The sequence below is a fragment of the Curtobacterium sp. VKM Ac-2852 genome (genome assembly GCF_013205045.1).
GTDB classification, from domain to species: Bacteria; Actinomycetota; Actinomycetes; order Actinomycetales; family Microbacteriaceae; genus Curtobacterium; species Curtobacterium flaccumfaciens.
In genome coordinates, this window is sequence record NZ_JABMLI010000001.1 from 1 (window position 1) to 82,537 (window position 82,537).

General features: G+C 71.9%; 83 protein-coding genes and 1 tRNA gene. 40 read left to right on the top strand and 44 right to left on the bottom strand.

What is annotated here, in order from left to right:
* Positions 1-302 precede the first annotated feature (302 nt).
* Positions 303-2,726 carry an excinuclease ABC subunit UvrA gene (locus HQQ79_RS00010; protein WP_173032074.1) on the top strand — a complete coding sequence of 808 codons (2,424 nt, stop codon included), beginning with the start codon at positions 303-305 and terminating at the stop codon, positions 2,724-2,726.
* A 54-nt stretch (positions 2,727-2,780) separates the two neighbouring features.
* Here HQQ79_RS00010 and HQQ79_RS00015 read toward each other — a convergent pair whose 3' ends face one another.
* The 3 genes from HQQ79_RS00015 to HQQ79_RS00025 all read right to left on the bottom strand — a co-directional run bounded on the left by HQQ79_RS00015 (position 2,781) and on the right by HQQ79_RS00025 (position 4,899).
* On the bottom strand, positions 2,781-2,936 hold the full coding sequence (locus HQQ79_RS00015; protein ID WP_155896774.1) for a hypothetical protein: 156 nt from the start codon (positions 2,934-2,936) through the stop codon (positions 2,781-2,783).
* A gap of 241 nt (positions 2,937-3,177) precedes the next feature.
* Positions 3,178-3,885, bottom strand: coding sequence for a 5'-methylthioadenosine/S-adenosylhomocysteine nucleosidase (mtnN, locus tag HQQ79_RS00020; protein WP_083404427.1), 708 nt, complete (start codon positions 3,883-3,885; stop codon positions 3,178-3,180).
* 57 nt (positions 3,886-3,942) lie between these two features.
* The gene (locus tag HQQ79_RS00025) at positions 3,943-4,899 is read right to left on the bottom strand and encodes a serine hydrolase domain-containing protein (protein ID WP_173032075.1); all 957 of its coding nucleotides are present in this window, start codon (positions 4,897-4,899) and stop codon (positions 3,943-3,945) included.
* Between the two features lie 65 nt (positions 4,900-4,964).
* Between HQQ79_RS00025 and HQQ79_RS00030 the strand changes: the two genes are divergently transcribed.
* From HQQ79_RS00030 to HQQ79_RS00045, 4 genes are all read left to right on the top strand, one after another.
* Entirely contained in the window at positions 4,965-5,297 is a 333-nt protein-coding gene (locus tag HQQ79_RS00030) for a hypothetical protein (protein WP_173032076.1), read from the top strand.
* A 107-nt stretch (positions 5,298-5,404) separates the two neighbouring features.
* On the top strand, positions 5,405-6,532 hold the full coding sequence (locus HQQ79_RS00035) for an NAD(P)/FAD-dependent oxidoreductase (RefSeq protein ID WP_173032077.1): 1,128 nt from the start codon (positions 5,405-5,407) through the stop codon (positions 6,530-6,532).
* Positions 6,532-7,554: an arsenic resistance protein gene (locus HQQ79_RS00040; RefSeq protein ID WP_173032078.1), complete on the top strand. Its 1,023-nt coding sequence runs from the start codon at positions 6,532-6,534 to the stop codon at positions 7,552-7,554. Before HQQ79_RS00035 ends, HQQ79_RS00040 begins: the two co-directional genes overlap by 1 nt.
* Positions 7,551-7,742, top strand: a complete 192-nt coding sequence (locus tag HQQ79_RS00045) for a hypothetical protein (protein ID WP_173032079.1) — start codon at positions 7,551-7,553, stop codon at positions 7,740-7,742. Before HQQ79_RS00040 ends, HQQ79_RS00045 begins: the two co-directional genes overlap by 4 nt.
* Before the next feature lie 120 nt (positions 7,743-7,862).
* Here HQQ79_RS00045 and HQQ79_RS00050 read toward each other — a convergent pair whose 3' ends face one another.
* Positions 7,863-8,465 carry a TetR/AcrR family transcriptional regulator gene (locus tag HQQ79_RS00050; protein WP_173032080.1) on the bottom strand — a complete coding sequence of 201 codons (603 nt, stop codon included), beginning with the start codon at positions 8,463-8,465 and terminating at the stop codon, positions 7,863-7,865.
* A gap of 154 nt (positions 8,466-8,619) precedes the next feature.
* Here HQQ79_RS00050 and HQQ79_RS00055 point away from each other — a divergent pair, with 154 nt between their 5' ends.
* From HQQ79_RS00055 to HQQ79_RS00075, 5 genes are all read left to right on the top strand, one after another.
* Entirely contained in the window at positions 8,620-9,594 is a 975-nt protein-coding gene (locus tag HQQ79_RS00055) for a chlorophyllase (RefSeq protein WP_173032081.1), read from the top strand.
* Positions 9,591-10,568: an SDR family NAD(P)-dependent oxidoreductase gene (locus HQQ79_RS00060; protein WP_173032082.1), complete on the top strand. Its 978-nt coding sequence runs from the start codon at positions 9,591-9,593 to the stop codon at positions 10,566-10,568. The genes HQQ79_RS00055 and HQQ79_RS00060 overlap by 4 nt, the downstream gene beginning before the upstream one ends.
* Positions 10,569-10,629: 61 nt before the next feature.
* Positions 10,630-11,085, top strand: a complete 456-nt coding sequence (locus HQQ79_RS00065; RefSeq protein WP_240048629.1) for a GNAT family N-acetyltransferase — start codon at positions 10,630-10,632, stop codon at positions 11,083-11,085.
* Between the two features lie 30 nt (positions 11,086-11,115).
* The gene (locus tag HQQ79_RS00070) at positions 11,116-12,582 is read left to right on the top strand and encodes an SDR family oxidoreductase (protein ID WP_173032083.1); all 1,467 of its coding nucleotides are present in this window, start codon (positions 11,116-11,118) and stop codon (positions 12,580-12,582) included.
* 98 nt (positions 12,583-12,680) lie between these two features.
* Positions 12,681-13,052 carry a hypothetical protein gene (locus HQQ79_RS00075; RefSeq protein WP_173032084.1) on the top strand — a complete coding sequence of 124 codons (372 nt, stop codon included), beginning with the start codon at positions 12,681-12,683 and terminating at the stop codon, positions 13,050-13,052.
* 242 nt (positions 13,053-13,294) lie between these two features.
* Here the strand turns inward: HQQ79_RS00075 and HQQ79_RS00080 are convergent.
* Positions 13,295-13,366: transfer RNA gene (locus tag HQQ79_RS00080), tRNA-Gln, on the bottom strand.
* A gap of 79 nt (positions 13,367-13,445) precedes the next feature.
* On the opposite strand from HQQ79_RS00080, the gene HQQ79_RS00085 reads away from it, so the two are divergent.
* A complete protein-coding gene (locus HQQ79_RS00085) occupies positions 13,446-13,940 on the top strand; it encodes a MarR family winged helix-turn-helix transcriptional regulator (RefSeq protein ID WP_027465090.1) in 495 nt (164 codons plus the stop codon).
* A gap of 47 nt (positions 13,941-13,987) precedes the next feature.
* Complete coding sequence (locus HQQ79_RS00090) at positions 13,988-14,464, top strand: VOC family protein (RefSeq protein WP_173032085.1); 477 nt, start codon at positions 13,988-13,990, stop codon at positions 14,462-14,464.
* Between the two features lie 6 nt (positions 14,465-14,470).
* On the opposite strand, the gene HQQ79_RS00095 is transcribed toward HQQ79_RS00090, so the two are convergent.
* The 7 genes from HQQ79_RS00095 to glp form a co-directional block, all read right to left on the bottom strand.
* A complete protein-coding gene (locus HQQ79_RS00095; protein WP_071248222.1) occupies positions 14,471-16,318 on the bottom strand; it encodes an ABC-F family ATP-binding cassette domain-containing protein in 1,848 nt (615 codons plus the stop codon).
* Positions 16,319-16,549: 231 nt separating this feature from the next.
* Positions 16,550-16,948, bottom strand: coding sequence for a PLDc N-terminal domain-containing protein (locus HQQ79_RS00100; protein WP_051596635.1), 399 nt, complete (start codon positions 16,946-16,948; stop codon positions 16,550-16,552).
* Positions 16,945-17,493 (bottom strand): hypothetical protein, encoded by a 549-nt coding sequence (locus HQQ79_RS00105; RefSeq protein ID WP_173032086.1) that lies wholly within the window; start codon positions 17,491-17,493, stop codon positions 16,945-16,947. The genes HQQ79_RS00100 and HQQ79_RS00105 overlap by 4 nt, the downstream gene beginning before the upstream one ends.
* A gap of 125 nt (positions 17,494-17,618) precedes the next feature.
* Positions 17,619-18,059, bottom strand: coding sequence for a molybdenum cofactor biosynthesis protein MoaE (locus HQQ79_RS00110; RefSeq protein WP_173032087.1), 441 nt, complete (start codon positions 18,057-18,059; stop codon positions 17,619-17,621).
* Complete coding sequence (locus HQQ79_RS00115; RefSeq protein WP_173032088.1) at positions 18,056-18,571, bottom strand: molybdenum cofactor biosynthesis protein B; 516 nt, start codon at positions 18,569-18,571, stop codon at positions 18,056-18,058. The genes HQQ79_RS00110 and HQQ79_RS00115 overlap by 4 nt, the downstream gene beginning before the upstream one ends.
* Complete coding sequence (gene moaC / locus HQQ79_RS00120) at positions 18,568-19,056, bottom strand: cyclic pyranopterin monophosphate synthase MoaC (RefSeq protein ID WP_111056875.1); 489 nt, start codon at positions 19,054-19,056, stop codon at positions 18,568-18,570. The genes HQQ79_RS00115 and moaC overlap by 4 nt, the downstream gene beginning before the upstream one ends.
* Positions 19,053-20,285: a gephyrin-like molybdotransferase Glp gene (glp, locus tag HQQ79_RS00125; protein WP_367948016.1), complete on the bottom strand. Its 1,233-nt coding sequence runs from the start codon at positions 20,283-20,285 to the stop codon at positions 19,053-19,055. Before glp ends, moaC begins: the two co-directional genes overlap by 4 nt.
* A 106-nt stretch (positions 20,286-20,391) precedes the next feature.
* On the opposite strand from glp, the gene HQQ79_RS00130 reads away from it, so the two are divergent.
* The 6 genes from HQQ79_RS00130 (at position 20,392) to HQQ79_RS00155 (ending at position 25,193) form a co-directional block, all read left to right on the top strand.
* Positions 20,392-21,294, top strand: coding sequence for an MTAP family purine nucleoside phosphorylase (locus HQQ79_RS00130; protein ID WP_173032090.1), 903 nt, complete (start codon positions 20,392-20,394; stop codon positions 21,292-21,294).
* Positions 21,291-22,361 carry an NAD(P)-dependent oxidoreductase gene (locus HQQ79_RS00135; protein WP_173032091.1) on the top strand — a complete coding sequence of 357 codons (1,071 nt, stop codon included), beginning with the start codon at positions 21,291-21,293 and terminating at the stop codon, positions 22,359-22,361. Before HQQ79_RS00130 ends, HQQ79_RS00135 begins: the two co-directional genes overlap by 4 nt.
* Positions 22,362-22,746: 385 nt before the next feature.
* Positions 22,747-23,496 (top strand): glycosyltransferase family 2 protein, encoded by a 750-nt coding sequence (locus HQQ79_RS00140; RefSeq protein WP_027465082.1) that lies wholly within the window; start codon positions 22,747-22,749, stop codon positions 23,494-23,496.
* Complete coding sequence (locus HQQ79_RS00145; RefSeq protein ID WP_173032092.1) at positions 23,493-24,164, top strand: DUF2064 domain-containing protein; 672 nt, start codon at positions 23,493-23,495, stop codon at positions 24,162-24,164. The genes HQQ79_RS00140 and HQQ79_RS00145 overlap by 4 nt, the downstream gene beginning before the upstream one ends.
* Complete coding sequence (locus HQQ79_RS00150) at positions 24,161-24,823, top strand: bifunctional 2-polyprenyl-6-hydroxyphenol methylase/3-demethylubiquinol 3-O-methyltransferase UbiG (RefSeq protein WP_173032093.1); 663 nt, start codon at positions 24,161-24,163, stop codon at positions 24,821-24,823. The genes HQQ79_RS00145 and HQQ79_RS00150 overlap by 4 nt, the downstream gene beginning before the upstream one ends.
* 124 nt (positions 24,824-24,947) lie before the next feature.
* A complete protein-coding gene (locus HQQ79_RS00155; protein ID WP_173032094.1) occupies positions 24,948-25,193 on the top strand; it encodes a hypothetical protein in 246 nt (81 codons plus the stop codon).
* Positions 25,194-25,244: 51 nt separating this feature from the next.
* Here the strand turns inward: HQQ79_RS00155 and HQQ79_RS19020 are convergent, their stop codons facing one another.
* The 6 genes from HQQ79_RS19020 to HQQ79_RS00185 form a co-directional block, all read right to left on the bottom strand.
* Complete coding sequence (locus tag HQQ79_RS19020; protein WP_173032095.1) at positions 25,245-25,637, bottom strand: contact-dependent growth inhibition system immunity protein; 393 nt, start codon at positions 25,635-25,637, stop codon at positions 25,245-25,247.
* 30 nt (positions 25,638-25,667) lie between these two features.
* Positions 25,668-25,988, bottom strand: coding sequence for a contact-dependent growth inhibition system immunity protein (locus HQQ79_RS00165; RefSeq protein WP_173032096.1), 321 nt, complete (start codon positions 25,986-25,988; stop codon positions 25,668-25,670).
* Between the two features lie 303 nt (positions 25,989-26,291).
* A complete protein-coding gene (locus HQQ79_RS00170; RefSeq protein WP_173032097.1) occupies positions 26,292-26,630 on the bottom strand; it encodes a contact-dependent growth inhibition system immunity protein in 339 nt (112 codons plus the stop codon).
* A gap of 8 nt (positions 26,631-26,638) precedes the next feature.
* The gene (locus HQQ79_RS19025; RefSeq protein WP_173032098.1) at positions 26,639-28,390 is read right to left on the bottom strand and encodes an RNase A-like domain-containing protein; all 1,752 of its coding nucleotides are present in this window, start codon (positions 28,388-28,390) and stop codon (positions 26,639-26,641) included.
* The gene (locus HQQ79_RS00180) at positions 28,387-28,749 is read right to left on the bottom strand and encodes a DUF6507 family protein (RefSeq protein ID WP_173032099.1); all 363 of its coding nucleotides are present in this window, start codon (positions 28,747-28,749) and stop codon (positions 28,387-28,389) included. The genes HQQ79_RS19025 and HQQ79_RS00180 overlap by 4 nt, the downstream gene beginning before the upstream one ends.
* A gap of 43 nt (positions 28,750-28,792) precedes the next feature.
* Positions 28,793-29,650 carry a DUF6177 family protein gene (locus HQQ79_RS00185; protein ID WP_173032100.1) on the bottom strand — a complete coding sequence of 286 codons (858 nt, stop codon included), beginning with the start codon at positions 29,648-29,650 and terminating at the stop codon, positions 28,793-28,795.
* 79 nt (positions 29,651-29,729) lie between these two features.
* Between HQQ79_RS00185 and pgm the strand changes: the two genes are divergently transcribed.
* Together pgm and HQQ79_RS00195 are read left to right on the top strand one after the other, a co-directional pair.
* Complete coding sequence (pgm, locus tag HQQ79_RS00190) at positions 29,730-31,349, top strand: phosphoglucomutase (alpha-D-glucose-1,6-bisphosphate-dependent) (protein WP_173032101.1); 1,620 nt, start codon at positions 29,730-29,732, stop codon at positions 31,347-31,349.
* Between the two features lie 223 nt (positions 31,350-31,572).
* Entirely contained in the window at positions 31,573-34,032 is a 2,460-nt protein-coding gene (locus tag HQQ79_RS00195) for an MDR family MFS transporter (protein WP_111056866.1), read from the top strand.
* A 154-nt stretch (positions 34,033-34,186) separates the two neighbouring features.
* On the opposite strand, the gene HQQ79_RS00200 is transcribed toward HQQ79_RS00195, so the two are convergent.
* Both HQQ79_RS00200 and HQQ79_RS00205 read right to left on the bottom strand, forming a co-directional pair.
* Positions 34,187-34,693 (bottom strand): hypothetical protein, encoded by a 507-nt coding sequence (locus HQQ79_RS00200; protein WP_173032102.1) that lies wholly within the window; start codon positions 34,691-34,693, stop codon positions 34,187-34,189.
* A gap of 71 nt (positions 34,694-34,764) precedes the next feature.
* On the bottom strand, positions 34,765-35,655 hold the full coding sequence (locus HQQ79_RS00205; protein WP_173032103.1) for a site-specific DNA-methyltransferase: 891 nt from the start codon (positions 35,653-35,655) through the stop codon (positions 34,765-34,767).
* Positions 35,656-35,785: 130 nt separating this feature from the next.
* On the opposite strand from HQQ79_RS00205, the gene HQQ79_RS00210 reads away from it, so the two are divergent.
* On the top strand, positions 35,786-36,076 hold the full coding sequence (locus HQQ79_RS00210) for a GNAT family N-acetyltransferase (protein WP_111123834.1): 291 nt from the start codon (positions 35,786-35,788) through the stop codon (positions 36,074-36,076).
* Between the two features lie 37 nt (positions 36,077-36,113).
* Here HQQ79_RS00210 and HQQ79_RS00215 read toward each other — a convergent pair whose 3' ends face one another.
* The 3 genes from HQQ79_RS00215 to HQQ79_RS00225 form a co-directional block, all read right to left on the bottom strand.
* Positions 36,114-36,443, bottom strand: coding sequence for a hypothetical protein (locus HQQ79_RS00215; RefSeq protein ID WP_051596634.1), 330 nt, complete (start codon positions 36,441-36,443; stop codon positions 36,114-36,116).
* A gap of 166 nt (positions 36,444-36,609) precedes the next feature.
* Positions 36,610-37,659, bottom strand: a complete 1,050-nt coding sequence (locus HQQ79_RS00220; RefSeq protein ID WP_027465073.1) for a biotin/lipoate A/B protein ligase family protein — start codon at positions 37,657-37,659, stop codon at positions 36,610-36,612.
* A gap of 131 nt (positions 37,660-37,790) precedes the next feature.
* Complete coding sequence (locus HQQ79_RS00225; RefSeq protein WP_173032104.1) at positions 37,791-38,660, bottom strand: alpha/beta hydrolase; 870 nt, start codon at positions 38,658-38,660, stop codon at positions 37,791-37,793.
* A gap of 105 nt (positions 38,661-38,765) precedes the next feature.
* On the opposite strand from HQQ79_RS00225, the gene HQQ79_RS00230 reads away from it, so the two are divergent.
* Genes HQQ79_RS00230 through HQQ79_RS00240 form a run of 3 tightly spaced genes read left to right on the top strand, consistent with a single transcriptional unit; the run spans position 38,766 to position 41,190 of the window.
* Entirely contained in the window at positions 38,766-39,923 is a 1,158-nt protein-coding gene (locus HQQ79_RS00230; protein ID WP_027465071.1) for an inorganic phosphate transporter, read from the top strand.
* A gap of 11 nt (positions 39,924-39,934) precedes the next feature.
* Entirely contained in the window at positions 39,935-40,204 is a 270-nt protein-coding gene (locus HQQ79_RS00235) for a hypothetical protein (RefSeq protein ID WP_138802609.1), read from the top strand.
* A 41-nt stretch (positions 40,205-40,245) separates the two neighbouring features.
* The gene (locus tag HQQ79_RS00240) at positions 40,246-41,190 is read left to right on the top strand and encodes an acetamidase/formamidase family protein (protein ID WP_173032105.1); all 945 of its coding nucleotides are present in this window, start codon (positions 40,246-40,248) and stop codon (positions 41,188-41,190) included.
* A 180-nt stretch (positions 41,191-41,370) separates the two neighbouring features.
* Here the strand turns inward: HQQ79_RS00240 and HQQ79_RS00245 are convergent, their stop codons facing one another.
* Complete coding sequence (locus HQQ79_RS00245; RefSeq protein WP_027465068.1) at positions 41,371-42,123, bottom strand: SDR family NAD(P)-dependent oxidoreductase; 753 nt, start codon at positions 42,121-42,123, stop codon at positions 41,371-41,373.
* 95 nt (positions 42,124-42,218) lie between these two features.
* Between HQQ79_RS00245 and HQQ79_RS00250 the strand changes: the two genes are divergently transcribed.
* On the top strand, positions 42,219-42,629 hold the full coding sequence (locus HQQ79_RS00250; RefSeq protein ID WP_173032106.1) for a MarR family winged helix-turn-helix transcriptional regulator: 411 nt from the start codon (positions 42,219-42,221) through the stop codon (positions 42,627-42,629).
* Positions 42,630-42,634: 5 nt separating this feature from the next.
* On the top strand, positions 42,635-43,963 hold the full coding sequence (locus HQQ79_RS00255; RefSeq protein WP_348522468.1) for an MFS transporter: 1,329 nt from the start codon (positions 42,635-42,637) through the stop codon (positions 43,961-43,963).
* 196 nt (positions 43,964-44,159) lie between these two features.
* Here the strand turns inward: HQQ79_RS00255 and HQQ79_RS00260 are convergent, their stop codons facing one another.
* The gene (locus HQQ79_RS00260; RefSeq protein ID WP_173032107.1) at positions 44,160-45,053 is read right to left on the bottom strand and encodes an alpha-E domain-containing protein; all 894 of its coding nucleotides are present in this window, start codon (positions 45,051-45,053) and stop codon (positions 44,160-44,162) included.
* 132 nt (positions 45,054-45,185) lie between these two features.
* Between HQQ79_RS00260 and HQQ79_RS00265 the strand changes: the two genes are divergently transcribed.
* Both HQQ79_RS00265 and HQQ79_RS00270 read left to right on the top strand, forming a co-directional pair.
* On the top strand, positions 45,186-45,704 hold the full coding sequence (locus HQQ79_RS00265; protein WP_173032108.1) for a MarR family winged helix-turn-helix transcriptional regulator: 519 nt from the start codon (positions 45,186-45,188) through the stop codon (positions 45,702-45,704).
* Positions 45,705-45,714: 10 nt separating this feature from the next.
* Entirely contained in the window at positions 45,715-45,918 is a 204-nt protein-coding gene (locus tag HQQ79_RS00270) for a hypothetical protein (protein WP_027465064.1), read from the top strand.
* Between the two features lie 50 nt (positions 45,919-45,968).
* Here the strand turns inward: HQQ79_RS00270 and HQQ79_RS00275 are convergent, their stop codons facing one another.
* From HQQ79_RS00275 to HQQ79_RS19030, 6 genes are all read right to left on the bottom strand, one after another.
* On the bottom strand, positions 45,969-46,817 hold the full coding sequence (locus tag HQQ79_RS00275; protein ID WP_367948019.1) for an NAD(P)-dependent oxidoreductase: 849 nt from the start codon (positions 46,815-46,817) through the stop codon (positions 45,969-45,971).
* Positions 46,818-46,878: 61 nt separating this feature from the next.
* The gene (locus HQQ79_RS18350; RefSeq protein ID WP_216852134.1) at positions 46,879-47,493 is read right to left on the bottom strand and encodes a M23 family metallopeptidase; all 615 of its coding nucleotides are present in this window, start codon (positions 47,491-47,493) and stop codon (positions 46,879-46,881) included.
* Positions 47,494-47,845: 352 nt separating this feature from the next.
* The gene (locus HQQ79_RS00285) at positions 47,846-48,214 is read right to left on the bottom strand and encodes a hypothetical protein (RefSeq protein ID WP_173032110.1); all 369 of its coding nucleotides are present in this window, start codon (positions 48,212-48,214) and stop codon (positions 47,846-47,848) included.
* Between the two features lie 135 nt (positions 48,215-48,349).
* Positions 48,350-49,096: a lysophospholipid acyltransferase family protein gene (locus tag HQQ79_RS00290; RefSeq protein ID WP_173032111.1), complete on the bottom strand. Its 747-nt coding sequence runs from the start codon at positions 49,094-49,096 to the stop codon at positions 48,350-48,352.
* 87 nt (positions 49,097-49,183) lie between these two features.
* On the bottom strand, positions 49,184-51,052 hold the full coding sequence (gene recQ, locus HQQ79_RS00295; protein WP_173032112.1) for a DNA helicase RecQ: 1,869 nt from the start codon (positions 51,050-51,052) through the stop codon (positions 49,184-49,186).
* A gap of 9 nt (positions 51,053-51,061) precedes the next feature.
* Positions 51,062-52,210 carry a CPBP family intramembrane glutamic endopeptidase gene (locus HQQ79_RS19030; protein WP_173032113.1) on the bottom strand — a complete coding sequence of 383 codons (1,149 nt, stop codon included), beginning with the start codon at positions 52,208-52,210 and terminating at the stop codon, positions 51,062-51,064.
* A 36-nt stretch (positions 52,211-52,246) separates the two neighbouring features.
* Here HQQ79_RS19030 and HQQ79_RS19035 point away from each other — a divergent pair, with 36 nt between their 5' ends.
* Positions 52,247-53,170, top strand: coding sequence for an EamA family transporter (locus HQQ79_RS19035; protein ID WP_173032114.1), 924 nt, complete (start codon positions 52,247-52,249; stop codon positions 53,168-53,170).
* A 7-nt stretch (positions 53,171-53,177) separates the two neighbouring features.
* Here HQQ79_RS19035 and HQQ79_RS00310 read toward each other — a convergent pair whose 3' ends face one another.
* On the bottom strand, positions 53,178-53,642 hold the full coding sequence (locus tag HQQ79_RS00310; protein ID WP_173032115.1) for a GNAT family acetyltransferase: 465 nt from the start codon (positions 53,640-53,642) through the stop codon (positions 53,178-53,180).
* Positions 53,643-53,736: 94 nt separating this feature from the next.
* On the opposite strand from HQQ79_RS00310, the gene HQQ79_RS00315 reads away from it, so the two are divergent.
* Positions 53,737-54,546 (top strand): class E sortase, encoded by an 810-nt coding sequence (locus HQQ79_RS00315; RefSeq protein ID WP_231495642.1) that lies wholly within the window; start codon positions 53,737-53,739, stop codon positions 54,544-54,546.
* Complete coding sequence (locus tag HQQ79_RS00320) at positions 54,543-54,719, top strand: hypothetical protein (protein ID WP_155896771.1); 177 nt, start codon at positions 54,543-54,545, stop codon at positions 54,717-54,719. Before HQQ79_RS00315 ends, HQQ79_RS00320 begins: the two co-directional genes overlap by 4 nt.
* Before the next feature lie 32 nt (positions 54,720-54,751).
* On the opposite strand, the gene HQQ79_RS00325 is transcribed toward HQQ79_RS00320, so the two are convergent.
* The 4 genes from HQQ79_RS00325 to HQQ79_RS00340 form a co-directional block, all read right to left on the bottom strand.
* Positions 54,752-57,742, bottom strand: a complete 2,991-nt coding sequence (locus HQQ79_RS00325; protein WP_173032116.1) for an AAA family ATPase — start codon at positions 57,740-57,742, stop codon at positions 54,752-54,754.
* On the bottom strand, positions 57,742-58,905 hold the full coding sequence (locus HQQ79_RS00330; protein WP_173032117.1) for an exonuclease SbcCD subunit D: 1,164 nt from the start codon (positions 58,903-58,905) through the stop codon (positions 57,742-57,744). Before HQQ79_RS00330 ends, HQQ79_RS00325 begins: the two co-directional genes overlap by 1 nt.
* A 62-nt stretch (positions 58,906-58,967) precedes the next feature.
* Positions 58,968-60,164: a S24/S26 family peptidase gene (locus HQQ79_RS00335; RefSeq protein WP_173032118.1), complete on the bottom strand. Its 1,197-nt coding sequence runs from the start codon at positions 60,162-60,164 to the stop codon at positions 58,968-58,970.
* Between the two features lie 68 nt (positions 60,165-60,232).
* The gene (locus tag HQQ79_RS00340; RefSeq protein WP_173032119.1) at positions 60,233-60,820 is read right to left on the bottom strand and encodes a hypothetical protein; all 588 of its coding nucleotides are present in this window, start codon (positions 60,818-60,820) and stop codon (positions 60,233-60,235) included.
* A 208-nt stretch (positions 60,821-61,028) separates the two neighbouring features.
* Between HQQ79_RS00340 and HQQ79_RS00345 the strand changes: the two genes are divergently transcribed.
* On the top strand, positions 61,029-61,607 hold the full coding sequence (locus tag HQQ79_RS00345) for a MarR family winged helix-turn-helix transcriptional regulator (RefSeq protein WP_173032120.1): 579 nt from the start codon (positions 61,029-61,031) through the stop codon (positions 61,605-61,607).
* 36 nt (positions 61,608-61,643) lie between these two features.
* Entirely contained in the window at positions 61,644-62,153 is a 510-nt protein-coding gene (locus HQQ79_RS00350; protein WP_173032121.1) for a DinB family protein, read from the top strand.
* Between the two features lie 165 nt (positions 62,154-62,318).
* On the opposite strand, the gene HQQ79_RS19040 is transcribed toward HQQ79_RS00350, so the two are convergent.
* The 4 genes from HQQ79_RS19040 to HQQ79_RS00370 all read right to left on the bottom strand — a co-directional run bounded on the left by HQQ79_RS19040 (position 62,319) and on the right by HQQ79_RS00370 (position 69,090).
* On the bottom strand, positions 62,319-63,599 hold the full coding sequence (locus tag HQQ79_RS19040; protein WP_173032122.1) for an alpha/beta hydrolase-fold protein: 1,281 nt from the start codon (positions 63,597-63,599) through the stop codon (positions 62,319-62,321).
* Positions 63,596-65,629: a DUF2156 domain-containing protein gene (locus HQQ79_RS19045; protein ID WP_173032123.1), complete on the bottom strand. Its 2,034-nt coding sequence runs from the start codon at positions 65,627-65,629 to the stop codon at positions 63,596-63,598. Before HQQ79_RS19045 ends, HQQ79_RS19040 begins: the two co-directional genes overlap by 4 nt.
* 177 nt (positions 65,630-65,806) lie before the next feature.
* Positions 65,807-67,966, bottom strand: a complete 2,160-nt coding sequence (locus tag HQQ79_RS00365; protein WP_173032124.1) for a DEAD/DEAH box helicase — start codon at positions 67,964-67,966, stop codon at positions 65,807-65,809.
* Positions 67,967-68,235: 269 nt separating this feature from the next.
* The gene (locus HQQ79_RS00370) at positions 68,236-69,090 is read right to left on the bottom strand and encodes a polyphosphate kinase 2 family protein (protein ID WP_173032125.1); all 855 of its coding nucleotides are present in this window, start codon (positions 69,088-69,090) and stop codon (positions 68,236-68,238) included.
* 106 nt (positions 69,091-69,196) lie between these two features.
* On the opposite strand from HQQ79_RS00370, the gene HQQ79_RS00375 reads away from it, so the two are divergent.
* The gene (locus HQQ79_RS00375) at positions 69,197-70,213 is read left to right on the top strand and encodes an alpha/beta hydrolase (RefSeq protein ID WP_139179289.1); all 1,017 of its coding nucleotides are present in this window, start codon (positions 69,197-69,199) and stop codon (positions 70,211-70,213) included.
* Positions 70,214-70,356: 143 nt separating this feature from the next.
* Entirely contained in the window at positions 70,357-70,653 is a 297-nt protein-coding gene (locus HQQ79_RS00380) for a hypothetical protein (protein WP_027465048.1), read from the top strand.
* On the opposite strand, the gene HQQ79_RS00385 is transcribed toward HQQ79_RS00380, so the two are convergent.
* The 3 genes from HQQ79_RS00385 to HQQ79_RS00395 all read right to left on the bottom strand — a co-directional run bounded on the left by HQQ79_RS00385 (position 70,650) and on the right by HQQ79_RS00395 (position 76,421).
* Complete coding sequence (locus tag HQQ79_RS00385) at positions 70,650-74,033, bottom strand: efflux RND transporter permease subunit (protein WP_367948021.1); 3,384 nt, start codon at positions 74,031-74,033, stop codon at positions 70,650-70,652. The two genes, HQQ79_RS00380 and HQQ79_RS00385, sit on opposite strands and share 4 nt — an antisense overlap.
* Before the next feature lie 95 nt (positions 74,034-74,128).
* Positions 74,129-74,803: a DUF6518 family protein gene (locus HQQ79_RS00390; RefSeq protein ID WP_173032126.1), complete on the bottom strand. Its 675-nt coding sequence runs from the start codon at positions 74,801-74,803 to the stop codon at positions 74,129-74,131.
* Between the two features lie 166 nt (positions 74,804-74,969).
* Entirely contained in the window at positions 74,970-76,421 is a 1,452-nt protein-coding gene (locus HQQ79_RS00395) for a PLP-dependent aminotransferase family protein (protein ID WP_367948022.1), read from the bottom strand.
* Between the two features lie 61 nt (positions 76,422-76,482).
* On the opposite strand from HQQ79_RS00395, the gene HQQ79_RS00400 reads away from it, so the two are divergent.
* The 3 genes from HQQ79_RS00400 (at position 76,483) to HQQ79_RS00410 (ending at position 78,802) form a co-directional block, all read left to right on the top strand.
* The gene (locus HQQ79_RS00400; protein ID WP_173032127.1) at positions 76,483-77,172 is read left to right on the top strand and encodes a YitT family protein; all 690 of its coding nucleotides are present in this window, start codon (positions 76,483-76,485) and stop codon (positions 77,170-77,172) included.
* A gap of 179 nt (positions 77,173-77,351) precedes the next feature.
* Positions 77,352-78,224 carry a DUF4097 family beta strand repeat-containing protein gene (locus HQQ79_RS00405; protein WP_111056845.1) on the top strand — a complete coding sequence of 291 codons (873 nt, stop codon included), beginning with the start codon at positions 77,352-77,354 and terminating at the stop codon, positions 78,222-78,224.
* Positions 78,221-78,802 (top strand): PadR family transcriptional regulator, encoded by a 582-nt coding sequence (locus HQQ79_RS00410; RefSeq protein ID WP_027465044.1) that lies wholly within the window; start codon positions 78,221-78,223, stop codon positions 78,800-78,802. Before HQQ79_RS00405 ends, HQQ79_RS00410 begins: the two co-directional genes overlap by 4 nt.
* A gap of 99 nt (positions 78,803-78,901) precedes the next feature.
* On the opposite strand, the gene HQQ79_RS00415 is transcribed toward HQQ79_RS00410, so the two are convergent.
* Positions 78,902-79,333: a MerR family transcriptional regulator gene (locus HQQ79_RS00415; protein ID WP_173032128.1), complete on the bottom strand. Its 432-nt coding sequence runs from the start codon at positions 79,331-79,333 to the stop codon at positions 78,902-78,904.
* Between the two features lie 130 nt (positions 79,334-79,463).
* On the opposite strand from HQQ79_RS00415, the gene HQQ79_RS00420 reads away from it, so the two are divergent.
* Together HQQ79_RS00420 and HQQ79_RS00425 are read left to right on the top strand one after the other, a co-directional pair.
* A complete protein-coding gene (locus tag HQQ79_RS00420) occupies positions 79,464-81,734 on the top strand; it encodes an APC family permease (RefSeq protein ID WP_173032129.1) in 2,271 nt (756 codons plus the stop codon).
* 11 nt (positions 81,735-81,745) lie between these two features.
* Positions 81,746-82,501, top strand: coding sequence for a hypothetical protein (locus HQQ79_RS00425; protein ID WP_173032130.1), 756 nt, complete (start codon positions 81,746-81,748; stop codon positions 82,499-82,501).
* Positions 82,502-82,537 lie beyond the last annotated feature (36 nt).

The following is an 82,537-nucleotide window of genomic DNA, read 5'->3' on the forward strand; positions in this document are numbered from 1 at the left end:
AGCTGCACGGCGGCTCCCTCAAGCCCCTCCAGCTCGAGGGCGACAACGCCATCCTCACCGGCACCACCGTCCACATCAGCGAGGACGCCGCCGGCCTGCTGAACAAGACCTTCGGCACCGACGCCGTCAAGCGCGGCCTGCTCGTCGGCACCGCCACCATCACCGCCCAGATCAAGTAACACCTGCCGCAACACCGCTCGACACGAAGAGTCGCTCCGCCGATCAGGGCGGAGCGGCTCTTCGTCGTTCGCGGTTCCGCACCGGTACTGCTTCTCCCAGTGGCCGAGCCTACGATCGAGCGAATGCCCGCTCCTCGCTCGACCCCCACCGACGACCGACCCGGGCCGGACGACTTCATCCGCGTCCGAGGCGCCCGCGAGAACAACCTGCGCGACGTCGACGTGGATATCCCCCGCGACCGGATCGTCGCGTTCACCGGCGTCTCCGGCTCCGGCAAGTCCTCGCTCGCCTTCGGCACCGTCTTCGCCGAGGCCCAGCGGCGGTTCCTCGAGTCCGTCGCCCCGTACGCGCGGCGGCTGATCGCGCAGGGGTCCACCCCGCACGTCGACTCGATCACCGGACTGCCGCCCGCCGTCGCCCTGCAGCAGCGCCGCGGCGCCCCGAGCTCCCGCTCCACCGTCGGCACCATGACCACGCTGTCGAACTCGATGCGCATGCTCTACTCGCGTGCCGGCACCTACCTGTCCGGCGCCGACCGGCTCGAGTCGGACTCCTTCTCGCCGAACACCGTCGCCGGCGCCTGCCCCCGGTGCCACGGCATCGGGACCGCGCACGAGGTCACCGAGGCATCGGCCGTGCACGATCCGTCGCTGAGCATCCGCGACGGCGCGATCACCGCCTGGCCCGGTGCGTGGCAGGGCAAGAACCTGCGCGACGTCACCGCCGTGCTCGGCTACGACATCGACCGCCCGTGGCGCGAGCTGTCGCGCGAGGACCGCGACTGGCTGCTCTTCACCGAGGAACAGCCCGTCGTGCAGGTGCAGCCGAAGCGCGACCGTGTGGCGAAGCCCTACAAGGGCCGGTTCTGGAGCGCCCGCCAGTTCGTGCTGCACACCCTCGCCGACTCGCAGAGCGAGACCCAGCGCAAGAAGGTGCTGCAGTTCGTCGAGTCCGGCCCGTGCGGGCTGTGCGGCGGCACCGGCCTGACCCGAGCCGCCCTCGCCGTCACGATCGGCGGCCACTCGATCGCCGAGCTGAACGCCCTGCCGTTAACCGGCCTGGCCGACGTCCTGCGCCCGATCGCGGCGATCACCGACGCGGCAGCGGCGACGTCGCGAGCATCGTCCGGCGAGCACACCGAGGTCGCCGTGGCGATCTCCCGCGACCTGCTCACCCGCGTCGAGGTCCTGGTCGGCCTGGGCCTCGGCTACCTCGCGCTCGACCGCGCCACCCCGACGCTCTCCCCCGGCGAGAGCCAGCGGCTGCGGATCGCGACGCAGCTGCGCTCCGGCCTGTTCGGTGTCGTCTACGTGCTCGACGAACCGAGCGCCGGGCTGCACCCCGCCGATGCCGAGTCCCTCGTCGACGTCCTCGACGACCTGCGCGCCGGCGGCAACAGCGTCTTCGTCGTCGAGCACGACATGAGCATCGTGCGCCGAGCCGACTGGATCGTCGACGTCGGCCCCCGCGCGGGCACCGGTGGCGGCACCGTCCTGTACAGCGGCCCGGTCGCCGGCCTGGCCGAGGTCGAGGCCTCGGTCACCCGGCGCTTCCTGGAACCCCGGCAGCCGACCGCCGACCGCGCCGTCCGGACCCCGATCGGCACGCTCGAACTCCGCGACCTCACCCTGCACAACCTGCGGGGGCTCGACGTCGACCTGCCGCTCGGTGTGCTCACCGCGGTCACCGGGGTCAGCGGCTCCGGCAAGTCGTCGCTCGTCGGCGGCGTGCTGCCCGGCGTCGCGACGTCGCACCCGATCATCGACCGCGTCGTGCAGGTCGACCAGAAGCCGATCGGCCGGACGCCCCGCTCGAACCTCGCCACCTACACCGGCCTGTTCGACGCGGTCCGGGCCGCCTTCGCCCAGACCGACGACGCGAAAGCCCGGGGCTGGACCGCCGGACGGTTCTCGTTCAACGTCGCCGGCGGCCGGTGCGAGGTCTGCCAGGGCGAGGGGTCGGTGTCCGTCGAACTCCTCTTCCTGCCGGGCAGCTGGGCCCCGTGCCCCGAGTGCCACGGCTCCCGCTACACCGCCGAGACGCTCGAGGTCCGGTGGAACGGGGCGTCCATCGCCGACGTCCTCGGCATGACCGTCGACGAAGCGGCGCCGTTCCTGGCGTCCCTGCCCGCAGCCGCACGCGGACTCGAGACCCTCCGCGAGGTCGGCCTCGGCTACCTGCGGCTCGGCCAGCCCGCTCCGGAGCTGTCCGGCGGCGAGGCGCAGCGCATCAAGCTCGCCACGGAACTCCAGCGCGCGCGGACCGGCCACACCCTGTACCTGCTCGACGAGCCCACCACCGGCCTGCACCCGGCCGACGTCGAGCTGCTCACCGCCCAGCTCGCCCGCCTGACCGAGGCGGGCAACACGGTCGTCGTGGTGGAGCACGCCATGGACGTCGTCGCGAGCGCCGACCACGTCATCGACATGGGGCCGTCCGGCGGTGTCGAGGGTGGCCAGGTCGTCGTCTCCGGCACGCCTGCCGAGGTCGCCGCGTCGACCACCAGCCGGACCGCGCCCTACCTGCGGGACCAGCTCGGTCGCTGACGCAGAAGTGCCCGCCAGGATCGCTCCTGGCGGGCACTTCGTGGCTGCCGCTGGTTACCGCTGGACCGCTTCCGGGGCGTCGTCGCGGAAGAAGTCGCTGCCACTGTGCGTGTAGCCGACCTCACCCGTCCGACGCCACTGCTTGCGGACGCGCTTGAAGGTGGTGATGCGTGCAGGTTCGACGTTCTCGTCGCTCGTGTAGGCGCTCATGGCTGATCTCCCTGTGTGATTGGCCGTGGTTCCTTGGCCCCCCCGAAATGGACGCTAGCGAGCGCCTCGGAGCCGAGTTCGCAATCCGTCCCGGAACGTCCGTGGAACGCAATTCCGGCCGCCTGATGGCCGCGGAACGCAGGCACGGACGCGACCAGGCGGGATGGACTGGAGGCCCGGATCACCGCCGGCAGACCTGCGGCGGCGAGTCACGCCTCCAGGCCGGTGCACCGGTGCGGACTCAGGAACGCAGGCCGAGCACCAGGTCGTGGACCACGCGCGCTGCGCGCGCCGCGGCGTCGTCCAGGTGCTCGCGGAACTCGGCGCCATCCGGCGCACAGAGGTCGCTGATGCACCGGACCGAGACGAACGGCATGTCGTGCACGTGGGCGAACTGCGCGATGGCGGCCGACTCCATGTCGACCGCGGCCACGTCGGGGAACGCGACCCGGAGTGCGCGGGCACGGCCCTCGGTCACGAAGACCTCGCTCGAGCCGATCGTCGCCGATCGCAGCGGCCACGCGATGTCGGCGCCCATCGCGAGCTCGACGAGCCGGGCATCCGGCGCGTAGCCGGTCGGCATGCCGGGGACCTGGCCCAGGGCGTAGCCGAACGCGGTGGCGTCGGCGTTGAGGTTGACGTACCGGTCGCCGACCACGACGTCACCGATGGCGACACCGTGCATGAGCCCGCCGGCGGTCCCGACGCTGATCACCGGGATGCCCGGGCCGAAGTCGTGGAAGCCGTGGGCGACCGCGGCCGTGGCGTTCGTGAAGCCGATGCCGCTGCGGCGCACGACGACCGTGGCGCCGCCGATGTCGAGCAGCTGGTGCGGGTCGTGGCCACCGACGGGGCCGTCGAGGACGGGGACGCCGCCGAAGAGGTCGGCGAAGGCCGAGACCTCTTCGCTCATGGCCGCGATGATGATCGCGACGGGTTGCTGCTGCACTGATCGATCCTCCCACGCCGGGCGCGCGCGGACGTGCAGGTCGGGTCGTCGCGGTCGCTACCGGCGGGGGTCCTGGCGGGGGTCCTGCCGGGCCAGCTCGTCGGCGACGAAGGCGGCGAGCGCGTCGGCGCCGAAGTGGTCGTCGGCGGTGATCGTGACGACGGTGCCGGTGTCGTTGCTCGCCTCGGTCTCGTCGAACAGCAGCATCTGCCCGTACGCACCGTGCAGGCGCCAGAGCCGGCCGGGACCACCCCACCCCGCCAGCGCGTACCGCTCGTACCCGGGGCCGGTGCCCTCGCGCTCCACCCAGTCGGTGTGTATCGCGTCGCACCACCGCGCGCTGACGATCCGCTGTCCGTCGACGACCCCGCGGTCGCGGATCAGGTGCCCGACGCGGGCGAGTTCCTCGGTGCGGAGCGACAGCCCCTCGCCGCCGGCGACGAACCCGTTCGGGCAACGCTGCCACTCGACGTCCCGGAGGCCGAGCGGCGCGAACAGCCGCTCCGCGACGAACGCGCCGACGTCACCGACCCGGGTCTCGAGCACGCGCATCGCGGTGTAGGTGCTGGCGTTCGCGTACTGGAACACCCGGCCGCGGGACGGGCGCCGCAGGAACTCGGCCGCCAGGTCCGGCCAGTCCGTCAGCTCGGTCGCCGACCAGGGCATGTCGATCCCGCTGGTCATGGTGAGCAGGTGGCGGAGGGTGACCCGGTCGACGCCGTCGCCGAGGACGAGGCCGGCCTCCGTCCCGAGGCCGGTGCCGGCCAGGTACGTCGCGATCGGTTCGTCGAGGTCGACCAGGCCGTCGTCGGCCGCGATGCCGGTGGCCAGTACGCAGACTCCCTTGGCGGCGGAGTGGACCTCGCGCCGGACGTCGGGGGTCCAGTGGTGCTCGGCAACGTCATCGGTGCCCGGAGCCGCAGTCCGCGTGCGCACGTGGATGCCGTGTGCGGCGAACCCGGTGGTGTCGATGTGCCGGACGACGGCGTCGAGGATGGTCGCGGCGGTGTGCACACCTCATCATCTCGTGGCCGGGCGGCTGCGGGGACGGGCAGGGGCCGCCGCGTACCGTCCGGCTCGTGTCCGACGAACAGCCCCGCCGCCCAGATCCCACCCGCGTCGGCGACCAGCCCGCACTCCGGACGGCGTCGGGCTCGAACTGGCTCGTGTGGGGAGCCGTCACGGCCGTCATCGTCGCCGCGGTGATGGTGCTCATGGCGATCCGAGCGCCGGCGATCGGCTGGCCGGCGCTGGTGCTCGTCGTCGCGTTGTTCGTGGCGATGGTCGTGGTGCGGACGGCCGTCCGGCCGCAACGTGCCCGACTCGTCACCCTGGCCGTGCTCGACCTCGCCATCGTGGTCGTCGGACTGGTCGCGACCCTGGCGGTCCTGTACTCGACGCCGGCGGGCTGATGCTGCGGTAGCTTGTTGATAACGCTTCTCACTAAGATGGCGGTCAGCGACCACACGACAGTGGCCGTTCCATCGACGCAGCCACAGCTGCTGGGAAGACCGACCCCATGCCAGCACCACACCCCACCGAGACCCTCGACGCCCTCGTGGTCGGAGCCGGACCGGCCGGCATCGGCACCGGCCTGGCACTCCACGCCGTCGACGGCCTGCTGTTCGGCGTCGTCGAACGCGGCGTCGTCGGGGACACGTTCCGGCGGTGGCCCGAGCACCAGCGGTTCCTGACGCCGTCCTTCACCGGGAACGGGTTCGGGGCCACCGACCTCAACGCGGTCCACCCGCGCACCTCACCCGCCTACAGCCTGGGGACCGACTACCCCTCGGGGCCGGAGTACGCCCGGTACCTGCGCGGCGTCGTCGCGGCCTTCCACCTGCCGACCCTGCTCGACACCGAGGTCGAGCACATCGAGCCGGACGACGACCGCTTCCGCGTGACCACGAGCCGCGGCCCCGTCGTCACCCGCAACGTGGTCTGGGCCGGCGGCGAGTTCTCCGACCCGATCCTGCCCCGTTGCGCCGGCACGTCGCTCGGGGTGCACGCGTCCGCCGAGGCAGCCTGGGTGGCGCAGTCCGGACACGTGGTGGTCGTGGGTGGCTTCGAGTCCGGCATCGACCTGGCGTGCCACCACGTCGAGCAGGGGGCGACGGTGACTGTCGTCGACCCGTCCCACCCCTGGGACGCCGGCAGCGGGTCCGACCCGTCGTTCCGCCTCGCCCCGCGGACCCGTCAACGGCTCGCGGCCGCGCGGGCCAGCGGACGCCTCACCCTGGTCGACGACGGCCAGGTCACCGGCATCAAGCGGTCCGGAGACGGGTTCACCGTCGGGGTCGCCGGACGGACCGCCCTGGGCGCGGACGCGCCACCGATCCTCGCCACCGGGTACGGCCCGGGGCTCGGACCGGCCGCGAGCCTGTTCGACACCCGCGCTGACGGCTGGCCGCTGCTCACCGAGGACGACGAGTCGACCACCACGCCCGGGCTGTTCCTGGCAGGCACGGCGCTCCGGCACGGTGGGCTGCAGTTCTGCTTCGTGTACAAGTTCCGGCAGCGGTTCGCCCACGTCGCCCGCGTCATCGGCGAACGGGCCGGGCGCGACTGCGGCGACCTGCAGGAGTGGGACGACGCCGGGATGCTCACCGACGACCTGAGCTGCTGCGGTGTCGAATGCGCGTGCTGATGCCGGCACAGCGGCCCGCCCACCCCGCCGGTGCACGGCTCTGGGCCACCCCCGCGATCGTCGGCGGCGCCATCCTGGTCGGGTCGGTGATCGGCGGGGCCTCCCCCGCGAGCGGCGACGCCATGGGCTCCGTGGTGGACCCGTTGGTGATCACCCTGGTCGTCGCCCTGTTCGTCGACGTCCCGCTGCGCCGCCTCCCACGGACGACGGGCGCGTGGAAGGTCATCGGCATCGCCTGGAGCATGAACTTCCTGCTCGCCCCGCTCGTCGCGTTCCTGCTCACCCGCGTGGCCCTGCCCGGGCACCCCGCCGTCCAACTCGGCGTGATGCTGTACTTCCTGGCACCCTGCACCGACTGGTTCCTGGCGTTCACCCGCCTGAGCGACGGGGACACCGCTGTCGGGGCGACCCTGCTGCCGATCAACATGGTCACCCAGCTGCTGCTGTTCCCGGTGTGGATCACGGTCCTGGGCGGCAACGCCGGCGTCGATGCCGTGGGGACCGTCGGCACCCTGCTGCAGTGGTTCGTCCTGCCCGCCGCGATCGCCGTGGTGATCCGCCTCGGGATCTCACTGCTGCCGGACGGCGCTCGAGCCCGCGCCGCCGCCCTGCCCGGCCGCGCGGTGCCCTGGATCGTGGGCGCGATGGTCGCCGGGCTCTTCGCCTCGCACATCGCGCTGCTGCTGGCGAACCTGCCGGTGTTCGTCGCCGTGCTGGGGTGCGCGGTGGTCTTCTTCGCCGTCATGTTCATCGCAGCCGAGTGGGCGTCACGCCTCGCCGCCCTGTCGTACCCGCGGTCGGCGCTGCTCGCGATGACGACGGCGGCCCGCAACGCGCCCCTGATGATCGGGCTGACGAGCGCCGCACTCCCCCACCAGCCGCTGGTCACCACGGCGATCGTCGTCGGCATGCTCGTCGAGTTCCCGCACCTGCTCGCGGTCCGCCACCTGCTGCTGCGTCGGCGACGTGGTCAGCACGCCGAGCGACGCCTGCGCGGCACCGCAGCGTGGGGGCACCCGTGACGCACCGGGTCCGACTCGTCGTCGTGCCCACCGAGCGGCGGGTGATCGAGACCGAGCACGACGACCGGCGGACGGCGCTCCTGCTCGCGCTCGGCCAGGTGCCGCTCGGGTACACGGTCACCGACGTCGACGTGCTGCCGGAACACGAGGACACAGATGGCTGCCCGGCGGAGCCGGACGCGGTCTGAACGGGGCGCTCCGACGGCGCTGGTGCGGCCCGAGACGGTCGCGACGCCGGACGGGAAGCCCGTGACAGCCCGCACCGCGCCTCCAGTCCGGTGCAGGTCGCGACCAGTGCACGTGGCCGGCTACGCGCTGTCGGTCACCGTCGGCTGCGCCTGCCGCAGCCCGGTGACCAGGAGGGTCACGATCGTCCGGACGTCGTAGTCGGGGTCCTGGGGACTCCACGCCACCAGGTCACCCACGGCCCGGAGCAGCTGGTACGGCGCGGTCGGTGCCGCCACCTCGCCGGACGCCCGCGCGGCGTCGAGCAGCCAGCCGAGCACGGGCACGAGCTCGTCGACGAACAGCGTGTGCAGCGCCGTGAAGCCGTCGGCGTCGCCCTCCCAGACACGCGCCAGGCCGTGCTTGGTGCCGAGGAAGTCGACGAACTGGTGCACCCAGCGCAGCAGGGCGGCAAACGGCGTCGGTTCAGAGTCGAGCAGCGCCGGCCCCGCGTCGACCAGGGCCTCGATCTGGTGCCGGTAGACGGCGACGACCAGGTCCGAACGGGTCGGGAAGTGCCGGTAGAGCGTGCCCACCCCGACACCGGCGGCGGTGGCGACCTCGCGCACCGGTGCGCCGACGCCCGAGGCCGTGAAGACCGCGGCAGCGGCGTCGAGGATCGTGCGCTCGTTGCGCTCGACGTCGCGACGGCGACGCGGCACGGGGTCGGTCGACGGGGTGCTCATGCGTCGATCATCGCACGACGCAGACGGAATGCGGAACAACGCTCCGCTTCCTCTTGCAATCCGGATCGTTGTTCCGTATCGTTCCGGAACGTCGCTCCGTTTCGGACGACGATCGCTCCGACCACGGGCGACACCGCATCCCGGAAAGGCCCACATGGCACCCACAGCACCTCGACCGCAGGTCATCAGCGTGCGCCCCGTCACGCTTCCCGCACCCTCGCGCGGTCAGGACCCCGAGGTCCGGATCACCGCACCGACGACCGGCACGGACCTGCCCGTCATCGTCTTCGCCCACGGCTTCGGCCAGTCCATGACCGGCGGCGACCCCCTGGTCGACCACTGGACCGCGAACGGCTTCGTCGTCGTCCAACCGACCTTCCTCGACGCGAAGGCCTACGGGCTGACGCTCGAGGACCCGCGCTACCCGACCCTCTGGCAGACGCGCGTCGACGACCTCGAACGGGTGCTCGACGACCTCGACCAGATCATCGACGCGGTCCCCGGCCTGAGCGGGCGCGTCGACACCGCACGCCTCGCCGCGGTCGGACACTCGTGGGGCGGACAGTCCGTGGGCATGCTGCTCGGGGCCCGCGTCCTGGACGCCGACGGGCGGCCGGGCGAGGACCGCACCGACCACCGCGTGCGCGCCGGGGTCCTGCTGTCCACCACCGGGATCGCGCGCGGCGACCTCGTGCCGTTCGCGCAGGAGCACTTCGCGTTCATGAGCCCCGACTTCAGCCAGCTGCACACCCCGTCACTCGTCGTCGCCGGCGACCACGACCAGTCCCAGCTCTCGACGCGAGGCCCGGACTGGTTCACCGACGTCTACCACCTGAGCCCCGGTGCGCGGCACCTGGTGACCGTCCACGGCGGCGAGCACCTGCTCGGCGGGATCCAGGACTACGAGTCGACCGCCACCACGGACGAGAGCCCCGAGCGTGTGGACCTCGTCCGCCACACCACGACGGCGTTCCTCCGGACCGAGCTCGGGCTCGACCCCGACGCGTGGTCGGCGATCGCCGACGCCGTCGGCCCTGACACCGCCGACGCGGCCGGCCATGCTGCCGCCGTCGCGGCCGGCCCTGCTGCCGCGGTCGGCCACATCGAATCGAAGGAGCACCAGTCGTGATCACCGACCAGCACCCCCTGCCCAGCGGCTTCACCGCCGCGTCCACCGCCGCCGACGTCCTGCACGGCGTCGACCTGACCGGCCGGAACGTCGTCGTGACCGGCGGACACAGCCGCCTCGGCCGTGAGACCAGCCGCGCCCTCGCGGAGGCCGGCGCCGACGTCACCGTCGCCTCACGTGACGTCGACCGGGCATCCGCAGCCGTCGCCGACATCCCGGGCATCCACGTCGAGGCCCTCGACCTCACCGACCCGTCGTCGGTCGATGCCTTCGCCGCGCGCTGGTCGGCCTCCGGCCGCCCGCTGCACATGCTCGTGAACAGTGCCGCGATGCTCTTCACCCCGGACCGCCGGCTCGACGGCCGCGGCAACGAACTGGCGTTCTCGACGACGCACCTCGGGCACTTCCAGCTCACGCGGGCGCTCCTCCCCGCCCTCCTGGAGGCCCGTGGTGCGCGGGTCCTGACCGTCACCTCCGGCGCGGCGCGGTTCGGGCAGATCCGGTGGGACGACCTGACGTTCGCGCACGGGTACGACCCGGTCACCGCGTACGGGCAGTCGAAGCGCGCCAACGTCCTGTTCACGGTGGAGCTCGACCGGCGGTACGCCGACCAGGGCATCCGAGCCTTCGCCGCGCACCCGGGCGTCATCATCGGACCCGGCCCGCACGACCCGGCGGTACTCGCGTCGTACCGCGAGCAGGGACTGGTCGACGACCACGGGGTGACCGTCATCGACCCCGAGGTCGGCAAGAAGACCGTCGAGCAGGGCGCAGCGACGCTCGTGTTCGGTGCCGCGAGCCCGCTGCTCGACGGCGTCGGCGGGGTCTACCTGAAGGACAGCGACGTCGCCGTGATCGACGACCGGGTCCTTCCCCTCACCGCGGACCGGATCCCGTCGGACGCGAACTCGGCGATGCTCGACGCCGACGATGCCCGGCGGCTGTGGGAGGTCAGCGAGGGACTCGTGGCCTGATCACCGTCGGCCGGGGGCCTCGTCTGCCCACTGTTCTCGTCGTCCTCGCTACTGTGTGACGGTGCTGACCGTGCGGATCGAGAGCCCCCGGCAGGACGACGTCCTGCATCTGCTGCAGCAGGGTGACGACTACGGACTGAGCCTCTACGCGGCCGAGAACTACCACGCCCTCGACGTCGACGACCTGGACCAGCCCGACGTCACGTTCCTGGTGGCGCGCGAGGACGGCACCGCCCTCGGCACGGTGGCGCTCGTCGACGCTGGCGACGGTACCGGCGAGGTCAAGCGCATGTTCGTGAGCGATGCCGCGCGCGGGCTCGGAGTGGGGACGCGGCTGCTCGATGCCCTGCACGACCGGGCCCGCGCGGTCGGCATCGGGACCGTCCGGCTCGAGACCGGCCTGCCGCAGGCCGCGGCGATCGCGCTGTACCGGAAGGCCGGGTACGCGGACATCCCCCGGTTCGGCCCGTACGTCGACGACCCGACGAGCGTGTGCATGGAGCGGCAGCTCGTCTGATCGGTGCTCGGTCCCGACGTAGGATCGCGTGTGAGCTCCGAGCACCCCGAACCCAGCGGCATCGACCCCGACGACCTGACCGTCGCGCTCCGGGTGCTCGAGCAGCTGCCGTCGATCGACGAGACGCACCCGGACTTCATCCGGGTCCGCCAGGCCACCGCGAAGATGTTCAAGGCCGTCAAGCGCGCGCACCGTCTCGAGAAGCGCGGCGTCATCGCCGAGGCCGACCGCCGAGTGATCGCCGCCACCGCCACCGGGGCCGCCGACCGGATCGACGACGAGACCCGCGGCGTCCTGATCAGCGCCTCGACCGCGTCGACCACCGCGGGCACGCTGCTGAAATCACGGCCCTGCTACATGTGCAAGCAGCACTACACGGTCGTCGACGCGTTCTACCACCAGCTCTGCCCGGCGTGCGCACGCATGAGCCACGCGAAGCGCGACGCCCGGACGGACCTGACCGGCAAGCGGGCGCTGCTCACCGGCGGTCGCGCGAAGATCGGCATGTACATCGCCCTCCGGCTGCTGCGCGACGGGGCCCACACCACCATCACCACGCGGTTCCCCCGCGACGCGGTGCGCCGGTTCGCGAGCCTGCCCGACTCCGCCGACTGGATGGACCGCCTGAAGGTCGTCGGCATCGACCTGCGCGACCCCGCCCAGGTGATCGGGCTCGCCGAGGACGTCGCAGCGTCCGGCCCCCTCGACATCCTGATCAACAACGCCACGCAGACCGTGCGCCGGTCGACCGGGGCCTACCAGCCGCTGGTCGACGCGGAACTCGCGCCGCTGCCCGACGGACCACTGCCCGAACTCGTGACGTTCGGACACACGAACGACCAGCACCCGCTGGCGCTCGCCCGCTCGGTGGCCGCGCACCCGATCCTCGCGGCCGCCGCAGCCCGAGCCGACGAGCTGACCGAACAGGCGATGGCGCCGGGATCGAGCTCGCTCGAACGGCTCGCCCTGGGCACCGCGATCGACGCCGGTGGCCTGGTCCCCGACCTGCACGACGAGAACTCGTGGACCCAGCAGGTGGACGAGGTCGACCCGCTCGAGATGCTCGAGGTCCAGCTGGCCAACACCACGGCGCCGTTCATCCTCATCTCGAAGCTCCGCCCCGCCATGGCCGCGAGCAAGGGACGCCGCACCTACGTGGTGAACGTCAGCGCCATGGAAGGGGTGTTCGGCCGCGCGTACAAGGGGCCAGGGCACCCGCACACGAACATGGCGAAGGCCGCCGTGAACATGCTCACCCGCACGAGCGCGCAGGAGATGTTCGAGACCGACAACATCCTGATGACGAGCGTCGACACCGGCTGGATCACGGACGAGCGGCCGCACCCCACGAAGGTCCGGCTCGCCGAAGAGGGCTTCCACGCGCCGCTCGACCTGGTCGACGGGGCTGCCCGCGTCTACGACCCGATCGTCCGGGGCGAAGCCGGCGAGGACGTGTTCGGCGTCTTCCTGAAGGACTACGCGCCGAGTTCGTGGTGACGAGCGGCTGACCGTTGGATGCGTCACCATCCGCACAGGATCGACATCGGATCAATCCGTTCAGTCAACGTCAGCGGAGCCAACCCCGGAGTTCTGAAATGCTGGAAGTCTTCTTCCTCTCGTCCATGGACAGCAAGCGGTTCTCGTCCGTCTTCCGGTGCAGGGTGGAACGACCGATCGAGCTGCCGAACGGTCACCATGCGCTGATGGTGAGCTGCGATCCGCCGTTGAACGGTCAGGAACTCGGCCACCCGCTCGGCGTCGGAGAGTTGTTGCTCTGGAGTCGGTTCGAGGACGAAGACCTCTGGACGTTCCCGGCCTTCCCGCACTTCGTGCAGATCAGCCTGTTTGACGCCGACCTGCATGTCCATGCCATGCCCGCGAGCATCGCATGGGGCGAGATCTACAAGACCGAAGCAGACGCGCACGCCCATGAGATGAGCGCTCGCCCGCGCTCCTCGGCGGAGTGATCGAGTTACTCGGCAAGCTCCATCAGTCGCGCGAACCTCGCGGCGAGGCAGCAGGCGGCGATCCGTATCGAGGTCACGACCGTACAGCTGGACATACCCACGGCGGCCTGACCGTGCCCGCTCCGAACTGAACAGCCCCCAGTCGGTCAGTGCTGAAGGCACCACAGGAAGTCTGAGCACGTCGGCGGCGCATCGGAACGAATCGACCGAACCGATTCCGTCGATCGGCCAATCGGTCCCCGCTCCGCCTCCAGGATTCGAACCCGGACCTAACGGCACCAAAGGCCGTCGTGCTGCCATTACACCAAGGCGGAACGCACCCGGAGGTGCTCCTCCATCCTCCCACGACCGACGAGGCTGGCTGTCCGCTCCGGGTTCGGCCAAGATGGAGGGATGCCGCATGAGGACGAGGTCGATCGCATCGTCGCGGCGTGGGGTCGTGAGCGCGCCGACCTCGACTTCGGCCCGCTCGAGGTGCTGTCCCGCGTGGACCGGCTCGCCCGGCACCTAGATCGCGCCCGGCGGACGGCCTTCGACGCGAGCGACATGGAACCGTGGGAGTTCGACGTCCTGTCGGCCCTGCGGCGGGCGGGTGAGCCCTACGAGCTGAGCCCGAAGACCCTGCTGCAGCAGACCCTGGTGTCGAGCGGCACGATGACGAACCGGGTGGACCGCCTGGCGGCCCGCGGCTTCGTGGGACGACGGACCGACCCGAAGGACGGCCGCGGCATCCTCGTCTCGCTGACGGGCAAGGGCCGGGTGGCGGTGGACGCGGCGATCGCGGACCTGCTGGCCGCCGAGCGGGACATCCTGTCCGGGGTCTCCGCCGACGAGCAGGGCCAGTTGGCCGGGCTGCTCCGCCGACTCATCCTGGGCCTCGGGGACTGACCGACAGCGTGACACGGGCCGAGCGGCCCCGGCGTAGCGTGCGCCGCATGCACGCCATCACCCTCGCCGTCGCCGACGTCGCTCGATCGGCCGAGTTCTACCGCGCCCTGCTCGGCATCGAGGGCAGCGGCGTCATCGGCACCGAGTACCCGGCCACCGAGACGCAGGCCGGCGGCACCACGGCGATGTTCACCCTCGACGACGGGCTGATCATCAGCGTCTACGGCCGTGACGACATGGCGAAGGACTCCGGCGTGCAGCTGGCCACGGCGCCGAGCAGCACGATCGGGCACTTCACGGGCAGTCAGGCCGAGGCGGAGGCGTTCCTCGAGCGGGCGCAGGCAGCGGGTGCCACGATGCTCGAACCGCCCTACACACGCCCGTGGGGCATGTGGTCCGGCTTCTTCCAGGACCCGGACGGGCACCTGTGGGAGGTCGTGGCGAACCCCGGTGGTGGGGCCCCCGAGGACGCCACGCCGGCGGACAGCAGCCAGGACGCGGTCGACCCCGCGTCCGTCGAGTAGACCGGCTCAGACCCCGAGCAGCTCCGCGACCTCGAGCCAGCGCTCCTCGAGCTGCTCGACCTCGGCCTCGAGCGCACCGAGCTTCGCCTGCAGTTCGCCGAGTCCGGCGTAGTCGGACTGGTCGTGCGTCGCGAACTGGTCGAGCAGCTTCTTGCGGTCCGCGCCGACCTTCGCGATCTTCCGGTCGAGCGCCGACATCTCCTTCTCGGCCGTCCGCCGGTCCGCTCCCGACAGGGCCGACGCACCAGCGGCCTTGGACCCGGCCACGGCACCGGCCGATCCGGTCCCGCCGACGGTGTCGGGCCTCCCGGCAGACGCGGCGGCAGCCGCAGAGGCGGTCCCGCCACCGGTTCCGGCCTCGCGCAGACGCATGTACTCGTCGACGCCGCCGGGCAGGTGGCGCAGGTGCCCGCCGAGCACGGCGTACTGCTGGTCGGTGACGCGCTCGAGCAGGTACCGGTCGTGGCTGACGACCAGCAGGGTGCCGGGCCAGGTGTCGAGCAGGTCCTCCATGGCGGCGAGCATGTCGGTGTCGAGGTCGTTGGTGGGCTCGTCGAGGATGAGCACGTTCGGCTCGTCGAGCAGGATGAGCATGAGCTGCAGGCGCCGCTTCTGCCCACCGGACAGGTCCTTGACCGGCGTGGAGAGTTGCTCCGAGGTGAAGCCGAGCCGCTCGAGCAGCTGCGACGGCGTCATCTCCTTGCCGTCGGCGACGTAGCTCGTCTTCTTGCGGGCCACCACCTCGCGCACGCGGTCGTCGGCGAACTGCTGCAGGTCGGCAAGCTGCTGGTCGAGCACCGCGACCTGGACGGTCTTGCCGGTCTTCACCCGCCCGCTGGTCGGCTGCAGCCGACCCGAGACCAGGTTGAGCAGCGTGGACTTGCCGGCGCCGTTCGGGCCGAGGATGCCGGTCCGCTCCCCCGGTGCGATGCGCCACTCGATGCGGTCGAGGATCTGCGTGCCGTCGAACGAGACGCTCACGTCGAGCAGGTCGACGACGTCCTTGCCGAGGCGCGCGGTCGCCGTCCGGGACAGCGCGACGGTGTCGCGGATCGGCGGGACGTCGTCGATCAGGGCGTTCGCCGCGTCGATGCGGAACTTCGGCTTGCTCGTGCGGGCCGGGGCGCCGCGGCGGAGCCACGCGAGCTCCTTGCGGGCCAGGTTCTGGCGGCGCTGCTCGATCGTGGCGGCCTGCCGGTCACGCTCGACGCGCTGCAGGATGTACGCGGCGTAGCCACCTTCGAAGGGGTCGACGACGCCGTCGTGGACCTCCCACGTGTCGGTCGACACCGCGTCGAGGAACCACCGGTCGTGCGTCACGACGACCATGCCGCCCTGGTTCGACGACCAGCGGCGGTTGATGTGCCCGGCGAGCCACTCGATGCCCTCGACGTCCAGGTGGTTGGTCGGCTCGTCCAGGAACAGGACGTCCCAGTCGCCGACCAGCAGCCGCGCGAGTGCCACACGGCGACGCTGCCCACCGGACAACTCGTCGACGCTGACATCCCACGGGATGTCCGAGACCAGACCGCCGATGATGTCGCGGATCTTCGGGTCACCGGCCCACTCGTGCTCCTCGAGGTCGCCGACGACGGTGCTGCCGACGGTCGCGCCCTCGGGCAGGATGTCGCGCTGGTCCAGGTAGCCGATGGTCAGCCCGCGCCGGTGCGTGACGCGGCCGCCGTCCGGCTCGAGGCGCTGGGACAGCAGTGCGAGGAGGGTCGACTTGCCGTCGCCGTTCCGGCCGACGACGCCGATCCGGTCACCCTCGTCGATGCCGAGGGTGACGTTGTCGAAGACGACCTTGGTGGGGAACTCGAGATGCAGGTTCTCGGCGCCGAGGAGATGTGCCACCCGTCAAGGGTAGGTGGCACGGCGGGGTGGTGGGTGCGGGGCGGGTGGTTCGGGTGTTCGGCCAGCTCTGGTCGCACGGTGCGCGCTTGTTCGAGTGGTGCGAGGTTGCCCGCTCGGTGTGAGCCTGTTGCGGCACACGGAGCGCGCAGCCTCGCACCAGCCGACAGACCGCGCACGGTGCGACGGCGAGGTGGTGCTCCGCTCGTCGGTGCGTCGGCCTGGAGGCCCGGATCAGCTCGCGGGGGCCGCGTCACCTTCGCCCGCGGCCTCCTTGGCACGCTTCAGGCGGGCCTGCGCCTCCCAGTACTCGATCTCGCGCTCGAGCTCGGCGAGCTCCTGCTCGGTACCGGTGACACGCTTGGCGCCGTGCGCACTGCGGGCGTCGCCGAGGGTGGCGTACCGGTCCTCGTGGCGGGTGGGCTCGATGTAACGACCGTGGTTCCGTTCGCCCGGAGCCCAGTCGTGGCCGATGGCGAACCAGACGATGCTGCCGACGACGGGGACCAGGATCACGAGGATCACCCACGCGATCTTCGGCAGGCCGCGGATCTGGTCATCCGTCTTCGTCAGGATGTCGATCAGGGCGAAGACCAGCAGGATGACGGTGATCCCGGGCAGCAAGACGCTCATGTTCGCGATTCTATGGATCCGCTTGGAGTCTCACCATGCCCCGAACGAGCGTCCCGGTTGCGAAGGTGCACAGGGTGGGCGTCGAGGTACCGGCGGGCGAGCACCGCGGACCGTGCCGTCCATGCGAACTGCCCCGCGGCGGCGATGCCGCCCGCCAGGTAGACGGGCCAGAGTGTGACGCCGGAGGACGTGACCGCCGCCCACACGACGACGAGCCCCGCGGTCAGCTGGAGCCCGGCGCCGTCGGCGAGTTCGACGGCTCGAGCCCGCACGATCGCCAGCCGGTCGGCGGGGGCAGCGCGCCGCCCGGTCGCAGCCGCGGTCACCGCGCGCTGCTCGCGTTGCTGCAACGGCGCGAGCACCAGCACAGGACGAGCACCCACGCCGTTCCGTCTCCGGCGGATACCGACCTGGACGGCCTCACTGATACCAGCCACGAAGCCCACTGCCGCGACCACGGCCGAGAGTGCGAAGCGCGCATCGGAGCCGGCGGGCAGGACGCTCGCCCCGACGCCGAGCACCACCAACACCAGCACGATCGCCATGACGAACCAACGGACCTGGAGGACAGGACCGGGGGACTGCGCCGAGACGGCGCGAGCGCGTTCCTCGGACTCGGCCCACCTGAGGTCCACTCCCGTCGGTTCGGCGTTCGTCGGTTGCGCCTCCGTCACAGCGCCGCGACCCACTCGTCCGTCCCGTCGGTGAAGCGCTGGTGCTTCCAGATCGGCACGCGCTCCTTCACCAGGTCGACCAGCGCACCGCACGCGGCGAACGCCTGCGCCCGGTGCGACGACGACACCGCTGCGGCGAGCGCGACGTCCCCGATGCCGAGCGCCCCGACGCGGTGCAGCACGGCGATCCGGACGTCGTGGTGGTCCTCGGCGATGGTCCGGGCGACCTCGGTGATGACGTCGCCGGCGCTGGGGTGCCGCTCGTAGTCGAGCGCCGTGACGCCCTTGCCACCGTCGTGGTCTCGGACGATGCCGGCGAAGGTGACCACGGCGCCGTCCTGCTCGGTGGCCACCACGGCTGCGACCTCGTCGACGCTGACGTCGCGGTCGACGACGTCGGCCAGCACGACCCGTGCGGCGGCCTCGGTGCTGCTCACGAGGCGCTCCGCGGGGGGTGGCCCTCGCCGTGCACCTGGGCGACGACGTGGTCGAGCACACCGTCGAGCACGGCGAGCCCGTCGGACACCCCGCCGCGCGACCCGGGCAGGGTGACGAGCAGGCAACCGGCGTTCGTGACCCCGGCGACGCCGCGGGTGAGCAGCGCGGTGGGGCCGGCACCCGCGAGCCCGCGTCGACGGATCTCCTCGGTGATGCCGGGCAGTTCGAGGTCGATCAGCCCCGCCACCGCCTCGGGGGTCCGGTCGGTCGGGGTGACCCCGGTGCCGCCGGTGGTGATCACGACACGTGCGTTGGCCAGGAGTTCGGCGGTGACGGTCTCGGTGATCGCGCCGCCGTCGGGGACGATGATCGGGTCGCTCGTCGTGAACCCGCGGTCGCGCAGCCAGTCGACGATGACGGGTCCGGTGCGGTCGAGTGCGGGGTCGGCGGCGGCCTGCGTGGACACCACGACGACGGCGGCGGCCCGGCCCCTGGTCGGCTCGGCGGTCATCGGTTGCTCCAGTCCCCGGAGCGCCCGCCGTGCTTCTCGAGCACGCGCACGTCCGTGATCACGGCCGCTCGGTCGACGGCCTTCACCATGTCGTACACCGTCAGGGCGGCGACGCTCGCCCCGGTCAGGGCTTCCATCTCGACGCCGGTGCGCGAGGTCGTGCGGACCGACACCTCGATCAGCACGCGGTCGTCGGTACCGGTGATGTCGACCTGCACGCCGGCGATCGGCAGCGGGTGACACAGCGGGATCAGGTCGGAGGTCTTCTTCACCGCCATGATCGCGGCGATCCGGGCGGTGCCGACGACCTCGCCCTTGGGCAGCGAGCCGTCGAGGATGCGTGCGACGACGTCGGGACGGGTGACGACGGTGGCGGTGGCGGTGGCCGACCGGTCGGTGACGTCCTTCGCGGAGACGTCGACCATGTGCGCGCTGCCGTCGGCACGGACGTGCGACAGCTGGTCGGAGGCGGACGGGTCGGTCATCGGAGGCTCCAGACGGTCAGGGGGTCGCCGACCTCGACGGTGTCGACCCCCACGGGGACGTGTACCAGGTGGGTGGCGGCGGCGTAGTGCACGAGCAGGTGCGAACTCGGCCCACCGACGAAGTGCACGGCCCCGTCCTGCACCCGGCCGCGACGGACCTGGTGCTTGCCGACGGGTGAGCCGGCAGCGGACGCCGCCGGCAGGACCTGCGTGGGGCGGTCCGGCGTGAGTCCGACGGCGGCGGCGAGCAGGGGGCGCAGGAACACCTCGAACGAGACGAGCGCCGAGACCGGGTTGCCGGGGAAGGACACGACCGGTACGGCGCGACCGTCTCCGAACACGACGCTGCCGAACGCCTGCGGCCCACCGGGTTGCATCGCGACCGGCGTCACCGCGAGCCCGCGTGGTTCGAGCGCCTGTCGGACGACCTCGTACGCCCCGGCGCTGATGCCCCCGGTGGTCAGCACGAGGTCGGCCCAGTCCCCCACGGCTGCATCGAGCGCCCGGTCGAAGGCAACGACGTCGTCGGGCACCCGGACGGCCCGCGAGTCCGCACCGACCTGGGCAAGGGCGGCCCGGAGCGCGATGCCGTTGGCGTCGCCGATGGTCGCCGCGTCCGTGTCGGCGCCCTGCAGCTCCGAGCCGGTCGAGACGACGAGGACCCGCAGCGGTCGGCGCACCGACACGGTCGTCACCCCCGCAGCAGCCAGGGCCCCGAGCAGCGCCGGCGTGACCGCGGAACCGGCCGGAGCGAGCTCGGCACCGGCGGGCAGGTCGCTGCCGGTGACTCGCACGAACGTGCCGGCGGTCAGGTCAGCGGGCACGGTCACCCGGGGCAGCTCGAGCGCCGCCGGGAACGCGCCGGGCTCGGTCGCCTCGACCGGGAACACCGCGTCGGCACCGGTCGGGATCCGTGCACCGGTCATGATCGGCGCGGCCGTGCCGGGCTCGAGCGGTTCGGGCACCACGCCGGCGGGGATCGGTTCGACGACCCGGACCTGCTGCCCGGCCTCGGCGACCCGCACCGCGAACCCGTCCATCTGGCTGTTGTCGAACGGCGGCAGCGGAACGGGCGACAGGACGGCGGCCGCGAGCACGCGGTGTGCGAACCCGGCCCCGAACCCGGCACCAGCGAGCTCGTCGATGGGCAGTTCTTCTGCTCCGAGGCCCGCCACCACCGGCGCGAGCAACGCCGCCAAGTCGTCGCGGTGCTGACCGATCGTTCGCACAGGTGCCTCCGAACAGGGGTTGGTGGCGCCGTTCCCGGTTCGCCCGGTGGCGCCGTCAGTAGCGTATCCAGCGCGCAGCCCGCGCCGACGACCAACCGGAGGACCTGTGGAGAACGACGAAGCCGTGACGATCGGTGTCATCGGAGGCTCCGGCCTCTACCAGCTGTTCGAGGAGGGCACCGCCGACGAGCTCGACGTCCCGACCCCGTTCGGCCCGACGTCGAGCCCGATCAGCATCGGCACGATGGCCGGACGACGGGTCGCGTTCCTGACCCGCCACGGCCGTGAGCACTCCGTCGCCCCGCACCGCATCAACCACCGTGCGAACGTCTGGGCGCTCCGTTCGCTCGGCGTCCGCGCGATCGTGTCCTCGAGTGCCGTGGGCGGCCTGCACCCCGACTACGCCCCGGGCACCTTCGTCGTGACGGACCAGCTCATCGACCGCACCTGGGGCCGCGCCGACACGTTCTTCGAGGACGACGTGCAGCACCTGTCCTTCGCCGACCCGTTCGACCCGACGCTCCGCCGCGCGGCGATCGACGCCGTCGCCGGGCTCGACGTGCCGTTCCGTCCGACCGGCACCTGCGTCGTCATCCAGGGTCCCCGGTTCTCCACCCGCGCCGAGTCCGTCTGGCTCCGCCAGGCCGGCGGCCACACCATCAACATGACGATGACACCCGAGGTCCCACTGGCCGCCGAACTCGGCATCGCTACGGTGAACCTGTCGTTCGTCACCGACGCCGACGCAGGACTGGCCCCGACCGAGGACGAGGCCGCAGCTGCCGCCGCATCCGCAGTCGCCGCCAGCGGTCCCGACGTCGACGACGCCGGTGCCGTCGTCACCCACGCCCTCGTCATGGAACGCCTCGCCCGCGCCAACGAGGTCATCGTCCGCGCCATCGGCCAGATCGTCGCCGCCATCCCCGCCGACTTCACCCCGCGCGAACTCGTCCCGACCAGCGCGAGCGCCAGCATCATGCAGGCCCAGCCCACGGGCGCCACCGCATGACCCGCCTCCTCGTCACCGGCGGCGCCGGCTTCATCGGCTCCGCGATCGTCCGCCGCGCCCTGGCCGACGGCCACGAGGTCCGCGTCCTCGACTCCCTGCGCGACGACGTGCACGGTGACCCCGCCGAGGTCGTCCGCGCCCACCAGCAGCAGGGCATCGCGTTCGTGCACGGCGACGTCCGCGACCGGGTCGCCCTCGACGCTGCCCTCGACGGCATCGACGTCGTGTGCCACCAGGCCGCCAAGGTCGGCCTCGGCGTGGACTTCCAGGACGCCCCCGACTACGTCTCGTCGAACGACGCCGGCACCGCCCACGTCCTCGCCGGCATGGACCGGCACGACATCGGCCGGCTCGTCGTCGCCAGCTCGATGGTCGTCTACGGCGAGGGCGCGTACACCACCGCCTCCGGCGAGCCGACCCGTCCGCCGGCCCGCCGCCGCGAGGACCTCGACGCCGGCCGCTTCGACCCCATCGGCCCCGACGGTCAGCCCCTGCTGCCCGGCCTGATCGACGAGTCCGCCGCGCTCGACCCCCGCAACGTGTACGCGCAGACGAAGGTCGCGCAGGAGCACCTCGCCTCCAGTTGGGCCCGTGCCACGGGCGGCCGCGCGATCGCGCTCCGGTACCACAACGTCTACGGACCGGGCATGCCGGCGAACACCCCCTACGCCGGTGTCGCGTCCCTGTTCCGCTCGGCCCTGGCCCGCGGCGAGGCACCCCGGGTCTTCGAGGACGGCGCCCAGCGACGCGACTTCGTGCACGTCGACGACGTCGCCGGCGCGAACGCCGCCTCCATCGCGGCGACCGCCGAACTTCCGTCGGACACGTTCCGCGCGTACAACGTCGGCTCCGGCACCGTGCACACCATCGGCGACATGGCCGCCGCGATCGCCGGACCCGACGGCCCGCAGCCGGTCGTCACGGGCGAGTACCGTCTGGGCGACGTCCGCCACGTCACCGCGAGTTCGGCACGCATCGCAGCCGAGCTCGGCTGGCACGCCGAGGTCGACTTCGAGGCCGGCATGCGCGACTTCGCGACGGCACCGCTCCGCAGCGCCGTCCGCTAGCCGGAACGCGTGAGCGGGCCGGTGGGCGCGAGCGACGCCTGAGAGCACGGCCAGCCACCGGACGGGAGGCCCGTGACGGCCCCGCCCCGTGCCTCCCGTCCGCAGCACCCGCCCCCACGGCCGCGCAGGACGCCGTCGTGTCGGCACCACGCCCCCGGGTGCGCGAGACGCCGCCATATTCGGCGGCGTCTCGACGACACGACGGCGTCTTGCGACACCCACTCGCGAACCCACCCGCGCACCCTGTCCCCCGTTCTGGGGACCGGACGCGCGCCGAGCGCGCTGAACGACCAGGACCCGGCAGTTTCCTGTACCCCGCAGCGCGTCGTCGTGTTGTGTCGAGTGCATGCCAGGACAGACCCGTCGATCCGACCGACCGCACCGAATGACGGACATGACTGTCGACGTGATCCTGCCGTGCCTCGACGAGGCGGACGCCCTGCCGAAGGTCATCGCGCGTCTCCCCACGGGCTACCGGGCCATCGTCGTCGACAACGGATCGACCGACGGATCGGCCGACGTCGCCCGCGCCCACGGTGCCCTGGTGGTGACGGAACCCGTCAAGGGGTTCGGTTCGGCCTGCGCCGCCGGGGTCGCCGCGGCGACCGCCGACTTCGTCGCGTTCTGCGACGCCGATGCCTCGATGGACCCGGCCGAGCTCCCGCCCCTGGTCGACCGCGTGGCCAGTGGCCGCGTCGACCTGGCACTCGGCCGTCGCGTCCCGACCGGCCGCGGCGCGTGGGCCCCGCACGCGCGCTTCGCGAACCGCGTCCTCGCCGTCCTCATGCACCGCGCGACCGGCTACCGCCTGCGCGACCTCGGCCCGATGCGTGTGATGCGCCGCGAGGACCTCGTCTCCCTCGACCTGCGCGACCGCCGCAGCGGCTACCCGCTCGAGATGGTCCTGGCCGCGCACGCCGCCGGCTGGCGCGTCGACGAGTCCGACATCGGGTACGCGCAGCGCATCGGCGACAGCAAGGTCACCGGAACGCTCCGCGGCACGATCAACGCGGTGCGGGACATGTCCCGTCTGCTCCGTGCGTACCGCCGGGAGGCCCGTGTCCGGGTCGTCGCACCGGGGCCGCTCCGCCAGGCGGCGGAGTCCACCCCCGTGGTCGAGGAGGCCCGCTCGTGACCGCCGACCCCACCCACGTCCACGCCAGCGACGCTGCGCGCGCCGACGTGACGGTCGCCGTCGTGGCGAAGGAGTGCCTGCCCGGCAAGGTGAAGACCCGGCTGACGCCGGCGCTCTCCCCCGAGGGCGCCGCACGCGTCGCGTCCGCGAGCCTCGCCGACACCCTGGCGACCGTCCGCGCACTGCCCGCGGCCCGCCGGGTCCTGTTCTTCGACGGCGACGTCGTGCCCGCGTCGGCCGAGGGGTTCGAGGTGCTGCACCAGCCCGGTGGCGGCCTGGACGAGCGCCTCGGGTTCCTGTTCGACGCCGTCGACGGTCCGCTGTTGCTCGTCGGCATGGACACCCCGCAGGTGTCCACCGCGGACCTCGCACCGGTGTTCGACGACGCCGCCCGCGACGCCTGGTTCGGCCCGGCCGAGGACGGCGGCTTCTGGTCGCTGTACCTGCGACAGCCCACCGGCGACCTGCTGCGCGGCGTCCCGATGTCGCGCGACGACACCGGAGCCGTGCAGCTCGCACGCCTCACCGACGCCGGACTCGACGTGGGCGTGCTCGGGGAGCTGCTCGACGTCGACACGATCCCGGACGCCGAGCGGGTCGCCGACCTCGCACCCGACTCCGACTTCACCCGGGCACTCCGTGCCGAGACCGTGGGGAGCACCCGATGACCATGCACGCACCCGTCTCGTTCGGCGCCGGCGGCGGCGAACCGTACGCCCGTGCCCTGCGCACCGACGGCCACCTGCGCCTGACCGATGCCGACCGCCCCGACGCCGTCACCACGATGGACGTCGGCCGTTGGAGCGCCGCCGCCGACCGCGTCGACCGCTCGCTCCTCGACGACGTCGACGGCGGGGTCATCGACATCGGCTGTGGTCCGGGCAGGATGCTCGTCGCCGCACGGTCCCTGGGCATCCCGGCACTCGGCGTGGACGTCTCCGCCGAGGCCGTGGCCATCGCGCAGCGCGCCGGCGGCACCGCCCTGCAGGGTTCCGTGTTCGACGCCGTGCCCGACGAGGGTCACTGGGACACCGCGCTGGTGATCGACGGCAACATCGGCATCGGTGGCGACCCGACGGCCCTGCTCGCCCGCTGCCGCGAGATCGTACGAGCCGGCGGCCGGGTCATCGTCGAGACGAACCCCGAAGCCGCGGCCGACCGCGTCTACACCGCGCGGGTGGTGGACGCCGACGGCAACGAGAGCGCCGGGTTCCCGTGGGCCGAGGTCGGCCTCGACGCCCTGCACCGGCACGCGGCGGACGCCGGGATGGTCCCGCGGCAGAGCTGGACGGACGAGGGCCGGAACTTCTGCGAGCTGCTCGCCTGAGACCGACACGCGCTTGTTTTGCACCATGCAAGACAAGCGCGTAGAGTGATGGTCATCCAGCCGACGGCGTCGCGGTCGCCGGCTCGGTGACCTGCGGACCTCGGCACGACGACGAGGAGCACCCATGCAGAACCGTCAGAACCCCCTGGGCGGCGCCTACGTGACCGGCCTCGAGACCCGCGCCGAGCTCGGTGCCTTCACGGGCGACGCGACCCGCAGCCCGGTCGGCAGCTACACCGGCACCGGCATCGGCCGAGCACCCGGCCGCTTCGTCGACACGCAGTTCCGCCGTCCCGGCACCGCGACGTCCTCGACGCGCACCGTGACCGGCTCGTTCCGCACGGCGACGGGTTCGTTCCGCACCGCCTGAGGCACCTGCCTCCACAGACCGCGAGCGGTCGTCCACCCCGGGGGTCCCCCCTCAACCCGGGTGGGGCGGCCGCTCGCTTCGTGCACGACCCGCGACCTTCCTGGCGAAATCATCGTTCCGCTGTCTACCGACGCCAACGATGCGACGCAGCCAGCAGCCCCCTCGGCCGCTCATTCCTGCATCAGCGCGTGGGCCGACGCCGGTCTCACTCGCACGGATCACCTCGTCGGCCTCAGTTTCCGATCGAGTCGCGAGGAACGCTTCGATCGGCTCCACGCGGGCCCACCGCAGGTGGTGAGGCTCGTCGTCGAGAAGGTCCTCACAGACGTTTTCGACACCGTTGCAGCGCTCTCGCCAGTCTTGGTCGAAGACCGCGCCGAGGAGATCTCGGACCAGCGGGTACTCCCGCAGTTCAGTTCGATACTCCGAGACCAGCCCCTCCATCACACTCGGGTCGGACTCAGCGGCCAGCGGTCATGCATCCGCCGCGTCCGGTCCGGAGATGCGTCGGATGAGGGAGTCGACCCAACCGAGAGCGCTTACATTCGCATCGACCTCCGGTCGAAAACCACTTCCCATCGAACTCAACCGGTCGACCACGTCGGCTTCGGTGCAATTCGCCCGGATCTCGAGAAGCTCGGGCAACAGTGCATTCCTCGTTGCCGGGAAGTCATCCAGGGCTTCAGCCAGGACGTGATCGACCGAAGGCCATTCGTCCCTCCAGTCCTGGTTGAACGCACCCCCCATCAACGAGTCGAATGCGGGGTACTGAAGCGAAGGTCCCAAGTGGTTCACCACTACTCCTCGATCGGCGGGGAGGCCGCAAGCAAGCACAGCGCTGCGCTGCGCTGCGAGCCGCGCGCACGGGGTCGAGCCGCGCCACGTCCGCGCAGACCGCGACCCCAGGGACGCGAGCCTAACAACCGTTCGCGAGCGGTCGACCGTGAACCGCTCACTCGCAAGCCGTCGCTGATTGGCTTGCGGTTCTCATTCAGGAGCGCGTCCACCTGAGACTCCGTACCCCCCTCCGTCTGGTCCACTCTCGCTGGTGGAAGGTGACGCTGGTGCCGCTCGCCGACGCTCTGCAGCCACCGCCGGTCATCGAGGCCGACCTTCAATCCGGTCCATTCGCGCCTGCACGCGCGCCCGGAGAGCTTGGAGCCACTCGCTGGGCTCCTGGTTGACATCGAGCTTCGGAGAGAACCCGGAGTAATTCACGGAAATAAATTGCAGTACGTCGGCGTCAGTATGCAGGTGTTCAACAAGTACTGCAGAGTCAGCGTCAAGCTGCGATACCTGCTGCAGGGGCGCCTGATCGATTGCGGCTCGCCAAACGTCCTCGGCAGAATCCCAATCATCTTGCCAGTCTTGGTGAAAGGCTCCACTCAAGATAGAAGAGATCAGTGGCGTTCGGGCCTTCACGGCTTTGATGTCCATTTCCATCCTCAAGGAATCGGGTAGGAGGAACGAATTTTATAGTACGGGGGGCCAGAGGGATCGTATTTAATCGCTATCAGAACCGTCTTCCCGTTGTACATGCGATTCCCCGAGAGCTCGGGGTCAAAACCCCGGCCGAGGGTATTCCCACTGGGCCACTCAAAACTCTTCGGAATGTTGGCAACGCGACCGTCGCGAACGTTCTCGATCCACCGCAAAATCGCCTCGTGATTGTAATCGAGTGTTTTTGCGATGACCTCATCGACTGTGCTGCGATCCACCGTGTACGCACTGCTCGGGCGCTTCTCGTCAAAGCGGGATCGGAGCTCTTCATCGAAATCACTGCCCTCCCGGCCGGTTCTGAGGTGTCGAGACTCGACGTGCCCTCCGGCTTGATCGACTCCCTTGATCCCACCCTGATCGGTGAACCAACGCGACTCGACACCGTGCCGATCGAACTCCGGGTGCGCGAGCTGGTACGCCTCGACCTTGTCAGCCCACATCTGCTTGAAGGCAGCGTCGTCCAGAGGATTCCCACCAACTTCGTGATGACGCGACCACTCAGCGAAGCTCTCGTCGAAGCGCCGAGCGAGTTCGTCGAGATGCTCTCGAGCGACTCCGCGCGCCGACCACTCCTCGACGGACTTCGACAAGTCCCGCGCCCCGAGCTTCCCCAGCCCCGATGCGAGCTCCTCCGCACGACCCGCCCGCCCGGCCCATCCCTCGGGCCCGAGGAAGCTCGTCCCCACCGCCGATGCCGCTGCGCCTGTCGCGATCCCCGGGTTCTCCTTCGCATCCTTCCACCAGTCCTGAGCAGCGTCGCCCATCGCGCCGAGTGTCTGCCCGGACTTCCCCTCGGGGTGCAGCGCAGCATCGAGCCAGGACATCGGGTTCACCATGAGGCTGAACGCGACCGTCCCCTCGCCGACGCCCTTCCACGCTGAGCCGAGGTTGCCCCAGCTCCAGTCACCGCTGTTGTCCCATCCCCCTAGGTGCAGGGCTCCGCTCAAGGACTTCAGGATGTCGTCGGTGAAGCCCTCCTCGAACTGTTCAGCCCAGCTCTTCCCCTTTGCGGTACCGACACGCGACCACGGCAGGTCGACACCGCGCGCGTTGAGGTCGCTCTCGGACGGCGCGGTGAAAGCCTGCTTGACCGAGGCTCCCGACGCCTTCTTGATCGCGAGGGCACAGTCCGCTTGAGCAGCTTGGAGCAGCGCCACCTGCTCGTTGATGCGCTGGATCAGCTGGTCGTTCTCGTGCCGCGTCACGATGTCCTCGTACCACGGCACCGTCTTCGACTGCGGCTTGGGATCATCAGGCTGGTAGCCGTTCCACGACCCCGAGACCGGAGCCTCGGGCTTGGGCGTAAACGCGGACTCGAATCGAGGAACGCCGTTCTCGACCCGCGCGACGAAGGCTTCCGCTTCCTTTCGCAGGTCGTCCAGCTGCTTCTTCGGCCCGGCGGCCGTACTGGCGTACGTCTCCAGCGCTGCGGCGACCTTCCGGGCGATCTCGCCGATGGTGTGGACGTCGTCGGTCACCGGGTCCATCAGCGCGAACACCTGATCGGACTCCGGCGATTCGTACACCCCGGACAGCTTCTGCCACTTTGACGGCAGGTCGTCGGCCACGGTCTTCATCGAGGTGCCGCCGGTCTTGATGCTGTCGGCGCCGGTTGACACTGCAACCAGGTCCAGATCTGCACCGGGAATGCCCGCCGGGTCGACGAGACCGTGGTCGCCGTACGCGACGCCACTCACTGCCGACGCTCCGCCGTCCGGACGAAGAACGAGACATCGTGGGTGTCCGCCAGGGTCACGCCAGCACGCTGGGCGTTCGCGGCCATGTCGAGGTCGCCCGCCCGGTAGGCGTCGACGGCGTTCGTGACGCCCTGCACACCACCGATCAGGCGGTAGGTCACCTGGTCGACGTCGTCCTGCGTCTTCGTCAGGAACGCACCGAGCGCTTCGTTCACCACGTCGCCGGCACCACCGGCGACCTCAGCGACTCCGCCCTGCACCGACTGCAGCGCGCTGGCGGTGCCGTTCACGGATCCGCTGACGTCGAGCAGCACCGACTGCACGCCGGCCAAGTCGATCTTCCACGCTTGTGTACTCATCGTTCTCCCCCGTACGCGTGCCATCGTCGCCGGTTCGACGGCGTCACTGCAAGTCCCCGGGATGCATTGCATCTGCTCGGTAATCGCCGATGCGCCGACCGAGTCCGGCCGCGGCGGCCCATCGATCGCGTTCGGTTCCGTGGAACCAGATCACGAGTCCGGGTGCGTGCGCGGGGCCGACGAGGTGTCCGCCGAACTCGGATCGGCGGGCGAGCAAGCCGCTGGCGTGTGCGGCGTGCGCACCGGAGAACACCCCGAGCGGCACTGGCGGCCCCGCGATCGCCGTGTCGACGACTCCGTCGACCCGGCCGCGGCTGGTGGAGAACTGGGCCGACTGCGGGTGGCCGCCCTGCGTGACGGACTGGAGGCCCGCCTCCAGTCCGTCACGCAGCGCCCGAAATCCGTCGGTCGGGCCGAGATCGGTCGGTACCGCGACCATGCAGCGGAGCGTCTCGAAGACGGAGCGCTGACCGCGCTCCACCGTCAGCACACCGCCGACCACCGATTCCCCGCTCCCGGTGGCCACGAAGGTGGCCGTTCGCGGGGACCGGTGCTCCGCCATGGCGGTCAGCCGGGTCGGCTCGAGCGGCGGTGGCCCCTCGGCAAGGGAGTACGCGACGTCGACGTCGAGTGCCCTCGCGAGGAACCGCGCCGGAGTCGTACCGAGCACGATCCCGGGTCGGGCGGCGTGCTCGACGGTGAGGTCGACATGCAGTCGCGTCCCGACCGGGCCATGGGCAGCACAGTCCGGGCGCTCGGGCGCCCAGACGAACGCGTGCTCCGCGAGCAGGTGCAGCGCTGCCCAGGAGACCTCGGCACCGACCGCGGTGTGCAGCGTCGCTCCGTCGCCCGCTCGCACAGCGTCGAGCAGCGCCGCGTCCGCGCGGATCGTCTCCCCCATTCGCGCGAGCCTACTGCCGTTCGCCGACCTGTCGGATACGACGGGAACGTCCGAGGGACCGCGGTGCCAGGATGGACGCATGAACGACCGCGCCGGCACCCCAGCGACCGCAGACGACCTCGTCGACATCGACGAGCTCCTCGCCGCCTACCACGACCGAGTGCCCGACGTCTCGGTCCCCGAGCAGAAGGTCGTGTTCGGCACGTCCGGACACCGGGGGTCGTCGCTCGACACCGCCTTCAACGACACCCACATCGCCGCCATCACGCAGGCGATCGTGGAGTACCGCCGCGACCAGGGCACCGACGGGCCGCTCTTCATCGGCCGCGACACCCACGCGCTCTCGGCCCCCGCCGAGCAGACCGCTCTGCAGGTCCTCGCCGCCAACGGCGTGCGGGTGCTCGCCGACAGCCAGGACGGCTTCGTGCCGACGCCCGCGCTGAGCCACGCGATCATCCGCTACAACCGCGCCGGCACCCCGGACACGGCCGACGGCATCGTCATCACGCCGAGCCACAACCCGCCCCGCGACGGCGGCTTCAAGTACAACCCGCCGCACGGTGGCCCCGCCGACAGCGACGCCACGAGCTGGATCGCGAACCGGGCGAACGCGATCATCGAGGGCGGCAACGCCGAGGTGCAGCGCACCGAGGACGCCGAGCCCGAGCGCTACGACTTCCTGAACACGTACGTCGCCGACCTCGAGAACATCATCGACATCGCCGCGATCAAGCGTGCCGGCGTGAAGATCGGTGCCGACCCGCTCGGTGGCGCCTCGCTGCCGTACTGGAACGCCATCCGCGACCACTACGGACTCGACCTGACCGTCGTGAACCCCGAGGTCGACCCCACGTGGGCGTTCATGACGCTCGACTGGGACGGCAAGATCCGGATGGACCCGTCGAGCCCCTCGGCGATGGCCTCGGTGCTCGCCCGCAAGGACGACTTCGACGTGCTCACCGGCAACGACGCCGACTCCGACCGGCACGGCATCGTCACGCCCGACGGCGGACTGATGAACCCGAACCACTACCTCGCGGTCGCGATCGAGTACCTCTACGCGCACCGGCCCGAGTGGCGCGACGACGCCGCGATCGGCAAGACCCTGGTGTCGTCGAGCATCATCGACCGCGTCGCCGAGTCACTGGGCCGTCGCCTGTGGGAGGTCCCGGTCGGCTTCAAGTGGTTCGTCCCCGGCCTGATCGACGGCTCCGTGGCCTTCGGCGGCGAGGAATCCGCGGGTGCGTCGTTCCTGCGCACCGACGGCACCGCGTGGACCACCGACAAGGACGGCATCATCCTGGCGCTCCTGGCGTCCGAGATGGTCGCCGTGACCGGCAAGACCCCGTCGCAGCTCTACGCGGAGCTGACCGAACGCTTCGGTGCCCCGGTCTACCAGCGCGTCGACGCCGCGGCCTCGAAGGAGCAGAAGGCCCGCCTCGGCAAGCTCGACGGCGACGCCATCACCGCGGACACCCTGGCCGGTGACCCGATCACCGCGAAGCTGTCGAAGGCCCCGGGCAACGACGCAGCCGTCGGCGGCGTGAAGGTCGTCACCGACAAGGCGTGGTTCGCCGCGCGCCCGTCGGGCACCGAGGACGTCTACAAGATCTACGCGGAGAGCTTCGTCGGGCAGGAGCACCTCGAGCAGGTGCAGCGCGAGGCCAAGGAGATCGTCGACGCAGCCCTGGGCGCGTAGCGCCCTCGACGGACGGGCTGCGGGTGTCGGACACCGCAGCCCGTCCGCCGGAACCGAGCCGGGCCTCCAGGCCGTGTGCCACCGGGGCCCACTGGGCGTACCGTGACTGCCGATCCACTCAGGAAGCCGTCTCGGTGCGACCGAGCACTTGCGGCAGTTGTAACTTTGCAGGCAGCGCAAAAATCGTTCTGCCAGCGCATCGGTACCCCGGGAGACCCTGCTCATGACCCAGACGGCGACCGCCCCCGCGGCCCCCACCACGGCGTCCAACGTCGTGATGAACCACCGACAGATCCTGTTGGTGATCTACGGCCTGATGGCCGGCATGTTCCTCGGTGCCCTCGACCAGACGATCGTCGGCACCGCGATCCGCACCATCGGTGACGACCTGCACGGACTCGACCAGCAGGCCTGGGTCACCACCGGGTACCTCATCGCGTCGACGGTGACGACCCCGATCTACGGCAAGCTCTCCGACATCTTCGGTCGCCGGCCGCTCTTCATCACCGCGATCGGCATCTTCATCGTCGGTTCGTTCGCGGCGTCGTTCTCCGACTCGATGCTCATGCTCGCCGGGTTCCGCGCGCTGCAGGGCCTGGGTGCCGGTGGTCTGATGTCCCTGCCGCTGGCGATCATGGGCGACATGCTCGCCCCACGCGAGCGGGCGAAGTACCAGGGCTACTTCCTGGCGGTCTTCGGCATCTCGTCCGTCATCGGGCCGCTCGTCGGCGGCGTCTTCGCCGGCGCGGACCAGCTGCTGTTCATCGCCGGCTGGCGCTGGGTGTTCCTGATCAACGTGCCGATCGGCATCATCGCCCTGTTCATGGTGCTGACGTTCCTGCACCTGCCGAAGTTCGGCGACCGGGGCAAGCCCCGCATCGACTGGTGGGGTGCGACGCTCGTCATCGTCACGCTCGTGCCGCTGCTGCTCATCGCCGAGCAGGGCCGCGAGTGGGGCTGGGACTCCCCCGCCGCCTTCGCCTGCTACGCCATCGGCGCCCTCGGCCTGATCGCGTTCATCATCGTCGAGCGTGCCATGGGCGACGACGCGATCCTGCCGATGAAGCTCTTCGGATCACGGGTGTTCTCGATGTCCGCGATCCTGTCCGTGCTCGTCGGGTTCGGCATGTTCGGCGCGATGCTGACGATCCCGCTCTACCTGCAGATCGTCAAGGGCGTGACCCCGACCGAGTCCGGCTTCGCCATGCTGCCGATGGTGCTCGGCCTGATGATCTCGTCGATCGCCTCCGGCCAGATCATCTCCCGGACCGGCAACTACCAGGTCTTCCCGATCACCGGAACGGCGTTCACGGCGATCGGCTTCACGGTCCTGACGTTCCTGACCGCCGACCGGCCCCTGTGGTTCCTGATGCTCGGCATGTTCGGCATCGGGCTCGGACTCGGACAGCTCATGCAGACGCTGACCCTCGCCGCGCAGAACTCGGTGTCACCGCGGGACATCGGCGTCGCCACGAGCGCCGCGACGTTCTTCCGCCAGATCGGCGGCACGATGGGCACCGCTGTCCTGCTCTCCGTGCTGTTCACCCTGATGCCGACGAACATCAGCGCCGCGATGCAGAACGAGTCCGACCTGAAGAGCGCGCTCAACGCCGCGATGACGCCCTCGGTCGCGAACGCGTCGAAGAACCAGGGCGTGATGGACGAGATCTGGACGAAGATCGTCGACCCGGTGCAGAAGAACGTGCAGGACGGTCTCGACCAGGGCACCGCGCAGGCGAAGCAGGCCGCCGACGCCGCCGTGACCAAGCAGGTGACGGCAGCGGTGCAGCAGCAGGTCGCCGCGGGGACCGTCCCGGCCGCAGCAGCGGACACGATCATCGCCCAGCAGGTCGACGACGCCAAGCCCGCAGCCGAACAGCAGGCGCTCGAGACGGCGGCCACGAAGGCGAACGCCTCGGTCGTCGACGGCACGCTGCAGATCGACTACTCCGACAAGGGGCAGCGGGAGAACGTCGTCGACCAGGTCGCCCCGACGCTCATCAAGCAGCTCAAGAGCGGCGACTCGGCCGCGAGCTCGTCCACCGACTCGGCGACGAGCGACACGTCGTTCCTGAACGGGGCGGACCCCCGGCTCAGCCGTCCGTTCCTGGTCGGGTTCAGCGACTCGGCCGTCCGCGTCTACTACGTCGGCCTCGCGGTGATCCTGCTCGCGTTCGTGCTGACGTGGTTCTTCCGGGTGCCGCCGCTCCGCAAGACCTCGGCGCTGCAGGAGCAGGCCGATGCCGCACGCACGGCTGCCGGTGCGGGGTCGGACGGGAGCGCCGCTGCAGCCGCTGCCGCCGCCGCACCTGGAGCTGCCCCGGTGCCGACGGGGTCGTCCTCCGCCGAAGTCCCGACCTCGCCCGACGTGCCGACGTCGCCGGACGTGCAGCCCCGGTCCGCCCGGGCCACCGGGGCGTCGGACGTCTCGGTGCTGCCGCACGGGGTCGACGACACCCGCGCGCCGCTGCCGAACGCCACGACGCACGGTGCACACTCGGCGGCTGCGCCGGTCGACGAGCCCCCGACGACGACCGGTGCCATCCGGACCCGGGCTGCCCACGCCGCCCCGGTCGTGGAGCCGGACGCCCACGGGGCCGGAGCCGATGCGGCGGAGGCGAGCCGCGCCTCCCGGCCGGACGCTGACGACGCGCACGCGCACGGGCGGCACTCCGCGGAGTAGTCGGCGCGGGCGCTCGCTCGCTGATGCCGAACGACGAGGTCGCTGTCGTACGACAGCGACCTCGTCGCATCTGCGCGCGTGCAAGTGTTGCGGCCGCGCGGAGGCGACACCGTCGACGTCGTACGACATCGACATCGTCGATCCCGTGCGGAGGCTACGGGCGCTCTCGCTCGCGCATCTCGACGTAGTCCCCGGCAGCGCACGCCGAGGTACCGCTGACCGTGTCGCCCCCACCGAGGTCAGAGGACTGGAACCCGATGTTCGCCACGCCGTCCCCGCTGCCGTCGACGCCGCTGTAGGACGCGTCGGCATCGGAGAACCGCTTCGTGTCGAGTCCGCGCTCGCCCCACAGCTTCTCGAGCGTCCGGATCCCCTGCTCGACGTCGCCGCGATCAGCACGGGACTTGATGTACGTGTAGTTCACACCCTCACCGACGCCGCGCTCGTCCTCACACGTGCCGAGCCGCGGCCCTTCCTGGACCGTCCACGTCCCGCCGAGCGCATCGGTCGTGTCGTCGACGAGCTGCTGGATGCTGCGCTCCGCATCGGTCGGCTCCTGGGTCGGTCGGTTCTCCGTCTGTCCTCCAGAACAGCCGGCAGTCGTGCCGACGATCGCGATCGCGGTCACGGTGACTGCGATCCACTGCTTCAGGTCGGTCATCGGTGTCGGTTCTCCGTTGGGTCGTCGGGGCGTCGGGTCGAGGGAGCCGTTGCCGTTCTCGGTGCCGCGCCTCAGACCGCCGGCGCCGCGTCCCCCGCCGCTGACGCCGGTGCTCCAGCCACCTCGAACGACGCACCCGGCAACCGCTTCCGCATCACGTCGATCGCCGCCGGGTTGTCGTCCACCAGCACGTACCGCCGCCCCAACGCCTGTGCCACGGCGCCCGTGGTCCCGCTGCCCGCGAAGAAGTCGAGCACCCAGTCCCCCTCGCGTGAGGACGCCTGCACGATCCGCCGCAGCACCCCCTCGGGCTTCTGCGTGGGGTAGCCGGTCTTCTCTCGGCCGGTCGGCGAGACGATCGTGTGCCACCAGACGTCGGTGGGCAGCTTGCCGCGCTCGCGCTTCTCGGGGGTGACGAGACCCGGCGCCATGTACGGCTCGCGGTCGACGGCCTCGGAGTCGAACCAGTACCGCGACGGGTCCTTCACGTAGACCAGGATCGTGTCGTGCTTGGTGGGCCAGCGCGTCTTGGACTTGGCACCGAAGTCGTAGGCCCAGACGATCTCGTTCAGGAACGACTCGCGGCCGAACAGCGCGTCGAGCAGCACCTTGGCGTAGTGCGACTCGCGGTAGTCGAGGTGCAGGTACAGCGTGCCGTCGGCGGCGAGCAGCCGCCAGGCCTCGATGAGTCGGGGCTCGAGGAACGACCAGTAGTCCTCGAACCGGTCGTCGAAGCGCATCAGGTCGCCGCGCACCCGCTCGTAGGTCCGGCCGTGGAATCCCATCACGGGACCGTCGGCCTTCGGCACGGCGGACGTCGCGTGCCGGCGCTGGTACCGGCCGGTGTTGAACGGCGGGTCGAGGTACACCAGCGTGAAGGACCCGTCCGGGTAGGCGGGGACCACGTCGAGGGCGTCGCCGAGGACGACGCGGTCCGGGCCTCGGTCGTCTCCCCTGCGCACGGACCCATTGTCGCGCACCGAGCGAGCACGCTCGACGCGCACCGCACCGCACCGCACCGCACCGCACCGCACCGCACCGCACCGAGCGAACACGCACCGCACGCCCAGGCCCCGGCGTACGGTCGAGTGCATGGCAGCAGCACCCGAGGTCCGCAACGACACCGACAAGCAGCAGTACTCCCTAATCGAGGACGGCGAGGTCATCGGCCTCGCGGCGTACGAGGTCGACGGCGACGAGATCCGCTTCGTGCACACCGAGGTCGATCCCGAGCACCGCGGTGGTGGGCACGCGTCGATCCTGGTGCAGCACGCCCTCGACGACGTGCGTGCGAGTTCGTCACGCCGGGTCGTCGCGCAGTGCAGCTACGTGCACGCGTGGATCGAGCGGCACCCGGACTACCAGGAGCTCACGACGCGCTGACGCGGGCGACGCACAGACGAGCGCGGCGCCCGTCCGCTCAGTACGAGCGGTCGTGCGTCCCCACGCGGGCCTCGTGCCGCCCGGCGCTCCGCACCGTCGGCACGCGGATGAGCACGCTGCCGCTGAGCAGGTCGTGGTCGTCGTCCGCCGGTGACGGGGCCTGTTTCGGCAGGCGCGCCTGCCGTTCGTACTCGGCTTGCGTCTCGTGCCGGGTCGGTGCGAACACCTCGTCCAGCATCCCGACCATGCCTCCGGATCCACCGCTCCGCTGGGATTTGTTCGACAGGTCGATCCACCCCATGCGATCGGCGATCCACACCACGACGGCCACGGCGGCCACCGCCCCCAGGAAGATCAACCAGTTCACGGCAGCGACGCTACGTGGGCTGCGCGGCGAGCGGATCAGCCGCGCGGGGGATTCTCATCATCCACACGTCTGGTTCATGAGGTCGAGGCGCACACTCGAGGAAGCGGCGGCCGGGACGTCCCCCCTCAGCTCCGGCCGTCGCGTCCACCGTCGATCGGAACGGGGCTCACGGCACCCGCTCGAGCCACTCCTTCGTCGCGAACTTCGTCCGCACCAGCTCCTGCGCCCGCTCGCGCTCGGCCTCGGTCACGTGCCCCTCGGTCGCCCCGTACAGGCGGGTGAAGGTGCCGATCAGCCGCTCGATGATCTCGGCGCGGGACAGCCCCGTCTGCGAGCGGAGCGGGTCGACGCGCTTCGCGGCGCTGGTGGTGCCCTTGTCGCTCATCTTCTCGCGCCCGATGCGCAGCACCTGCACCATCTTCTCGCCGTCCATGTCGTAACTCATGGTGGCGTGGTGCAGCAGCGAACCGGTGCCGAGGCGCTTCTGGGCGGCACCGCCGATCTTGCCCTTGGTCGAGGTGATGTCGTTGAGCGGCTGGTAGTACGCCTCGATGCCGAGCGACTTGAGCGCCTCGATCACCCATTCGTCGAGGAACGCGTACGAGTCGGCGAACGTCATGCCCTGCACCAGGTCGGACGGCACGTAGAGCGAGTACGAGATCACGGCGCCGGCGTCCATGAACATGGCACCGCCGCCGGAGATGCGTCGGACCACCTGCACGCCGTACTTCTCGGCGCCGGCGGGGTCGACCTCGTTCTTGAGCGACTGGAACGAGCCGATCACGACGGCCGGCTGGTCCCACTCCCAGATGCGCAGCGTGGGACCGCGACGGCCTGCACCGACCTCTTCGGTCAGCACCTGGTCGAGCGCGAGGTGCTCGTTCGGGCTGATCGGCCCCTCGTGCACGATCTGCCAGTCGTGGTCGCGCCAGGTCGAGGCCCGCGACAGCGCGCGGCGCACCGCGACGCCGACGGACTCGGGCGTGAAGCCGAGCAGCACCGCATCGGTCGGCAGGGCCGCCCGCACAGCTGCGGCGATGCCCGCGGCGTCGGTGGTGGCGGGGAGCCCGTTCACGGCCGCGTCGATGAGCGGCAGCGCGTCGTCGGGTTCCAGGAAGAAGTCACCCGCCAGGCGGAACTGCTGGATCGTGCCGTCGACGACCTCGAGGTCGACGACGACCAGCTTGCCTCCGGGGACCTTGTACTCACCGTGCATGCCGCAACCCTATTCCGGACGGCCGACTGCCCGGCAGTGGGCCGGCCTGGTGACGGACGGGAGGCCCGTGGCGGCGTCGCCACGGGCCTCCAGTCCGGCACCGGTCGCGTCGCAGGACGCGGCGAGCGCCGTCAGCGCGCCGTCACCCGGTCGAGCCACGCGACCAGGTCGCCGATGACCTCTGCGCGGTTCGTCTCGTTGTAGACCTCGTGCCGCGCGCCCTCGTACACCTGCACGGTCACGTCGGACAGCCGGCCGCGTCGACGGTACGCCTGCGCCAGACGTTCGACGGAGCGCGGACCCCCGAGGGTGTCGTCGGAGCCGACCTGCAGCAGCATCGGCACGTCGTGCGGGATCCCCCGCCGCGGCACCCCGAGCAGCCGGAGGGTGTCGGCGAGTCCGAACAGCCCGATGACGTCGGCCTCGACCGCCAGGGGGTCGAGCGCCATCGCGTCGATGATCGTGCGGTCGCGGGTGAGCCACTCGTACTTGGTGGGCCCCGACCCCGCGTGCCGGGCGTTGAGGTCGCCGCTGTTCATCCAGCCGGGCAGCCGGTAGGCACTCGCGGACAGGACGACGCCGTCGTAGCGGTCCGACGAGGTGTTCACGATCCGCTGCGCCATGAGCGACCCCCACGAGTGCCCGAGCAGCACGAGCGGCAGCCCGGGTTCGTCGGCCCGCGCGACCGCGCTCATCTGCTCCACCGCGGCGATCGCCGCGCGCAGCCCGCCGGGGCCGAGCCGCCCGAGCTTGGCGTGGTCGCCGTCCCACTGGGTCAAGCCGGTGCGTCCGTGCCCGCGGTGGTCGTTCGCGTGCACGGTGTAGCCGGCGCGCACCAGGTCCTGCGCGAGCGGTTCGTACCGGAGCCCGTGCTCCCCGACCCCGTGCGCGATCTGCACAACACCCTTCGGCCGTGCCGCACGCCAGGTCGAGTAGACGATCTCGACGCCGTGGGCGTCGGTGAACGAGGCGTCGCCGCGAGCGGCGGAGAAGGTGGGCACACTCGCATCCTTTCAGACACTGCCATCCTCGCAGACGCGCTCCATCCCGGACCTGTTCACCCGGCGTTCACGCAGGGGGTTCCGGGCGGGCCTAGCGTCCTGCGCATGGACGTCATCGTCATCGTCACGCTGGTGATCGTCGTGGCCCTCGTGTTCGACTTCACGAACGGCTTCCACGACACCGCGAACGCCATGGCCACGTCGGTCGCCACGGGAGCTCTCAAGCCCCGGACCGCCGTGCTCATCTCCGCCGTGCTCAACGTGGTCGGCGCGTTCCTGTCCACCGAGGTCGCCAAGACCGTCTCACAGGGCATCATCCGCGAGGGGCAGGACGGCATCCACATCTCCCCCACGATGATCTTCGCGGGGCTCGTCGGCGCGGTGCTCTGGAACCTGGCGACCTGGTACCTCGGGCTGCCGTCGTCCTCCACGCACGCGCTCTTCGGCGGGCTCATCGGCGCCTCGATCATCGGGGCGGGTCTGAACTCGATCAGCTGGGCGACGGTGGTGTCGAAGGTCGTCCTGCCAGCGCTGCTCTCCCCGGTCATCGCCGGGGTGATCGCCCTGGTCGCGACGTACCTGGCGTACGTGCTCACGAAGAACGCGACGACGCACGGTGCGGCGACGGGGTTCCGGCACGGGCAGACGATCTCGGCGTCGCTGGTGTCGCTCGCACACGGCACGAACGACGCGCAGAAGACGATGGGCGTCATCACGCTGACCCTCATCGCCGCGAACTACCAGGCCGCCGGCACCGGTCCGGCGCTCTGGGTGATCCTGGCCTGCGGGCTCGCGATCGGCCTCGGCACGTACATGGGCGGCTGGCGGATCATGCAGACCGTCGGCAAGAAGATCTCCGACGTGCAGTCGCCGCAGGGCTTCGCCGCCGAGACGAGCTCCGCCGCGACGATCCTCATCTCGTCGCACCTGGGCTTCGCGCTCTCGACGACCCACGTGACGAGCGGCGCGGTCGTCGGTTCGGGGCTCGGCAAGAAGCTCGCCGACGTGCACTGGTCGGTCGTCGGCCGCATCGTCGTCGCGTGGGTGATCACGCTGCCCGCCGCTGCGGTGGTCGGGGCGCTCGCGACCTGGCTCGCGTCGACCTCGGCCTTCGGGCTGGTGCTCGTCGCGGTCCTCGCCCTGGCCGGCGGGCTCACCTTCTACGTCCTCGCCAAGCGCAAGCCGATCTCGCACGAGGACATCACCACCGAGTCCGGGCCGGCCGAGCAGGCCGAGCCGCAGCCGACCGGCGCGACGAACTGAGGGGAACGACGATGGACATCGACTTCACCGCGATCGGCACGGTCGCCGGCGTCGGCTTCGTGGCCGCCGTGGGCCTGGTGCTCGTGTACACGCTCGGCCTCCGGTTGCTCGGGACGGGGCAGCCGGACGACGCGGGCGGCGAGCGCACGCAGTACTCCGAGGAGACCCCGCGCTCCGGGCACACCCCGCCCGCGGCACTGGCGGGAGCCGTGGTGTGCTTCGCGCTGTGCATCGCCGCGGTGCTGGCGGGCATCTGGTTGACGATCCCCCAGTTCCACTGAGGACGTTCCTTCCCAGAACACCCGCCTGGGATGATCGACGGGTGACCACCCACCACCACCTCGACGCCACGGTGGACTCCGCCGTCGACGTCTTCACCGCCGAACGCCGGCCGGTCCTGACCGTGGAACCGGGCGACACGGTGACGGTCCGAACCCTGAGCGCCGCGGGCTACACGGAACGCCAGCCGGGCCCGGGCCTGGACGCCCCGACCCTGATCGACCCGCGCCGGGGCCACTGCCTGGTCGGGCCGATCGCCGTCGCGGGAGCACGTCCGGGGATGGTCCTGGCGGTGCACTTCGACGACCTCGTGCCCGACGACTGGGGCTACACGGCCTCGGGCGGGGTCGACTCCCCGGTGAACCGCGCACTCGGCCTGACCGATCCGGCGTCGCGCGGCCCGCTGCTCTGGGACATCGACGTGTCCGCCGGTGTCGCCGTGAACCAGCTCGGCCTCGGGGTGCGGACGGCACCGTTCCTCGGCGTCGTCGGCGTCCCACCCGAGCCCACCGGGGAGCACTCGACGATCCCGCCCCGCACGGTCGGCGGCGGCAACGTCGACTGCCGCGAGCTGATCGCCGGCTCGACCCTGTACCTGCCCGTGACGGTGCCGGACGCCCTGCTCCACGTCGGCGACGGGCACGCGGCCCAGGGCGACGGCGAGGTCTCCGGGACGGCGGTCGAGTGCGGCATGACCACGACGATGACCCTGACGCTCCTCGACCGGGCTCCGGTCGAGGGTGTGCACGCCGACACCCCCGCCGGACGCATCGCCTTCGGCTTCGACGCCGATCTCAACGTCGCGACGGCCACGGCGCTCGACCGGATGGTCGACTGGATCGCCGGGCTGCACGGGATCGGCCGCGCGGAGGCACTCGCGATGGCGAGCGTGGCGGTGAGCATGCGCATCACGCAGGTCGCGAACCGCACGTGGGGCGTGCACGCCCTGCTCCCGCACGACGCGATCCTGACGGACGCGCGGCCCTGAAGGTCGGGAGGCCCGCCCAGCGCGAGCCGACCGGCGCACGCTGGGCGGGCCTCCCGTCCGACGTTCCTTCCCATCGCACCCGCGCTGGAAAGCGGAAACGGGCGTACCTGGTCGAAAGAACCGACCAGGTACGCCCGTTTCGACCAGGCACGCCCGGAACGACCAGGTACGCCCGACCCGTCAGTGGGCGGAGTAGCCGCCGTCCACCAGGTGGTAGCTGCCCGTGATGAACGAGGCCTTGTCGCTCAGCAGGAACAGCACGAGCGCGGCGACCTCGGCGACGGTGCCGAGCCGCTTCGTGGCGTGCTCGTCCTCGAGCGCCGCGACTGCCTCGGGCGAGAGCGACTTCCGGAGCAGCGGGGTGTCGATGAACCCGGGGCCCACGGCGTTCGTGCGGACGCCCTGCGACGAGTACTCGAGCGCGGCGACCTTGGTCAGTCCGGCGAGCGCGTGCTTCGAGGTGACGTACGCAGCGTTCTGGGCCATCCCGACCACGCCGAGCACCGACGCCATGTTCACGATCGCGCCACCGCCGGCGGCCACCATCGCGGGGATCTCGTAGCGCAGCCCGTAGAAGACGCCGTCCAGGTCGACCGCACGGACGCGGTCCCAGGCGGCGATGTCGTACTCGCCGATCGGCTGCGGTGCCGCAGCGATGCCGGCGTTGTTCACGGCGAGGTGCAGCGCGCCGAACGTGTCGACCGCGAACTGCACCATGCGCTCGTTGTCCGCGGCGACCGCGGAGTTCGCCTCGAACGCGCGAGCGGTGCCACCGGCCTCCACGATCGACGCGGCGACGCGCTCGGCGCCCGCCAGGTTGATGTCGGCGACGACCACCGTGGCGCCCGCCGCGGCGAGCTCCTTCGCGACCGACTCACCGATGCCGCTGCCACCACCGGTGACGACGGCGACCTTGCCCTCGAACTCGGACATGTTCTCCTTCTCTCTCGGCAACACGTGTTGTCTACAACCACGGTACACCCGAAATGAAGTTCGTTCGCTGAACTAATGAGATAGGCTAACGACCGATGACCGACGCCACCGACCTCCGCATCGCGGTGAACCGGCTGTCCCGCACACTCCGAGCCCAGAAGGCCGACTCGAGCGTCACGGACGCGCAGTTCTCCGCCCTCGCCCGACTGCACCGCGACGGCGCCATGACCCTGGCCGACCTGAGCCGACAGGACGGCGTCACCCCGCCGTCGATGACGAAGACCGTCGCGGTGCTGGTCGAGCGGGGCCTGGTGTCCAAGTGCGGGCACGGCGACGACCGCCGCAAGGTGATGCTCGGCGCGACGCCCGCCGGAGCCGCCTTCGTCGAGGAGACCCGACGCCGCCGCGACGGCTGGCTCTCCCCGCGACTCGCAGCACTCACCGCCGACGAGCGGAGCACCCTCGCCGACGCCACCGAGATCATGAGGAGGCTGGCCCAGCAGTGACCGCCATGTTCCGCTCCCTCGCCGGACGCAACTACCGCATCTGGTTCGCCGGGGCCCTGGTGTCGAACGTCGGCACGTGGATGCAGCGCACCGCCCAGGACTGGATCGTGCTGACCCAGCTCTCCGACAACAACGCCGTCGCGGTGGGCATCACGATGGCCCTGCAGTTCGGCCCCCAGCTGCTGCTCCTGCCGCTCACCGGGCTCGCCGCCGACCGGTTCGACCGCCGGAAGATGCTCATGCTCACCCAGGGCCTGATGGGACTGCTCGGGCTGGGACTCGGCGTCATGGTCCTCACGCACACCGCCACCCTGCTCGCGCTGTACGGCTTCGCCCTGGCGCTCGGCATCGTCGCCGCGTTCGACGCCCCGATCCGGCAGGCCTTCGTCTCCGACGTCGTGCAGGGCGAGGACGTCTCGAACGCCGTCGCCCTGAACTCCGCGTCGTTCAACGCCGCACGCCTGATCGGCCCCGCGGTCGCCGGTGTGCTCATCGCGGCGATCGGCTCGGGATGGGTGTTCGTCATCAACGCCGGGTCGTTCCTGGCCGTCCTGCTCGCACTCCGCTTCGTCGACCCCGCCCAGCTCGCCGAACGGGTCCGGGCAGGCCGCGGCAAGGGGCAGATCGTCGCCGGCTTCCGGTACGTCCGCACCCGACCGGACATCGTCGTCGTGCTCTGCATGATCTTCGTCGTCGGCACGTTCGGCGTGAACTTCCCGATCTTCACCTCGACGATGGCGCGGGTCGAGTTCCACCAGGGCGCCGGCGAGTTCGGGCTGCTCAACTCCGTGATGGCGATCGGGTCGGTGCTCGGCGCACTGCTGTCCGCCCGCCGCGACAAGCCGCGGATGCGCACCCTCGTGCTCGCCGCCGGCGGGTTCGGGCTCGCGTGCACGGCCGCGGCCCTCGCTCCGACGTACTGGACCTTCGCGATCGTGCTGGTGTTCGTCGGGCTCGCGTCCCTGACCTTCATGACCACGGCGAACGCCCTGGTGCAGACCACGACGAAGCCCGCGATGCGCGGTCGCGTGATGGCGCTCTACATGGCGATCTTCGCGGGCGGCACCCCCATCGGCGCCCCGCTCGTCGGCGCCGTCGCCGACGCCTTCGGCCCGCGCTGGGCGATCGTCGTCGGCGCGGCCTCGGGCTTCGTCGCGCTCGGGATCGCGCTCGTCTGGCTCGTCCGGTACCAGCGGGTCCGGCTGCGCTACGACGCCGACTCGCGGCTGCACCTGGCGATCACGCACGCCGTGCCGGTGGTCGGCTCACGCGCGGCGCTCCGCCGTGAGCTGGAACGCGACGAGGCGCTCGCCGACCGCTCCAGCGCCGTCTGACGGACCGGCGGGTCGCCCTGCCCGTCGGCCGACGGTCCATGACGCACCGACCGTCGGACGGGAGGCCCGCACCGGCGCCGCCACGGGCCTCCCGTCCGACGCCACCCGGGGCCACGGCCGCGGTCACGACGCGCGGACCGGCCGCCTTCCGCCACACGCGCGCCGAGCCGGCGCCGAACACGGGCTCCGGGTGGGTTCAGAGGACGGGTGCGGACGACGCGAAGACGCGCTCGTCGAGGGCCGCGGCGACGCGGTCGGCAGCCACCGCCAGCCGTTGCCCGACGTCACCCGCCACCGCGAGCGCCGACTCCTCGGGGATGCCGTCGAGCAGGGCGCGGACCTCGGCGAACCCGGCGACCTCGTCCGCGACGCAGGACGGGGCGACGTCGGCCAGGCACTCGGCCGCGCGGTGCACGGTGAAGCGCAACGACCGCGGGCTGTGGGCATCCAGGAGCAGGAAGGCGGCGGCGTCCGACGGCACCGGGGGGTGGTCGCGTCCGCGCAGGAAGGCCTCGCCCGCGCCGCACGCCCGGAGCGCCGCCGTCCACGAGGTGACCGCGTCCGGCTCGAGCAGCCGAGACGCCAGCAGCCGTGCGGTGGAGGCGCAGCGGGTGAGTGATCGCCCGAGGGTGAAGAACTCCCACACCTCGTCACGGCTGGCGTCGCCCTCGACCACGCCGATGGCGAGGGCACTGCGCTCCCGCACCCAGCCGAGGAACTCGTGCGCACGGTCGGGGGCGATCTTCCGGGGCATCCGCGACCGTGTGACGTCGAGGCAGTCCCAGAGCTCGCTCGAGACGACCTCGCGGGCACGGCGTGCGTGGTCGCGGGCGACGGCGACCGCGGCGGCGATGGACGCGGGTTCGTGCCGGTCGAGCGCGAGGGCGTCGACGGTGGAGGCGCGGTCCGGGTCGTTCGCGGGGCCGGTGGTCCCGATGACGCTGCGGAGTTCGGTGGACACGAGCCGATCGTCGTCGAGGGTGCCTGGTTCGCGGCGGGCGACGTAGACGTCGAGCAACCGTGCGACGACGTCGGTGCGCTCCACCGCGCTCCCAACGTGGAAGACGTTCCCCGCGAGGCGGCTCAGCACGGCTGCTCCTGCATGTCCAGAACCTAACGAGCCGGCGTTGCCGGGGTGTTACAGAACCGCGTCACGGGTGTTGCAGGTGTCCCGTCTCCGCGCTCGCTAGACAATCTAACTAGAGCGTCTAGCATTGGGGGCATGATGTCCGAGGTGATGACCAGCACCGCGGGGTACTGGTACGAGGACTCCGCGGTCTCCGCCGTGGACGTCCTCAACGCCCTGCGGCGGTACCGAACGGCCGAGAGCGCTGCCCAGCGCCGAGCACGCGAGGCACTGGGGATCGGCGAGAACGCCCTGCTGGCGCTCCGCTTCCTGATCGACGCCGAGCACGACGGCCGCACCGTCAACGCGAAGGACCTCGCCGAGCGGCTCGAGATCACGGCGGCGTCGACGTCGGCCCTCGTCGACCGGCTCGTCCGCAGCGGCCACGTCGAACGGCACGCCGACCCGAACGACCGCCGTGGCGTGATCCTCACCGCCACCGGCACCTCGATGCGGCACGCGCTCCGCGTCATCGAGGAGCTCGATGCCCGCGCGCTCGAGGTCACCGAGCACCTGCCGAGCAACGAGATGGCCGTCGTCGTGGACTTCCTGGACGAGATGGTCCGCGTCGTGGACGAGCTCGACGGCGGGTCGGACCACCTCCGTCGCGCGTAGCCTGATCCGCATGGACCCTCGCGGCGAGCACCACCCCGAGGACGACATGCCGTTCGCCGAGCTCGACTCCCGGGCCCGTGCCGACGCCGCACTCCGACGCATCCAGGCCGGGTCCGATCCGGCTCGTGAGGCGTTCGACCTCGCCAACACCATGAACGACGAGGCCGTGGGGCGGCTCACGAAGCGCCTGCGGCGGTTGTTCCGTCGGGGCTGATCAGTCGGCGGAACCGTGCGTGTGCGGGTGCGCGTGCGCGTGCCCGTGCGTCAGAACGCGGTGCCGACCGCGGCGATGTCGTCGCCCCCGTGCCCGGCTGCGCTGGCATCGGCGTAGACGCGCCCGAGTGCCTCGAGCAGCGTGGTGGACACCCCGGCGGTCCGGGCGGCATCGGTGATGAGTCCGATGTCCTTCCGCAGCCCGTCGAGTGCGAACTGGGCGGGGAACTCGTGGGCGATCATCGCGGCACCCTTGGTGTGGGCGTAGGCGGAGTCGCTCGCGCTGCCCTCGATCGCCTGCAGGAACAGCGCGGGGTCGAGCCCGAGTGCCGCCGCCAGGGCCAGGGACTGCCCGGTCGCCGCGGTGATCGACGCGATCCAGGCGTTGGCGGCGAGCTTGAGTGCGGTGCCGTCGCCGACGTGGTCGCCGGCACGGACGGTCTTCGCGCCGATCGCGTCGAGCACGGGGTCGACACGGTCCAGCAGGTCCGCGGGGCCGGCCGCGAGCATCGTGAGCTTGCCCTGTTCCGCGGGGGCCTTCGTGCCGAGCATCATGGCCTCGACCAGGGTGATGCCGTACTTCTCGGCCAGTTGCACGACCGTCGCGGTGCCGTCGACGCCGATCGTCGAGGCCTGCACCCACACGGCGTCGATGGGGGCGTCGCCAGCGGCCTGCTCGAGGACGTCGACGACCGCATCGGTGTCGAACAGGGTGAGCAGGACGACCTCGGCGTGTTCGACGGCACTGCCCGGGTCACTCGCCACCGTTGCGCCGCGGTCACCCAGGGGTGCGGCCTTGTCGGCACTCCGGTTCCAGACCGTCACCTGGTGGCCGTCGCGGAGCAGTGATCCAGCCACGCCGGCGCCCATCGCACCCGTCCCCAACACCGTCACTCGCACGTGCGTCTCCGTCCTGGCGCGGCTCCGTGCCGCGACCGTCCCGACGCTACGCCCGCTGCAGTCAGAGGAGCCCGCGAGCCTGCAGCCAGGCGGCCGGGTCGATCGGGGTGCCGGCCACGATGACCTCGAAGTGCAGGTGTGCGCCGGTCGAGACGCCCGTGTTGCCGACGGCCCCGAGGCGCTCCCCCGCGCGGAGGACCTGGCCGGGGCGGACGTCGATCGCCGACAGGTGCCCGTACCGGGTCGCGGTGCCGTCGGCGTGCTGCAGGAGGACCTGGTTGCCGTAGCCACCGAGCACACCCGCCGAGACGACCCGGCCGGGCAGCGCGGCGACGACCGGGGTCCCGATGGCCGCGGCGAAGTCCAGCCCCTGGTGGTTCGACGAGCAGGCCGCACAGCCGACGACCCAGCGGGAGCCGAAGCCACCGGCGTCCGGGATCGCGCCGACTGCGGGGCGGACGGCTCCACCGGTCGGCCCCGAGCCGCCGGGGACCCGGAGGGCTGCCGCAGCACGACCCACCGAGAAGTCGTCGCGGCCGGCGGTCGGCCCGGTCGAACCGTCGGCGACGAAGTACTGCATGCCGGCCGGTGCCGACATGGCTTCCGGAGTGGTCGGAGCGGCGACGGCGGTCTGCGGGGAGCCGACCGCGACGAACAGGCACGTGACGGCGGTCACCGCAGCGGCGGGCAGTGTCCGTCGGGCGGGGATCCGGAAGGGCGCGAGGCGGCGGCGCGCGGGAGCGGCGGCCTGCGTGGGCCGGGTCGGCCGCGCGGCCAGCGTGGACCGGGTCGGCCGTGCGGACTGCGTGGACCGGGTCGGCCGTGCGGACTGCGTGGGCCGGGTGGAAGCCGGGGTGGCGGGAGGGGGCACCGCCACCCCGGCGGCTCGGAGGGGCCCGGGCTGTGCAGCGTGCCGTGCACGGCGCAGCGGGGGCTCGGTCGGTCGGTGGGCGGTGCGGCGCTCGGCACCGCGCGGGCGCCGGGGCAGACCGTCGTCGAGGGTCGTCATCGTGCGGTGACCGGTCCGGTCAGACGCGGACGACGCCGTCACGGGCGATCCGGTCGAGCTCGCACACGACGGCGTCGACGACCGCTCGGGTGAGCGCGTCGGCCACGGTCTCGACCAGGACGAGGTGCTCGGGACGGATCGTGACCTCGGTCACGAGGGCCGATGCCACCCGCACCGGGATCTCGTCGATCGCGGCGACGAGGGCGGCCGGCACCAGCGTCGAGTCACCGGGGCGGACGGGCGCGGAGATCGGCGAGGTCGGCACCGGGGTCACGACGGCGAGCGCCGGCGACGGGGTGGAGTGCGGGGTCAAGTTCACGGTGGAGTGTGGAGCGTCGGCCTGATCGCGACGCTGGGCGATGGAGTCGAAGAGCGGGGTGGAGGACATGCTGCGGACGGTCCGATCTGGATGTCGTGGCTGGTCGTTCTCGGGCGACCGGCGATGGCGGCGTGCCGAGCGGCACGTCCGCCATTCAACCATCGATATTTCAGATGTGCAATAGTGACCGGATAGTCGCAGCGTTCAGTCCGGGTCGACGGCGGCCGCGGTCGGGTCGTCCGGCTGCAGCGCACGACGGACCCGTTCCACGATCGTCGCGGGCGGGTTGTTGTAGGCGTTCGCCGGCTCCTGGCCGCTGAGCTCCTGGATCGCCGCCATCACCGCATCGGTCGCGTGGCGCCGAGCACGACCGGACGACGCCTCGCCGAAGGACGACAGGTCGATCGGCTGCCCGAACTCGATCGTCACGCGGGCGAGCTTCGGCAGCCGGGACCCGACCGGCTGCACGTCCTCGGTGCCGGTGAGCGCGACGGGCACGACGGGGGCGCCGCTCGTCAACGCCAGCCATGCCACTCCCGTGCGGCCCTTGTAGATCCGGCCGTCGAGCGAGCGCGTGCCCTCCGGGTAGATCGCGAACGCCTCGCCCTCCTGCAGGCGTGCCAGCCCGAGGTCGAGGGCCTGCTGGGCCGCCGCCCCCGCGCCACGCTCGACCCCGATGGCGCCGATGCCACCGAAGAACGCCCGCGAGACGGCTCCCTTGAGACCCGAACCCGTGAAGTACTCCTGCTTCGCCAGGAACGACACCTTGCGCGGCGCTATGAGCGTGATCGCGGGCGAGTCGATGAAGGATCGGTGGTTGCTCGCGAGGATCACCGGGCCACGCTTCGGGACGTTCCGACGACCGATGATCTTCGGCCGCCACAGCAACCGGGCGAGCGGGGTCACCACCGCGCGACTGAGCACGGTGGCGAACTTCGTCGAACCGGACACCGGACCTCCTCGTGGTGACGAGCTACCGAGTGTAATGAGGCGCGCGGAGGGCACATGCCCGGAACGGCATGCAGTGGTGGTCGGGCGTCAGTCGGCAGCGGCGACGACGTCGAGGACCGCTCGCCCGTACCGCTCGAGCTTCGCTGCGCCGACGCCGGAGATCTCGCCGAGCTGGTCGACGTCGGCCGGGCGGACGGCGGAGATGCCCCGGAGTGTCGCGTCGTTGAACACCACGTACGCGGGGACGCCCTGCTCGCGGGCCTCGGCAGCACGCCAGGCACGCAGGGCCTCGAACAGGCCGACGGCTTCCTGCGGCATGTCGGTGACGACCGTTCGTCGACTGCTGCGGCCGGCCCGCGGCGCCTTGACCGGGTCGCGACGCATCCGCACCTGCACCTTGCCGGTCAGGACCTCGGCGCTCGTGGGACTGAGGACGACCGTGCCGAAGCCGTCGCCCGACACCGCCGCGTAGCCCTGGGCCAGCACCTGTCGTGCGACCGCTCGCCACTCGCCCTCGGACAGGTCGGCACCGATGCCGAAGGTCGCGAGGGTGTCGTGTTGGAGTTCCTGCACGCGGGGCGACCGCTTGCCGATCAGGATGTCGACGAGGTGCGAGACGCCGTACCGCTGGCGGCGCTCACGCTCGAGCCGCACGACGGTGGACAGCAGCTTCTGCGCGGGGACGGTGCCGTCCCACGACTCCGGCGGCGCGATGCAGGTGTCGCAGTTGCCGCACGCCGTGCTCTCCTGCCCGAAGTACGCGAGCAGCCGCACCCGGCGGCACTCGATCGTCTCGCACAGGCTGAGCATGGCGTCGAGGTGGGCGCTGAGCTGCCGACGGTGTGCGGCGTCGCCCTCGGACTGGTCGATCATCCGTCGCTGCTGCACGACGTCGTTCAGGCCGTACGCGAGCCACGCGGTGGCCGGCAGCCCGTCACGACCCGCACGGCCGGTCTCCTGGTAGTACCCCTCGACCGACTTCGGCAGGTCGAGGTGCGCCACGAACCGGACGTCGGGCTTGTCGATGCCCATGCCGAACGCGATGGTCGCCACCATGACGACGCCGTCCTCGCGCAGGAACGTCGACTGGTTGCGGGCACGCACCCGGGCGTCGAGGCCCGCGTGGTACGGCAGGGCGTTGATCCCCTGATCGGCCAGGGCGGTCGCGGTGCGCTCGACGGAGTTGCGGGACAGGCAGTACACGATGCCGGCGTCGCCGCTGTGCTCCGTGCGGATGAAGGTGAGCAGCTGCTGCAGCGCGCCGGTCTTCGGTTCGATGCGGTACTGGATGTTCGGCCGGTCGAAGTCGGCGACGAAGTGCGCGGCGTCGTCGAGGCCGAGCCGGGCGGAGATCTCGCGGTGGGTCTGCGGCGTGGCGGTGGCGGTGAGGGCGATGCGCGGCACCGTCGGCCACCGCTCGTGCAGGACGCTCAGCTCGAGGTAGTCCGGGCGGAAGTCGTGCCCCCACTGGGCGACGCAGTGTGCCTCGTCGATGGCGAACAGCGAGACGCGCGCCCGGTCGAGGAGCGCACGGGTGGACTCGAGCCGGAGCCGCTCGGGCGCGAGGTAGAGCATGTCGACCTCGCCCTGCACGACCGCACGCTCGACCCGGGACCGTTCGTCAGGGCCCTGCGTGGAGTTGAGGAACGCGGCCCGGACGCCGTTCGCCGCCAGGGCGTCGACCTGGTCCTGCATGAGGGCGATGAGCGGCGACACCACGACGCCGACGCCGTCGCGGACGAGCGAGGGCACCTGGTAGCAGAGGGACTTGCCACCACCGGTGGGCATGAGCACCAGGGCGTCGCCACCGGCCACCACCTGGTCGATGATGGCCGCCTGCTCACCGCGGAAGTCGTCGTAGCCCCACACGCGGTGCAGCACGTCGAGCGCAGCGGCACGGGGTGCGGACACGGCAGCGGGAGCAGGCACGGCAGCGGGCGCGGGCGTGGTGCTCATGCCACGAGCCTACGGGCGACCGGCGACACCCACCGCACTGTCCACAGCACCGTCCGTGCCGGAGTCGGCACGGTGGTCGGAACCGGCCACGTCGTCGGCGCGGGCCGGCGTGGTCGCCCAGCCCGTGCCTCCAGGCCGGATCCAGCGGACGCCGCCCGCCCAGGCCGGGGTCACACCCCGGAACCGGGGTGCCTCGTGCCCGGCGAACCGGCGGTCCAGCCCCCGCCACCACGCCAGGAACTCGACCATGCCCCAGAACGCGAGCGACGTGACGAGGGTGACGAGGGTCCCCTGCCAGGTGCCGTTCGCGTCGGACGAGGTCAGGTCGACCTTCGACCAACCGGGCGCCTGCAGCACGAAGATCATGATGTTGTTGAAGGCGTGCTGCAGGACCGTGGCCTCGAGCCCGCCGGTCCGGAGGACGATGATCGCCGCGATCAGGCCGAACGAGCCGACGTCGAGGATGCCCCAGACGTTGTAGCCGTTCGGGATGTGCAGCACCGCGAAGACGACCGTCGAGACCGCCACGGCGATGACCGTGCCGACGCGACGCGGGATCCACGACGCGACGGTCTGCATCAGGAAGCCGCGGAAGATGTACTCCTCGGCCGCGCCCTGGAACGGGACGAGCAGGACGACGAGGGCGATCGTCAGGGTGAGGGTGCCGAGGGAGACCGTCGACTGGCCGATCGCGTCGTGGTTCCAGGCGAAGCCGCCGTCGGTCGTGATCATCCCCCCGTCCCAGAACAGGCCGGTCTGGACGACGAACATGACCGCGGCGATGACGAGCGTCGGCAGCAGGCACCACGCCGTCCAGGCCCACCGGACCCGGAACCGCGTCGACGACAGGATGCCGGCCGGTCCGATGCGCGCGATCTTCACGGCGAGCAGGACCCCCGGCAGCAGGACCACGAGCGACACCAGGGTCAGCGAGAGGGTCAACGGGTCGGTCGGGTCCAGAGCACCGCTCTGCAGGTCATCCAGCAGGCCGTAGAGCCCGGACGCACCCCCGACCGCGGCGACCGGGATGAAGTAGGCGACGGTGATCAGCACCTGCGAGACGAAGTACCACCCCGCCAGGAACGCGAGGGCGACGAGTGGCCGCCACCACCTCCAGCGCGCGTCGATCCGGGGCAGGCGCTGGTAGGGAACACTCACGCACCGCAGGGTACCGGGCCGGGCAGGATGGGAGCCGTGCTCACCGTCCTGTTCGGCCTGTCCGGCGCGATCGTCTACGGGTTCGCCGACTTCCTGGGCGGACTCGCCTCGCGCCGGGTCCGCCCGGTCGTCGTCACGGCGGTGGCCGCCGCGATCGGGATCCTGCCGCTGCTCGTCGGACTGGTGGTCCTCGGCGGCGTGTTCTCGTGGCCGGCCGCGGTCTGGGGTGCGGTCGCCGGGCTCTCCGGGGGTGTCGGGGTGCTGCTGCTCTACGCGGCACTCGCGATCGGACCGATGAGCGTGCTCTCCCCCGTCACCGCCGTCTTCGCGGCCGTCGTGCCGGTGCTCGTCGCGGTGCTCCGTGGCACGGTGCTGTCACCCGTGGCCACCGGCGCGCTCGTGGTCGCGGTCGTCGCGGTGGTCCTGGTCGCGGTGGTCCGGGACGCCTCGGGCGCACGGCTCACCGCCCGGGGCGTGGTCGCGGCCGCCGTCGCCGGGTGCGGCTTCGGCGGGATCGTGCTGGCCTACGACATGACGCCGTCCGACTCGGGCATCGCACCCCTCGTGGTCGCGCGGGTGCTGCAGGCGGTGCTGCTGGGTGCGGCGGCGCTCGTCGTCGTACTCCGGACGGGAGGCCCGGTGTCCGCCCCGACGTCCGCCCGCCCCGACGGGGCTGCCGTGACCCCCGGGCGTCGGCCGGGTCGCGGATGGGGTCCGCGGCTGCTGGTCACCGTGGCCGTGTGCGGCGTCTTCGACGCGATGGCGAACGTGTTCATCCAGGCGGGGCTGCACAGCAGCGACGATCCGGCGACCCTGCCCGTCGTGAGTGTGCTCAACGCGCTCTACCCGATCGGCACGGTGGTGCTGGCCGGGGTGGTGCTGCGGGAGCGGTTGACCGCGCAGCAGTGGATCGGCATCGTGCTGGCGTTCGTCGCGTCGGTGGCGCTGGCGTTGGCGTAGCGCGCGGTCAGGCGTCGGGGATGAGGCGCTTGCCGAGCGAGACCGTGCGGTCGTCGGTGTAGCCGAGGGACGTGTAGAACCCGAGCACCTGCTCGTTGCCCGCACGCACCTGCAGGTTGAGCTTCGGGCAACCGAGGTCGGTCAGGAGCCGCTCGAACTCGGCCATCAGGGTGCGACCGAGGCCGGAGCCCTGCAGGTCCGGGCGCACGGCGAGGTAGTTCACCCAGCCGCGGTGCCCGTCGAAGCCGGCCATGCCCGCGGCGACCACGTCGGCTTCGGCGGTGTCGGTGTCGGTGTCGTCACCGTCGGTGGCGTCCGGCTCGGCGACCAGGAAGAGCTCGGGCTGGACCGTCAGCTTGCGGGCGATGTCACGTCGGGGGTCGTTCCAGGGTCGGACGAGCCCGCAGGATTCCCACAGGGCGACGACCGCATCGGTGTCCTCGGTGCGGAAGGGGCGGATCCGGTACTCCATGCCCCCACGTTAACGGGGGTGGGGAGAACGTCGTCACCGGCCTGTCGTCGTGATCTGATAGACCTGTCCGACCACCCAGCCGATCAGGAGCCCCGTGACCGCACACGACACCATCCCGTCGCGCCGCAGCGCACGGGACGACGAAGCCGGCTCGCGGTCCCGGCGTTCCCCGCGCAGACGCCAGACGGTCGGCGGCGCGATCGTCTCGCTCATCGCCGAGTTGCTCATCATCGCGGGCGCCGGCACCGGCCTGTACGTGGTGTGGACGGCATGGTGGACCGACGTGGTCGCCGTGAACGAGCAGACGAAGCTCGTGCAGGGCCTCGACCAGGTCAAGACCCCGAAGGTCGAGGGCACCGAGCACCGCGGCACCGCACCCGTGCTGGACGAACCGCCGGCGCTGTCGGACGTGTTCGGGACGATGCAGATCCCCCGGTTCGGCAACGACTACAACCGGCCGATCGGCGAGGGCACGGATCGTGAGAAGGTCCTCAACACCATCGGGCTCGGGCACTACCAGGGCACCGCGATGCCCGGCGCCCCCGGCAACTTCGCCGTCGCCGGACACCGGGTCACCTACGGCAAGCCCCTCAACCAGATCGCGGAACTGCAGAAGGGCGACTCGGTAGTGGTCCGGGTCACCGACGCGAAGACGAAGTTCGACGTCTGGTACGTCTACAAGGTCACCGACAGCCAGATCGTCACGCCCGACAAGATCGAGACGATCGCGCCGGTGCCGAACAAGCCCGGCGTCGAACCGACCGCTCAGGACCGCTGGCTCACGCTGACCGCCTGCCACCCGATGTGGTCGGCGGCGGAGCGGTACGTGACGCACGCGAAGCTCGACTACTGGATGCCCGCGTCCGAGGGCACCCCGAAGGAACTCTCGGAGACCGCCAAGTGATCTTCCCCCTGGTCTGGCGGCTGCTGCCCGGCCCCACCGTCCTGAAGGTGCTCGAGCTGCTGGTCCTGCTCGCAGCGATCGTGTTCGTGCTGTTCCAGTGGGTGTTCCCGTGGATCGCGGCGGACATCCTGCCGCCGCCGGACGGCACGGTGGGGGCCACGCCGACCCCGTAGCGCCTGGTCTGGTCTGGTCAGGTCAGGTCTGGTCAGACCGTCGTCGTCACCCGCGACCCGCCGGTCGGGGTGCGGCGCACGGCGATCCGCTCCGGGATCCGCTGCTTGAGTTCCTCGACGTGGCTGACGATCCCGACCTGTCGCCCGCCCGCGGTCAGTCGGGACAGCTGTCCGATGACGTCGTCGAGGGTCTCGGGGTCGAGCGTGCCGAACCCCTCGTCGACGAAGAGCGTGCCGAGCGAGACCCCGCCGGCCTCGGCCTGCACGACGTCGGCCAGCCCGAGCGCCAGGCACAGTGACACGGTGAACGTCTCGCCGCCCGACAGGCTGCGGGGGTCACGGACGGTGTCGGTCGTGTGGTCGTGCACGGCGAGGGCGAGCCCCGTCCGTCGTGACCGTGACCCGGACTCCCGTTCGTCGGAGGTCTCGAGGGTGAAGCGTCCGGCGAGCATGCCGCGCAACCGGTCGTTCGCCGCCGCCACGACGTCCTCGAAGCGCCGCATGAGCACGTAAGTGCCGAGCGTGATGCCGGTCGGGTTGACCGATGCCACGCCGTTCGCGACGTCGGCGAGGCGGACGACGGCGCGGCTGCGGGCCGAGGTCTCCTGTCGCGCACGGACGGTGCGGTGGACCTCGGTCGCACACTGCTCGACGGCCTCGGCGCGGTGCGCTGCGGTCACCGCGAGCCGGGTGGCCTCGTCGAGCTCGGCCGTCGCGCGGACCCGTTCGGCCTGCGCCGCCAGCACGTCGAGCTGCTCCGGATCGTCGTCGGCGGCCTGCACCACCGCGGGGTCGTCGAGCCCTGCCCGCACGACGGCGCGCTCGGACTCGGCTGCGCTGATGCTGCTGCGGAAGCGCGCGACGGTGTCGGGGTCGAGCAGGCCGGCTCGTGCGGCAGCGACGTCGGGGAACGCCTGCTCGTCGAGGACCCGGGCGACCTCGGCGCCGCGCTCGTCGCGGGCGCGGGCCGCGGTGGCCGCGCGCTCGTCGGCCTCGGCGACGGCGCGGAGCACCGTCAGCCGCCCGTCGAGCTCGTCGACCACGGCGTGGAGCGAGACAGGCGAGCGGTCGTCGTCGCTGTCGAGCAGTGCTGCGAGCCGGTCGATCGCCTCGTGCACCGATCGCAGGTCGGCCTCGAGCCGCTCGGCATCGGAGGCCGCGGTCGACGCGAGCACCGTGCGCCGGGCGTCGAGGTCGTTCCGCTCACGCTCGAGCGCCCGGGTCGCGGTGTCGTGCGCCGTCCGCTCGCGCTCGTGCTCCAGCACCAGCGCCGCAGCCTCGTGCGCCGCTCGGACCCGCTCGTCGGCGGCCACCGTCATGGCGTCGAGGGCGACGGTGTCGACCGTGCCGACGACGGCGGTCAGCCGGAGGTGCTCCGCACGGTCGACGGCCAGGTCGGCCGCGGCGTCGGCGAGCTGCTGGTCGGCCAGACGCGTGGCGTCGCCCGCGGACTCCACCGCCTGGATCGTCGGGTGGTCGTCCTGCGGCGCGGCCACCGACGGGTGCGCCGTCGATCCGCACACCGGGCAGGGATCGCCGGGGGTCAGCGCGGCACCGAGCTCCCCGGCGAGCCCGGCGATCCGGCGCTCGCGCAGAGAGCGTTCGGCATCGAGCGCCTCGGTGGCCCGACGGCGGGCACCGGCCACGACGCGTTCGGCATCGCCGACGCGCTGCTCGGCGCGGTCGCGCGCGGCCAGGTCGGCGCGGAGCGACTGCACCCGGGCGACCTCGTGCGCGGCGGCGTCGGCGTCGGCAGCGGTCGTCGAGGCGGTCCGGGCGGCCTCGACGATCCGGGCTCGTTCCGACGGCCGGGATTCGAGCGCGGTGTCGAGGGCGGCGAGGTCGTCGGTGAGCCGCGATGCGGTCGCCGTGGCCTCGGCGATCGCGGTGCGCCTGGCATCCGCTCCGGCCTCGACCGCGACGAGGTGCCGGGCGTCGGACAGGGCGTCGGTCAGTGTGTCGCGGCGCCGGGCGATCTGCTGTGCGTCGACGGCGCGGAGCGCGTGCTGGTCGCGCAACCGGGCTGCTGCCGCGGCGGTGTCGTCGGCCCGCACGGTCGCGGCGTCGAGGCCGTCGGCCACCGCGGCGACCCGGGCGGCACGCTCGGCCGTCGCGACCGCGGTCCGTGCCTGCTCGATCGCCGGGGCGTCATCGTCGAGGACAGCCTGCCGCAGCAGCAGCGCCGCTCGTCGCTCGAGGGCGGCCGCACGGGCCGTCACGGATCGTTCGTGGTCGGTCGCCGCCGTCGCAGCGGAAACCGCAGCCGTCCGGGCTGCCTCGGCGGCGTCGGCCGTCGCGCGGAGGGACGCCACCGTGCCGGGGACGACGGACTCGTCGGCCTCGGCGAGGTCGGCCGCCTGCGCGAACCGGGCCAGGGCGTCGCGGACGCGGTCGTCGGCCCCCTCGACCTCGGCCTGCACGGCTCGGCGGCGAGCGGCGAGTTCGTCGGCGGTGCGGTCGTAGACCTGGGTGCCGAACAACGACTGCAGGAGCTTCCGGCGGTCTTCACCCGGGGAGCGGAGGAACCGTGCGAACTCGCCCTGGGGCAGCACCACGGTCTGCAGGAACTGCGCGCGGTCGAGCCCGACGATCCGGGCGATCTCGACCCCGACCTCGGGGATGCGGGACGACAGGGGTTCGCCGGCGACGTCGGTGGGCGCGGCGAGTCGGAACAGCTGCACGGACGCCTGCTGCTTCACCGTGCCGGTCCCCCGCTGCTTCGGGCGGTCGTACTGCGGGGTGCGCCGGACCCGGAACACGCCTGCGCCGGTCTCGAACACGAGCTCGACGAACGGTTCGACCGCCGGGTCGGCGTGCTGGCTGTGCAGCCGGTCGGAGCTGGCGTCGGAACCGGCGAGTCCGCCGTACAGGGCGAACACGACGGCGTCGATGATCGTCGACTTGCCGGAACCGGTCGGCCCCTCGAGCAGGAAGACCCCGGACGCGGCCAGCGCCGCGAAGTCGATCGTCACGAGGTCGGGGTACGGCCCGATGGCGCGCAGTTCGAGTCGGTGCAGGTACATCAGCGGTCCCCCTCACGCTGCAGGGCGAGCACCGCGGCCTCGTACGCCTCGGTCAGCACCGCCCGTTCGTCGTCGTCGGGCAGCCCGCCGGTGGCGAAGGCCACGAAGTCGCCGGCGACCTCGACCGGGTCGGACGTCGCGGTGACGGCCCGCGCGGCGGTGGCGGCCGGCCGGTCCGCCGGTTCGTGCGTGATCGCCAGGGCGTGCGGGAAGTGGTCCTTCACGCGGGCGTACATGCGTTCCGGGTGCACGGTGTCGGTCACCGCGACGCGCACCCAGGCGTCGGCATCGGCCAGGAACTCCCCGGACTCGATGGCGTCGATGCTGCCCCGGACGTCGACGAGCCGCCGCGGCACCGGGGTCGGCACGAGCTCGACGGTGACGGCGCCCGCCGCGTCGAGGTCGGCGACGGTCACGGACTTCCGCTGGTGCCGCTCGCCGAACGAGAACGCCAGCGGCGACCCGGCGTACCGGATCCGGTCGTCGTCGCCGACGCGCTGCGGGCCGTGCAGGTGCCCGACGGCGACGTAGTCGAACCCGTCGAACACCGACTCGGCGACACGGTCGACCCCGCCGACGCGGATGTCCTGCTCGCTGTCGCTCGGGTCGGCGCCCCCGACGAAGGCGTGCGCGACGACGACGCTCCGGGTGCCGGCCCGCGTCGCGAGGTCGGCGCGGATCCGTTCGGTGGCGGCGTGCACGACGGCGTGGTGCGAGCGGGCGAGGGGCTCGTCGGGGACCGCCGCCAGGGCGTACCGCGTGAGGTCGGGGTGCAGGTACGGGATGCCGTACACGGCCACCGGGCCGTCGTCGTCGGTGACGAGCACCGGATCGGCCACGTGTGCGGGCTCGGCGAGGATGCGAACGCGCTGCCCCATCACGCCGGCCCCGAAGCCGAGCCGCGCGGCCGAGTCGTGGTTGCCCGGCGTGAGGACCACCGTCGTGGTCTCGGCGAGGCGTTCCAGCGCGCGGGAGAGCATGCGGACGGCGTCCACCGGCGGGATCGCGCGGTCGTAGACGTCGCCGGCGATGACGACGAGGTCGACCGCGCGCTCGCGGGCGAGGTCGACGAGCCAGTCGGTGAACGCGGCCTGGTGCTCGAGCAGGTCGGCACCCAGCAGTGTGCGGCCGAGGTGCCAGTCGCCGGTGTGCAGGATGCGCATGCGGCCACGGTAACGCCGGCCGGGGACATCCACAGGGCACCTCGCGGCGCCCTGTGGAGGACTCAGGCGGTCACACAGCTGGCGGACGCCAGGCCCAGCACCGAGACGACCTTGACCTTGACCGTCGGTGTGCTCGTCGCGGTCCAGTTGTTGCCGAGGTTCGTGCGGAGGTGCAGCGTGTACGTGGTGCCGAGGTTCAGGAGCCCGGCGCCGGCGTAGGGCATCGAACGGGCACCGGCGGTGGTCGTGCTGGCCACCTGCGTCGTCCCGTTCATCAGGTCGAACGACACCGGCACGGTCGCGCCGTTGTCGTAGGTCCACGAGATCGTCACCGCGTTCGACCCGGCCGGGGCGCAGGTCAGGGTGGGGACACCGGTCGCCGTGCCCGCCGTGAAGCTCGCGGTCGGAGCGACGGTGGTCCGTGACCACGGTGCCGCGTCCGCCGCCCCGGGCAGCAGGACGCCGACGGCCGCGGCGAGCACGAGCACCGCGGTGCCCCCGCCCACGCGGCGCAGCCGCCGCACGCGACGCGCTCGTCGACGCAGCGCGCGACGGGTGAGGACGCTGGACGCAGCGGTCGGGAGGCCCGTGGCGGTGCCGTCCCGCGCCTCCAGGCCGTCGTCGGTACCGTCTGCCGGACCGGCGGCGTCATCCGGACCAGCCGCGTCGTCCGGACCACCGGCCGCACCGTCGGTGTCGTCGGCCTCGACGAGTCGCCGGAGCGACCCATCGATCGTGCAGAGCGCGAGCACCGCGGTCAGGCCGAGCGCGAGCATCGCGACCAGGCCCCACTCCCCCGCGCTGATCCACCGGATCGGTGTCCCGATGAACGGGATGCGCAGGAAGGCGACACCGTGCACGGCGGAGCGCTCGATCGGCGTGGAGTCCTGCTGGGGGTTGGCGTCGCCCTTCGTGACCATCGTGCCGCGGGGGCCGTCCTCGACGTAGCGGTGCATGCGCAGGTGGTCCGGCTGGTCCGGGTCGTCGGCGAGCAGGACCTTGCCCGTCGCGATCTCGCCCGAACCGACCGGACGCGAGACGACCACGTCACCTGGGACGATCCGCGGCTCCATCGAGCCCGTCATCACGGTGGTCGGCTGCCAGCCGATGAGCGCCGGCGCGGCCGCCCAGAGCGCGAGCCCGAGCAGCGTCGCGACCACGCCCCGGGCGAGGGTGGCGACGACGACGCGCCCCCAGTCGACGGCGTCACGGACCGCTGCGTGCGGTGCGGGACCACCGTGCACTGCGATGCTGCTCATGACTGCCTTCGACCGGGGGCGCGTTTCGGGGAGGGAACGGGCGGGGCTGGTTCGGCCCCGGTCCCGGCTCAGCTGTTCTGGGCCTCCCAGGTGAAGCCGAGGGCTGCGGTGCCGCCCTGCACGGTGTTCGGGGCGGTGCTCGAGACCGTGTAGCTGACGCGGTAGACGCGCGTCTCGGACGCGGTGCCGGTCGGGGCCCAGGTGCCGACGCCGGTCGCGTAGTTGGTCGAGGCGGCGCCGAAGCCCGCGACGGTGCCGCTGTAGAGCGAGCCGCCGGTGGCGGCCGGGGTGAAGCCGGAGCAGGAGCCGAAGCCGCCGCCGGTGCCCTGCTCGATGGTCAGGTTGACGTTCGCGGCCAGGTCCTTCGTGGTCGAGACGTTCGTGCCGTAGAGCTTGACGGCCGAGGGCAGCGAACCGGTCGAGGTCACCGCGATGCAGTTCGCACCGGCCGAGCCGGGCTTCAGGTTGTTCGCCGTGAACAGCGCGGTGTTGTTGTCGTCGTCGGACAGGGCGACACTGCCGGCCGTCCAGTTGTTCGTCGGGTTGACGGTGGTCGAGGAGAACGCCGCGTACGAGGCCGTCGAGACGACGACCCCCGAGGCGACGAGGGCGGCGGGGATGGCGAGGCGGGCAGCACGAGGCGTGACACGAGACATGGTTGGACTCCGTGAGGAAGAGATCTGATCGGTGGTTCGGACGGGCCCGCGGTGGTTGGTCGCGCTACGTGCCGAGGTGGTACGACGATCAAGCTACTTGGCGTTCGAGCAGCTCACAAGACCTGAGATGTCCCCACTGATGGGGGTATCTTGACGAGTGAGTTACTTGTTGACTGAAGTTCCCACCCTGTACCCGAGAAGAGCTCCCATGACGGACACCGACCCGGTCGTCCTCCCCCAGCACGCACCCGCCGTCCCCGCGGCGCGCGTCGCCCCCACCACGCCGCCGGCACCGATGTCGCCCGACGTCACGGCGGTGGACCCCGTCACCGCCGACACGGACCCCGACGCCGACCTGCCGCGACTGCTCACCGCCTTCCGGGTGCTCCAGATGCAGCACGCGCGCGTCCTGCACCACGAGAGCACGATCCGCGGGCTGAACGCCACGGACACCCGCTTCGTGTTCTTCCTCAGCGCCGCCGGCGGCCACGGCGTGACCCCGAAGCAGGCCGGCGAGTACCTCGAGCTCACCACCGGGGCGATGACGTCGCTGATCGACCGACTCGAGAAGCACGGCCACCTGGAACGTCGCCCGAACCCGGAGGACCGCCGGAGCGTGCTCCTGCACCTCACGCCGTCGGGCACGGCGGTCGCCCGCGAGGTCGGCGCCGTCTACTCCGACGCGTTCCGGCAGGTCGTCGCACCGTCCGACCGCGCCGTGGTCGCGGCCGCGTTCGAGGGGCTCGGTGCCGCCCTGGAGCGCCACCACCGCAGCGCCGCCGTGTGACAGCGGGTGTCACGGCCCGCGCGTAGCGTGAGCGCCATGACCCCCTCTGAACTCCTCACCGAAGCGTTCTCCCGCGTCCCCGAGACGGTCGAGCGGGCCGTCGACGGCCTCTCCGAAGACCAGCTCGCGGCACGGCCGGCCGCCGGGGCGAACACCCTCGCGTGGCTCGCGTGGCACATCGCCCGCGGCCAGGACGTGCAGATCGCCGAGCTCGCCGGCTCCGAGCAGGTCTGGACGGCGGACGGCTGGTACGACCGGTTCGGGCTGCCGTTCCCGGCCGAGGCGCTCGGGTACGGCATGTCCCGCGACGACGTCGGGCGGGTGCGGGCCTCCGCCGAGTTGCTCACCGGGTACCTGCGCGCGGTGCACGAGCGCACGGTCGCACACCTCGGCACGCTCGGCCCGGACGACCTCGACCCCGTCGTCGACGACGCGTGGGACCCGCCCGTGACGGCCGGCGCGCGACTCGTGAGCATCCTGGACGACTGCACGCAGCACGCCGGGCAGGCCGGCTTCGTGCGCGGGCTGCTGTTCTTCAACCGCTGAGCGCGCGCGGGCGCGGTCGCGCCGCCGCTTCGTGAGCAGGAATGGTCGGGTCGGACGTCGCGACCCGACCATTGGTGCTCACCATGTGACGGACGGGAGGCCCGGTACCAGCTGGTACCGGGCCTCCCGTCCGTCAGAAGGTGGGTCAGACCCCGGTGGCGCGGATCAGTGACGCCCCGCGGACAGCGCGTCGGCCAGGTGCGGGAGCTCGGTGCGGAACGACCACTGCACGGTGTTCCAGTCGTGTCCGCTCCCCGGGGCGGACGCGACGCTGGTGTCCGCGCCCGCTGCCCGAGCAGCGTCGGCGAGGACGCGAGCGTTGCGGCTGAACGCCCCGTCTGCCGACCCCGCGGTGAACCAGAAGGCGTGCCCGTGCAGGTCGTCCGCCCGCATCTGCGCGATCGGACCGGCGGCCTTCCACGCGGTGATCGATCCGCCGAAGGCCCGGTCGGCGCTGTGCTGCGGGTTCTGGTCGATGGGCTGCAGCTCGCTGGACACCGCGAGCACGGCCCCGAACCGGTCGGGGTGCGCGGTGGCGAACTGCATCGCGCAGGTCGCCCCCTGCGAGAAGCCGGTGAGGCCCCACGCACGGCGGTCCGGGGTCACCGGGAGGTGCGCCGTCAGCCAGCGGGGCACGTCCTCGGTGACGTAGGTCGCTGCGTTGCCGAGGTCCGAATCGACGCACATCGTGTTCAGGCCGGGCGCGGAGAGCTGGTCGACGGAGACGACGATCGGCGCTCGGCCGTGGTGGGCTGCGGCGTAGCCGTCGAGTGCGGTGCCCATCCTGCCGGCGGTGAACAGGTCGCTCGGAGCCCCCGGTTGACCGGAGAAGGCGAGGACGACGGGCAGCGGCGCCGGATCCCTGACGAGGGCAGCGGGCGGGAGGTAGACGACGGCGGGCCGTGCGGGGAACCCCGATCGCTCCCCGGGGATCTCGACGGTGCGGACCTCGCCGGTCGTGGGCATGGTGGCGACGGGGGCTGCGGCGAGGTCGAGCTCCGGGAACGGGTCCGTCTGCACGACGGTGCCGAGCGTCGGGTACATCGCGAACTCGACGTTCACCCCGAGGGCGGACGCGAGCAGCGCGGTCGGCACGAGCAGCCCGGCGAGGACGCGGCGCCAGCGACGGCCCTGCACGAGTCCGACGACCGCCAGGGCCAGTGCAGCTGCGGCAACGACGAACCACATCCGGGTGACGGGGCTCAGCGCGACGCCGAACAGGTTCATCAGATCGCTGAGGACCCAGCACACGAGGAGCACCACCGCGGCGGCGACCACCGCGACGGCAGCGCGGACCCCGGCCCGTCGCCACGCGACGCGCGAACGCAGCGCCCCGAGCGCCGGCAGCAGGACGGCGAGACCGAGCACGGCGAACGCCACGTCCAGCGGGACGAGCTTGGACGGCGCCTGCAGCTGGGTGGCGAGCAGCCACTCGGTCGGACTCACTGCTCGGACACCACCCGCGTCGGAGCGGGCTCGCGCACGACCGAGCGGTGTGCCTGCCGCAGTGCCCAGAGGTGCTTCGGACGGAGGCCCGGTACGTACGCGCCGGCCAGGGCACGTGCGACCCGCGGCACGTGCAACGGCGTGGGGACCACGATCCAGAGCGCCTCGTGTCGGGCGCCGAACTTCTCCTTGAAGCGCTGGAGCGACCGGAACCCGTACACCGGCTCGAGGAGTCGGGCGACGAGGACCGATCCGAAGGACACGAGTGACGGTGCGCCGTCGTGGGCGGCGAGCGGCGTGCCGGAGAGGCTGATCATCTGCAGGCCTGCGTCGCGTGCCCGGATCGCGGTCCGGGCGATGAGGAACTCCATGACGCCCGGCATGCCGTCGTCGCCGCGGCGCATGACGTCGAGCGTGTAGCCGGCCAGCACGCCGTGCTCGTACACGGGCAGCCAACTCGTGACCGCGGTCACCTGCCCGTCGGCCGTCACCGCCAGCATGAGTCGGACGTCGGGGTCGTCGAGCTCGTGGAAGCCGCCCAGGGTGAACCCCATCTCCGGCAGTCTCCGGTCGCTCGCCCACCGCGCGCAGATCGCCTCGACCTCGGCACGGTGGTCGTCAGCCAGGGCGTCGAAGGTCGTCCACTCGTCGCGGACCCCCTCACGGTCCGCCCGGTTCGAGGCCGTCCGGAGGTCCTGCCGCTTCTTGCCGCGCAGGTCGAAGGTGGCGACGTCCAGCACCGACTCGACTCCCACGGGCAGCGCGGTCCACCCGTCGGCGGCGAGGATCTGCCGCACCGGGTCGTGCACGCTCGTGAACGCGGGTACCCAGCCGTTGCGGTCGCAGAAGGCCGTGAACGCGGACACGACCTCGGCGCGGTCCGCAGCGCTGCACGCCGGGTCCGACACGGTGAGTGCCACGTCCCCGCAGACCCGGTACGCCACGGCCCCGCGTCCGTCCGGGTCCGTCCAGGTGGCGTTGCCGCGCCAGGTGCCCATGTGGCCGAGGGTTCCGGCATCGCCGTCGCGGAGCATCTCGACCAGGGCACCGCGGCCGTCGGTGGCGGCACGGAACCGCGAGCGGACGAGGCGTCCGCGGAGCGCCAGGACCGCCAGCAGCACCATCGCCGGCACGAGCCACGCGCCGAGCAGCGTGACCTGCCACTCGATCGCGTCCAGCCCGAGACCGCGCCACTGCACGGCGTCGTCGGTCATCGGTTCGATGAGGAACACATCGGCGAGGACGGCGGTCAGCGTCACGAGCACGCCGACGGCGAGCACGATGCCCGTCCGCCGGCCACGCTGCACGAGCCAGGCGGACACCAGCAGGAGGAGCCCGACGATGACGACGGCTCGGTCGCTCATGGCGTCGGCGAACACCGAGAGCACGCCGTCCGGGTCCGGCACGACAGGGGTCACCAGGGTGCCCGCGCCGAGCGCGATGAGCGTCGCGACGACGCACGTGCGTGCGCTGACGGTGTCACGCGCGGTCGGCGCGTCGGGACCGGAGGCTCGGCGCACCACGAACGAACCGGCTGCGGTGCCGAGCAGCGTCGCCAGGGCACGGGCGAGGTCCGATCCGTGGCCGGCGAAGAGCACGAGCGTGAGGACGACGGTCCAGAGCGCGGCTCGCGTCCGCCACCGGTGCTGCGCGGGCATCGCTGCCGAAGCGGCACCGAGCAAGGCGGCGGCGACGATCGACGGGGCGAAGAGCGGCTGGCCGACCGCGAGTTCGGCGTGTGCCTCGCCGAGCGCTGACCCGATGCTGACGGTGAGCAGGGCTCCGAGGACGCCGAGCGCCGGGGCCACCACGCCGATGACCACCGTGCGGACGGAACCGAGGGACCGTTCGGCGAGCACCGTCGTCACGATCACGAGGACCATGGCGAGGCACGCGACGGGCGGGTGGTGCGGGAAGTCGGGTTCGGCGTGAGCGATCCGCGCGGTCACGAGGAGCGCGGTCGTCGCTGCGGCCACGGAGACGGAGACGGGGAACCGGCGGAGTCGTCCGACGAGCGCTGCGGGTGTCACGTGATCATTGCAGCGGTCCTGCTCGCCCGTGTCATCAGTCGGGGGCATGAGCACGGCGGCTCTGGGTCCTCCGAGAGGATGACCCGGGCGCAAGTGCGGTCTTCGGTCGCACCGTGTGACGGACAGGAGGCCCGGTACCAGCTGGTACCGGGCCTCCTGTCCGTCTTGTGGTCGCGACTAGCGCGCGGCGAGCTCCGACACGATGCCGTCACCGGGTGCGGCCTGCACCAGGTCCGCCTCGATCTCGGCGCGCTCGAGGATGCCCTCGATCTTGCGGATGCGGCCACGCGGGACGATGGTCACGACCGTGCCCTCCTTGCCGGCACGACCCGTGCGGCCGGAGCGGTGCATGTACGCCTTGTAGTCGTCCGGGGCGTCGGCCTGCACGACGAGCGAGACGTCGTCGACGTGGATGCCGCGGGCGGCGACGTCGGTGGCGACGAGCACGTTGACGCGGCCGCTCGTGAGCAGCTGCAGGTTGCGCGTGCGACGCGACTGGTTCAGGTCACCGTGGAGCGAGGTCGCGCGGATGCCGGCGTCCTCGAACTGGTCGGCCAGACGCTCGGCGTAGGCGCGGGTCCGGGCGAAGACGATGGTCTTGCCGTCGCCGGCGACCAGCTCCTCGAGGAGACGGTCCTTCTCGCGCTGCTCGACCACGAGGACACGGTGGTCGATGGTCGAGGACGCCTGGTCCTCACCCGCGACCTCGTGCACGCTCGGCTCGTGCAGGAACTGCTCGACGAGCGCCGCGACCTGGGTGTCGAGCGTCGCGCTGAACAGCAGCTTCTGCGCGCGGTTGCCCTGCGGGGTGACCTCGGCCGTGGCGGAGAGGATCTCCTGCACCGGCTCGAGGAACCCGAGGTCGCACATGTGGTCGGCCTCGTCGAGCACGGAGATGATGACCTCGCTGAGGTCGAGCTTCCCCTTGTTCATGAGGTCCTGCACACGACCGGGGGTGCCGACGATGATGTCGACGCCGCGCTCGAGCGCGCCCTCCTGACGGCCGTAGGGCACGCCGCCGTAGATCTGCGTCGTGAACAGGCCGACCGAACGGGCGATGGGCTGCACCGTGCGATCGATCTGCAGGGCGAGTTCACGGGTCGGCGCGAGGATGAGCGCACGCGGGGCGCGGCCCATCTTGCGCTTGGTGCCGCCGCCGTGCTCCATGAGCTTCTCGACCAGCGGTGCACCGAAGGCGATGGTCTTGCCGGAACCGGTGCGGCCACGGCCGAGGACGTCCTTGCCGGCGAGCACGTCGGGGATCGTCGCCGCCTGGATCGGGAACGGGCTCGAGGCGCCGAGCTCCTGCAGGGCGCGGGAGATGTTGCCGCCGATGCCCAGGTCACCGAAGGTCACGCCCTCGACGTCGGCCGCGATGGTGGCCTCGGCCTGGAGCTTCTCGAGCTTGACGTCGTCGGCCGGCACGAACTTGCCGCGCTCGGGCTCGTCGAACGAGCGGCGCGGGGCACGGTCGGTGCGGTCGTCGCGGTCGAACTTGCGCGGGGCGCGGTCATCGCGATCGAACGAGCGACGCGGGCGGTCGTCGTTGTCCCGACGGGGCGCACGGTCGTCGCGGTTGAAGCTGCGCGGAGCGCGGTCGTCACGATCGAAACGACGGGGACGCTCGTCGTTGTCGCGACGGGGCGCGCGGCCGTCGCGGTCGAACGAACGACGCGGACGGTCGTCGTTGTCCCGACGGGGCGCACGGTCATCGCGGTTGAAGCTGCGCGGGGCGCGGTCGTCGCGGTCGAAGCGACGCGGACGGTCATCGTTGTCGCGACGGGGCGCACGGTCATCGCGGTTGAAGCTGCGCGGGGCGCGGTCGTCGCGGTCGAAGCGACGCGGACGGTCGTCGTTGTCCCGACGCGGGGCACGGTCATCGCGGTTGAAGCTGCGCGGGGCGCGGTCATCGCGGTCGAAGCGACGGGGCCGGTCATCGTTGTCACGACGGGGCGCGCGGTCGTCACGATCGAAGCGACGCGGGGCGCTGGGCCCCTGCGAGCCGGTTCCGGCGCGACGCGGAGCCTGCGGAGCGTCGGGGCGGCCGTGCGAGTAGGGAGCATCGCGGTTGTAGCCACGGCCGCCACGGTCGTCGCGGTCGGGGCGCCGCTGGCCGCCGCTGTCACGCGGCTCCCAGTTCGGACGGGCCGGACGCTCACCCTGCGACGCGCGGCCGCGACGCTCCTCGGCGTCCCAGCGCTGCTTCTGGCGCGGCTGCGAGGAGTCGGCGGCGCGGAACCCGCGGTGCTTGCTGCTGCGGGCGGCGGGGGTGCCGTTCGGGTGGCGGACGCGGTCGGAGGCGCGGTTGTCCGCGCCGCCCTTGTTGTACGGGGCCATGGCTGCTTTCTCGGGTGCGCAACGTACCGCAGCGCCCGACAGCGACATCGGCGGGGGCTGCTTGCGGAGAGGGGGTTCATCCCGTCGCGAGTCGACGTGATTCCAGCCCTCGAGCAACACACACCCAGCAGAATTTCCGTGATCACAATGTCACGACGTCGAAGGCCGACCGAGCGAGTCTACGCGAGCCGGTGCCCTGACGCCAGCCCCGCGCGGTCCGGCGGCGGCGTGCCGGACGCGGGACGGGCCTCCAGGCCGGGGTCGTGCGCTCAGGACTCCGCGAGCCGACGACGCTGCTCGGCGACGTCGAAGTCCGCCTTCGGCCACGACAGGTGCATGTCCTCCAGCGCCCGGAGCAGGAGCTGCTGCACGGCGAGGCGGGCGTACCACTTGCGGTTCGCGGGAACGACGTACCAGGGAGCCTGCGGGGTCGACGTGCGGTCGAGGGCGATCTGGTACGCCTGCTGGTAGCGGTCCCAGAGCAGGCGGTCGTCGATGTCGCCCGGGTTGAACTTCCAGTGCTTGTCGGGGCGGTCGAGCCGGTCGCCGAGGCGCTCGCGCTGTTCGTCCTTCGAGATGTGCAGCATGACCTTTACGATGGTCGTGCCGGCGGCGGCGAGGCCGTCCTCGAAGGCGGTGATCGCGCCGTACCGACGTTCGATCTCGTCCGGCGCGGCGAGCCCACGGACCCGCTGGGCGAGCACGTCCTCGTAGTGCGAGCGGTCGAACACGCCGAGCTGCCCGGCTGCGGGCAGCTGCTTCTCGATGCGCCAGAGGAAGTCGTGCTCGCGTTCCTCGGCCGTCGGGGCCTTGAAGCCGGCGTAGTGCACGCCGTTCGGGTCGACCGCACCGACGACGTGCGAGACGATGCCGCCCTTGCCCGCGGTGTCCATCGCCTGCAGCACGAGCAGCACCCGCCGCTCGTCGCCAACGGTCGACGCCGCGTACAGGCGCTCCTGCAGGGCGGCGAGACGGGAGGCTCCGGCTGCGAGGGCTTCGAGGCCGTCGATCTTGCGGCCGGGGAAGCCCGGGGTGCCGTCCGGGTCCACCTGGTCGAGGCGGAACCCGGGTTCGACGCGGAGCAGTGGTTCGGGATCGGCGTTCCAGGCCTTGCGATTGCTCACGGGTCCTCCTGCGGTGCTCCGGTCGGCGGCTGCCGTGCTCATCCTCGCACTGCCGTCCTCCGCTCGGGTGACGTGGGCGGCTGCCGGTGCGGCTAGCGTGGACGTGATGAAGTCCGGCCGCCGCTCAGTGCTCGCGCTCGTCGCCGCGGTCGTGGCGCTCGGCGCGATGGCGTCCTGCAGCACGGACCCGGTCGGCGACGAGAACGCGACGGTGACCGCGGACAGCATCATCTACCCGCTGTCGCTGCGGTACCACGGCATCGACGTGGTGGCCGACGTGCCCTACGGCACCGATCCGTTGCAGCGCCTCGACGTGTGCCTGCCGGCCGACAGCGACCCCGCGACGACGGCGACCCCCACCGCGACGCCGTCCGCCTCGGCCACCGCCGACCCCGATGCCCGAGCGGTCGGGGCCGCCACCGGACGCCCGGCGGTCCTGATGATCCACGGCGGCAGCTGGTCGCACGGCGACAAGGCGACCGCCGCCTACCGGTCCGTGTGCAAGTACCTGGCGTCCGAGGGCTTCGTGACGTTCAACGTCGACTACCGGCTGGCGCCGACCGACCCGTTCCCGGCCGGGCTCGACGACGTCCGCCGTGCGCTCGACTACGTGTTCCGTCCGGCGACGCTCGAGACCTACGACGTCGACTCCCAGCGCGTGGGCGTGTTCGGCGGCAGCGCCGGCGGCAACCTCGCCGCGATGCTCGCCGTCACCGACCACGACTCCGCCGCGTACGCCGACGGCGACCGGATCCGTGCCGTGGTCGACCTGAGCGGGCCGACGAACTTGACCACCCGGTCCACCGAGCCCGACGGGGTGTCGGCGGCCTTCCAGCGCAAGCAGCTGCTCTACCTGGGGTGCCGGTCGTACGCCAGGTGCCCGGCGGCCACCAGGGCGTCGCCGGAGTTCCACGTCACCTCGGACACCGCGCCGTTCTTCATCGGGCACTCCACCGACGAGTTCATCCCGATGTGGGAGTCGCAGGAGTTCGCCGCGACGCTCCGGTCCCACGACGTCCCGGTGACGTTCGTGGCGGTCGAGGGCACGGCGCACTCGATCGCCCAGCTCGACGAGGCGATGAGCCGCCGCGTGGTCACGTTCCTGCGGACGCAGCTGGGCTGACCGCGCCGGCTGACCGGCTGATCGCCTGACCGCGCAGGGCGTCCGACCGGCCGGCCGCGCAGGGCGTCCGACCGCGTGCCCCGGGTGGGTGCCACCCGGAGTCGGGACTGCCGCTGCCGCGCCCCCGGCCGCAGACTTCTGGGGTGACCGACACCTCGACCCGCCCTGCCCGCGCCGCTGCGACCCGCTGGGACCGCCCGGCGCTGCAGACGTTCGGGGAGCTGCTGCTCGGGCTGTCGTTCGTCGCCGCGGTGTCGTTCGGCGGGTACGCCTCGGTCACCGGGCAGCTGGCCGTCGTGTCGCAGGGCGCCGCCGTGGTGTTCCTCGTGACGCTGACCCTGGTGCTCGTGTCGTGGTTCCGTGCGGTCGAGCGCGAGGAGCGGACCGAGCGCGTCGTCGTCTCGCCCCTCGCCGCCATCGACGCCGAGTACCGCCGCTAGACCGCTTCGCCCGGCTCCGTCTGCCGCGCTGCCCGCCGATCCGCGCGGCGCTCTCGAGCCCGCTCGACCACGAAGTACAGCGCCGGCAGCACCACGAGCGTCAGCAGCGTCGAGGACACCAGGCCACCGATCACGACCAGGGCCAGCGGCTGCGAGATGAAGCCGGACTTGCCGGTCAGCCCGATCGCCATCGGCAGCAGCGCGAAGATCGTCGCCATCGCCGTCATCAGGATCGGACGGAGGCGTCGTGTGGCGCCCTCGATCAACGCCTCGCGCACCCGCAACCCGCGCCGTCGGTACTGGTTGACGAGGTCGATGAGCACGATCGCGTTCGTCACGACGATGCCGACGAGCATGAGCAGACCGATCAGCGACGCGACGCCGATCGGGACGCCCGACGCGATCTGCAGCAGGATCGCGCCCGTCGCCGCGAACGGCACCGACACGAGCAGCAGCAGCGGCTGGAGCAGGCTCCGGAACGTCGCGACCATGATCACGTAGACGATCAGCACGGCGACCAGCACCGCGAGCCCGAGCTGCGAGAACGCCGACGACTGGCTGGCGGCGACGCCACCGATCGAGGCGGTCGCACCCTTCGGCAGGTCGAGCTCGTCGACGGCGGTCGTGACGGACTGCACGGCCGCACCGAGGTTCGTAGCGTCCGGCGTCACGGTGATCGTGGCGGTGCGGGCCGCGTTCGTCGTGGTGACCGTGGTCGGCCCCTCGGACTCCTCGACCGTGGCGACGTCGGACAGCGGTACCGTGCCGGTGCTCGTCGGCACGTCGAGGGCACGGAGTGCGCCGATGGTGGTCGGCGGTTCCGGGTCGGCGATGTAGACGTCGAGCGTCGCGTCGTCGATCTCGATGCTGCCGGTGTCCCGCGGCGAGACCGCTGCGGCGACGAGGCCACCCACCTGGGTCTCGGTCAGGCCGAGTGACGCGGCCTTCTGGCGGTCGACCCGGACGGCGAGGAACGGCTCCGCGGCGGACAGGTTGCTCGTGGCGCCCGTGGTGTCCGGGACCGACTGCATGGTCTTCAGCACCTGGCGCGACGCCGTCTCGAGCTGCGTCTGGGTCGGCGCGGTGACGTCGACCTCGATGTCGCTGCTGCCGCCGAACCCGCCGCCGGAGGACGCGATGGTGACCTCGCCGACGTTCTCGATCCCCCCGATCGCCTTCCGGGCGTCGGCCTGGATCGTCGGCTGGTCGGCCTCGGCGTCGGTCGTGACGGCGTACTGCACCGAGGCGCTGCCGCCACCGCCGAACGCCGCCTGGATCGACTGGCCGCTCGTGCCGATGGTGGTCTGCACGGTCTCGACGCCGTCGACGTCCTGCAGCGCGCGCTCGACCTTGCGGGCGGACTCGGACTGGACGGCGAGGCTGGAGCCGGCCTTCAGGTCCTGCGTGACCGTGAAGGTGTTCTGCCCCGAGTCGCCGAGGTAGTTCGTGGTGACGAACGGCAGCGTGGCGACCGTTCCGCCGAGCACGATCACGGCGAGCAGGATGACGACGACCGGCTTCCGGACGACCCACCGGAGCACCGGCAGGTAGACGCGGCGCAGACGGTCGGCGGTGCCGGCGTCGTGCAGGTCGGCGGCGGAGGCGAGCGCACCCTCGGAGCGATCGTGCTCGACGTCGGGAGCCGACGGCGCTTCGACCGCTTCAGCTTCCGCGTCCGCTGCCGTCGTCGCGTCGCCCGGCTTCGCCTTCGGCGGGCGCAGCCACCAGTACGCGAGCACGGGGACGATGGTGAGCGAGACGAACAGCGACGCGACGAGCGCCAGGGTGACGGTCACGGCGAACGGCCGGAACAGCTCCCCCACGAGTTCGGCGACGAAGGCGACCGGCAGGAACACCGCGACGGTCGTCAGCGTCGACGCGGTGACCGCACCCGCGACCTCGCGTACGGCCTCCCGCACGGCACGGCCGCGGTCGACGCCGGGGAGCATGTGCCGCTTGATGTTCTCGATGACGACGATGGAGTCGTCGACCACGCGGCCGATCGCGATCGTGAGGGCCGCCAGCGTGATGATGTTGAGCGTGTACCCGGCGGCGCGCATGCCGATCGCGGCGAGGAGCACCGACGTCGGGATCGAGATCGCGGTGACGAGCGTGGAGCGCCACGACAGCAGGAACACCAGGATGACGATCACCGCGAAGGCGAGCCCGAGCAGGCCTTCCTCGGCCAGGGAGTCGAGGGACTGCTGGATGTAGGGCGCCTGGTCGAAGACGACGGTGAAACGGGGGTCGCCCTCGATCTTGTCCTCGATGCCGGGCAGGGCGTCGCGCACGGTCTTGGAGACGTCGACGGTGTTGGCTTCCTGCGTCTTCGTGATCGAGATCGTCAGGGCCTGCTGGCCGTCCACGCGGCTGATCGAGGTGCGCGGCGACTCCGTGATGGCGACCTTCGCGACGTCGCCCAGGGTGGTGTCGGTGGGAGTGGCCGCGGTCGTGGACCCGCCCGTCGCGGTGTCACCGGTCGCCCCGGTGCCGGTCGTACCCGTGCCGGTTCCGGTCGCGCCGGTGCCGGTCGCGCCCGTACCGGTGGCACCCGCAGCCGTGCCGTCACCGGACGATGCCGTCCCGGCGGCACCCGACCCGGACCCGTCCGAGCCCGACGAGCCCGAAGAAGTCGACGAGCTCGAAGAACTCGTCAGCGGCAGGGCGCGGATGTCCTCGAGCGAAGCGATCCGCTCGCCCGTCTGCACCGACAGGGTCGAGCCGTCCTCGGTGATGGTGCCGCCGGGGATCAGCGTGCCGTTGTCGTCGAGCGCGTCCGAGATCGCCGTCTGGGTCAGGCCGCGGGCGGCGAGCTCGTCCTGGTTCGGCGTGATGACGACCCGACGACCCGGGTTGCCGAAGACGTCCGCCTGCCGCACGCCGTCGAGCTTCTCGAGGTCGGGGATCGCCGAGGCCTGCAGCCGGTCGACGAGCTGCTCCTGGTTGCCGGACGCCGAGACCGCGACCTGCAGCACCGGCAGGTCGTCGAAGGACCCGGTGACGATCTGCGTCTGCACCGAGTCGGGCAGCGACAGCGCGTTCACCGCGGTCTGGATCTTGTCCTCGGCGCTCGCCAGGTTCGATCCGTACTGGAACGAAGCCGACACCACGCTCTGCCCGGTGGACGAGGTCGCGCTGGTCGACTCGAGGTCCGGGACGACCTGGATCGCCTGCTCGATCTTGGTCGAGACGTCGTTCGACACGACCTCTGGCGTGGCTCCGGGGTAGGCGCTGACGATCGCGACCTGCGGGAACTCGACGCTGGGGATCAGCTCCTGCTTGAGGCTCGAGAGCGCGATGCCGCCGAAGACCGCGACCACGATCGTGACGAGCGCGATGAGGGCCCGGTTGCGCAGGCTGAAGACCGAGAGGAAGTGCACGTCATCGATCCTCGCAGGACCGACCGACGAACGCTCGGCTGGCAGCCAGAACCCGCCGTCGGATCAGGACCGAGGGGCCAGGACCCACCGACGGATCAGAACCCGCCGAGCACCAGGTAGGCCCCGAGCACCGCGACCGTCCCGACGACCCCGGTGCCGAGCGCCACCACGCGCGCAACGGGTGAACGGGTGCCGAGGACCCCGATGCCGAGGAGCACCACGCCGACGACGATCTCGACGACCCAGGTCACGTGCCCGGTCGTCGCGGCGACCTGCAGCAGCCCGCGGATCCCCTCACCGACGAGCACCGCGGCCGTCACACCGAGCGCCCCCGCGCGCCACCGGGCGTCGCGGGACCGCACCGCCACGGCGACCGCCCCGGCCAGCAGCCCGGCCGGCACCCCGAGCAGCACCCACGGGTTCGTGATCGACAGCACGTCCGGGAACCCGCGCAGGACCGTCGTGGCCCAGTACCCGACGTGCATGAGCTCGAGGAGCACGACGCCGAGCACCATCGCGATCGGCAGGGCGAACCGGCCCGCTCGTGCTCCCGCCGCCAGGCACAGCAGCGCGGCGACGAGGAACCACGGTCCGGCCGAGTTCGACACGGAGGCGAGTGCGGGCACCGCCTGCCCGAACGACGTCAGGACGCCGGCAAGGGCCGCCCCGCTCAGCGCGATGGTGACCCGCACCACGGCGGGGACCGGCGCGGGCGGGTCGACGGGCGTCGGCACAGCGGAGCGGGTTCCGGCGGACAGGGTCGCGTTCATGGCTCCAGCCTCGCCGGACCCCACCGCCGCCGCATCACCCCGGGGAGCGACAACCCCCGACCCGGCCTCACCCCAGAGGATGACACCGAGCCCCGGCGCACGACACCGAGCCCCGGCGCACGACACCGAGCCCGGCGGACGACACCGTGCCCGGACGACGCACCGCTCAGACCACCGCCGCCAACGACCCCCGCACCCCGGTCGACTCGCCACCGACCCGCTCCCACGCACGCGACAGCACGTCGACCAACCGTCCCCGGTCGGCCGGGGCCATCGTGAACGGCACCCGCAGGAACCGCTCGAACCCGCCGTCCGGCCCGAACACCCCGCCCGAGGCCAGCACCACGCCCTCGGCCCGGGCGGCGAGCACGAGCGCGCTCGACACCGGCCGCCCGAGCCCCACCCACGTCGTCAACCCGCCCGCCGGCGCCGGGACGTCCCACTCCGGGAGCCGCGCCCGGAGCGCCCCCACGACCGCGTCGCGACCTTCGCGCAGGGACGCACGCCGCGCCTCCAGGACGGCCGCCGTGCGCGGGACCAGCTCGCGCACGACCAGCTGGTCGAGCACGGGGGTGCCGAGGTCGCCCGTCGGGCGGGCGAGCAGCAGCCGCTGCAGCAGCGCCGGGTCGGCGCGGATCCAGCCGATCCGCAGCCCACCCCAGAAGACCTTGGCGGCGGAACCGATCATCACGACCGACGCCCCCGACGGGTCCGCCGCTGCCAACGGCGGCGACGGCGAACCGTCGATCCGGAGCTCCCCCATCGTCTCGTCGGCGATGACGGTCGTGCCGACCGAGGCCGCGACCGACAGCAGGAGCTGGCGGGTCGATGCGGACATGGTCGCACCGGTCGGGTTGTGGAGCTCGGGCATGACGTACGCGACGGAGGGCGTGGTCCGACGCAGCGTCGTCTCGAGCGCGGCGGCGTCCCACCCCGTCCGCGCATCGACGGGGACGCCGACCAGACGGCCGCCGGCTTCGCGGAAGGCCTCGTGCGCGTGCGGGTAGGTCGGGGACTCGACGAGGACGGCGTCGCCACGGCGGACGAGCACCCGCGCGAGCAGGGCGATCGCGTGCTGCGCGCCGATGGTGACGATGACCTGGGGGGGCTCGGTCGGCAGTCCGCGCTCGGTGTAGCGCGCGGCGATCGCGGCGCGGAGGCCGGGGTCGCCGACGGTGTCGTAGCCGATGCCGGCGAGCGCCGCGGGCACGTGCCGAACGGCCCGCTCGACCGCCTCGTCGATGCCGGGGGCCGCGTGCAGGGCCGCCTTGCGCAGGTCGAGCAGGTCCCCCTCGACGACTCCGCCCAGGCGTTCGGGGTCGGGCCGGCCGACCAGGTCACGGGGCAGGTGGACCACGCTGCCGGAGCCACGGACGGACACCAGGAACCCGTCGGAGCGCAGGCGGGCGTAGGCGTTCGCGACGGTGGTGCGTGAGACGCCGAGGGCTGCGGCCAGGCCGCGCTCGGCCGGGAGCCGGACCCCCTGGGCGACCCGACCGTCGATGACGAGGACCCGGAGGGCGTCGGCGAGCGCCTCGTAGGCCGGGGCGTCGGTGCTGGCGCGCCAGTCGGTCAGCAGGTGGGCGGCGGCGCGGGCACTGATCAGGACAGGGGGCACGGGTCCACGGTAGCGCGATTGGCTCTCGACCAGCAGGCCAATCTGTCGGGACGATGGCCACATGCCCCGCCGCACCGCCCTCACCCTGCGCTTCGTCCAGCTCTTCGTCGGACTGTTCCTCTACGGCGCCTCGACCGCACTGCAGGTCCGAGCGGTGGTCGGCGTGAGCTCGTGGACCGTGCTGACCCAGGGGCTCGAGAACGTCGTGCCGTGGTCGTTCGGCGTCATCACGGTCGTGTCGAGCGGCGTCATCCTGCTGCTGTGGATCCCGCTGCGACAGAAGCCGGGCATCGGGACGCTGCTGAACGCCCTGGCGATCGGTCCGAGTGCGGACCTGGTGCTCTGGCTGGTGCCGGAGCCGTCGGGGATCGTCGCCCGGATCGCGCTGTTCGCCGCGGGACTCGTGTTGCTCGCGGTCGCGACGGCGTTCTACATCGGTGCGGGGTTCGGCACCGGGGCGCGGGACGGTCTGATGGTCGGGTTGCACCAGCGACTCGGCTGGCCGATCTGGCTCGCACGGACCCTGGTCGAGGTCACCGTGGTGATCGTCGGGTGGGTCCTCGGCGGGGACGTCGGTGCCGGCACCGTCATCGCGGCGTTCGCGATCGGCCCGATGGTCCAGCCGCTCATGCCGCACTTCCGCCGGTTCCCGTGGAGCCCCGAGCGCACGGCCGCAGCGCCCGGCGGCGCAGCACCCGCCATCACACCCGCCCTGGAGGCCCGCCCCACCCCCGCCACCCCGGCTTCGTGAGCAGGAATGGTCGGGTCCACGGCGCCGACCCGACCATTCCTGCTCACGATCGCCCGAGCGATCACCCGGCGATCGCCCGGCGATCGCCCGGCGATCGCGTGTGACCCCTTGCGGCCGTGGGGAACGCGATATAGCGTGATCCCCACAGACGCGATACATCGCGAGTTCCAGGAGGCAACATGGCGCAGGAGAAGTGGCTCGTCGACGAGCCCAAGGTCATCGACACCGGCATCGTGCGCACCGTGCGTGTCGGCCTCGTCGGCGGGCAGGTGGACGTCGTCGCACACGACGAACCCACGGCCCGGGTCGAGATCCACAGCGTGTCCGGCAAGCAGATGCTCATCGAGGTCGACGGCGACACCCTCACCGTCGACCACCCCCAGGTCCGGTGGGACGACCCCATCGGGTTCCTGAAGTCCTTCCGCGGCAAGGCCCACGCCGACGTCAGCATCCTGGTCCCCCGCGACGCCGGCATCACGCTCGGTGTCGTCTCGGCCGGTGCGCTGCTGTCCGGCACGAACCGCGGAGCCACCCTCAACACGGTGTCCGGCGACCTGGTCGTCGACGGCGTCGCGGGTGACGTCACGGTGAACGCCGTCTCGGGCGCCACCACGATCCGCGACCTCGACGGCGCGCTCGCGGTGCACACCGTCTCCGGCGACGTCGTGGCCACCGGCGAGATCCCGCGGTTCCAGGCCGACGGCGTCTCGGCCGACGTCGTGCTCGACCTGCACGGGGTCCCCGAGTCCGCCCGCGTCAACACGGTGTCCGGGTCGGTGAGCGTCCGCCTGGCGGACGGCGTCGCCTACAAGTGCACGGTGAACACCGCGACCGGCAAGCTGCAGTTCGACGACGCCGAGATCCGCGGAGTGCGCGGTTCGTACGTCAAGCAGGGCGGCGAACTGTCCGGCCAGTGGCTCGACCTGCGGGTGAACTCCGTCTCCGGCGACATCGCGGTGCTGCACGCCCCGCCGGTCGCCGAGCCGACGCCCCCGACGACACCGACCACCCCGTCGACCACCCCGACGAACGAGAGCGAGGTGCCCGAATGAGCCCCGTCTTCGCCCACGGCCACCTGCGCCTCTACCTGCTCGTCCTGCTGGCCGACCACCCGATGCACGGCTACGAGCTCATCCAGGCACTCGGCGACCGCTTCGGCGGCACCTACGTGCCGAGCGCCGGCACCGTGTACCCCCGGCTCGCGAAGCTCGAGGACGACGGCCTGGTCACCAAGACCGCCGACGGTCGCAAGACCGTCTACGCGATCACGGACGCCGGCCGTGCCGAGCTCGCGGCGCGTGCCGACGAGATCGCCGCGGTCGAGTCCGGCGTGAGCGACTCGGTGAAGTCGTTGGCCGATGGCGTGCGCGCCTCGGTCGGCGAGGCCATGCGCTCGCTCCGTGCCGACCTGGCCGCCGCCGCCGAGAGCCCGGCGACGGGTTCCGCCGAGGAGCCCGTGTCCGTGCCGTCGGACAGCGCCCGCGCCCTGCGCGAGCTCGAGATGGCCCTGTCGTCGTTCCGGCAGCAGGTGCGTGCGGACCTGCGCCGTCGGGCGACCCGCGGCACACTCGGTGCGGACACCGTGACGCGTCTGCGTGACGGCCTGGAGGCCCTGCGCAAGTCGCTCTGACGGCCGGTGGCCGACAGGCGGTCGCGACCACGGGCCTCCCGTCCGTCGTCCGCACCGGCTGTCGGCCCGCCGCGTGCGGGGGGGGGGGGTGCCGGCACCTCAGGTACCCGGAAGCCGCGTCGGCGGGAAGCCGGCGAACGCGTCGGCCGCCGCCAGGTCCTCCCCGTGCTCGACGCGCGCCACGGTGGTGCGCACGGCCGCGAGCTGGCGGGCCAGGCGGTCCCGTTCGTGCTCGAGCCACGTGAGGTGCGCCGTGAGCGCGGCGACGTCGTCACCCTCGTCGTCGAGCCGTCGCGCGATCTCGGGCAGTCCGAGTCCGAGGCCGCGCAGCAGCAGGATGCGCTGCAGTCGGACGAGCGCACGGTCGTCGTAGCGCCGCAGCCCACCGGCGCCGACGGCGGTGGCCGGCAGCAGTCCGACGGCCTCGTAGTGCCGCAGGGTCCGACTCGAGACACCGGCGGAACGCGCCACCTCGGTGATGACGTGGGGAGCTTTCGCAGCTGGGTCGTCCGGGCCTGTCGATGCGCTCATGCTGGCGACTGTAATGCTTGACGCTGCGTCAGCCACAGGGGGTGCGCGATCCCCAGGGTGGAGCACCGGTGGGCAGCCGGGAATATGCGGCAGGCGAACCGTGTTGACTCGCGCCCGGAACTGAGTAGGTTTGCCGCTCGTGACGAACGAGATCCGGTCGTTGAAAGCACGACTGATCGGGGATCCCCTCCCCTCTGAGAAGCTCGAAGGACAGCTCCTCCCGAAGCACCTGGCCCTGCCGATCTTCGCGAGTGACCCGCTGTCCTCTGTCGCGTACGCGCCGCAGGAACTGCTGATGATCCTGCTGCTCGGCGGCATGGCCTTCCTGACGTTCGCGCCGTGGGTCGCCGCACTCGTCGTGCTGCTGCTCGTGGTCGTCGTCGCCTCGTACCGACAGCTCATCAAGGCGTACCCGTCGGGTGGTGGCGACTACGAGGTGGCGCACCGGAACCTCGGTGAGAAGGCCGGGCTCGTCGTCGCGAGCGCGCTGCTCGTCGACTACGTGATGACGGTGGCCGTGTCGGTCGCCTCCGGTGTCGACAACATCATCTCGGCGCTCCCGATGCTCGACCACTTCCGCGTCGAGCTCGCCCTGCTGTTCGTCGTGCTGCTCGCCGCCGCCAACCTGCGGGGTGTGCGGGAGTCGAGCAAGGCCTTCGCGATCCCGACCTACCTGTTCGTGGCGAGCGTCTTCGTGATGGTCGTCACCGGACTCGTCCGGGTCGCCGCCGGCAACGCCCCGGTCGCCGAGTCCGCGGCGTACACCGTGCAGAACGTCGAGCACACCACGCAGGCGGCGTTCATCCTGCTGCTCCTCCGTGCCTTCGCCTCGGGCTGCTCGGCCCTGACCGGCGTCGAGGCCATCGCGAACGGTGTGCAGGCGTTCCGCCGTCCGAAGATCAAGAACGCGCAGGCCACCCTGGTCGCGATGGGCGGCATCGCGATCGTCCTGTTCATCGGGCTCATCACCCTGGCGCTCGTGTCGCACGTGCACTACGCCGAGCGTGCCTGCGACCTGCAGGGCTTCGCGAACTGCGCCACCACGCCGCAGCGTTCGCTCATCGCGCAGATCGCGGCCGCGACGTTCGGCAACAACTCGGTGCTGTTCTTCGTGATCCAGGCGACGACGGCCGCGGTCCTGCTCCTCGCGGCGAACACGGCCTTCAACGGGTTCCCGCTGCTCGGCTCGATCCTGGCGCGCGACTCGTACGCCCCGAAGGCGCTCTCGACCCGCGGCGACCGGCTCATCTACTCGAACGGCGTCATCGTCCTGGCCCTGGTCGCCGCGGCGCTGCTCGTGGTCTACCGGGCGAACGTCACGAGCCTCATCCAGCTCTACATCATCGGTGTCTTCGTGTCGTTCACGCTCGGACAGACGGGCATGGTCGTGCACTGGACACGACTGCTGCGGGCCGATCGGGACCGGGACGGGGCGCCCGCCGCCGACGGCGAGCCACCCGTGAACCGTGGGCAGGTCGTCCGCTCCCGGACGATCAACGCCATCGGTGCGACCTTCACCCTCGTGGTGCTCGTCATCGTCACGATCACGAAGTTCACCCACGGCGCCTGGCTCGTGTTCCTGATCATGCCGGTGCTGTACGTGCTCATGCTCGGCGTGAACCGCTACTACCGCGACGTCTCGCACGAGATCGAGGCCGACGTCGAGACGAAGTTCGGCGCCACCGGGGACCACGCGATCGTCCTGGTGAACAAGCTGCAGAAGCCCGTGCTCAAGGCGCTCGACTACGCGGTCGCCGCGGAGCACGCGAGCATCGAGGCGGTGCACGTCGCGATCGACGACGCCGAGTCCCAGCGCCTGCGCGACCAGTGGGCGGAGTACGGCATCCAGGTGCCGCTGACGATCGTGCCGAGCCCGTACCGCGACATCTCGATGCCCCTGATCAAGTACATCAAGGCGCACCGGGCCGAGCACGGCTCCGAGGTCGTCACCGTCTACACCCCGATCTTCATCGTCGGGCACTGGTGGGAGGGCCTGCTCCACAACCACCGCGGCCGCCGCATCCGCAAGAAGCTGCTGCTCGTGCACGGCGTCACCGTGGCCCTGGTGCCGTGGCTGCTCGACTCGTCCGAGCTGCTCTACGGCCGCCGTTCCCGCCCGCTGCCCGGCCAGGAGCGCCGCGGCGAGCCCATCCGGCCCCCGCTCCGCCGCCCCGCGCAGCCCGGTTCGTCGGCCGAGGCCGCGGCCTCGGCTTCGGCTTCGGCTTCGGCTTCGGCTTCGGCCGAGGACCGCCTGCTCCGGTCCGCCGAGCGCAACAGCATCCAGCCGCGCCGCGCGACCCGTCCGGCCGGCCCCGCCGAGGGTGTCGACCCCGCGCTCTGCACGGGCGAGCTCCACGCCCTCGTGCCCTCGCCGCCGCGACGGGGAGCTGACGAGTCGTAGCATGTGGCCCCATGACCATCAGTGACCTGCGGACGTTCGCCACGTTCGACGGACACGGCGGCAAGGTCTCGAAGCGCGTCGAGGTGCTCGACCACGAACCGCCGGCCGGCAGCCCGCTCGAAGGGCTCGTCGCCGTGCGCGGCGAGCACCCCCTCGGTGCGCGCGACGAGCGTGCCGCCGACGAGTCCGCCGCGCTCTCCCGCGGAGTCCCGAGCGTCGGCTGGGTGGACCCGGCCGCGCTCCGCGACTGGTACCGCCCGGACCGCGTCGTCCTCACCCGGCTCGAGGCGCGACAGTCCGGCATCGAGCCCGGGGTCTACGCCGACTCCCGTGGGCGCGGTCGCGTCCGGATCGACGGCCTGGAGGCGCACCTCGCCCCCGACGGTCGGCCCGCCTTCCGCGCACTGGCCGGGCCCACCGCCGAGCCCGTCGTCGACGTGCCGCTGCCGACCGACCAGGCCGTCCGCCTGGTGGCGGTGACCGCGGTCGACGAGGGACTCGAGGTCGTCACGGCCCCGGTGTCACCGTTCCTGGAGCCCGGCGAGCACCCGGCGTACGGCGACGACGTGGTGGGGCTGCCGCCACGTCCGGCGAGCGGGCACGTCCGGGTCACGGCGTCGGTGCTGCTCGACGGCGAGCTGCACGAGGTCGACCGGATCGACGAGCGTGCGGCGACCATCTGGATCCGGCGGGACGACCGCGTCGTGCCGATCGCCACGAGTGCCGTCGGGGCCGACCTGGTGCGGTACGCGGCGACCGCGGTCTGAGCCGCTTCGGTGCGTTTGCGTGCCTTCGTGCGCGCT

Coding starts and splice junctions, on each gene's coding strand:
- HQQ79_RS00010 (WP_173032074.1), top strand. CDS start 303: ATGCCCGCTCCTCGCTCGACCCCCACCGACGACCGACCCGGGCCGGAC.
- HQQ79_RS00015 (WP_155896774.1), bottom strand. CDS start 2,936: ATGAGCGCCTACACGAGCGACGAGAACGTCGAACCTGCACGCATCACC.
- HQQ79_RS00035 (WP_173032077.1), top strand. CDS start 5,405: ATGCCAGCACCACACCCCACCGAGACCCTCGACGCCCTCGTGGTCGGA.
- HQQ79_RS00040 (WP_173032078.1), top strand. CDS start 6,532: ATGCCGGCACAGCGGCCCGCCCACCCCGCCGGTGCACGGCTCTGGGCC.
- HQQ79_RS00050 (WP_173032080.1), bottom strand. CDS start 8,465: ATGAGCACCCCGTCGACCGACCCCGTGCCGCGTCGCCGTCGCGACGTC.
- HQQ79_RS00055 (WP_173032081.1), top strand. CDS start 8,620: ATGGCACCCACAGCACCTCGACCGCAGGTCATCAGCGTGCGCCCCGTC.
- HQQ79_RS00075 (WP_173032084.1), top strand. CDS start 12,681: ATGCTGGAAGTCTTCTTCCTCTCGTCCATGGACAGCAAGCGGTTCTCG.
- HQQ79_RS00085 (WP_027465090.1), top strand. CDS start 13,446: ATGCCGCATGAGGACGAGGTCGATCGCATCGTCGCGGCGTGGGGTCGT.
- HQQ79_RS00090 (WP_173032085.1), top strand. CDS start 13,988: ATGCACGCCATCACCCTCGCCGTCGCCGACGTCGCTCGATCGGCCGAG.
- HQQ79_RS00100 (WP_051596635.1), bottom strand. CDS start 16,948: ATGAGCGTCTTGCTGCCCGGGATCACCGTCATCCTGCTGGTCTTCGCC.
- HQQ79_RS00105 (WP_173032086.1), bottom strand. CDS start 17,493: ATGGCGATCGTGCTGGTGTTGGTGGTGCTCGGCGTCGGGGCGAGCGTC.
- HQQ79_RS00115 (WP_173032088.1), bottom strand. CDS start 18,571: ATGACCGCCGAGCCGACCAGGGGCCGGGCCGCCGCCGTCGTCGTGGTG.
- moaC (WP_111056875.1), bottom strand. CDS start 19,056: ATGACCGACCCGTCCGCCTCCGACCAGCTGTCGCACGTCCGTGCCGAC.
- HQQ79_RS00135 (WP_173032091.1), top strand. CDS start 21,291: ATGACCCGCCTCCTCGTCACCGGCGGCGCCGGCTTCATCGGCTCCGCG.
- HQQ79_RS00140 (WP_027465082.1), top strand. CDS start 22,747: ATGACGGACATGACTGTCGACGTGATCCTGCCGTGCCTCGACGAGGCG.
- HQQ79_RS00150 (WP_173032093.1), top strand. CDS start 24,161: ATGACCATGCACGCACCCGTCTCGTTCGGCGCCGGCGGCGGCGAACCG.
- HQQ79_RS00155 (WP_173032094.1), top strand. CDS start 24,948: ATGCAGAACCGTCAGAACCCCCTGGGCGGCGCCTACGTGACCGGCCTC.
- HQQ79_RS19020 (WP_173032095.1), bottom strand. CDS start 25,637: ATGGAGGGGCTGGTCTCGGAGTATCGAACTGAACTGCGGGAGTACCCG.
- HQQ79_RS00170 (WP_173032097.1), bottom strand. CDS start 26,630: ATGGACATCAAAGCCGTGAAGGCCCGAACGCCACTGATCTCTTCTATC.
- HQQ79_RS00180 (WP_173032099.1), bottom strand. CDS start 28,749: ATGAGTACACAAGCGTGGAAGATCGACTTGGCCGGCGTGCAGTCGGTG.
- HQQ79_RS00185 (WP_173032100.1), bottom strand. CDS start 29,650: ATGGGGGAGACGATCCGCGCGGACGCGGCGCTGCTCGACGCTGTGCGA.
- pgm (WP_173032101.1), top strand. CDS start 29,730: ATGAACGACCGCGCCGGCACCCCAGCGACCGCAGACGACCTCGTCGAC.
- HQQ79_RS00195 (WP_111056866.1), top strand. CDS start 31,573: ATGACCCAGACGGCGACCGCCCCCGCGGCCCCCACCACGGCGTCCAAC.
- HQQ79_RS00200 (WP_173032102.1), bottom strand. CDS start 34,693: ATGACCGACCTGAAGCAGTGGATCGCAGTCACCGTGACCGCGATCGCG.
- HQQ79_RS00210 (WP_111123834.1), top strand. CDS start 35,786: ATGGCAGCAGCACCCGAGGTCCGCAACGACACCGACAAGCAGCAGTAC.
- HQQ79_RS00220 (WP_027465073.1), bottom strand. CDS start 37,659: ATGCACGGTGAGTACAAGGTCCCCGGAGGCAAGCTGGTCGTCGTCGAC.
- HQQ79_RS00230 (WP_027465071.1), top strand. CDS start 38,766: ATGGACGTCATCGTCATCGTCACGCTGGTGATCGTCGTGGCCCTCGTG.
- HQQ79_RS00235 (WP_138802609.1), top strand. CDS start 39,935: ATGGACATCGACTTCACCGCGATCGGCACGGTCGCCGGCGTCGGCTTC.
- HQQ79_RS00245 (WP_027465068.1), bottom strand. CDS start 42,123: ATGTCCGAGTTCGAGGGCAAGGTCGCCGTCGTCACCGGTGGTGGCAGC.
- HQQ79_RS00250 (WP_173032106.1), top strand. CDS start 42,219: ATGACCGACGCCACCGACCTCCGCATCGCGGTGAACCGGCTGTCCCGC.
- HQQ79_RS00255 (WP_348522468.1), top strand. CDS start 42,635: ATGTTCCGCTCCCTCGCCGGACGCAACTACCGCATCTGGTTCGCCGGG.
- HQQ79_RS00265 (WP_173032108.1), top strand. CDS start 45,186: ATGATGTCCGAGGTGATGACCAGCACCGCGGGGTACTGGTACGAGGAC.
- HQQ79_RS00270 (WP_027465064.1), top strand. CDS start 45,715: ATGGACCCTCGCGGCGAGCACCACCCCGAGGACGACATGCCGTTCGCC.
- HQQ79_RS00285 (WP_173032110.1), bottom strand. CDS start 48,214: ATGTCCTCCACCCCGCTCTTCGACTCCATCGCCCAGCGTCGCGATCAG.
- recQ (WP_173032112.1), bottom strand. CDS start 51,052: ATGAGCACCACGCCCGCGCCCGCTGCCGTGCCTGCTCCCGCTGCCGTG.
- HQQ79_RS00310 (WP_173032115.1), bottom strand. CDS start 53,642: ATGGAGTACCGGATCCGCCCCTTCCGCACCGAGGACACCGATGCGGTC.
- HQQ79_RS00325 (WP_173032116.1), bottom strand. CDS start 57,742: ATGTACCTGCACCGACTCGAACTGCGCGCCATCGGGCCGTACCCCGAC.
- HQQ79_RS00330 (WP_173032117.1), bottom strand. CDS start 58,905: ATGCGCATCCTGCACACCGGCGACTGGCACCTCGGCCGCACACTGCTG.
- HQQ79_RS00335 (WP_173032118.1), bottom strand. CDS start 60,164: ATGAGCAGCATCGCAGTGCACGGTGGTCCCGCACCGCACGCAGCGGTC.
- HQQ79_RS00340 (WP_173032119.1), bottom strand. CDS start 60,820: ATGTCTCGTGTCACGCCTCGTGCTGCCCGCCTCGCCATCCCCGCCGCC.
- HQQ79_RS00345 (WP_173032120.1), top strand. CDS start 61,029: ATGACGGACACCGACCCGGTCGTCCTCCCCCAGCACGCACCCGCCGTC.
- HQQ79_RS00350 (WP_173032121.1), top strand. CDS start 61,644: ATGACCCCCTCTGAACTCCTCACCGAAGCGTTCTCCCGCGTCCCCGAG.
- HQQ79_RS00365 (WP_173032124.1), bottom strand. CDS start 67,966: ATGGCCCCGTACAACAAGGGCGGCGCGGACAACCGCGCCTCCGACCGC.
- HQQ79_RS00375 (WP_139179289.1), top strand. CDS start 69,197: ATGAAGTCCGGCCGCCGCTCAGTGCTCGCGCTCGTCGCCGCGGTCGTG.
- HQQ79_RS00390 (WP_173032126.1), bottom strand. CDS start 74,803: ATGAACGCGACCCTGTCCGCCGGAACCCGCTCCGCTGTGCCGACGCCC.
- HQQ79_RS00400 (WP_173032127.1), top strand. CDS start 76,483: ATGCCCCGCCGCACCGCCCTCACCCTGCGCTTCGTCCAGCTCTTCGTC.
- HQQ79_RS00405 (WP_111056845.1), top strand. CDS start 77,352: ATGGCGCAGGAGAAGTGGCTCGTCGACGAGCCCAAGGTCATCGACACC.
- HQQ79_RS00410 (WP_027465044.1), top strand. CDS start 78,221: ATGAGCCCCGTCTTCGCCCACGGCCACCTGCGCCTCTACCTGCTCGTC.
- HQQ79_RS00415 (WP_173032128.1), bottom strand. CDS start 79,333: ATGAGCGCATCGACAGGCCCGGACGACCCAGCTGCGAAAGCTCCCCAC.
- HQQ79_RS00425 (WP_173032130.1), top strand. CDS start 81,746: ATGACCATCAGTGACCTGCGGACGTTCGCCACGTTCGACGGACACGGC.